The sequence below is a fragment of the Synechococcus sp. MEDNS5 genome, assembly GCF_014279875.1.
Classification (GTDB): domain Bacteria; phylum Cyanobacteriota; class Cyanobacteriia; order PCC-6307; family Cyanobiaceae; genus Synechococcus_C.
The window spans coordinates 1152509-1262116 of record NZ_CP047952.1 but is presented as its reverse complement, the minus strand read 5'-3'; the positions used below and the strand labels follow the sequence as shown (position 1 = coordinate 1262116).

Annotated in this window: 113 protein-coding genes (2 of these 113 only partly in view); 63 read left to right on the top strand and 50 right to left on the bottom strand. The window is 57.4% G+C overall.

Annotated features, from left to right (window positions below; genetic code table 11):
* The 5 genes in view from trmFO to SynMEDNS5_RS06740 are tightly spaced (at most 54 nt apart) and all read left to right on the top strand, a layout consistent with a single transcriptional unit that may run on beyond the window.
* Positions 1–468, top strand: the final stretch of a protein-coding gene (gene trmFO, locus SynMEDNS5_RS06760; RefSeq protein WP_255440041.1) for an FADH(2)-oxidizing methylenetetrahydrofolate--tRNA-(uracil(54)-C(5))-methyltransferase TrmFO. 909 nt of this gene lie to the left of the window's left edge; only the last 468 of its 1377 coding nucleotides appear in the window; the start codon falls outside the window, past its left edge; the stop codon is at positions 466–468.
* Entirely contained in the window at positions 449–1402 is a 954-nt protein-coding gene (locus SynMEDNS5_RS06755; RefSeq protein ID WP_186582690.1) for a cation transporter, read from the top strand. The genes trmFO and SynMEDNS5_RS06755 overlap by 20 nt, the downstream gene beginning before the upstream one ends.
* A 6-nt stretch (positions 1403–1408) precedes the next feature.
* Complete coding sequence (gene crtH / locus SynMEDNS5_RS06750) at positions 1409–2980, top strand: carotenoid isomerase (RefSeq protein WP_186582689.1); 1572 nt, start codon at positions 1409–1411, stop codon at positions 2978–2980.
* 54 nt (positions 2981–3034) lie between these two features.
* Positions 3035–3319 (top strand): hypothetical protein, encoded by a 285-nt coding sequence (locus tag SynMEDNS5_RS06745; protein WP_186582688.1) that lies wholly within the window; start codon positions 3035–3037, stop codon positions 3317–3319.
* A gap of 3 nt (positions 3320–3322) precedes the next feature.
* Entirely contained in the window at positions 3323–3874 is a 552-nt protein-coding gene (locus SynMEDNS5_RS06740) for a hypothetical protein (RefSeq protein WP_186582687.1), read from the top strand.
* Here the strand turns inward: SynMEDNS5_RS06740 and SynMEDNS5_RS06735 are convergent.
* Positions 3822–4568, bottom strand: coding sequence for a response regulator transcription factor (locus SynMEDNS5_RS06735; RefSeq protein WP_186585888.1), 747 nt, complete (start codon positions 4566–4568; stop codon positions 3822–3824). The genes SynMEDNS5_RS06740 and SynMEDNS5_RS06735 overlap by 53 nt on opposite strands.
* A 122-nt stretch (positions 4569–4690) precedes the next feature.
* On the opposite strand from SynMEDNS5_RS06735, the gene SynMEDNS5_RS06730 reads away from it, so the two are divergent.
* Positions 4691–4960, top strand: coding sequence for a DUF6761 family protein (locus SynMEDNS5_RS06730; protein ID WP_186582686.1), 270 nt, complete (start codon positions 4691–4693; stop codon positions 4958–4960).
* A 1-nt stretch (position 4961) separates the two neighbouring features.
* Here SynMEDNS5_RS06730 and grxD read toward each other — a convergent pair whose 3' ends face one another.
* From grxD to SynMEDNS5_RS06710, 4 genes are read right to left on the bottom strand one after another with little or no spacing between them, the layout of a single operon-like run.
* Positions 4962–5285: a Grx4 family monothiol glutaredoxin gene (gene grxD, locus SynMEDNS5_RS06725; RefSeq protein WP_186582685.1), complete on the bottom strand. Its 324-nt coding sequence runs from the start codon at positions 5283–5285 to the stop codon at positions 4962–4964.
* Between the two features lie 27 nt (positions 5286–5312).
* Positions 5313–5546: a BolA family protein gene (locus SynMEDNS5_RS06720; protein WP_186582684.1), complete on the bottom strand. Its 234-nt coding sequence runs from the start codon at positions 5544–5546 to the stop codon at positions 5313–5315.
* A 55-nt stretch (positions 5547–5601) separates the two neighbouring features.
* Positions 5602–6144, bottom strand: coding sequence for a hypothetical protein (locus SynMEDNS5_RS06715; RefSeq protein ID WP_186582683.1), 543 nt, complete (start codon positions 6142–6144; stop codon positions 5602–5604).
* 25 nt (positions 6145–6169) lie between these two features.
* Positions 6170–6868 carry a 1-acyl-sn-glycerol-3-phosphate acyltransferase gene (locus SynMEDNS5_RS06710; RefSeq protein WP_186582682.1) on the bottom strand — a complete coding sequence of 233 codons (699 nt, stop codon included), beginning with the start codon at positions 6866–6868 and terminating at the stop codon, positions 6170–6172.
* Between the two features lie 133 nt (positions 6869–7001).
* Here SynMEDNS5_RS06710 and SynMEDNS5_RS06705 point away from each other — a divergent pair, with 133 nt between their 5' ends.
* The 4 genes from SynMEDNS5_RS06705 (at position 7002) to SynMEDNS5_RS06690 (ending at position 8819) form a co-directional block, all read left to right on the top strand.
* Positions 7002–7745 carry a pyridoxine 5'-phosphate synthase gene (locus tag SynMEDNS5_RS06705; RefSeq protein WP_186585887.1) on the top strand — a complete coding sequence of 248 codons (744 nt, stop codon included), beginning with the start codon at positions 7002–7004 and terminating at the stop codon, positions 7743–7745.
* 2 nt (positions 7746–7747) lie between these two features.
* Complete coding sequence (locus SynMEDNS5_RS06700) at positions 7748–8068, top strand: MgPME-cyclase complex family protein (RefSeq protein WP_186582681.1); 321 nt, start codon at positions 7748–7750, stop codon at positions 8066–8068.
* Positions 8069–8106: 38 nt separating this feature from the next.
* A complete protein-coding gene (locus tag SynMEDNS5_RS06695; RefSeq protein ID WP_186582680.1) occupies positions 8107–8331 on the top strand; it encodes a hypothetical protein in 225 nt (74 codons plus the stop codon).
* A gap of 104 nt (positions 8332–8435) precedes the next feature.
* Positions 8436–8819 carry a YraN family protein gene (locus tag SynMEDNS5_RS06690; protein ID WP_255440040.1) on the top strand — a complete coding sequence of 128 codons (384 nt, stop codon included), beginning with the start codon at positions 8436–8438 and terminating at the stop codon, positions 8817–8819.
* A gap of 14 nt (positions 8820–8833) precedes the next feature.
* On the opposite strand, the gene SynMEDNS5_RS06685 is transcribed toward SynMEDNS5_RS06690, so the two are convergent.
* Both SynMEDNS5_RS06685 and SynMEDNS5_RS06680 read right to left on the bottom strand, forming a co-directional pair.
* Positions 8834–9073, bottom strand: coding sequence for a hypothetical protein (locus SynMEDNS5_RS06685; RefSeq protein WP_186582678.1), 240 nt, complete (start codon positions 9071–9073; stop codon positions 8834–8836).
* 85 nt (positions 9074–9158) lie between these two features.
* On the bottom strand, positions 9159–9758 hold the full coding sequence (locus tag SynMEDNS5_RS06680; RefSeq protein WP_186582677.1) for a nucleoside kinase: 600 nt from the start codon (positions 9756–9758) through the stop codon (positions 9159–9161).
* 120 nt (positions 9759–9878) lie between these two features.
* On the opposite strand from SynMEDNS5_RS06680, the gene rsmA reads away from it, so the two are divergent.
* The 7 genes from rsmA (at position 9879) to SynMEDNS5_RS06645 (ending at position 15873) form a co-directional block, all read left to right on the top strand.
* A complete protein-coding gene (gene rsmA, locus SynMEDNS5_RS06675) occupies positions 9879–10721 on the top strand; it encodes a 16S rRNA (adenine(1518)-N(6)/adenine(1519)-N(6))-dimethyltransferase RsmA (RefSeq protein ID WP_186582676.1) in 843 nt (280 codons plus the stop codon).
* Entirely contained in the window at positions 10718–11647 is a 930-nt protein-coding gene (ispE, locus tag SynMEDNS5_RS06670; protein ID WP_186582675.1) for a 4-(cytidine 5'-diphospho)-2-C-methyl-D-erythritol kinase, read from the top strand. The genes rsmA and ispE overlap by 4 nt, the downstream gene beginning before the upstream one ends.
* Positions 11644–11994: a DUF3082 domain-containing protein gene (locus tag SynMEDNS5_RS06665; protein ID WP_186582674.1), complete on the top strand. Its 351-nt coding sequence runs from the start codon at positions 11644–11646 to the stop codon at positions 11992–11994. The genes ispE and SynMEDNS5_RS06665 overlap by 4 nt, the downstream gene beginning before the upstream one ends.
* A 182-nt stretch (positions 11995–12176) precedes the next feature.
* The gene (locus SynMEDNS5_RS06660) at positions 12177–13160 is read left to right on the top strand and encodes a pyruvate dehydrogenase complex E1 component subunit beta (protein ID WP_186582673.1); all 984 of its coding nucleotides are present in this window, start codon (positions 12177–12179) and stop codon (positions 13158–13160) included.
* 3 nt (positions 13161–13163) lie between these two features.
* On the top strand, positions 13164–14636 hold the full coding sequence (gene secD / locus SynMEDNS5_RS06655; RefSeq protein WP_186582672.1) for a protein translocase subunit SecD: 1473 nt from the start codon (positions 13164–13166) through the stop codon (positions 14634–14636).
* 3 nt (positions 14637–14639) lie between these two features.
* A complete protein-coding gene (secF, locus tag SynMEDNS5_RS06650) occupies positions 14640–15632 on the top strand; it encodes a protein translocase subunit SecF (protein ID WP_186582671.1) in 993 nt (330 codons plus the stop codon).
* A gap of 37 nt (positions 15633–15669) precedes the next feature.
* Positions 15670–15873, top strand: a complete 204-nt coding sequence (locus tag SynMEDNS5_RS06645; RefSeq protein ID WP_370593511.1) for a hypothetical protein — start codon at positions 15670–15672, stop codon at positions 15871–15873.
* Between the two features lie 20 nt (positions 15874–15893).
* Here the strand turns inward: SynMEDNS5_RS06645 and SynMEDNS5_RS06640 are convergent, their stop codons facing one another.
* Positions 15894–16676: a hypothetical protein gene (locus tag SynMEDNS5_RS06640; RefSeq protein WP_255440039.1), complete on the bottom strand. Its 783-nt coding sequence runs from the start codon at positions 16674–16676 to the stop codon at positions 15894–15896.
* Here SynMEDNS5_RS06640 and SynMEDNS5_RS06635 point away from each other — a divergent pair.
* The gene (locus SynMEDNS5_RS06635) at positions 16626–17108 is read left to right on the top strand and encodes a flavin reductase family protein (RefSeq protein WP_186582669.1); all 483 of its coding nucleotides are present in this window, start codon (positions 16626–16628) and stop codon (positions 17106–17108) included. The genes SynMEDNS5_RS06640 and SynMEDNS5_RS06635 overlap by 51 nt on opposite strands.
* 253 nt (positions 17109–17361) lie before the next feature.
* Here the strand turns inward: SynMEDNS5_RS06635 and SynMEDNS5_RS06630 are convergent, their stop codons facing one another.
* From SynMEDNS5_RS06630 to mnmH, 4 genes are read right to left on the bottom strand one after another with little or no spacing between them, the layout of a single operon-like run.
* Complete coding sequence (locus tag SynMEDNS5_RS06630) at positions 17362–18363, bottom strand: AI-2E family transporter (protein WP_186582668.1); 1002 nt, start codon at positions 18361–18363, stop codon at positions 17362–17364.
* Positions 18360–19439, bottom strand: coding sequence for an AI-2E family transporter (locus SynMEDNS5_RS06625; protein WP_186582667.1), 1080 nt, complete (start codon positions 19437–19439; stop codon positions 18360–18362). Before SynMEDNS5_RS06625 ends, SynMEDNS5_RS06630 begins: the two co-directional genes overlap by 4 nt.
* Positions 19436–19825 (bottom strand): photosystem II reaction center protein Psb28, encoded by a 390-nt coding sequence (gene psb28, locus SynMEDNS5_RS06620; protein ID WP_186582666.1) that lies wholly within the window; start codon positions 19823–19825, stop codon positions 19436–19438. The genes SynMEDNS5_RS06625 and psb28 overlap by 4 nt, the downstream gene beginning before the upstream one ends.
* Before the next feature lie 28 nt (positions 19826–19853).
* Positions 19854–20909, bottom strand: coding sequence for a tRNA 2-selenouridine(34) synthase MnmH (mnmH, locus tag SynMEDNS5_RS06615; protein ID WP_186582665.1), 1056 nt, complete (start codon positions 20907–20909; stop codon positions 19854–19856).
* 39 nt (positions 20910–20948) lie between these two features.
* Here mnmH and SynMEDNS5_RS06610 point away from each other — a divergent pair, with 39 nt between their 5' ends.
* Both SynMEDNS5_RS06610 and SynMEDNS5_RS06605 read left to right on the top strand, forming a co-directional pair.
* The gene (locus tag SynMEDNS5_RS06610) at positions 20949–21665 is read left to right on the top strand and encodes a GUN4 domain-containing protein (protein ID WP_186582664.1); all 717 of its coding nucleotides are present in this window, start codon (positions 20949–20951) and stop codon (positions 21663–21665) included.
* Positions 21666–21746: 81 nt separating this feature from the next.
* Positions 21747–22211, top strand: coding sequence for an ATP-binding protein (locus tag SynMEDNS5_RS06605; protein WP_186582663.1), 465 nt, complete (start codon positions 21747–21749; stop codon positions 22209–22211).
* Here SynMEDNS5_RS06605 and SynMEDNS5_RS06600 read toward each other — a convergent pair.
* The 3 genes from SynMEDNS5_RS06600 to SynMEDNS5_RS06590 all read right to left on the bottom strand — a co-directional run bounded on the left by SynMEDNS5_RS06600 (position 22171) and on the right by SynMEDNS5_RS06590 (position 24191).
* Positions 22171–22419 (bottom strand): DUF6439 family protein, encoded by a 249-nt coding sequence (locus SynMEDNS5_RS06600; protein WP_186585885.1) that lies wholly within the window; start codon positions 22417–22419, stop codon positions 22171–22173. The two genes, SynMEDNS5_RS06605 and SynMEDNS5_RS06600, sit on opposite strands and share 41 nt — an antisense overlap.
* A 316-nt stretch (positions 22420–22735) precedes the next feature.
* The gene (locus tag SynMEDNS5_RS06595; RefSeq protein WP_186582662.1) at positions 22736–23053 is read right to left on the bottom strand and encodes a copper-binding protein; all 318 of its coding nucleotides are present in this window, start codon (positions 23051–23053) and stop codon (positions 22736–22738) included.
* Positions 23054–23120: 67 nt separating this feature from the next.
* Entirely contained in the window at positions 23121–24191 is a 1071-nt protein-coding gene (locus SynMEDNS5_RS06590; protein ID WP_186582661.1) for a class I SAM-dependent methyltransferase, read from the bottom strand.
* A 149-nt stretch (positions 24192–24340) separates the two neighbouring features.
* Between SynMEDNS5_RS06590 and SynMEDNS5_RS06585 the strand changes: the two genes are divergently transcribed.
* A complete protein-coding gene (locus SynMEDNS5_RS06585) occupies positions 24341–24610 on the top strand; it encodes a hypothetical protein (protein ID WP_186582660.1) in 270 nt (89 codons plus the stop codon).
* A gap of 9 nt (positions 24611–24619) precedes the next feature.
* Here SynMEDNS5_RS06585 and glnA read toward each other — a convergent pair whose 3' ends face one another.
* Positions 24620–26041 (bottom strand): type I glutamate--ammonia ligase, encoded by a 1422-nt coding sequence (glnA, locus tag SynMEDNS5_RS06580; RefSeq protein ID WP_186582659.1) that lies wholly within the window; start codon positions 26039–26041, stop codon positions 24620–24622.
* A gap of 214 nt (positions 26042–26255) precedes the next feature.
* Between glnA and SynMEDNS5_RS06575 the strand changes: the two genes are divergently transcribed.
* The gene (locus SynMEDNS5_RS06575) at positions 26256–26780 is read left to right on the top strand and encodes an allophycocyanin subunit beta (RefSeq protein WP_186582658.1); all 525 of its coding nucleotides are present in this window, start codon (positions 26256–26258) and stop codon (positions 26778–26780) included.
* A 115-nt stretch (positions 26781–26895) separates the two neighbouring features.
* A complete protein-coding gene (locus SynMEDNS5_RS06570; protein WP_255440038.1) occupies positions 26896–28074 on the top strand; it encodes an alanine--glyoxylate aminotransferase family protein in 1179 nt (392 codons plus the stop codon).
* On the opposite strand, the gene SynMEDNS5_RS06565 is transcribed toward SynMEDNS5_RS06570, so the two are convergent.
* Entirely contained in the window at positions 28016–28459 is a 444-nt protein-coding gene (locus SynMEDNS5_RS06565; protein ID WP_370593589.1) for a nucleoside deaminase, read from the bottom strand. The genes SynMEDNS5_RS06570 and SynMEDNS5_RS06565 overlap by 59 nt on opposite strands.
* Here SynMEDNS5_RS06565 and SynMEDNS5_RS13090 point away from each other — a divergent pair.
* Both SynMEDNS5_RS13090 and SynMEDNS5_RS06560 read left to right on the top strand, forming a co-directional pair.
* Positions 28349–28594 carry a hypothetical protein gene (locus SynMEDNS5_RS13090; RefSeq protein WP_255440399.1) on the top strand — a complete coding sequence of 82 codons (246 nt, stop codon included), beginning with the start codon at positions 28349–28351 and terminating at the stop codon, positions 28592–28594. The genes SynMEDNS5_RS06565 and SynMEDNS5_RS13090 overlap by 111 nt on opposite strands.
* On the top strand, positions 28584–30029 hold the full coding sequence (locus tag SynMEDNS5_RS06560) for an aminotransferase class V-fold PLP-dependent enzyme (protein WP_186582655.1): 1446 nt from the start codon (positions 28584–28586) through the stop codon (positions 30027–30029). The genes SynMEDNS5_RS13090 and SynMEDNS5_RS06560 overlap by 11 nt, the downstream gene beginning before the upstream one ends.
* A 96-nt stretch (positions 30030–30125) precedes the next feature.
* Here the strand turns inward: SynMEDNS5_RS06560 and SynMEDNS5_RS06555 are convergent, their stop codons facing one another.
* The 4 genes from SynMEDNS5_RS06555 to SynMEDNS5_RS06540 all read right to left on the bottom strand — a co-directional run bounded on the left by SynMEDNS5_RS06555 (position 30126) and on the right by SynMEDNS5_RS06540 (position 34944).
* Positions 30126–31721 carry a YcjF family protein gene (locus SynMEDNS5_RS06555; RefSeq protein ID WP_186582654.1) on the bottom strand — a complete coding sequence of 532 codons (1596 nt, stop codon included), beginning with the start codon at positions 31719–31721 and terminating at the stop codon, positions 30126–30128.
* Between the two features lie 7 nt (positions 31722–31728).
* On the bottom strand, positions 31729–33888 hold the full coding sequence (locus SynMEDNS5_RS06550) for a transglycosylase domain-containing protein (RefSeq protein WP_255440037.1): 2160 nt from the start codon (positions 33886–33888) through the stop codon (positions 31729–31731).
* The gene (gene lspA, locus SynMEDNS5_RS06545) at positions 33869–34297 is read right to left on the bottom strand and encodes a signal peptidase II (RefSeq protein WP_255440036.1); all 429 of its coding nucleotides are present in this window, start codon (positions 34295–34297) and stop codon (positions 33869–33871) included. Before lspA ends, SynMEDNS5_RS06550 begins: the two co-directional genes overlap by 20 nt.
* Before the next feature lie 74 nt (positions 34298–34371).
* Entirely contained in the window at positions 34372–34944 is a 573-nt protein-coding gene (locus SynMEDNS5_RS06540; protein ID WP_186582651.1) for a biotin transporter BioY, read from the bottom strand.
* A gap of 56 nt (positions 34945–35000) precedes the next feature.
* Between SynMEDNS5_RS06540 and SynMEDNS5_RS06535 the strand changes: the two genes are divergently transcribed.
* Positions 35001–35228, top strand: coding sequence for a DUF3148 domain-containing protein (locus SynMEDNS5_RS06535; RefSeq protein WP_186582650.1), 228 nt, complete (start codon positions 35001–35003; stop codon positions 35226–35228).
* On the opposite strand, the gene SynMEDNS5_RS06530 is transcribed toward SynMEDNS5_RS06535, so the two are convergent.
* Both SynMEDNS5_RS06530 and SynMEDNS5_RS06525 read right to left on the bottom strand, forming a co-directional pair.
* On the bottom strand, positions 35220–36476 hold the full coding sequence (locus SynMEDNS5_RS06530) for a pitrilysin family protein (protein ID WP_186585884.1): 1257 nt from the start codon (positions 36474–36476) through the stop codon (positions 35220–35222). The two genes, SynMEDNS5_RS06535 and SynMEDNS5_RS06530, sit on opposite strands and share 9 nt — an antisense overlap.
* A complete protein-coding gene (locus SynMEDNS5_RS06525; RefSeq protein WP_186582649.1) occupies positions 36473–37780 on the bottom strand; it encodes a pitrilysin family protein in 1308 nt (435 codons plus the stop codon). Before SynMEDNS5_RS06525 ends, SynMEDNS5_RS06530 begins: the two co-directional genes overlap by 4 nt.
* A gap of 24 nt (positions 37781–37804) precedes the next feature.
* Here SynMEDNS5_RS06525 and SynMEDNS5_RS06520 point away from each other — a divergent pair, with 24 nt between their 5' ends.
* The 11 genes from SynMEDNS5_RS06520 (at position 37805) to SynMEDNS5_RS06470 (ending at position 48546) form a co-directional block, all read left to right on the top strand.
* Positions 37805–38539 carry a phycocyanobilin:ferredoxin oxidoreductase gene (locus tag SynMEDNS5_RS06520; RefSeq protein ID WP_186582648.1) on the top strand — a complete coding sequence of 245 codons (735 nt, stop codon included), beginning with the start codon at positions 37805–37807 and terminating at the stop codon, positions 38537–38539.
* Positions 38539–39444 carry an HlyD family efflux transporter periplasmic adaptor subunit gene (locus SynMEDNS5_RS06515; RefSeq protein ID WP_186582647.1) on the top strand — a complete coding sequence of 302 codons (906 nt, stop codon included), beginning with the start codon at positions 38539–38541 and terminating at the stop codon, positions 39442–39444. The genes SynMEDNS5_RS06520 and SynMEDNS5_RS06515 overlap by 1 nt, the downstream gene beginning before the upstream one ends.
* The gene (devC, locus tag SynMEDNS5_RS06510; protein ID WP_186582646.1) at positions 39441–40613 is read left to right on the top strand and encodes an ABC transporter permease DevC; all 1173 of its coding nucleotides are present in this window, start codon (positions 39441–39443) and stop codon (positions 40611–40613) included. The genes SynMEDNS5_RS06515 and devC overlap by 4 nt, the downstream gene beginning before the upstream one ends.
* Positions 40613–41344: a DevA family ABC transporter ATP-binding protein gene (locus tag SynMEDNS5_RS06505; RefSeq protein ID WP_186582645.1), complete on the top strand. Its 732-nt coding sequence runs from the start codon at positions 40613–40615 to the stop codon at positions 41342–41344. Before devC ends, SynMEDNS5_RS06505 begins: the two co-directional genes overlap by 1 nt.
* Positions 41345–41379: 35 nt before the next feature.
* Positions 41380–41535 carry a hypothetical protein gene (locus SynMEDNS5_RS06500; RefSeq protein ID WP_006850288.1) on the top strand — a complete coding sequence of 52 codons (156 nt, stop codon included), beginning with the start codon at positions 41380–41382 and terminating at the stop codon, positions 41533–41535.
* 85 nt (positions 41536–41620) lie between these two features.
* Positions 41621–42553, top strand: a complete 933-nt coding sequence (locus SynMEDNS5_RS06495) for a glycosyltransferase family 2 protein (RefSeq protein ID WP_186582644.1) — start codon at positions 41621–41623, stop codon at positions 42551–42553.
* Positions 42554–42687: 134 nt separating this feature from the next.
* Positions 42688–43407, top strand: a complete 720-nt coding sequence (gene rpsB / locus SynMEDNS5_RS06490) for a 30S ribosomal protein S2 (RefSeq protein ID WP_186582643.1) — start codon at positions 42688–42690, stop codon at positions 43405–43407.
* An 86-nt stretch (positions 43408–43493) separates the two neighbouring features.
* Positions 43494–44153: a translation elongation factor Ts gene (gene tsf / locus SynMEDNS5_RS06485; RefSeq protein WP_186582642.1), complete on the top strand. Its 660-nt coding sequence runs from the start codon at positions 43494–43496 to the stop codon at positions 44151–44153.
* A 2-nt stretch (positions 44154–44155) separates the two neighbouring features.
* Complete coding sequence (locus tag SynMEDNS5_RS06480) at positions 44156–45286, top strand: hypothetical protein (RefSeq protein WP_255440359.1); 1131 nt, start codon at positions 44156–44158, stop codon at positions 45284–45286.
* Positions 45283–47778: an ATP-dependent DNA helicase RecG gene (gene recG / locus SynMEDNS5_RS06475; protein WP_255440358.1), complete on the top strand. Its 2496-nt coding sequence runs from the start codon at positions 45283–45285 to the stop codon at positions 47776–47778. The genes SynMEDNS5_RS06480 and recG overlap by 4 nt, the downstream gene beginning before the upstream one ends.
* Positions 47779–47820: 42 nt before the next feature.
* Positions 47821–48546, top strand: coding sequence for a M15 family metallopeptidase (locus SynMEDNS5_RS06470; protein WP_186585882.1), 726 nt, complete (start codon positions 47821–47823; stop codon positions 48544–48546).
* On the opposite strand, the gene SynMEDNS5_RS06465 is transcribed toward SynMEDNS5_RS06470, so the two are convergent.
* Positions 48543–50303, bottom strand: a complete 1761-nt coding sequence (locus SynMEDNS5_RS06465; RefSeq protein ID WP_255440357.1) for an NADPH-dependent assimilatory sulfite reductase hemoprotein subunit — start codon at positions 50301–50303, stop codon at positions 48543–48545. The two genes, SynMEDNS5_RS06470 and SynMEDNS5_RS06465, sit on opposite strands and share 4 nt — an antisense overlap.
* 77 nt (positions 50304–50380) lie before the next feature.
* Between SynMEDNS5_RS06465 and glyS the strand changes: the two genes are divergently transcribed.
* Complete coding sequence (gene glyS, locus SynMEDNS5_RS06460; protein ID WP_186585747.1) at positions 50381–52540, top strand: glycine--tRNA ligase subunit beta; 2160 nt, start codon at positions 50381–50383, stop codon at positions 52538–52540.
* Between the two features lie 55 nt (positions 52541–52595).
* Here the strand turns inward: glyS and chlP are convergent, their stop codons facing one another.
* Entirely contained in the window at positions 52596–53969 is a 1374-nt protein-coding gene (chlP, locus tag SynMEDNS5_RS06455; protein WP_186585746.1) for a geranylgeranyl reductase, read from the bottom strand.
* Between the two features lie 109 nt (positions 53970–54078).
* Between chlP and SynMEDNS5_RS06450 the strand changes: the two genes are divergently transcribed.
* The 8 genes from SynMEDNS5_RS06450 (at position 54079) to ccsB (ending at position 63020) form a co-directional block, all read left to right on the top strand.
* Positions 54079–54831 carry a D-alanyl-D-alanine carboxypeptidase family protein gene (locus tag SynMEDNS5_RS06450; RefSeq protein ID WP_186585745.1) on the top strand — a complete coding sequence of 251 codons (753 nt, stop codon included), beginning with the start codon at positions 54079–54081 and terminating at the stop codon, positions 54829–54831.
* 2 nt (positions 54832–54833) lie between these two features.
* Positions 54834–57392, top strand: a complete 2559-nt coding sequence (locus SynMEDNS5_RS06445) for a U32 family peptidase (protein ID WP_186585744.1) — start codon at positions 54834–54836, stop codon at positions 57390–57392.
* A gap of 64 nt (positions 57393–57456) precedes the next feature.
* Positions 57457–59259 carry a translational GTPase TypA gene (gene typA, locus SynMEDNS5_RS06440; protein ID WP_186585743.1) on the top strand — a complete coding sequence of 601 codons (1803 nt, stop codon included), beginning with the start codon at positions 57457–57459 and terminating at the stop codon, positions 59257–59259.
* Entirely contained in the window at positions 59256–59630 is a 375-nt protein-coding gene (locus SynMEDNS5_RS06435; protein ID WP_186585742.1) for a DUF309 domain-containing protein, read from the top strand. Before typA ends, SynMEDNS5_RS06435 begins: the two co-directional genes overlap by 4 nt.
* 94 nt (positions 59631–59724) lie before the next feature.
* A complete protein-coding gene (locus SynMEDNS5_RS06430; protein WP_186585880.1) occupies positions 59725–60123 on the top strand; it encodes an LptA/OstA family protein in 399 nt (132 codons plus the stop codon).
* The gene (gene lptB, locus SynMEDNS5_RS06425) at positions 60120–60848 is read left to right on the top strand and encodes an LPS export ABC transporter ATP-binding protein (protein WP_186585741.1); all 729 of its coding nucleotides are present in this window, start codon (positions 60120–60122) and stop codon (positions 60846–60848) included. Before SynMEDNS5_RS06430 ends, lptB begins: the two co-directional genes overlap by 4 nt.
* Positions 60845–62011 carry an LptF/LptG family permease gene (locus tag SynMEDNS5_RS06420; RefSeq protein WP_186585740.1) on the top strand — a complete coding sequence of 389 codons (1167 nt, stop codon included), beginning with the start codon at positions 60845–60847 and terminating at the stop codon, positions 62009–62011. Before lptB ends, SynMEDNS5_RS06420 begins: the two co-directional genes overlap by 4 nt.
* A gap of 46 nt (positions 62012–62057) precedes the next feature.
* Positions 62058–63020, top strand: coding sequence for a c-type cytochrome biogenesis protein CcsB (ccsB, locus tag SynMEDNS5_RS06415; protein WP_186585879.1), 963 nt, complete (start codon positions 62058–62060; stop codon positions 63018–63020).
* A 607-nt stretch (positions 63021–63627) separates the two neighbouring features.
* Here ccsB and rpe read toward each other — a convergent pair.
* Positions 63628–64311, bottom strand: a complete 684-nt coding sequence (gene rpe / locus SynMEDNS5_RS06410; RefSeq protein ID WP_186585739.1) for a ribulose-phosphate 3-epimerase — start codon at positions 64309–64311, stop codon at positions 63628–63630.
* A gap of 143 nt (positions 64312–64454) precedes the next feature.
* Here rpe and glpX point away from each other — a divergent pair, with 143 nt between their 5' ends.
* From glpX to SynMEDNS5_RS06375, 7 genes are all read left to right on the top strand, one after another.
* Positions 64455–65459 (top strand): class II fructose-bisphosphatase, encoded by a 1005-nt coding sequence (gene glpX / locus SynMEDNS5_RS06405; RefSeq protein WP_186585738.1) that lies wholly within the window; start codon positions 64455–64457, stop codon positions 65457–65459.
* Between the two features lie 30 nt (positions 65460–65489).
* Positions 65490–66806 (top strand): glutamyl-tRNA reductase, encoded by a 1317-nt coding sequence (locus SynMEDNS5_RS06400; protein ID WP_186585737.1) that lies wholly within the window; start codon positions 65490–65492, stop codon positions 66804–66806.
* Between the two features lie 94 nt (positions 66807–66900).
* On the top strand, positions 66901–68196 hold the full coding sequence (locus SynMEDNS5_RS06395; protein ID WP_186585736.1) for a glucose-1-phosphate adenylyltransferase: 1296 nt from the start codon (positions 66901–66903) through the stop codon (positions 68194–68196).
* 87 nt (positions 68197–68283) lie between these two features.
* Positions 68284–69702 carry an NADP-dependent phosphogluconate dehydrogenase gene (gndA, locus tag SynMEDNS5_RS06390; protein WP_186585735.1) on the top strand — a complete coding sequence of 473 codons (1419 nt, stop codon included), beginning with the start codon at positions 68284–68286 and terminating at the stop codon, positions 69700–69702.
* A 10-nt stretch (positions 69703–69712) separates the two neighbouring features.
* Entirely contained in the window at positions 69713–70429 is a 717-nt protein-coding gene (gene pgl, locus SynMEDNS5_RS06385) for a 6-phosphogluconolactonase (RefSeq protein WP_186585734.1), read from the top strand.
* Positions 70426–70998, top strand: a complete 573-nt coding sequence (locus tag SynMEDNS5_RS06380; protein WP_186585733.1) for a CIA30 family protein — start codon at positions 70426–70428, stop codon at positions 70996–70998. Before pgl ends, SynMEDNS5_RS06380 begins: the two co-directional genes overlap by 4 nt.
* 1 nt (position 70999) lies before the next feature.
* Positions 71000–71362 (top strand): hypothetical protein, encoded by a 363-nt coding sequence (locus SynMEDNS5_RS06375; RefSeq protein WP_186585732.1) that lies wholly within the window; start codon positions 71000–71002, stop codon positions 71360–71362.
* Between the two features lie 8 nt (positions 71363–71370).
* Here the strand turns inward: SynMEDNS5_RS06375 and SynMEDNS5_RS06370 are convergent, their stop codons facing one another.
* The 3 genes from SynMEDNS5_RS06370 to rpmG all read right to left on the bottom strand — a co-directional run bounded on the left by SynMEDNS5_RS06370 (position 71371) and on the right by rpmG (position 73898).
* Complete coding sequence (locus tag SynMEDNS5_RS06370) at positions 71371–73326, bottom strand: ribonuclease catalytic domain-containing protein (RefSeq protein WP_186585878.1); 1956 nt, start codon at positions 73324–73326, stop codon at positions 71371–71373.
* 105 nt (positions 73327–73431) lie between these two features.
* Positions 73432–73653, bottom strand: coding sequence for a 30S ribosomal protein S18 (gene rpsR / locus SynMEDNS5_RS06365; RefSeq protein ID WP_006041316.1), 222 nt, complete (start codon positions 73651–73653; stop codon positions 73432–73434).
* A gap of 50 nt (positions 73654–73703) precedes the next feature.
* Complete coding sequence (rpmG, locus tag SynMEDNS5_RS06360) at positions 73704–73898, bottom strand: 50S ribosomal protein L33 (protein ID WP_011933197.1); 195 nt, start codon at positions 73896–73898, stop codon at positions 73704–73706.
* Between the two features lie 127 nt (positions 73899–74025).
* Between rpmG and pheT the strand changes: the two genes are divergently transcribed.
* Entirely contained in the window at positions 74026–76482 is a 2457-nt protein-coding gene (gene pheT / locus SynMEDNS5_RS06355; protein WP_186585731.1) for a phenylalanine--tRNA ligase subunit beta, read from the top strand.
* On the opposite strand, the gene rlmD is transcribed toward pheT, so the two are convergent.
* Positions 76451–77851 (bottom strand): 23S rRNA (uracil(1939)-C(5))-methyltransferase RlmD, encoded by a 1401-nt coding sequence (rlmD, locus tag SynMEDNS5_RS06350; RefSeq protein WP_186585730.1) that lies wholly within the window; start codon positions 77849–77851, stop codon positions 76451–76453. The genes pheT and rlmD overlap by 32 nt on opposite strands.
* Positions 77852–77931: 80 nt before the next feature.
* Here rlmD and SynMEDNS5_RS06345 point away from each other — a divergent pair, with 80 nt between their 5' ends.
* Entirely contained in the window at positions 77932–78426 is a 495-nt protein-coding gene (locus SynMEDNS5_RS06345; protein ID WP_186585729.1) for an allophycocyanin subunit alpha-B, read from the top strand.
* Between the two features lie 548 nt (positions 78427–78974).
* Here the strand turns inward: SynMEDNS5_RS06345 and SynMEDNS5_RS06340 are convergent.
* Both SynMEDNS5_RS06340 and SynMEDNS5_RS06335 read right to left on the bottom strand, forming a co-directional pair.
* Positions 78975–80000: a molecular chaperone DnaJ gene (locus SynMEDNS5_RS06340; RefSeq protein ID WP_186585728.1), complete on the bottom strand. Its 1026-nt coding sequence runs from the start codon at positions 79998–80000 to the stop codon at positions 78975–78977.
* A 34-nt stretch (positions 80001–80034) separates the two neighbouring features.
* Positions 80035–81567, bottom strand: coding sequence for a DUF3370 domain-containing protein (locus SynMEDNS5_RS06335; RefSeq protein ID WP_255440354.1), 1533 nt, complete (start codon positions 81565–81567; stop codon positions 80035–80037).
* 254 nt (positions 81568–81821) lie between these two features.
* On the opposite strand from SynMEDNS5_RS06335, the gene SynMEDNS5_RS06330 reads away from it, so the two are divergent.
* Entirely contained in the window at positions 81822–81983 is a 162-nt protein-coding gene (locus tag SynMEDNS5_RS06330) for a hypothetical protein (RefSeq protein WP_006041324.1), read from the top strand.
* Here the strand turns inward: SynMEDNS5_RS06330 and SynMEDNS5_RS06325 are convergent.
* Genes SynMEDNS5_RS06325 through SynMEDNS5_RS06315 form a run of 3 tightly spaced genes read right to left on the bottom strand, consistent with a single transcriptional unit; the run spans position 81965 to position 84444 of the window.
* A complete protein-coding gene (locus SynMEDNS5_RS06325; RefSeq protein WP_186585726.1) occupies positions 81965–82561 on the bottom strand; it encodes a sigma-70 family RNA polymerase sigma factor in 597 nt (198 codons plus the stop codon). The genes SynMEDNS5_RS06330 and SynMEDNS5_RS06325 overlap by 19 nt on opposite strands.
* Positions 82562–82616: 55 nt before the next feature.
* Positions 82617–83513 carry a DUF4922 domain-containing protein gene (locus SynMEDNS5_RS06320; protein WP_186585725.1) on the bottom strand — a complete coding sequence of 299 codons (897 nt, stop codon included), beginning with the start codon at positions 83511–83513 and terminating at the stop codon, positions 82617–82619.
* Positions 83503–84444, bottom strand: coding sequence for a SpoIID/LytB domain-containing protein (locus SynMEDNS5_RS06315; protein WP_186585724.1), 942 nt, complete (start codon positions 84442–84444; stop codon positions 83503–83505). The genes SynMEDNS5_RS06320 and SynMEDNS5_RS06315 overlap by 11 nt, the downstream gene beginning before the upstream one ends.
* Before the next feature lie 24 nt (positions 84445–84468).
* Here SynMEDNS5_RS06315 and SynMEDNS5_RS06310 point away from each other — a divergent pair, with 24 nt between their 5' ends.
* Positions 84469–85197 carry an SDR family NAD(P)-dependent oxidoreductase gene (locus tag SynMEDNS5_RS06310; RefSeq protein ID WP_186585723.1) on the top strand — a complete coding sequence of 243 codons (729 nt, stop codon included), beginning with the start codon at positions 84469–84471 and terminating at the stop codon, positions 85195–85197.
* Here SynMEDNS5_RS06310 and SynMEDNS5_RS06305 read toward each other — a convergent pair.
* Entirely contained in the window at positions 85179–85586 is a 408-nt protein-coding gene (locus SynMEDNS5_RS06305) for a DUF2237 family protein (protein ID WP_186585722.1), read from the bottom strand. The genes SynMEDNS5_RS06310 and SynMEDNS5_RS06305 overlap by 19 nt on opposite strands.
* A gap of 111 nt (positions 85587–85697) precedes the next feature.
* Here SynMEDNS5_RS06305 and SynMEDNS5_RS06300 point away from each other — a divergent pair, with 111 nt between their 5' ends.
* A complete protein-coding gene (locus SynMEDNS5_RS06300) occupies positions 85698–85928 on the top strand; it encodes a hypothetical protein (protein WP_011933185.1) in 231 nt (76 codons plus the stop codon).
* Between the two features lie 30 nt (positions 85929–85958).
* Here SynMEDNS5_RS06300 and SynMEDNS5_RS06295 read toward each other — a convergent pair whose 3' ends face one another.
* The 3 genes from SynMEDNS5_RS06295 to SynMEDNS5_RS06285 all read right to left on the bottom strand — a co-directional run bounded on the left by SynMEDNS5_RS06295 (position 85959) and on the right by SynMEDNS5_RS06285 (position 90893).
* Entirely contained in the window at positions 85959–86231 is a 273-nt protein-coding gene (locus SynMEDNS5_RS06295) for a DUF4090 family protein (RefSeq protein ID WP_186585877.1), read from the bottom strand.
* A 45-nt stretch (positions 86232–86276) separates the two neighbouring features.
* Positions 86277–89894 (bottom strand): methionine synthase, encoded by a 3618-nt coding sequence (gene metH, locus SynMEDNS5_RS06290; protein WP_186585721.1) that lies wholly within the window; start codon positions 89892–89894, stop codon positions 86277–86279.
* Between the two features lie 81 nt (positions 89895–89975).
* Complete coding sequence (locus tag SynMEDNS5_RS06285; protein ID WP_186585720.1) at positions 89976–90893, bottom strand: branched-chain amino acid transaminase; 918 nt, start codon at positions 90891–90893, stop codon at positions 89976–89978.
* A gap of 72 nt (positions 90894–90965) precedes the next feature.
* Between SynMEDNS5_RS06285 and cobN the strand changes: the two genes are divergently transcribed.
* Positions 90966–94742, top strand: coding sequence for a cobaltochelatase subunit CobN (cobN, locus tag SynMEDNS5_RS06280; RefSeq protein ID WP_186585719.1), 3777 nt, complete (start codon positions 90966–90968; stop codon positions 94740–94742).
* Between the two features lie 8 nt (positions 94743–94750).
* On the opposite strand, the gene SynMEDNS5_RS06275 is transcribed toward cobN, so the two are convergent.
* The 6 genes from SynMEDNS5_RS06275 to uvrC are packed head-to-tail and all read right to left on the bottom strand — an operon-like array spanning position 94751 to position 100371.
* Positions 94751–95326, bottom strand: coding sequence for a hypothetical protein (locus SynMEDNS5_RS06275; RefSeq protein WP_186585718.1), 576 nt, complete (start codon positions 95324–95326; stop codon positions 94751–94753).
* Positions 95327–95353: 27 nt separating this feature from the next.
* The gene (locus SynMEDNS5_RS06270) at positions 95354–96010 is read right to left on the bottom strand and encodes a PHP domain-containing protein (RefSeq protein ID WP_186585717.1); all 657 of its coding nucleotides are present in this window, start codon (positions 96008–96010) and stop codon (positions 95354–95356) included.
* Positions 96000–96587, bottom strand: coding sequence for a protoporphyrinogen oxidase HemJ (gene hemJ / locus SynMEDNS5_RS06265; RefSeq protein ID WP_186585716.1), 588 nt, complete (start codon positions 96585–96587; stop codon positions 96000–96002). The genes SynMEDNS5_RS06270 and hemJ overlap by 11 nt, the downstream gene beginning before the upstream one ends.
* A 36-nt stretch (positions 96588–96623) precedes the next feature.
* Positions 96624–98111: a cryptochrome/photolyase family protein gene (locus SynMEDNS5_RS06260; RefSeq protein WP_186585715.1), complete on the bottom strand. Its 1488-nt coding sequence runs from the start codon at positions 98109–98111 to the stop codon at positions 96624–96626.
* 2 nt (positions 98112–98113) lie between these two features.
* Complete coding sequence (locus SynMEDNS5_RS06255; RefSeq protein WP_186585714.1) at positions 98114–98416, bottom strand: hypothetical protein; 303 nt, start codon at positions 98414–98416, stop codon at positions 98114–98116.
* Entirely contained in the window at positions 98413–100371 is a 1959-nt protein-coding gene (uvrC, locus tag SynMEDNS5_RS06250; RefSeq protein ID WP_186585713.1) for an excinuclease ABC subunit UvrC, read from the bottom strand. The genes SynMEDNS5_RS06255 and uvrC overlap by 4 nt, the downstream gene beginning before the upstream one ends.
* Positions 100372–100430: 59 nt before the next feature.
* Between uvrC and coaD the strand changes: the two genes are divergently transcribed.
* On the top strand, positions 100431–100928 hold the full coding sequence (coaD, locus tag SynMEDNS5_RS06245; protein ID WP_186585712.1) for a pantetheine-phosphate adenylyltransferase: 498 nt from the start codon (positions 100431–100433) through the stop codon (positions 100926–100928).
* The gene (locus tag SynMEDNS5_RS06240; protein WP_186585711.1) at positions 100925–101854 is read left to right on the top strand and encodes a hypothetical protein; all 930 of its coding nucleotides are present in this window, start codon (positions 100925–100927) and stop codon (positions 101852–101854) included. The genes coaD and SynMEDNS5_RS06240 overlap by 4 nt, the downstream gene beginning before the upstream one ends.
* On the opposite strand, the gene dacB is transcribed toward SynMEDNS5_RS06240, so the two are convergent.
* The 5 genes from dacB to dapF are packed head-to-tail and all read right to left on the bottom strand — an operon-like array spanning position 101799 to position 106678.
* Complete coding sequence (gene dacB, locus SynMEDNS5_RS06235) at positions 101799–103106, bottom strand: D-alanyl-D-alanine carboxypeptidase/D-alanyl-D-alanine-endopeptidase (protein WP_186585710.1); 1308 nt, start codon at positions 103104–103106, stop codon at positions 101799–101801. The genes SynMEDNS5_RS06240 and dacB overlap by 56 nt on opposite strands.
* On the bottom strand, positions 103103–103618 hold the full coding sequence (locus tag SynMEDNS5_RS06230; protein WP_186585709.1) for a DUF4330 domain-containing protein: 516 nt from the start codon (positions 103616–103618) through the stop codon (positions 103103–103105). The genes dacB and SynMEDNS5_RS06230 overlap by 4 nt, the downstream gene beginning before the upstream one ends.
* A 45-nt stretch (positions 103619–103663) precedes the next feature.
* Positions 103664–104359, bottom strand: coding sequence for a DUF1995 family protein (locus SynMEDNS5_RS06225; protein ID WP_186585708.1), 696 nt, complete (start codon positions 104357–104359; stop codon positions 103664–103666).
* Between the two features lie 44 nt (positions 104360–104403).
* Positions 104404–105585: a cysteine desulfurase family protein gene (locus SynMEDNS5_RS06220; protein WP_186585707.1), complete on the bottom strand. Its 1182-nt coding sequence runs from the start codon at positions 105583–105585 to the stop codon at positions 104404–104406.
* A complete protein-coding gene (gene dapF, locus SynMEDNS5_RS06215; RefSeq protein ID WP_186585706.1) occupies positions 105572–106678 on the bottom strand; it encodes a diaminopimelate epimerase in 1107 nt (368 codons plus the stop codon). The genes SynMEDNS5_RS06220 and dapF overlap by 14 nt, the downstream gene beginning before the upstream one ends.
* 27 nt (positions 106679–106705) lie before the next feature.
* On the opposite strand from dapF, the gene SynMEDNS5_RS06210 reads away from it, so the two are divergent.
* Together SynMEDNS5_RS06210 and leuS are read left to right on the top strand one after the other, a co-directional pair.
* Positions 106706–106927: a hypothetical protein gene (locus tag SynMEDNS5_RS06210; protein ID WP_186585705.1), complete on the top strand. Its 222-nt coding sequence runs from the start codon at positions 106706–106708 to the stop codon at positions 106925–106927.
* 54 nt (positions 106928–106981) lie between these two features.
* Positions 106982–109608 carry the 5' portion of a leucine--tRNA ligase gene (leuS, locus tag SynMEDNS5_RS06205; RefSeq protein WP_186585704.1) on the top strand. Its footprint extends 10 nt past the window's final position, so 2627 of the gene's 2637 nt are visible here — the first part of the coding sequence; it begins with the start codon at positions 106982–106984; the stop codon falls past the right edge of the window.

Here is a 109608-nt window from a genome sequence, read left to right as displayed (position 1 = left end):
AAGCGCGTTCTGCAGATGATTCCAGGTCTCGAGCAGGCGGAGTTCGTTCGCTTCGGGGTGATGCATCGCAACACATTCCTGGAAGCTCCGGCGTTGCTTGATGCCACCCTGCAGTTCCGCTCACGGCCCAACCTTTTGGCGGCTGGTCAGATCACCGGTACCGAGGGCTATGCCGCTGCAGTGGCCGGAGGTTGGCTGGCGGGCACCAACGCGGCTCGCCTCGTTCGGGGTGAACGCCCCATCGATCTCCCTCGCACCACAATGGTGGGGGCGCTGACGCATTTCATCAGCGAAGCACCCTCCGGCAAGTTTCAGCCGATGCCTCCGAACTTCGGGCTCCTGCCTGAACTGCCTGAGCGCATCCGTGACAAACGGGCTCGCTACGGGGCCTATCGGGACAGGGCATTGGCCGATCTACTGCTAGCAAAAGAGGAACGCGCTATCAGGGATGTCGCCTGTCCGGCCTGAAGACCGACTGATTGAACGTCGCTCCTTGAAAATCGGCGTGATGGCGAGTGCCGTGATGGCCATTGCCGGGATCGGTGTTCACGTGATTTCCGGGTCCTATGCCTTGCTGCTTGATGGTCTGTACTCAGCCGTGATGGTGGGATCAGGACTGGTGGCTGCACGGATCAGTCGCAATGTGGTGCGTCCGCCAGACAGGGCCTATCCCTACGGGTACGACGGTCAGGAAGCGTTGTATGTGCTCTTTCGTTCGTTGGTCCTGATCGGAGTGTTGTCGTTTGCGGCCATTTCGGCACTCAGCACGGTGGTGGAATACGCCAATGGCAGAGCTGTGACGCCGGTCCGTCTCGGTCCTGTGGCGTTTTACTCCTTGGCGATGGTGGTGATCTGTTGGGGCCTGGCCTGGCGTCACCAACACGACTGGGTCATCACCGGCCGCCATTCCCAAATCCTTCTCACTGAGGCCAAAGCCGCACGCGTTGATGGGTTGATCAGTGGCTTAACGGGATTAGCCCTGTTGGGCACACCCCTGCTCAAGGGCACGATGCTGGCCGTGCTTATTCCAATCATGGACTCACTGCTCGTGTTGCTGGTGAGTGTCGTTGTGCTGCGAGAGCCGCTTGAGGGCTTCCTCACCGCACTGGGTCAGGCTGCCGGGGTTTCCGCCCAATCCGATCTGATTCGCAGCACACGATTGGCTTTGGAAGATTTACTCGCGGGACTGTCGTGCTGGTTGCTCGATGTCACGGTGTATGAGGTGGGCCGCACGGCCTTTGTCGTGGTGTACCTGAACCCCAATCAGCCAATGGATGGTGCCGCCATCGATCTGATCCGCGACCGGATTCAGGAACGCTGCAGAGACCTGCTGGCCCGGCCTGTGCGCACCGAGGTGATTCTGACTGCCACATCGCCCTTCACATCGGGCAACGCCTCCTAGGTTTGGATGCTGACGCGAATCGTGCACGTGGCCGTGAGCACCAAGCCGCATTGGGATGTGATCGTGATCGGTTCTGGGATCGGAGGCCTGGTCACAGCGTCACAGCTGGCCGTCAAGGGCGCAAAGACGCTGGTGCTCGAGCGCTATCTGATTCCTGGCGGGTCGGGCGGGAGCTTCCGAAGGGACGGTTACACCTTTGATGTGGGGGCTTCGATGATTTTCGGCTTCGGAGAGCACGGCCATACGAATCTTCTGACCCGGGCCTTGGCTGATGTGGGTCAGAGCTGCGACACAGTGCCAGACCCCGTGCAGCTTGAGTACCACTTGCCGGACGGTCTCTCGATGCAAGTGGATCGGGACTACAGCGGATTCATGGATCGCATGGCTGCACGGTTCCCTCACGAGGCCAAAGGCATTCGCGCGTTTTACGACACTTGTTGGCAGGTGTTTCGTTGCCTTGATGCGATGCCCCTGCTGTCCCTCGAGGATCCGGCTTATCTGGCCAAAGTGTTTTTCCGTGCTCCTCTGGCCTGTCTCGGTCTCGCTCGCTGGCTTCCTTTCAACGTCGGAGACGTGGCACGTGAGCACATCCGGGATGAGGAGCTTCTGCGTTTGATTGACATGGAGTGCTTCTGCTGGTCTGTCATGCCAGCCGATCGCACGCCGATGATCAATGCAGGCATGGTGTTTTCAGACCGTCATGCCGGCGGAATCAACTATCCGAAGGGGGGCGTCGGCACGATCGCTGAGAAGCTTGTTGCTGGACTCAAGAGCCACGGCGGCGAGATTCGCTACCGGTCCCGAGTCACCGAAGTCATCATTGAAGGTGGTCAAGCTGTGGGCGTTCGCCTCGCCGATGGACAGGAGCTTTTTGCCCGTCGCGTGGTTAGCAATGCGACCCGCTGGGACACCTTTGCAGGCGATGGGTCACCTGTTGCAACGCTCGTGGATGCAGGACATACGCCTGCCGCCGAAGCAACCTGGCGCCGTCGTTATCAACCCTCTAGTTCATTTTTGTCGTTACACCTTGGCGTTAGGGCCGATGTCATTCCTGAAGGGTTGCACTGCCATCATCTTCTTCTTGAAAACTGGAATGAGCTCGAGTCTGAACAGGGAGTGATTTTCGTTTCGATTCCAAGTTTGTTGGATCCTTCTCTGGCTCCCGAAGGCCGCCACATCGTGCATACCTTCACCATGAGTGAGATCTCAGCCTGGTCAGGGTTGTCTCCCACGCAGTACAAGGCCAAAAAAGAGGCTGATGCCGCCAGGTTGATTGAGCGACTGGAGGCGCTGTTGCCTGGACTCTCAGCGGCCGTGGAGCTTCGTGAGGTGGGAACGCCACGAACCCATCGACGCTTCCTCGGGCGCATGGGCGGTAGCTACGGCCCGATTCCCTCCGTGCGCTTACCGGGATTGCTGCCGATGCCGTTCAACAGAACCGGATTGAAAGGTCTTTACTGCGTGGGTGACTCCTGTTTCCCCGGCCAGGGTCTCAATGCCGTGGCGTTCAGTGGCTATGCCTGTAGCCATCGAATCGGTGCTGATCTAGGCCTGAACGCCTGGGCACTACCGGCTTAAAAGGCCACGGGCTTTCGCGACTCTGCTTAAGGTTTCAGAACCGCTCGATAGATCATGGCTTCGGCGCCCCAACCAAGTGCATCGGACCTGGCTCGTTACATCGAGCAACGCGGGGAGCTTGGCAAGCCCTGGATGCTGCAGATGTTGCGGTTGGCCAAGCTCAAAGAAGCGAAGGCTTCGATGTCGCCTGAGTCGTACCTGGAAAGCCTGCAGGAAGCTCATGCTGATCTGATGCGCCTTGGCGAGTTCTGGAAAGGCCGTGAAGCCGACGTGTTTAACGGTGGCTACAGCCCGTCCGATGTGATCGAACCACTGCCTGGTTCACCTGAGGATCGTTGAGTCATGCGCGATTGTTTTCGCCTTTCAAGCTTGATCCGTGGAACCCTGATTTGCGTCTATCTGGCGCTCGTGGTGCCTTTGCCCTTGATGGCACCCCCCTCGCTGCAATTGGCGCTTTGGATTGCAGCTCCGCTCGGTCTTTTCATCGTTCTGGCGTTGTTGAGCGAGGAGGTTTGCATTGACGAAGCCGGTCTCGTGGTCGGTCATCCTCAATGGTGCCGCTGGTTGTTGCGTCGGGGTTGGCAGCTGCGTTGGGAGCAGATTCACCGCGTGGTGCCAGTGGGGACCAGCCAGGGAGGTTTTGTTTACTACCTCAAAACTTCAGGGGATGGTCAGCATCGCTTGCTTCCGCAACGTCTCGAGCGATTCGATCAGTTTTTGAACGTTCTGCAGGATCGAACTGGGATCGACACCAGTGGAATTTGCAGGCTGACGCCTCCGTGGACTTACCAGCTGCTTGCATCCATCGCAGCGGTGATGCTCACGACCGAACTGGTGGTCGCTACTGCAGTTCGGATGAACTGGATAACTCTTCCGACAGGTTATCCAGGCTGAATCGATAGCCCTGCTGCCTGACGGTTGTGATACCGCCTCCCTCTCCCAGACCAGCCTGTTCAAGTTTGCGCCTAAGGGTGAGCACTTGAGTGTCCACAGAGCGGGGGCCTCCGCTGAAGGGTGGCCACGCCATCCTCAGCAACTCCTGGCGACTGCGCACCATGCCTGGAGGCATTAGCAGAGCGCAGAGGAGGGCGAACTCCCGGGGGCTGAGTTCAACAGGCTTTTCGCGCAGGGTGACCTGGCGAAGCAGGAGATGCACTTCAAGTGGCCCCACCTTCACGCGTTCTTGAAGACCGCTGCGTTCACGTTTAAGAAGGGTGCGACAACGAGCGGCGAGTTCCTCCAAGCCAAACGGTTTGCGAAGCACGTCATCCGCACCGTCATCGAGCAGGCCGACGACAGGTTCTGCACCGTTTCGTGCTGTGAGAACGATCACAGGACATCGCAGCTGTTGACCGAGGCGTAATGCCGAACTCTTTTCGAGCAGCTCAGCGCTGATTAATAGATCTGGAGTCTGTTCCTGACAGAGCTCAATGGCTTCAGACGAAGAGGCGACAGCCGCGGTGAGATGCCCGTCCTGACGCAGTCTCTGAACAAGAACGGTTCGCAAGGTTGGATGGGGCTCAACAACCAGCACACGCGATGGTTCCCGTGCCGGCGCAGCCGGGGCGGGAACTTGCTGGACCGGCACCAGTCCGGATCCTTTGACGATCAGATCTCGGGAAGGAGGAGTCACGCGAAGTGGCTAGGTGGTTATACGCTAGTCCCAATTCTCTGGCAATCTGGTAACAGGGGCTGCCGACCTCAATAAAGATGACATCCCTTCAGCATCCGGAAGCCATACGCCACTTCCAGTCGTTGTGTGATGCCTGTCAGGAATTGACCAGTCGCTTCCACAGCCCTTCCGAATTGCGTCTCTACGCAGACGGTTACCTGCACGCATTGCGTCGAACTGGTGATTTGGATTCAAGAGAGCTCGCCAAACTGGAAATGCTGGTGGAGCGTTGGATCATGGACCCCTCCAGCTTCATCGGCCCTGATGGGGACCTCCGAACGCTCTACGAGCATCCTCAGCAGTATTAACTCAACTAGCGAGAGCGACTTCGAGCTTTTCTTTCAATTCTCCGTTGTTGTACATCTCGATGAGGATGTCAGAGCCACCCATGAATTCCCCTTTCACATAAACCTGGGGGATCGTCGGCCAGTCAGAGAAGTCTTTGATGCCCTGACGCACTTCCATATCTGAAAGCACGTCAAAGGTTTCAAAGCTGATCCCGAGAGCGTTGAGGATCTGAACAACATTGTTCGAGAAACCGCACTGGGGCATCAACTTGGTGCCCTTCATGAAAACAAAGACAGGGCTGGAGCTGATAAGAGCCTCAATACGGGACTTGGTTTGAGCATCCATGGGTCGACGTCGTAGAACTAGAGGAGATCAGTTTGGAGTGGAGGTGTTGAGAGCCAAGGCGTGGATCGCTTCGCTTTTCAGTTCGTCCTTCAGGGCTTTGTACACCAGCTGGTGCTGACGAATACGGTTAAGACCGTCGAAAGCTGAGGACACCACACTCACCTGCAGGTGATCGCCACCTCCGGTGAGATCTTCCACACTCACCTGGGCATCGGGGAGGGCACGGCGTATGGCAGCGCCAACGGCGTCGGGCTGAACCATGAGGTCCGGAAAGAACAACCATGATGCTGGCAGATCAACGCAGCGGTTGGACTGGTCAGCTGCCCGGCGCGCTCTGGCCACCCCGGAATGGCGTGTCGACAAAACCGAGCTCGACGAGGCTTTGGTAAGCCTTCTGGCCTTCGGGCTTCGCTGGTGTCATCAGCCGTACGACTTCTACGAGAACAGGCACGGCCACCTCAGGTTGATTTTGGCGGCGGAACAGAGCAGCCAGCCTCAGGTTCGCTTGGGCCAGAAGGGAGAGAGCTTCGCGCCCTTTGGTATCCATTTCGCGAGGAATTCTGGCGTCGAGGCCACGAAAGGCCCCACTCAGGTCGCGATAGAAAGCCAGCAGCTGCTTCGCAGCAGTACGAGCGCTGTCGTAGTCCTTTTTGGCTTGATCCAGGTTCCCTGCCGAGACGGCGGAATCACCCCGTTGGATGAGGGATTCAACTGCTGCCACATTGAATCCTGCGCCGCTTGAGGCGAGAACCTTATCGACAGAGGTTGCACTGGAATCCGTCGCGGTCTGACCCAGTGCAGGGCTGACGAACAATCCGGCCGTCAGAGCGAGCGCCGAGCAGATGAGGCGGGAGCGCATGGTCGAACTCTTTAGTTCGCGGACTTTAAAGGCATTCCATGGGACGTCCAATGGCCCTCCTTGCCGCTTGTTCAGCCGCCTGCATCCTCTTCACAAGGAGTTGGTTGAAGTGATCAGTTTGTTCTCTTCCTCTCCCGGCGACAAGCAGTGCCTCGCCAAAACAGATGGCAGCACGACTGCGGGGTCCAGGTCGCAGTGGGTTGTAAGCCAAACCAACCGGTACGACGGGGACCTTTACTCCCTGCCTCAAGGCCATTTGGGCCAGACGAGCCAATCCCGGCTCCAGAACGATTGGTTCGTCGTCGCGATTGATCCGTCCCTCGGGAAAGACAACAAGCTGCTGATCGTTGGCCAGCAGATCAAGCGCGTATCGGAGCGTTGTGAGCGAGGGTTTGTCTTGATCAACAGGAAAACATCCAAGGCGATGAAGAAACCAGCCCTGGAGGCCTGTCATTTCAGTGCGCGTCACCATGAACCGACAGTCGCGTCCGGAGATGCGACGTCCTGCCGCCATCGGCAGCATTAGGGCATCCCATCGGGCTCGGTGGGTGGGCGCCAGAAGGATTGGACCCGTCATTGGGAGATGCTGGCTTCCGAGCACCAAGCGTTCCCGAAAGTATCCAGGTAACGCGAGATCTTGGGTGACCACCATGGCTAAAGAAGCCCAGAGCGGGTCGATGCCCGTTTGAAGGGCTGAAGCTCGTGTTGCCAGGCTGCTGGGCACCGCCTTGAGCCGCTAATCGTCTGGGTGGAAAGCTAGGCCTTGGCCTGCACTTCCTAGCGTCCAGCAGGGCAGTTGATGCTGCGGCCGTTCAATCGGCCCGGCTCCATAGGATTCAGTTTTGGAATCTCCCGCCGTGGCCAGCCTCGGGGTCAACATCGACCACATTGCCAACGTGCGCCAAGCACGGCGAACTGTGGAACCGGATCCAGTGCCGATGGCGCTATTGGCTGAGCTTGGTGGAGCCGATGGGATCACGGTTCACCTTCGTGAAGATCGCCGCCATATTCAGGACCGGGATGTGGAACTGTTGCGTCAGACGGTGCGGACCCGCCTGAATCTGGAAATGGCGGCAACCGATGAAATGATCGCCATTGCCCTGCGGGTGCAGCCCGACATGGTCACCTTGGTGCCGGAACGACGCGTGGAGGTCACGACTGAAGGAGGATTGGATGTGAGCAGCCAACGCGTTGACCTCACGTCCAAGATCAGTCGTTTGCAGGACGCTGGAATTCCAGTCAGCCTGTTTGTGGATCCCGAGGTGGGGCAACTTGAGGCCTGCCGTGACTGCCATGCCCGTTGGATTGAGTTACACACCGGCACCTACGCCGAATCCAAGTGGACTGATCAACCGTCTGAACTGGCACGCCTAACCGAAGCCACCGGCTTGGCGCGTTCCATGGCCCTAAGAGTGAATGCGGGCCATGGCCTTACCTATCAAAACGTTGAACCGATTGCGGCCATCGAAGGCATGGAAGAGCTGAATATCGGCCACACGATCGTGGCTAGGGCCGTTGCTGTGGGTCTTCAGCAAGCCGTTCGGGAGATGAAGGCCTTGGTTCAGAATCCCCGTCGGGACCCTCTTTTCGGAAGCTATTGATCATGACGACGTATCACTTCGTTGCGGCCAGCGAGCGGTTTCTCACCGAAGAGGAGCCGCTCGAAGAGGTCCTGAAAGAGCGCAGACGTCATTACTCCGAGGAAGGAAAGGACATCGATTTCTGGTTGATTCGCAGACCTGCGTTTCTGAATAGCCCCGAGCTATCGGCGATCAAGACTGAACTACCTGCGCCATCTGCGGCTGTGGTTTCGACTGACGCCACCTTCATCACCTTCATGAAGCTGCGTCTTGAGTATGTCCTGGAAGGCCGTTTTGAAGCTCCGAGTCACAGCATTCCCGATCCACTTGCCTCTTTGTTCTGAGGGTCATCCACACTGGGTTTCTCCACGATCGAAACCAGATGCGTTCCCATGCCTGCATCGCACTGATGGTGATGTCGGGATTGCTCTGTTTGCCAGCTCGATCGGATTCAGGTGGTGGCTGGGAGTCTTGGGTCTACAGCCTCACGCCGGAACAGCTGTGCGCTGCGTACCTTGACGACATCGTCACCGATGAGGATCTTCCAGGTGGACGTGGCCAGGATCCCTGTCCTGAAGATGCTCTTTACAAGGACTACCCCTGGTGACTCAATCGAGGGACCTGGTGGTCTTGCTCCTGTTCTCAGAACTCTGATGTTGGAGGGGAATGCTTTGTGGGCAGACACTTTTTAGCTGGGTGAACACAAAGTTGATGTCGGCATCATCCGGACTCTGGGCTGAGGCGAGGGCTCTGCGTCTGTTGCAGCGCCGTGGTTGGACACTGCTGGAGCAGCGCTGGTCTTGCCGCTATGGGGAGATCGACCTGCTGCTGATCAAACCGAATGCCATGGCTCATCGATTGCTGGCCGTTGAAGTGAAAGGGCGCCGGCGCTGCGGACCAGATGGTTGGGGGCTTGCCGCTTTTGATGCCCGCAAGCGCCAGCGGTTGGCCCTGGCCCTGAACAGCTGGATGTCCTTCAACCCTCACCATGCTCTCAGTCAGCTCGAAGTGGTTTTGGCCCTGGTTCCCCTTCCTCCAAGTCGTCGTGCTGTGCGCTGGCTCAAAGTGCCTGATCTCGGATCAACCGATTGGTGAGGCAAGGCTTGGCTTCAGAAGCGCAAGCGACAGGTTGTGGCTTGAAATGTCACCTCCTGACTGCTGTCTGAACTGTCAGGGTTGTACGCGAAGGGTGCCCTGCGACCAGTCCCGAACTCAGCTGCACCGCACTGCACATCGCGACCATCGATCTCCATGGAGAACTCTTCGAGATTGATGCTTTGTTCCTGCACCTTTTCAGGTCTTTCCGGTTCGATTGGTAACGGTGGAGGGGCCACGGGGTGGGACGCCATCAGAAGGTGCAGTCCCGTCATCAAGGTCCAGACCAGCACGCCATCAACCACAGGCACTTCCCCACGCTAACGAGCGGTCAAGGCGTCAATGCGTCCGCTTGGACGAGCAGAGATCGATGATCCTCACAAGTGCTTCAGTCAAGCCTCTATCGGTGCGCGTCACCACGACATCCGCTTCCTCTTTGAGAGGTTTGATGAAGCGCCGTTCGCCAGGAATCATCTGCTTGAGCATTTGTCTCAGCACAGATGCCATCGTTCGCTCTCGCTCTCGCGTGTCCCTGCGCAGTCGGCGCAGCGCTCTCACCGCCAGTGACTCCTCCAGGTAGATCAGCAGATCGGGAGGGACGCGCTTGAGAAGCAGCTGAGGTCCGTAAGCGCCCTCCAGAAGCACAACATCGCCCTCGTTATCGAGAGGGGTCCAGTGAACCGCGCGCGACCCCATGTCGTAACGGCGGCGCTGCTTGAGTAGCCCCGAGCGCAGGGCGCTCAAGTCGTCCATCAGGCTGTCGGCATCGATGGCCTCCACCGTGTCGAAGCCAAACAACGGATCGGGGGTCCAGTGCTCGCGGTAGTAGTCGTCGCAGCCGATCACGATGGCTTGGATCCCTGCGTTCTGAAGTGCTGACGCCAGCAAACCGGTAAACAGCGTTTTTCCTGCTGCAGAGGGCCCGCAGATACAGATCAAAGGCGTCGGCGAGCCCTTCAGATGACAACACTTCAGCTTCCATTCATTCTGAAGCCTCGTTCTTGGTCAGTCAGGAGGAACAGGCCTGCTGATGCACAGTGATGGGATGACATCGATGTGATGAGTTTCGGAGGCCACTCGCCACGCAAGCGTTTCGGGCAGCATTGGTTGCGCGATGAACGGGTGCTGGATCGAATTCTTGAAGCATCCGAACTCGGAAGCGATGACCGCGTCCTGGAGGTCGGTCCTGGGCGTGGAGCTCTCACCGAGAGGCTTCTGGCGTCCTCTGCTGCTGCGGTGCATGCCGTTGAACTGGATCGTGACCTGGTCTCAGGACTGCACGATCGTTTTGGTGGATTCCCGCAGTTTTCTCTTCGCGAAGGAGATGTCCTCGAGGTGCCCCTGACCCTTCCTGATGGTCAGCTGGCCACCAAGGTCGTCGCCAATATTCCTTACAACATCACCGGTCCCCTGCTGGAACGGCTGATCGGCCGGCTGGATCAGCCGATTGATCCTCCCTACCAACGCTTGGTTCTGCTTGTGCAGAAGGAAGTGGCTGAACGCATCCGCGCCAGGCCCGGTGCGAGCAGTTTCAGCGCCCTGAGTGTTCGCATGCAGCTGCTGGCCCATTGCAGCAGCGTTTGTGCAGTCCCTCCCCGTTGTTTTCAACCTCCACCGAAAGTGCATTCGGAGGTGATCCGCCTTGACCCCCTTCCTCAGGAGCAGCGTCCGGACCCTGTCACGTGCCGTCGCGTGGAACGTCTGCTCCGGCAGGCATTTCAGGCGCGCAGGAAAATGCTGCGCAACACCCTTAACGCAACTCAGCCTTTCAGCGAACTGGAGACAATCACACGGCAGGCCGGGATTGATCTAAGTCAGCGTCCGCAAGAGGTGGCCCCCAATGCCTGGGTGGAGCTCGCCAGGGGCTTGAATCAGGCCGACTCCGCTGCGTCCTCTTTATGACGGCCCCGGTCTGCGTCACTGCGCCCGCCAAGATCAATCTGCATCTCGAAGTGCTTGGCCTGCGTGCCGATGGTTTTCACGAGCTGGCCATGGTGATGCAGAGCATCGACCTCAAGGATGAGCTGCGTTGCGAAAACACATCTGATGGCAGCCTTTCTCTGAGTTGTGACGCCGCAGAACTCAGCTGTGGTCAGGACAACCTGATTGTCCGTGCCGCTCAACTGCTCAGGGAACGGTCCGGCTTCAGCGAACTCGGTGCGCGGATGCACCTGAGCAAACGCATTCCGATCGGAGCAGGACTGGCGGGTGGTTCCAGCGATGGAGCGGCTGCTTTGGTGGCACTCAATGAGCTCTGGGGCTTGGGCGTGGGTGTGGACCAACTGGAGCGTCTGGCTGCTGAACTGGGTTCCGATATGCCGTTTTGCGTCGCCGGCGGAACGCAACTGTGTTTTGGACGGGGTGAACGACTGGAGCCTCTGCCGCCTGTGGAGGCCAAGCTTGGACTTCTTCTGGTGAAGGATCCTGGGGTCAGTGTTTCTACCCCCTGGGCTTACAGCGAGTGCCGTCGCCAACGAGGCAATGTGTATCTCCATGACGAAGCAGCGTTTGAAGCCCGTCGTCAGAATCTCAGAGCAGCCCAATGGCTGCACCCCCTTGGTGGGAAGTCGCCGCCATTGCGAAACGATCTCCAAACTGTTGTTGCGCCCCTGACACCGTCTGTAAAGAACGCGCTGAGGTGTCTCGAAACCTTGCCGGGCTGTCTTCAGGCGGCGATGAGCGGTTCGGGCCCGAGCTGTTTCGCGCTGTTTTCCGACCGGGATGGGGCCGATCGTGCCAGGGATGTGGTGCAGGATCAACTGGAAGAATTGGGCTTGCGGAGTTGGAGTTGCTCGTTGATCCCTCACGGGGTCAAGCTGATGGGATGAGCGTGCGCCAGCCGGCCGATCAGGCCAAAACCTCCACGATCAACAGTTCTGACTCGGCTGTTGAATCCAAGCCCCGTAAGGGGCCACTGAGCTTCCTTTCGGGATCGCTCACCAGCTTCCTGCTGGCGTGGCTCAGCTTGGGCCTGAGCAAGGGGATGGTGGCTTATTTCGCTGCCCACCCCCCATCCTTCAGCAATGCCATTGCCCAGAGCATCGCCTCAGCCTTGAAGACCTTGTTCACAGGAATGTGCTTTTTGGCCACATTCAGCTTCGCTTTCATCGGCCTGGGCCTGCTGCTGGTCTTTCTTCGCAGTCTTTTCACAAGACCCGATGGTGACGCTGCCTAGCGTCGAAGAAGAAATGGTCCCTTGATGACCCTTCATGATCTCGGCCAGCTGATTCTGCTGCTGTCCCCTGGGCTGCTTCTCTCTGTGCTTCTGCTGGCTACTTTTGCGGCTGGAGGCTGAAGTTGCCTGGGCTGAGATAGCTTGGCCACTGACGCCGGCATGGCCGGGATTGCAGCAACGCCGTGGCAGGGACGCTTCTCTTCAACGCACTTCGTGAAGCCATCGATGAAGAAATGGCTCGGGACCCCCATGTCTGCGTGATGGGTGAGGACGTTGGCCAGTACGGCGGGTCCTACAAAGTCACCAAGGATCTCTACGAGAAGTACGGCGAACTTCGCGTGTTGGACACACCGATTGCCGAAAACAGTTTCACAGGAATGGCCGTCGGCGCTGCCATGACGGGGCTTCGGCCCATTGTGGAGGGCATGAACATGGGTTTTCTCCTCCTGGCCTTCAACCAGATCTCCAACAACATGGGGATGCTCCGCTACACCAGCGGTGGCAATTTCACGATCCCTACCGTGGTCCGTGGTCCGGGGGGTGTCGGTCGCCAGCTTGGAGCCGAGCACAGTCAACGTCTTGAGGCTTATTTCCACGCCGTGCCAGGCATCAAGATCGTTGCCTGCAGCACCCCCACCAATGCCAAGGGGTTGATGAAGGCTGCCATTCGCGACAACAATCCCGTGTTGTTTTTCGAGCATGTATTGCTCTACAACCTCAGCGAGGAACTGCCGGAAGGAGACTTCACCTGCGCCCTTGATCAGGCCGACCTCGTCAAGGAAGGGGGAGATGTCACCATTCTCACCTACTCACGCATGCGTCACCATTGCCTGAAGGCTGTGGAGCAGCTGGAGGCCGACGGTATCGATGCAGAACTGATTGATCTGATCAGTCTCAAGCCCTTCGATATGGAGACGATCGCCCGGTCGATTCGCAAAACCCATCGCGTGATCGTTGTGGAGGAATGCATGAAGACCGGTGGCATCGGAGCCGAGTTGATCGCGCTGATCACTGAGCACTGTTTCGACGAACTCGACGTCCGACCGATTCGCCTTTCGAGCCAGGACATTCCAACGCCTTACAACGGCAATCTTGAGAACCTCACGATCATTCAGCCTCACCAGATTGTCGAAGCAGCACAGACCATCGTTCGTCAGGGGCTCTGATCGATGGCCCGTCAACAGGGCTGGTTTGCCCTCATCCTCGCGCTGACGATCGCGGCAGCGTCTGTTCTTTCCAGCTTCCCTCTGCAGCTCGGTCTTGATTTGCGCGGGGGCAGTCAACTCACCCTTGAAGTTCAGCCAGCCGGTGCAATCACTGCGATCAAGCCTGAACAGCTTGATGCTGTGAAGCTCGTGCTGGAGCGTCGCGTTAACGGACTGGGTGTGGCTGAATCCACCTTGCAGACCGTCGGGAATGACCAACTGCTTCTGCAGCTCCCCGGTGTGACCGATCCAAGCCGTGCCGCCCGCGTTCTCGGCAGCACAGCTCTGCTCGAATTCAGAGCTCAGAAACCCGGCACTGAAGAGGAGATGCGCAGCCTTCTGCAGCTTCGTGCTCAGTTGGAAAGTGTTTTAGCTGCCAAAGCGGAGACTTTCGAAGACGATGACGCTTCCATCAATCCCGAGGACTTAGCCAAGGTTCAAGAGGCTCTCGGCTTAGACGGTAACGCCAACAGTGAAAAGGAGCAGCTTGAGCAGCTCCTCGAGCGCACCAATTCAGAGATCGTTGATCGTTTTGAACCAGCAGCTCTCACCGGTAAAGATCTGGTGACTGCCGGTCGTCAGCAACGACAGAATTCTTCCGGATGGGAGGTCACCCTCGGTTTCAATGCTGAGGGGGGGGATCGCTTCGCCAAGCTCACCCAATCCATCGCTGGAACCGACCGGCTCCTCGGCATCGTTCTCGATGGCAGACCGATCAGCGAAGCCAGTGTGGGTCCTGAATTTAAAGCTGCTGGTATCGCTGGCGGAGCCGCCACTATCACAGGTGATTTCACAGCTGAAGAAGCCAGGGATCTTGAGGTTCAGCTTCGGGGTGGATCGTTGCCTCTTCCCGTTGAGATCCTCGAGGTGCGCACCATCGGACCCACGCTTGGGGCGGAAAACGTCCGTCGCAGCCTGATTGCTGCTTTGTCTGGCCTGGTTCTGGTCGGCGTCTTCATGGTGGTGACCTACCGCCTTGCCGGAATTGTTGCGGTGATGGCTCTAGGCCTATACGCCCTGTTCAATCTGGCGGTGTACGCCCTCATCCCCGTCACACTAACGCTGCCGGGGATCGCGGGTTTCATCCTCAGCATTGGAATGGCAGTGGACGCCAACGTCTTGATTTTTGAGCGAATCAAGGATGAGTTGCGTCGCGGCAACACCCTGATCCGTTCGATCGAAAACGGTTTCAAAGAAGCCATTTCCTCAATTCTTGATGGACACCTCACCACCCTGATCAGCTGCGGAGCGCTCTTTTTCCTTGGTACAGGTCTGGTCAAAGGCTTTGCGGCCACTCTCGGCATCGGTGTCGTCCTCAGTCTCTTCACTGCCCTCACCTGTACGCGCACTCTGCTGCGTTTCCTGATGAGTTATCAGGGGCTGCGCAGACCCACCAATTTTCTGCCCGCCGGGCAACTCCCCTCGTCTGCCGCCTGAGCCATGGCCATCTCCAGTTCCGATCAAGACCGTTCTCTCCGTTTGCCACTCACGAGCCGCAGGCGTCAGGTTTGGTTGATCTCCGTGTTGGTGCTCCTGTTCAGCCTGAGTGGCATTGTCATGAGCTGGACCAACCCCCAGATCCGCTCTCCTCTCAGGCCTGGGCTTGATTTCACTGGTGGCACCAAGATCCAGTTGGAACGTCGCTGTGCTGAGGCCTGCCGTGATTTGAGCGTCAGCACCATCGAAAAAACCCTGGCTTCGATTCAACTTCCCGTAGAACCCGGCCGAAGGGCTCCAAATCTGGATGCTGCCAGGGTTCAACTTCTTGATCGTGGGCAGTCGGTGGTTCTGCGGATGCCAGCTCTTACGGCATCGCAGGGACAGTCGGTGATTCAGGCCCTAGAACCCGTTGCCGGTCCCCTTGAAGCTGGAGGCCAGTCTGTCGACACGATTGGACCAAGTCTCGGCGGTCAGTTGCTGCGCAGCAGCTTGATCTCCTTACTGGTTGCTTTCTCAGGGATTGCTCTTTACATCACTCTCCGCTACGACCGACGCTTTGCGTTTCTGGCTCTTGTGGCACTCGCTCACGACATCGTGATTGTTTGTGGTGTGTTTGCCTGGCTCGGTTTGCTCACGGGTCTTGAGGTTGACAGCCTGTTTGCCGTTGCTCTCCTCACCATTGCGGGCTACTCGGTCAACGACACGGTGGTGGTGTTCGATCGCATTCGTGAACGTCAACGGGAGGACGGAGATCTTCCGCTCACGGTGCAAGTCGATCGAGCCGTTTCCGCAACGTTGACTCGCACGTTGTACACAAGCGGGACCACCTTGCTACCTCTGATTGCTCTGATTCTCTTTGGCGGATCAACGTTGTACTGGTTTGCTGTCGCTCTGGCTCTTGGTGTTGTGGTGGGGAGCTGGTCCAGCATCGCGTTGGCCCCCTCACTGCTCACCCTCTGGCCGAGTCGTAGCGGTGCCCAGGCCAGTGCCTGAGGTGAAGACAAGCCCAAGGGAGCGCTCTCAACAGTGGGTGCCGCTGTTGCTTTTAATCCTGGCGTTCCTGGATTTACGGACAGAACTTCGTCTGCTGCTGGATCAAATCACGCTGACAGCGCTCCTCTACACCTTTCGTCAGCACACCCTTGCCGTGGTTGTGCTGATGCTCCAACCTTCTCTCTGGTTCCATTATCGTCGCGGTCGAGTCACAGTGATATCAAAAGATCAGAGCACCTGATTTCTCTCTTCCCTAGATGACTAATATCTGAACTGCTTATAAGTTTTGATGTCCAGGGATTCCCTCTTGGAGTTTTTGATCAACTCATCACGACTGATCGCAAGTTCGACACAATTGATTCGACGGTAATCCTCAACCAAGGTGCACGATCTCCGAGGTTCTTTAATTACGATAACATCAATATCATCGATCACCTTGGTTTTGGGGATCTTGGCTTCATCGCTCCGAGATGATTGCCCCTGTGGCAGGTCGCTGGTCTGTTGGAAAGAGCAGAGTTCTTTGGCCAGGTCGTTTTCTGCCAGATCCAAACATTCGGCATAGTCCGCTTCGATCTGAGCGCGACGGCGCTCATCGGCAAGCATTTCCAATTTGAGCAGCTCTTGCTTGCTCAGAGGTACGGACCGCCTGGTGCGTTGCGTCGTACTCACACTGAATTCACCACCCTCCCTGATCCAGCGTTCTGATGCGGCCTGGGCTGCGTCTTTGGAGGGGTAGTCAGGGAGGATCGTTTCAGCTTCCAGCGCAGATGTTGAGCGCCGGGCATTGGCGTAAAAGAGACCTGCGTAGAGAAGAAGCCCAATCACGCTGCTTCCGGCCACTGTCGCGAATACAACCAGGGAGGAAGGCCTCTCCAACACTTGAGCCTGAGCGGAACGGAAAGCTAGCAGTTCAGTGGCGGTTAATAACCCTCGGCTGTCCAGCTGAGAATTTGCTGGATCTAGGGTGGAAAGAGATAAAACGGAGGGGTCGTGATGACTCTTGATCTCGAAGCCAAGAAAACGCTGTTGCGCAAAATTCCCCATGGACTCTTCATCTGCGGGGTGGCCGAGGGTGATGTGGTCAATGGATTCACAGCAAGCTGGGTTACCCAGGGTTCCTTTGAGCCACCCCTTGTGGTGATGGCTGTGAAAGCTGACAGCACCAGCAATGGAATGATCCAGCGCACAGGCCGTTTTTCTCTCAACGTGCTTGCCAGCGATCAGAAGGATCTGGCTGCTGTGTTCTTCAAGCCCCAGGCAGCCGTGGGTGGCCGTTTTGAAGCGGCACCCTATGAACTGGGTCCTCTCGGCTTACCGATTCTCAAGGATGGTCTTGGGGGCGTGGAGTGTGAGCTGGTTGGCCAGCTCGCCCACGGCGATCACACGGTGTTCATCGGGGAAGTTAAATCCTCCAAACTGCATCGCGATGCTCCTGCTCTTGAGCTGGGGACAACGGGTTGGCAGTATGGCGGCTGATCGCGTTGGTCCATCGCCTTGGCGATGGACCACAGTAGGGATGATCTTTGGTCCGAGGACCCAGCGAGAGAACTTAATAACGAAATCTCGGAGCTTCAAGCCCGAGTTGCGTTCCCGCACCACTGGAGCAGCGGGGAGCACGAGCAGCACCTCGAGAGATTGCGCCAGCTCAACGATCAAAAACGGCAGTTGGAGGACTACAGCGAGAAGTAGCAGCGACTGCACCCTTGTGCAGATCCGTTCGGATGGGTTTCTAAGTCCAACGGTCCATGATGCGTTGAACCACGACTTGCTCCATTCCCACTTGAAGCACCACGACAAGAGGCAGCGCTAACAGCACGCCAGGAAGACCCAGCAATGCCCCCAGGCTGAGCTGGGACGTCAGTGCCACCGTTGGCAACAGATTCACTGTCCTACGCAGGAGAAGGGGCGTCAGCAGGAAAGCCTCCAGGTTCTGAATCACTAAGCGCAGCGCCAGCACCTGCACCATCAACGCCGGGGAGATCAGCAGAGCAATCCCAAGGGGGAGCAGCGTGGCAGCAGTCGGGCCGATTGTGGGGACGAACGTGAGCACACCACAGATCAAGGCACTCAGCAAAGCCAAAGGAACTCTCAGTGCCGCCAGACCGGCCCAGGTCAGAAAGAAGACTGCGGTCGCCGAAAGTGTCATTCCAGCCAGCCAGCCTCCGAGAGCCGCCCTGCAGGAGTCGAGCACTTCAGCCATCGCGGCCCTTGCAGGCCTCGGCGTTGCTGCGATCACCATGCGCCGATGGGCTTCGGGATCGAGAGCGAGGAGAATAGCGAGAAGGCTCATCAGCAGAACCTGGATGAAGCCGTTGGCAGCTCCACCGGCGAATCCAAGCAGCTGAGATCCCACAGGTTGAACCTTGTCCCAGCTGAACTGCTCAGGAATGGTTTGATTCAGTTCCGCGAGCTGGGGCTGGCTGGCCAGAATCGTTCGAATTTTGCCGAGAAGGCTTGGCAAAAGCGATGTGAGCTGACCGAACTGCGTGATCAGCTCTGGTAGCAGCAAGCGGAAGACCCCCAGGCCTCCAATGATCAGCAGCACCACCACAACGAGGAGTGCCAGGGACCGCTGGATCCTGAAGCGATCAATCAATCCCTGCACCGGTACGTCTAGGGCGACGGCCAAGACGACAGAACCAAACAGGACCAACAAGACCCAACGCAACTGCCAAACCAGCAGTGTCAACACCACCAGGGTCAGAGCAGCCAGCAAATTGCGTGGATTCATGCGTTAACCCGCCGCTTCTTCCAGGGGTCGAGAAGATCGTGAATCACGATTTCACGGATCAGCACCTGCAGCACAACGGCAAGTGGCAAGGCCATCAACAGACCCAGTGGGCCGAACAACACCGTGAAGATGAATTGAGCCGTGAGCGTGAGACCCGGAAGCAGATTCACCTGGTGCTGCATCACTGAAGGGGTGATCACATAGCTTTCAACGTTCTGAATCACCACATAGAAAACGAGAACGGCAAGGGCTTTCCAAGGGGCATCCACGAGGGCAACCGACATGGGAAACACCGTGCTGAGAGTGGGGCCCACGTTCGGGATCACGTTGAGAAGACCTGCCAGGAGTGCATTGGCGACGACAAGCTTCACGCCCAGCAACGTGAGACCGATACCAGCGAGAACTGCAACACAAAATGAGCTGATCAGCACACCGATCATCCAGCTGCTGAGCGCATCACCACATTGGAGCAGGATGGTTCTCGCTCTGCGTCGATAGAACGAGGGCACCAACTGAATCCCCACTTCTCGGTAGGCCACCGGCTGGATGCTCACCATCAAGGTCACGGCAATCACGAACAACAGCTGAACGAGACCGCTGCCGACGTTTCCTGCCAATCCAAGCAATCCCTTCAGACTCCCGGTAACTCCTGAGGCCAGAGCGGAGCCGCTCGGGAGCCCTGAGAGGCCGTTGGAGAGATCAGAGGGAGTGATCGCCGGTTGAGAGTTCTGGCCGTAGACGAGGGTCGATGCGGAACTCAGCCAAGCGGTGATGATCTGCTGCAGTTCCCTGGCGGCAGCTGGGAGTTGCAGCAGAAGCTGCTGAAACTGGCTGAAAAACGGAGGAAGAATCACTGCTACCGCGATCGCCACCACGGACGCCAACCCGAGCAAACACACCAGCAATGCAAGCGGCCTCGCCAGGGACCAGCGCTCACGTAGGGCTCCCACCAAAGTGCAGAGAGCCATCGCCAACACAACCCCTGCGAAGAGGTGAATCAGAACGTCACGCAGGCTCCAGAGCAGTAGCCCGGAAATCAGCAATGCCGCTAACCCGAGCCAATGCTGAAACTTCACCCTTCAGATGCTTCGTCGGCGCCTTCATTGTCACCTGAGTTATTCGAATAACCCAGCCCTTTGGTTTCGGCGTAGCGTTCAGCAAAACGCATGAAGCGTTCAAAATCCTGCTCTGTTTTCCAGGTGTAAGTGGCCTCCAGGGCCGATGGCTTGCCGTTAACGAACTTGCCATTGACCTCGCGGGTCACCATCTCACCTTCCTCATCCACCATCCACATACCAGCGATATTGCCGAGAGTTTCTGGAGCCAGAGCTTCAGGTTGTTCAAAGATGAATGTGGCCTGCCCCGTACGCCCATCCCGGCTGCGGGTGAGCCTGATATCAGGCACAACGGGTTCATTTGTACCGCGGAAGAACTGAATCGCCGCCTTGTCGCCGTCTGCCATGGATCGATCGTCCGCGCAAGCTGCGATCTTAAGAGCAGACCATTGCAGAGACGACGCTCTGTTCAACCAGAAGTTCGGCTGCTCCTTTGGGATCGACTCCCTCCAGGTCAATCGTTGAAGACGCTGGGTTGCGTTCCAACTCTCGGTCGTAGCAACCGTCGTAGTAGGCAAGCATTGCCATGCATGCATCGGACCAGCGCTGTTGATCGATGGCTTCCAGGGCCTCGCGTGTGCGCTGAGGCCCCAAACGCCGCTTGATTCGTTCGGTTGCTTCCCGCAAGGCGGTTGCGTCGTGAACGGCGTACACGCCCACGAGACGATCGATCCGCTCCTTATCACTGCGGCGGATCTCAAGAACAGGGGCCCTCTGCATTTGCTGAAACAGGGCCCTGGGAATTCTGCAGCGGCCAACCTGAGCACTCTCGGCCTCGAGCCAGATTTCCGAGGCTCTTCGGCGAGCATGTCCTTCAAGCGTCTCGGCCAGTCGATTCTCGTAATGCTCCGTGCTTGGTTGCTCCGGCAATCCGAGATTGCCGAAACTACTTCCGCGGTGATGGGCGAGGCCTTCGAGGTCCACCACTGCCACCTTTTGGCGTTCAAGCTCCAGAAGCAGGTCTGTCTTGCCGGTGCCTGTTCGTCCTCCGAGCACCTTGAGAGGCCAGGGCGCCTCAAAGCTCTGCAGCACCCACTGCCGGTAGCGTTTGTATCCGCCCTCAAGCAGGCACACCGGATGATCACTTAAGCCTGCCAGCCAGGCCATGCTGTTGGAGCGCATCCCGCCTCGCCAGCAGTAGAGGCGTAAGGGTTGCGCTGGTCCCCCGGCACTCCGGGTAAGGGCTTCCGACAGATCCCCTAGGCGAGGGCCGCAAAGGGTTAAACCGAGTTGGATGGCCGCATGGCGACCCTGCTGCTTGTAAGTGAGCCCGACTTCATGACGCTGCTCGTCCGTGAAGAGAGGATTGTTGATGGCTCCGGGCCAGTGTCCCTGATGGAACTCCCTTGGCGTGCGAACGTCGACCAGCGGACCTGCCGCTTCGCGGAATGACTCGACACTGACTGCTGTCGTGATGCCCATGCCTGACATAGTGGGCCAACGTCGAACCTGCCGAGCCGGCAGGACGTCATGCTCTCCGGAAGAACTCCAACCCAAGATCTCAGCATCGACAAGCTCCTCGACCGCTTCGCGAACGGCTCAGCCCGCCAGCGTCGCGCGACAGCTGTTGCTTTGGAAAAGGCTGCTGATGCCTTGGCTGCTGTTGCAGCTGAGGCTCTAAAGCCCTACGAGCCAAGTGGTGACGACTGGGCCGCTGGCTGGATTCTCCAAGTTCTTCGCCGGCATCAACCTGAGGCTCTGGCTCGAATTCCCAGAGTTGAATCCGATGGTTGGTTCGAGACTCCCTCGGCTCGAGGTATCGACTACAGCCCAATGCAGCGAGCGTTGCTTGATGAAGACTTCGAAGAAGCCGATCGTCTGACCAGCTGCGTGTTGCGTGAGCTTGCGGGGGATCAGGCCGAGAAGCGGGGTTACGTGTATTTCAGCGAGGTACCACCCATGGAGGGACTTGACCTGGCCACTCTGGATCGTCTCTGGATCGCCTACTCGCAGGGACGCTTCGGCTTCACGGTTCAGGCACGCTTGCTGAAGGCTTTGGATGGTCGATATGACAGGCTTTGGCCGAGAATCGGCTGGAAGCTTGACGGCACTTGGACCCGGTATCCAGGTGCTTTCCAGTGGTCTATGGAGGCTCCGGAAGGGCACATGCCATTGATCAATCAGCTTCGAGGTGTTCGTCTGATGGATGCGTTGCTGTCCCATCCAGGACTTCAGCCCAGGATCTGAATCCTGGGGAGGCCTTCATCTCCTTGTGTTTGGCATGGCCTTCTCCCCTCGTTATGGTCGAAGAAGGATGGATCAGTCCGAATGTTCAGCCGCTATCTGCCTGTCTTTCGGTGGGCTGATTTCATCCTCCCGTCAACGTTGCAGCTGAGCCCTCTCCTGGAGCTGCTTCTCGAGCCTGTTGATTGCCAGGAAACCTCTTGCAGGTTGCAGCTCGGATTGCAGGAAGCCATCGTCAATGCCGTGCGTCATGGCAATGCCGGTGATCCTGGCAAATGTCTGCGCATTCGTCGGATTCTCACTCCCAACTGGTTGATCTGGCAGATTCAAGATGAGGGCAATGGGCTTCCCGGCCCCGCGCGCATCGCCTGCCTGCCTGAGCAGTTGGATGCGGATCATGGGCGGGGCTTATTTCTCATGCACCAATGTTTTGATGACATCCGCTGGAGCTCACGCGGTAACAGGGTGCAGCTGGCGTGTCGCCGACCTCGGCGATCTCCCAGCATTGTCAACGGTGTGGGCAGCCGGGATCTTTCAGTTCTCGTCTGATCCATCCCAGAGCCTGTTCAGTCAGCGCTTCTACATCTCCTCTTTCTCCATTCTGGAGGAGCTGCGTAATCGCTGCTGCAAGCAGCTCAGCTCCGCGACGATCCGCATTCGATTTCAACCGGTGCCAATCGCGGTCTCCAATGCTGAGTGACTGATGCAAAGCCTTTGCTTGATCCACCGCACCGTCAGGCCAGAGATTCACTGTCAACGCTGATACCTGCGAGAAGCTCTTTCTAGTCTGAATGGGCGACGCGTAGCGGCGGTGACCAAGCCTCACCGATTTCATCAACGACCACTCCACCATTTGAGCCGGCTGGCAGGTCTGCAGCCCAGAAACTGGGAACATTCTGATCTCACATCCCGACGGCGTAAGCAACAACGCCGCTTGCTTCAGCGGTGTGTTGACGCCGACCCAGAGGGATTTCGTTGGCTTTTCAGTCGAGAACGAGGTCAACGCTTCTGGAAGGCCCTGCGATGGGGCGGGCCTGGACTCCTGATCGGATGGTGGTTAGGCCGAAGTTGATTCAGGCCGCCACGACAGGCTGCTGAACGACAACCAGGGAATCGGGAGGTTCGGGAAGGGCTCCATCGAGAGGAGGGAGATCCGATGTGTTGCTGTCGGGAAGCATCTGGCCTTTGATCCAGGCCTGGTGAAGGGCTCTGCGGCGACGATCTTCCGCGAGGACAAGGCGATCTGCTGCGGACTGGGGGCTTTCGCCCGGGTGCACCGCGGTGCGCAAACAAATGCCGAAGCCATGTGCTTCAACCTGAACCTTGCCTTCCATCAACACCAGCTGAAAAGTCCAGCCATGCAACCAGCGGATCCTGAAAGGATTCGTCATCGGCGGACACTCAAGTCTTTGCACCTTATGGGGTTCCACCACCGAAGCAAGGCGGTCTGTCAGGGAATCACTTCGTGGCGGTATCTGGCTTGGTGGCACACCACACGCGTGCCATGAAGTGAGATTCAGCCTGCACATTGCAGAAACCAGCGTCCACCAGCCTCTGATCGATGTCATCACTGATGTAATCGCGGTAGTAAGGCTCGTGAAACACGCGTCGAAAATTGTCCATGGCCACATCGAACTGGGGGGAATCCTTCAACTGAACGGAGTCGGCGAGTACCAGGACCCCACCAGGTTCAAGAAGTCGATAACAGTCCTGAAGGACGGCCTGTCTGGCATCAGCGGGCATTTCGTGCATCAGAAAGACGCAGGTCACAGCCTGAAATCCACCCTGATCAAAAGGCATCCGTTCGGCGTTTCCTTGCACAAGCTGAACAAGGCTGCTGCGGCCCTGGTTCAACCACCGATTGGCTTGACGAAGGTAGGCCTCAGATAGGTCCACCCCGACGAGCGTCGCTTGGGGCAGTGCGGCTCGAATCTGATGGAGGGTTCGTCCAGTACCTGTAGCGACATCGAGCACGCGCAGGTTCGCCTGTGAGCGGTTGGAGAAGTGTTTCAGACCATTCAGCAGGAATGGAAGGATCCTGCGACGCATCGCATCAGCGGCACCATTGAACAGGATGTCGACCTGGAGGTCGTAGAGCTCTGCGGAATGATCTGAGAGATAACCATCGGTTTGATGGTGAAAGTTCTGGAGGTAGTAGTCGGGATACAGGTCCCGATCCGACAGATCCGGAAGATCCTGAACGTCTCTCGCTCTGCGACGTGCCCAGTTGGAAGGAAGATCAAGCCATACCCGTGGGTAGCGTTCTGCCCAGTCCAGCCATGGAATATCAAACAGAAGCGACTGCGGATAGATCCCCTCCTCGGCATCCAGCCAATCGCGGTCGTGAAGGGTGTTCAACGACTGCCTGAGAGCATCCATCATCTCGCCCGGTACGGGCTGCGTCTGCGGTACAACGTCTGGTGCCACCACCTCCATCACCTTGGTGCTCAGTTCCTTATGGACCAACCCCGCGAGGCTCCGTCCCTGCTGAAGGGTCCGATATGCAATCTCGGTGAAGCTGGGCGCCATGGCGGAGAGCCTGAACAAGCTGAATCATTCCAGTTGATCCTGGCGCTCGCCGTGGCTGTGACTGGAGCTTCCAGAGAAAGATCTGTGAAGAAGAAGCGAAATCGGTAGCTATTGCTACAGAATCAAATCATCGAACCAAGGAGGTCGTGATGATGATCCAATCTCAATCCACAGCTCCAAGCATCAAGTACTCCACCAACGTGCTGGAGCGTCGGCAACGAGCTGCTGCAGAGTATTTGGCTTGGGCGGATCACCATGCTCAGGAGGTTGCCCGCGCAGAAGCAGCCCAAGTGCAGCTTGAAAGTCACCAGGAACTGGATCAGCGCAGTGCTTCTGCTCAGCAGACGGTGTGGGCGCGTCGAAGAATGCATGAGAAACATCTCCACGACAGCGCCATGGCTCAGTTGCGGCACCGCTAACGCCTGGATTCAGGCGTCGTAGTACATGGTGAATTCGTGGGGGTGCGGACGCTGGCGTAGCTGCTGCACCTCTTCGTACTTCAAGTCGATCCAATTATCGATGAAGTCCTTGGTGAACACGCCACCTTCCATGAGGTAGTGGTGATCGGCGTTCAGCGCCTCGAGGGCACCATTAAGAGATGCTGGGACCGTGGCGATCTCACTCAAACGCTCAGCAGAAAGCTCGAACAGGTCCACATTGGTGGGAGCACCCGGGTCGATCTGATTCTTGATGCCATCGATGCCCGCCATCATCATGGCGGAGAAAGCCAGGTAGGGATTTGCCAATGCGTCTCCCGAGCGGAACTCAAGGCGCTTGGCCTTGGGGTTTGGACCTGTCAGAGGAATCCGCACTGCCGCTGAGCGATTGCCCTCCGAATAAACGAGATTGACAGGAGCTTCGAAGCCCGGCACCAAGCGCTTGTAGCTGTTGGTCGTGGGGTTGGTGAATGCCAGGAACGAAGGTGCGTGCTTCAGAATTCCGCCGATGTACCAGCGTGCAGTCTGGGACAGGTTGGCATCCGTGCCCTCGCCGAAGAACAGAGGTTGCTCGGCTTTCCAGAGGCTCTGATGCACGTGCATGCCGCTGCCGTTGTCGTTAAACACCGGTTTGGGCATGAACGTGGCGGTTTTGCCGTATCTCTTGGCCACGTTGCGAACAACGTATTTGTAGGTCATGGTGTTGTCCGCAGCTTGAATCAGCTGTGCGTATTTCATGCCCAGTTCGTGCTGTCCAGCACCAGCCACTTCGTGGTGGTGCTTTTCGATGGGGATCCCTAGTTGGGCCATTAACAGAAGCATCTCGGAGCGGATGTCCTGCGCCGTGTCGTTGGGTGAAACGGGGAAATATCCCTCCTTCAACTGAATCTTGTAGCCGAGATTGCCGCCTTCTTCGAGCCGTCCTGTGTTCCAGGCGGCTTCAATGGTGTCAACGCTGTAAAAGCTTCCTCCCTCACTGGAGTTGTAGCGAACGTCATCAAAGAGGAAGAATTCCGGCTCCGGCCCGAAGAAGGCCGTATCAGCAAGGCCACTGCCGGCCAGGTAAGCCAATGCTCTTTGAGCCAGGGCTCGGGGACAGCGGTCGTACGGGTCTCCCGTCCGAGGGTCCTGAATCGAGCAGATCATGCTCAATGTTTTGTGGCTGTAAAACGGATCAATCCAGGCCGTTGATGGATCAGGAACCATTGCCATGTCTGACGCATCAATGCTCTTCCATCCGCGGATGGAGGATCCGTCAAAGGCAAGACCTTCGTTGAAGGACTCCGCATCCAGAAGATCGGAACAAATGGTGAGGTGCTGCCACTTGCCGTGGAGGTCGGTGAACTTGAGATCAATCAGCTCAATGCCTTCATCCTTGATCTGACGGAGCACGTCCTGGGCGGTGGTAGCCATTGGCGTCAGTGATTTATGGGATAGCGAATTGAACGTAGGGATCGCCGTGCACAGGTTTTGTATCAATCAGTACAGTTTTTCTCTCATGGAAATTCATTCGGTCGGATTGCCAGCTTGGTAACCGTTTCTGTCAAGTTCCCGGGATCCCACGCGCTGGAAGCGGTTTCGCACCGAGGCTGGTGTTAGCTTCCGGCCAACGTGGCCAGGGTTCTGCATGCGCGATGCCATCACCGGATTGATCGGTCGGTACGACCAGCTCGGCCGTTACCTGGATCGATCTGCCATTGATCGGATCGAGGACTATCTGGCTGAATCCACCATCAGGCTGAAGGCTGTTGAGTTGATCAACCGTGAAGCGGCTGATCTCGTCCGTGAAGCCAGTCAGCGCCTGTTTCAAGGGGATCCGGAACTGCTCCTTCCCGGTGGCAACGCCTACACAACACGGCGACTTGCGGCCTGTCTTCGCGACATGGATTATTTCTTGCGCTACGCCAGTTACGCCTTGATCGCCGGAGACAGCACGATCCTGAACGAGAGAGTTCTGAACGGGCTGGACGATACATACAAAAGCTTGGGTGTGCCGACTGGTCCGACGGTGAGAAGCATGGTTCTTCTCGCTGATGTTCTCTGCGAACGTCTCGTTTCTGAGGGCGTTCCCCCGAATAGCCTTGGCCTGGCGCGCGCTCCGTTTGAGCACATGGCTGCAGGGCTCGCTGCCAGTGACGTTCGCCAACGCTGATTGCTGCAAGGAATTTCCGTACGTTTCAAGCGGCATCGGAACAGAGCTTTCTGGCTCGAATCGGCCCGATCGATGCGTAGGCTTCGGCCATTGAATGATGGTTCCCGTCCAGCCGATGACGCACTCTCTTCCCCAGGTTGAATCGCGCCATCGCCAATCCGTTGGACCTATCAACACGCCTGACCGCCTTTTATTAGGTCCAGGTCCCTCAAACGCCCATCCGACTGTTCTGTCAGCTCTGGCAAGAACGCCGATCGGTCATCTCGATCCCCTTTACGTTGACCTGATGGGTGAGGTCCAGGAATTGCTCCGTTACGCCTGGCAGACGGACAATCGCCTCACCTTGCCCATGAGCGGCACCGGGAGTGCCGCGATGGAAGCCACGTTGGCGAACACGGTTGAGCCTGGCGATCGTGTCTTGGTTGCGGTTAAAGGGTATTTCGGGAATCGCCTGGCCGACATGGCTGGCCGATACAGGGCTGATGTCCGCGTCATCGAAAAACCCTGGGGCGAGGCGTTCACGCTCGATGAGTTGGCTTCTGCACTGCAGCATCACAAGCCTGCAGTGCTGGCCATGGTGCACGCTGAAACTTCCACAGGGGTGCGCCAACCGATGGAGGGCGTTGGTGATCTCTGCCGTGAGCACGACTGTCTTCTTCTCCTGGACACGGTCACATCACTCGGAGGTGTCCCCCTCTATCTCGATGAATGGAAGGTGGATATGGCCTACAGCTGCAGCCAGAAGGGTCTGAGCTGCCCCCCAGGCTTGGGACCGTTCACCATGGGTCCTCGTGCGGAAGCCAAGCTCGCTGCCAGAAAGGACAAGGTTCCTAATTGGTATCTGGATGTTTCCCTGTTGAACCAGTACTGGGGGAGTGACAGGGTTTATCACCACACGGCGCCGGTGAACATGAACTTCGGCATGCGTGAAGCCCTACGTCTGCTTGCAGAGGAAGGTCTGGACAATGCCTGGTCACGCCATCGCCGCAATGCTGAAGCGCTTTGGCATGGACTGGAATCGCTCGGCCTTTCAATGCACGTTCCCGAGGACCTACGACTGCCCACACTCACGACCGTTCGGATTCCCGACGATGTGGATGGGAAAGCCTTCTCCTCCCATCTTCTTAACTCCCACGGCATTGAAGTTGGCGGTGGTCTTGGCGTTCTGGCAGGGAAAATCTGGAGAATTGGCCTAATGGGCTACAACTCCACTCCTGAGAATGTGAACCGTCTGCTCAATTTGTTTGAGTCGGAGCTTCCTCGCTTTCGCCAGGGCTCCTGCGTCGCTGCCTGAACCAGCTCGCCAGTTGTAACGAGGCCTCCTCTTCCATCACTCCGCCCACCACTCGCATGTGGTGGTGCGCGGAGTGATGATCAGCGAGATTGATCGTGCTGCCTAGCCCACCGCGTTTGCGGTCTCTGGCAGCGAAAATCACCTGTCCCACCCTGGCCTGAACGAGTGCTCCCGCACACATCGGGCATGGCTCCAGGGTCACCAGCAGGGTGCAGTGGTTCATGCGCCAATCGCCAAGGAGCAAGGCGCCCTGACGCAGCGCCATCAACTCCGCATGTCCGAGGGGGTCTCTGTGGGTTTCCCTGCGATTGGATCCGTGGCCAATGCACCGCCCTGCTTGATCGAGAAGTACAGCCGCCACAGGAATCTCTCCAGTGGCACCCACGCGCTCAGCTCGGTTGAGCAGCCGCTGCATCCAAGCGTGCATCCCCTGTTGAGTGAACTGAACCGGATCCGCCCGCACAGCCGTGAATCTCTGATTGCCATCCAATGTGCCACCAAAGGTGACAATGGTTTTTGATCGCGACTCTTTCTTGCACGGCCCCGCTCGGTCATCTTCAGAAGCGTTGGACCCATTGGCCCCCTTCGCTTCGCCCGATGGCCTGGACCCTCAGTTGCAGACATTTCTGCAGGAGGCCTGCGCCCAACTTTGCGGCTGGTTTGGTTCTGCCAATCAGCGGTCTCCCCTGCCTTCGTTGCGGTTGCTCCCTGATGCTTTCCCTGAGACGGAAGGACTTGGAGCGCAAAATCTTCTCGATGATCTTCAGCAGGTCATGGATGGTGCTTACCAGCCATCCCATCCAGGTGCCTTGGCCCATCTGGATCCTCCACCCAATACAGCCTCGGTCGCAGCAGAGCTGATCTGTGCAGGACTGAACAACAACCTTCTGGCTGAGGAACTGTCACCAAGTCTTTCGCAGCTGGAGCGTCAACTCTGTGGATGGTTTGCGTCCTGTCTCGACCTCCCCATGGGATCAGGGGGCGTCGCTGCCAGCGGAGGCACTCTGAGCAACCTCACCGCGCTGGTCACAGCTCGTCATTCCCTGGGGCTGAATGGTGTTTCTGACGCTGTCGTTCTGACAAGCGATGACGCCCATGTCTCCTTGGCCAAGGCCTGCAGGGTGATGGGGCTTCGTGCTGATGCTTTGCGGCGAATCCCCGTGGATGCCAATGGATGTCTGCGGTTGGATGTTCTGCAAGAGGAACTCCACCGTCTCGCGTCTAAGCAGCGTCCGTGTTTGGCCATCGTCGCCACAGCTGGAACGACAGTGCGTGGTGCGATTGACCCCTTGCGGGCCATCGGGACGATTGCCCAAACCCATGGCACCTGGCTGCATGTGGATGGTGCCATCGGCGCTGTTTTTGCTCTCTCCGGGGAAACCCGCGAATTGGTGAACGGATTGTCTGAAGCCGATTCAATCACCGTCAATCCCCAGAAACTGCTCGGGATCGCCAAAACCTCCTCGTTGTTGCTGGTTCGCGATACGTCCACACTGCACGCTGCTTTCGGAACCGGACTGCCTTACATGGAGCCTGCTTCCGTTGGTGCTCACGGTGGTGAGATGGGATTGCAAGGCAGCAGACCGGCGGAAATTCTCAAGCTCTGGCTTGGATTGCGTCAACTTGGGATGGTTGGAATCAACTCGCTTCTGGTGAAGGCTGTGGCACGCAGAGAGCGGTTGCAGCAATGCCTCGACGACCAAGCGCTGGATCTTCTTTCTGGCCCGCTCCATCTCTTGACCTGTGTACCGAAAAACGCAGACTCTGACCGAAGTGAACGTTGGTCAGCTCGTCTCCGTCAGGGACTTCTCGATGAACAAATCATGGTGTCAAGACCCCAATACAGAGGCCTCCACCACATCAAAGTGGTGCTCGGGAATCCCCATACGTCTGACGCGCTGATCGATCATCTGGGGATGCGCATCAACCAATCGATCGGGCGGAGTCTGCACTGATGTCAGGGACAGAATCGCAACAACAACGAGGGAAATGGATTGCGGTTTTCACAGGGGCCGTGTCGATCCTGATCGGTCTGCTTTATCTAGGGCTCATCACGATTCTCGATAGCCGCGGTCCGATGCGTCCGCCTCCGCCCGAAGCCCTGGTCGGGGCGGCAGTCGTTTCTTCGCCTCTTGTTGGAGAGGATCCACCACCCGTCGGAGCGCTGTCTCAAGAAACTCCCGCAGTGAGCGATCACGACGGTTGAGGTCGTAATGCCTCTGAACAACGTCTTGGACGCCACCATCGCCCCAGTCTTGATCCTGTTGAAAGAATGTGATGAAGCTGGCACCGGCAATTCTGGTGAGCCATCCAGCTGCGACCCCTTGCACGGCTCGACCAAGCAGGAGCGTTGGAAGGTTCACACTCAGTGCTGTTCCAATGATGGCCACCCCACCTTTGACGACACCGAGACCTGCCAAAGTTCTGCCCACGGAGAGGGCGAGGTCTTGGGCCCTTGTGCGGGTGAGCTGAATGCCAAAAACACCAGCGACCTCCATCACCATCTGGGCATTGACCGCGGCTGTACCCAGCAGATCCACTCCCGGTAAGGGAGTGGCTGCCACTACACCTGCGCTGATCCACGTGTAGCGATCAACAATGCGTCGGGCTTCCTCTTCTCTCTGTTGATCGAGAAGGTTGCGGCCGGTTTCACCGAGCGATCGGCACTGGAGAAGGATGTTGTCAGCAAGGAGCTCTTCGCCGTCCTCATGCAGGACGACAGCGAGGCGTCTGAGCAGTTGCCCAACCTCTGCGGGGGGCTGCCAGGGTTTCTGTCCTGGTCTTGGTAACGACTGGGGGGCTGCACTGGTCCCGACAACATCGTCGGGTGGAAGCCAACCCAGGCAGCGTTCACGCAGGAGCAGCATCAGCCGTCGCTCCTCTTCCTCCCCGCGGAGGTCGCACTTGTTGAGCACGAGGAGGAGCCTTTTGCCAAGTCCAGAGAGGCTCTGAACGATGGCCAGTTCCTGGCTGCGCAGATCACCATCCACGACGACCAGCATCAGATCAGCGCGCGACGCCCGTTGTCTGGCCTGTTGCTCGCGGGTGCGTCCGTCCTGGCCTCCTTCAAGGATTCCAGGCGTATCCACAAGAAGCACGCCTCGCTCCAATCCCTTCAGCCTCAGGCGATAGGAGCGGCTTTCACTGGTGGAACCCATGGATGCCCCCACGTCGCCAACGATGTCCTTCAACAGGGCACGGATCAGGGATGTTTTTCCACTTGATCCGGTTCCAAACACCACCACTTCCAGATCGCCACGGTCGAGTTGTCGGGCCACGCGCTCCCGCTCCTCCAGCAACGATCGGCGGGCGACATCGTCCTGCAGTCGAGCTAGAAGTCGGTCCACACTGTCGAGGCTTTGACGGGCTGCGTCCCGTCGATTGCTCGGTGGCGCTGGCTTGTGTGACTTCGAGTCCTGGGCATGGCGTCCTTGCTTCCAGCATTTCAGCCACGGAACACCCAATTGGATCAGTGCGGCCACCAGAAGCACGGCACCGATGAGAAGCACGGGCCCAACGAGCCATGGTGGCAACCAATAGCTGAGATCCCAAAGCAGGTTACGGATGGCCTGAAGCACCAGGCCAATCACCATCAGTGCGACCAAAGCCGCAGCTCCTGCCAATAGCCAGCGGGTCTGCTGTTTCATTCGCCTGTTATCGCGTATTCAGCCCGCCGCGTCCTGCAGAACGCATGATTTCCCCCCACAGAGATGCTGCCAGCGCACTCGAGCTGGCCGAGGGACTGTTGTCGTCGTTGCCAAGCCAGATTCCCAGCACCCAGTGACGGCTTGGTTCGTAGCCGATGAACAGAAGATCGCGTCCGTCATTGGTGGTTCCGGTCTTTCCTCCTTCTTCTCCTCCCAGGGACGCTCCGGTGCCTGTTCCATTTCTCACCACCGCTCGCAGCATCGCCTGCATTTGTTTGGCAACGTCCGGGCGGATGGCCTGACGTCCGGCATTCAGGCTGTTGTCTTCCGCCCCAGTGAGACTGCCGCATCCACGCAGATTGTCCTGCCGGCAGGTTTCAGCATCCATCAAGCGGCGGATCGTGGTGGGTGGTTTCCATTCGCCTTTGTTGACCACGGCGGCGTAGGCACTGGTGAGCTCGATCAAGCGCACTTCGCTCTGTCCCAGCGCCAATCCAGGGACGGGATCGAGAGGGGTGGTGATGCCCAAGGCCCGGGCCTGACGAACCACCTGTTCCAGTCCCACACGCTTGGCGAGGCGCAGGGCTGCCGTGTTGCTGCTTGATGCGAAAGCGCTGGTGAGCGTGAGACGACCATTGCAGGGACTTTCAAACCGCTGTCCACCCCATTCCATGGCGCTGCAGTCGATGCTCTCAGTGGGCTTCACTCCCCGGTCCAGCGCTGCCAGGTAAGTCATGAGCTTGAAAGTGCTTCCTGGCTGTCGCATGGCCATGGAGGCACGGTTGAACTGGCTGAAGCGGTAGTCGCGTCCACCGGCAATTGCGAGCACACCACCACTGCGACTGTCGATCACGACGGCAGCGCCCTCACTGACACCCAACCCGCCGGCATTCCTGATCAGGTTGCGCAGGCGTCGTTCAATCACGCTCTGAAGCACCGGATCGAGGTGGGTTTCGATTAGGAAGTTGCCCTCAGCTGCCACCTCGGGGCCCACCAGAGCCGTTAAGTCCCTCCTGACCTGATCGGTGTAAAAGGGAGCGGAGCGACGTGTGGCCTCTTTGCTGCAAGCATTTTTGGCCAGCTGAATGGGCTGGCGACGGGCCGCGCGCGCTGCATCCAGGGAGAGCCGCCCGGCATCCGCCATCTTGTTCAGAACTCTGTTTCGGGCTTCGAGAGCTCTCTGCGGAAACTGGCAAGGGTCGTGGCCATTGGGCGAGGGCAAGAGGCCCACCAACAGCGCTGCTTCCTCCACCGTGAGCGACCCAGCTGATTTATTGAAAAAGGTTCGGGAGGCATCGTCGAAACCCCACCCCACCCCGAGGTACACCCTGTTGAGATAGCTCAAGAGCAGTTCACCCTTGCTGAAGCGACTCTCCAGCTGCAGGGCGACCAGCAGTTCTCTCCATTTCCTGCCCAGGGTGTCCCCCTCGCCAACCAGATCCGGGTACAGGCTTCTGGCCAGTTGCTGGGTGAGGCTGCTGCCCCCTTCCAGAACCCGTCCACCGGTCAGGTTGGTGGCGAACGCACGCACGGTTCCAATGGGATCAACCCCTGGGTGCCACCAGAAACGGTTGTCCTCACTGCTGAGTAGGGCGTTGATCAGCGATGGTGAAAAGTCGGCGAGAGTGGCCAATTCCCGATGACGACTGGAATCAACGGAATCGAGAGGTTTGTTGTTGCCGTCGTAGATGGCCACAGGTCCACGCACAGTGGCCAGTCGGCCACGGACGGGCACATCCAGACCAGCAAGAAGAAGCAGAGCACCCGATCCCCCCAGAGCCAGCAGGAGTCCGATCCCAAGCCAGCGCCGGATGCGTTGTCCACCCCGGTCAGCTGGATTTTCAAACTGCAGGGATGGGGCTCCTGCTTCCGTGGCGGGAGCCAGGCTGATCTGGTCGCCGTCGTTTAATTCGATTTCCTTAACCCTGCGTCCTCGCCACCAGAGGCCGTTGGTGGAACCCTGATCCAGGAGATACCACTGCCGATTGCGCTTCTGAAGTACGGCGTGCTGGCGGCTGACGGCGGGATGCTCAATGCAGATCTCCAGCGCTTGATCGCGACCGATGCGATATCCCTCCCCGTGAAGGTGAAGGGTTTGATCGGGGCGATCATGCTGATGGATCGTCAGCCGCGCTGGAGCCTGTTGCTTAGGAGTCAACTTGGCCATGGCGTTCACGGAAGGCATCGACGGCGAAGCAGACAACTGCGAAATTGATGACGACATCAGCCCAGTTGAAAATCGGAAACTGGATCGGCACCAGTTCAAGAAAATCGGTGACGTGGCCGAGGCGCCAACGATCGATGCCATTGCCGAGGGTTCCTCCAAGCAGAAATGCCAAAGCAAGACCCATCCAGAAACAACGCTTTGGCTGACTCCAGATCCATGCCGTGACTCCAAGCGTCACTAGCAGGCTCAGAACGCCGAGAACCAGAGTGGAGTCTGTGAACAAACTGAAGGCTGCACCTGTGTTGTGCACGAGACGAAGCTGCAGAAAGCCGGGGATGAACGGCACTGGCCTGCCGAGGATCAATGCGGAACGAGCCCAGTGCTTGCTCCACTGATCAAGGATCACCATCCCAACGCTGATCAAGAGCAGTGTTTCTCGCCGTAGCGAACGGCGTTTCCTTCTGACGGCGCTTTCGGTTGCGTTCATTCCACCCACAACAGACCGCGCATGCAACGGGCCAATAAACCTGCTGCGCAGCAAAGGGCCAGCTGCGCAACCAAGGGGCCGAGGCTATAGCTAAACAACAGCTCAGCCAGGGGTTGCTGCCAGCGACCGAGTCCTGCACCCAAAAGGAGATTGAGCAGCCCGCAGAGCTGAATGATGAGCAAACCGGCCATGGCAGCCAGCGTGAGCCGGGGGATGTCATTCATGCCGCTCTGCATGGCTAATCGACCGGTCAACCATGCGGCCGGGATGAATCCCGCCAGGTATCCGAATCCAGGCGTGAGCACGTAAGCAATGCCGCCACCGCCATAAAACACAGGCAGATCCACAAGGCCGATGGTTAAGTAAGCAACAGAGGCGATCACACCGGCGCGAGGTCCTGCAACCAGAGAACACAAAAGCAGCGCCGGCACCTGCCAGGTGCTGGGCAAAGGCAACACAGGTGGAGGCAGCTCAGGCAGGGGAACCACCAGAGCCGCCTGGATCAGGCTGCCCACCAGAATCAGGAACAGACCGGCGACAGCGCCGCTCCATGTGGCCAAAGCCCTCACGGGCAGTCGTCAGCTGGCACCATCCTGCTGTAAGAGGAACACATTGCCCAGCTCCTATGGCCGTTTCCATTGGTGACCAAGTACGACTGCTTCGCGCCCAGCCCTTTCTGAAGTCAGCGGATCCGATGCCGATGCTGCGACCACCCGATCTGGTGGATCTTGATGAAGTGGGAACGGTGACTGCTCTCCATCACGGAGAGACTGTCGCGGTGCGTTTTTCCCGAGGAACGTTTCTCCTGGGGACAGACGTACTGGCTCCCATCGGAGATCAAGCTTCAAGCTGAATGAAACGGTCCGTGCCTCCAAACGGATTCGAGCATGCGCAGGGAGGAAGCGGGTCCACACAGACTGAGGATCGGCTTCTTCAAGTGCTGCAAGGCCACTGCTCTGAGTGCAACACCACTGAGGCTGTTGAGTTGATCGACACAACGACGATCGTGATCGTCCGGAAGCCCAAGCGCTCGGAGCTGGGCGCGACGCTCAGCCCGCTGGCCTGTGGTCTGGGACGCGTGGGCCAGCTGACCCCGGAACTTGGCCATCGCCAAATCGAGATCAGTTTGTGCAATCACGGAGTCCAACAGCTCGTCCCAACTCCGCATCAACAGTTCGAGGCTTAGCCGCGCCCGCTCCACCCCGGTGGATGCGTGCATCACGAAGGGAGCGGAACGCTGCCTTGCTGGATGGTGAAGTCCCACGTCATAAGCGACACCATGGTCTTCGCGTAAACGTCTGAACAGAAGGCTCGACATCCCCGATCCCAAATGGGCCTGGAGCACCCTCAAGGCCAGATCATCCGGATGGCCGTGGGGCAGCGTGGCCTGTCCGAGCATCAGCACAACCTGTTCGGTCTCAACGCGGTTCAGAGTTAACGACTGGCTCGTTAACTCTGAACCGTTGTCCAAGGCTGATTCCCCCTGCGAGCGTCCTTGGAGTGCTCCATCCCCCCAGCCCTGCAGGATGTCCTGGAGTCCTTCAGGAATCGTTCCGGAGAGGGCCAGAACGGATCCGCCATCGTTGATTGCGGCTGCAAGGGCTACCAGGTGGTTTTGATCAAGGGCCTCCAAATCGACAGCGACGCCAAGAGGGTCGTGTCCATAGGGACCTTTGCCGTAGGCGAGCTGTCGCCAGCCATCAAAGGCTCGCTGAAACGGATCCTCCTGCTGTCGTTGGAGGGCCTGCAGGCTGAGCTCCTTTTCCAACGCAATTTGAGCCGGGTTCAGATGGGGACGCTGCAGCATCCACCCAAGGATCGGCAGCAGCCTGTCGGCATCGTTTTGCGTGCATTTGAGGCTGATCAGGATTCCATCTTCGTGGGTATCGCAACGAAGCCCTGCCCCGCAGCCTTCAACTAAATCCGCCAGCTGGACATGGTCCAGCGGTCCACAGCCACGGCTGAGAACGGATCCGAGAAGTTGATGTCCACCGCGCTGGCCAACGGGATCTTCACCGCTGCCGCGACGGATCCAGAGCTTTGCCGAAAGGACTCCGGTGGTTGCGACCGGGTCGATGACCACCCCAGTGGTGCCGTTCATGCTGATTCCGAAGGGCGAGCGATCAAAGTGCATGCCTGGTCTGGCTGGAGCCGCTGCATCACACACTCCTGCAGGGCTGTCGCGCTCCACTGTTCGAGATCCTTGAGAGGTTCGAGCAGCTGACGCTGTCGTCCCCAGACGGCCTGGGAGCCCGCGCAGCCCGCCACCGAGCCCGGGGCTTCAAGGCTGAATCGGTATCCATTGCCCACCATTTGGAAAGCCCGCTTTCGTTCCTCCTCGAGCACGGGTTTCTCGGCGCTGCGCTGAAGTTCCTCTCTGATTTCCTGTTCAACCCGTTGCAGTTGGTCTTCGGGGCAGCAGGCCTCAAGCATCACCAGACTTCCCTGCTCGAGTGTCGTCACGTCCATGTCGATGGACTCGACGATCTGCAGATCTTCGCGGAGACGTTGCACCAGCCGGCTCCGACGCCCTTCGGACAAGATCGTGGTCGCCAGGTCCGCCCCCGCCACCCCAATAGGGTCAGAAGCCGCAGCGGTTGGCCAGACCATCAGGAGGCGTGCTGACTCAAGTCTCGCAAAGCTCTGGCATTCCCTTCCGCTTTGAAAAGGCAGCTGCTCCGCTGAGCGGCTGCCTTGGGCATAAGGGTTCGGAGCTGCGGCATCAGCCTCATTGCTCAATGCCGTGAGCGCACTTCCTCTCACTTGGTTGATGAGGTCATTGGGAATGGCTCCAGCAACGGCAAGGCAGCAGTTCGGCCCCTGGTAACGGCGTTGGTGGTAGCGACGCATTCCCGAGGGGTCCATCGCTTTCAGGCTGGAGTCGAGCCCTAGGACTGGGCGGCCATAGGGGTGTTTGGGCAAGCAGAGTTCCAGCACGCTTTGGAACACAAGATCATCGGGTTGGTCGCGGAATTGGGAGATTTCCTCCAGCACCACCTCACGTTCCATGGTGAAAGAACCCTGATCGAGGGAGGGGTTCAAAACCAGATCAAGCAGCAGGTCCAACGCTGCGGCTGTCTCCTTGGGTGGAACAAGAACATGGAAGTGCACGTCATCGAAACCGGTGGCGGCATTGCTGCTGCCGCCGAGGGCTTCGATTTGGCGATCGAAGTCTCCTGGTTGCAACTGCTCACTCCCCTTGAACACCATGTGTTCGAGAAAATGAGCCATGCCCTCTTCTCCCTTGCGTTCCCAGAAGCTTCCCCCCCGACACCAGAAATCAAGGCAGGTAAGACCCGCACCCGGCAGTTCTGCCGACACCAGGGTGCTTTTGTTCGCAAGAGTGAGGTATTCCAGTGCAGGACCGGATGAGATCGCTGTCAGGGTCGCGTGGCAAAGTCCCATTCTGTGCAATGACGGATCGGATTGATGCCTGAGTCCTCGAGCGGCCCGGAGCTTCATCCGTTGGTGATGTCCCTAGCCGCTCGCATCCGTCAGTGTCGCGAGGGGCTTCCCGATCTGCAGGATCTTGCAGTTCCTGCGGATCTAGAGGAGATCATCGGCAGTCTTGATGGGGAGGCGTTGTTCATACGCAACGAGGTGCACCGCTGTCGCGGTCTTCGCAAGCTGCATCTTGAAACGGCCCGACTGGGGGTGGGCCTGCAAATCCTCCACTGCGTGTTCTTTCCCGACCCACGCTTCGATCTCCCCGTGTTCGGAGCCGACATCGTTGCCAGTCCAGCTGGGATTTCCGCGGCGATCGTTGATCTTTCGCCAGTGGGTGAACATTTGCCCGCTGCCATCAACGAAGCTCTCAGCAACATCAATAGTCCCGCCTTCGAACAGGTGCGTGACCTCCCAGCCTGGGCCACGATTTTTTCGCCCTTCGTGCGCTTTATCCGTCCTGCCAATCGCGAGGAGGAGGATTGGTTTGTGGGGCTTGTTGAAACCTATCTGGGCATCTTGAGTCGTGCCGTGGAGCGTGCACAACCAACGGCTTCCAGCGATCCGTTTACGATCGCCAGATACCACGGGCAGGTGTCGTATTGCCAGCAACAGAAACGCAACGACAAAACCCGTCGGGTTCTGGAGAAAGCCTTCGGGACGGACTGGGCCGACCGCTACATCGAAAAGCTGCTTTTCGACGAACCAGATTGCCCGTAATGTCGAAGCGCTCTCTATGGATCGGGGTCGGGACGCTCTCGATCCTTGTGATTGCTGGCAGTGTCGCGTTTCTCCAAAGGCCTGGCACTGTTGTAAAGGAGGCTCCTCAGACCGAATCACCGCGTGCACCGGAGGCTGTGGCTGCCTTGGGGCGGCTTCGTCCTCTTGGAGAGATTCGCCGTCTCGCGGCACCGATCAGCGGGTTCGGTGGCACCCCCCGAGTGTCCAAGCTTCTTGTGAATGAAGGAGATACGGTCACTCGTGGCCAGGTGCTGGCTGTTTTCGATAGCCGTCCACAGATCGAAGCTGATCTGGAGGCTCTTGATGCTCAGATTCGCACGATCGATACAGAAATCCCCTTGCGACGCCGAGAGGTTGCTCGCTACGCAGAAGCAGCCAAAGTCGGTGCCGCTTCGATGGTGATTCTCGAAGAGAAGCAGAACGAATTGACTTTGGCGGAGCGCAAGCGCATTGAACTAATCGCTGAACGCCGATCCCTTGAGGCTGATCTGGTCGACAGTGAGCTTCGATCACCGATTGACGGAACAGTTCTCAGGCTGCACACCCGGGTGGGCGAGCGCCCCGATGGAGATGGCGTGCTTGAGGTTGGCGCCAGCCAATCGATGGAAGCATTAATTGAAGTGTATGAATCCGACATCAACCGAATTGCCGTTGGTGATCCCGTGACGCTTGTCAGTGAGAACGGTGGTTTCGAAGGACGTCTCACAGGGCGCGTCGAGCGCATCAGCCCTCAGGTGAGGCAGCGGGAGGTGTTGTCCACGAACCCCACCGGTGATGCTGACGCCAGGGTGGTGGAGGTTCAGGTCAGTCTTGATCGCGACTCAGCACTCCGGGTTGCATCGTTAGCCGGCTTGAAAGTGATCGCGCGCTTCAAAACCTCATGAGCGGTGGGTTCTGGAGCCGCCGAGGCATTCCCCTGGCCTCGCTGATGTTGATCCGACAGCCTGTGCGCTTGGCTGTCGCTCTGGCTGGCATCAGTTTCGCTGGAATCCTGATGTTCATGCAGCTCGGATTCCGAGACGGATTGTTTGATGCCAGTGTCACTGTGCATCGATTATTCGATGCCGACATCGTTTTAATCAGCCCGAGATCAACCAGTTCCGTGAGTATGGCTGGCTTTCCTAAAAGGCGGCTGGTTCAGGCCATGGCGCTTCCGGAAGTGGAAGGCATTACTCCCGTGAATTGGAACTTGCTCCTCTGGAGAAATCCAGAAACCCGTGGAACACGATCCATTCTTGCTCTTGGCTTTGAACCCGGTGATCCTTTGTTTACCGATCCGACGCTGGCGCCCAAAGCTGGGAAGCTCACCCAAAAAGGCCGAGTTCTCTTTGATGAACGATCGCGACCGGAGTTCGGACCAGTTGCTGAGTGGTTCCGCGAAGGCCGTGTTGTGGACAGCGAAATTGCTGGCAAACGTGTTCGTGTTGCAGGCTTGATCGAGCTCGGTACGTCCTTCGGAGCCGATGGAAATCTTCTCACCAGCAGCGAAACGTTCCGTGAATTGCTCCCGAATACTCCCCCTGGAAGCATCGAGGTTGGATTGATTCGTCTCAACGCTGATGTAGACCCTGAACTTGTTATGGAGCGTCTAAAGATCTTGCTTCCTGACGATGTCACCGTGTTGACAAAACAAGGTTTCATTGATTTTGAGCAGAATTATTGGAAAACCGGCACCTCCATTGGCTTCATCTTCACTCTCGGAGCTGCGATGGGTTTCGTGGTGGGGTGCGTAATCGTTTACCAGGTGCTTTATTCCGATGTGAGTGATCACCTGCCTGAATACGCCACGTTGATGGCGATGGGGTACCGGCTTTTCACTCTTCTCGGTGTTGTGGTGCGTGAAGGATTGCTGCTTGCCCTATTCGGATACCTTCCGGCCTATGCCGCCGGCCAAGGTTTGTATCTGCTCGTGAGAAATGCAACCCAGCTTCCCGTTGCCATGGATTTCAACAGAGCGTTCACAGTGTTCACAATGATTCTGATCATGTGTATGGCCTCAGCAGGATTGGCGATGCGGCGCCTCGTGGATGCCGACCCGGCGGAGATCTTTTGATGTCGAGCACCACGCTTTCAGAGTCAACTCAGAGGCAAGGTTCCCGCCAGGAGCTCAGTGTGAGCATCAATGGCTTGAGCCACTGGTATGGCAAGGGATCAACCCGACGGCAGGTGTTGCAGGGAGTGGATCTGGAGATCGCTGCTGGTGAAGTAGTGCTTCTGACAGGACCCTCCGGATGTGGAAAGACCACGCTGCTTACTTTGATCGGGGCTTTGCGTCAGGTGCAGCAAGGCGACGTTCGCGTGTTCGCTCAGCAGTTACAGGGCGCTGGACGGGGCCAGCGGCAGAAGCTTCGTCGCCGAATCGGAATGATTTTTCAGGGCCACAATCTTCTCCGTTGCCTCACTGCGGAACAGAACGTTCAGATGGGATCCGATCTCCTCCCCGGATTCAGCTATCGGGCCAGACGGGATCAAGCCAGGGAGTGGTTGCGTGCCGTTGGTCTGGACGACGAGCTCAGCAAACTTCCTCACGATCTCTCGGGAGGACAAAAACAGCGCGTGGCCATCGCCCGAGCGCTTGCCGCCAGGCCCAAACTCCTCCTGGCTGATGAACCCACGGCCGCCCTCGACAGCGCAACGGGGCGAGAAGTGGTGGAACTGTTGAAGCGTCTGGCGCGTGAACAGTCCTGCTCCGTGCTCATGGTCACCCACGACCCCAGGATTCTCGATGTGGCTGATCGGCTGGTGCGGATGGAAGACGGTCGCCTCTTCCAGGCCATTGAGTAGATTGATCGGATAACCGCCAAAGGTTCAACCAACGCATGGCCAAGCGCAGAAATCTCAAGAAAGAAAAGCAGGAGCGCAACCGCGCCTACGCGCGCAAGTTCAAGAAGCGCAAGATGCGCAATGACGGTCGGGGCGAAGGTGCCGGCAACGGTGTTACGGGCACAGCCAACAATGGTGGCGCCGCCGATTGAGTTCGGGCTTTTCTGTAAGAGGGGGGTTACCCCCTCTTTTTTTGTGCCCTTAGGCTGACTTCAATCGGATCACCGTGAAGCGCGGATGTTCATCAGCGTCGTCATTCCCACCTACAACCGACGCCCGATCCTGGAGAAGTGCTTGCTTGCACTGGAAGGGCAGAGTCCCTGTGGGGAGATCGAAAATTATGAGGTGGTCGTTGTCGATGACGGCTCCACCGATGGAACGCCCGACTGGTTGAGAGCCTCAAGCAGTCGCTTCCCCAGCGTGCGTCTGATCGAACAGAGCCACGGTGGACCCGCTGAAGGTCGGAACCGTGGCGTCAGCCACGCTCGCGGTGACGTCATTGTCTTCATTGACAGTGATCTCGTCGTCACACCAGCATTTCTCGCCAGTCATGCCAAGGCGCTCACAGCAGCATGGCGTCGTAGCGGAAATCGTTTGTGCTTCACCTACGGCGCTGTGATCAATACTGCGAATTTTGAGCATCCAACGCATGAGCGACACAAGCTCAGGGATCTCTCCTGGGCTTATTTCGCAACCGGTAATGTCGCCATCGACCGCTCCGTTCTCGAGCAGTCAGGCCTTTTTGATACGGGATTCCGGCTCTATGGCTGGGAGGACCTCGAACTGGGTGAACGTCTGAGACAGATGGGTGTTGCACTGGTTCGCTGCCCTGATGCTGTCGGCTATCACTGGCATCCCGCTTTCCGGCTTGAACAAATCCCCGATCTCATTCGTGTGGAGAGAGAGCGGGCACGGATGGGACTTGTCTTCTACAGAAAGCACCCCAGCCGCAGAGTGCGCATAATCATCCAGTTCACATGGATGCACAGGGTTCTGTGGTCGGTTTTAACCCTCGGCGGGCTGGTCAATGAGCGATCACTCAAACCGCTTCTTTCCTGGCTCATTCATCGCGGACAGCCCTCTCTGGCCCTGGAGCTGTTGCGCCTTCCCTTGAATCGTCTTGGTGTTGAGGCGTTGTACAGCGAAGCCAAGGCCATCGGTCTGCGTTGAGCAGTCCGTTTGATAAATTCAAGGTGTTCTCTCAAACCACACACCTGTCTGTTTCGGGTGCTGACCGTGGTGTGGCTTCAAGCCATCCATGTGATCCCTGACAGGTGGAGGCCAACCCGAAACCTCAATCAATCATGGCTGTTGTCACTCTCGCTGAGATGATGGAAGCTGGTGCCCACTTTGGACACCAGACCCGTCGTTGGAATCCCAAAATGTCGCGCTACATCTATTGCGCGCGCAACGGAGTTCACATCATTGACCTTGTGCAGACTGCTGTCTGCATGAACAACGCTTACAAATGGGTTCGTTCCGCTGCAAGAAGCGGCAAACGTTTCCTGTTCGTAGGAACCAAGAAACAAGCCTCTGAAGTGGTGGCTCAGGAAGCCCTGCGCTGCGGTGGGTCCTACGTCAACCAACGCTGGTTGGGCGGCATGCTGACCAACTGGACCACGATGAAAGCCCGAATCGACCGCCTCAAGGATCTGGAGCGGATGGAGGCCAGCGGAGCGATCGCCATGCGTCCCAAGAAGGAGGGCGCCGTTCTTCGTCGTGAACTTGACCGTCTCCAGAAGTATCTGGGTGGCCTCAAGAACATGCGTCGTCTCCCCGATGTGGTGGTGCTGGTCGATCAGCGGCGTGAAACAAACGCAGTGCTCGAGGCCCGCAAATTGGATATCCCCCTGGTGTCGATGCTGGACACCAACTGCGATCCGGATCTCTGCGAGGTTCCCATTCCTTGCAACGACGACGCTGTGCGTTCCGTCCAGCTGGTGCTGAGCCGTTTGGCCGATGCCATCAATGAAGGCCGTCACGGCTCCAATGAGCAGCGTGGTGGTGACGACAGCGAAGGCTGAGTCCCGCGAGCCGCTATGTTCACGCCGCCCTTCCGAATGTTTGGAAAGGCGGCTTTTTGCCCAAATCCTCCCCTCCTTCTCTTCTGATGGCCGCTGCCGTATCCGCCAAGCTCGTTAAGGACCTGCGCGACAAGACCGGCGCTGGAATGATGGATTGCAAGAAAGCACTTGCAGCCACTGACGGCGATGCTGACAAAGCCATCGAATGGCTTCGCCAGAAAGGCATCGCTAGCGCAGAGAAAAAGTCTGGTCGCACTGCTGCTGAAGGCGCTATCGGTAGCTACATCCACACCGGAGCACGGGTCGGTGTGCTTGTTGAAGTCAACTGCGAAACCGACTTCGTCGCCCGAGGTGACATGTTCCAGGAGCTCCTCAGAGACGTGGCCATGCAGGTGGCTGCCTGCCCAGGAGTGGAATACGTCAACACCGATGAAATCCCTGCTGAGATCCGCGAACGCGAGAAGACCATCGAAATGGGTCGTGACGACCTCGATGGCAAGCCCGAGCAGATGAAGGAGAAGATTGTCGAAGGTCGGATCAACAAGCGCCTCAAGGAACTTGCTCTGATGGAGCAACCTTTCATCAAAGACAGCTCCCTCACTGTTGCTGAACTGGTGAAGCAGACAGCCGGAAAGATCGGAGAAAACGTGAAGGTACGCCGCTTCACGCGCTACACCCTTGGTGAGGGCATCGAAGTCGAGGAGAATGACTTTGCCGCTGAAGTGGCTTCGATGACCAAGGGCTGATCTTGAAGGCTGATTCGGAGAGTCGCCATTGCCACGACCCAGACCTCCAGTTGGAGCGTCTGGGTTGCCGATGCCGGTCCCTGGCACCAGCTCTTTACCGGGAACAGGCTCTCTATCTTCAGATCGTCCGAGACCAGCTGTCCGGAGCTGCTCGTACAGCCATCAAGCATCTGCTTTGCGCTCGCAGTGTCGACGCAAGCATCCGCAGAGCTGAAGGAGTCGAAGAACTGCATCGTCGTGTGGATGCGCTTGTTCAGAGAACGTCTTCTCTCCTCACTGTTGAGCAGCTAATCATTACGGCGGATCGTCTGCGCCACGAAGCACAACGCAACCAACTCCTCCAGGTCCAGGCACTGAGCAGTTCATCTGAGTCACCGGCTCCGACTGTTGCCTGTGAGGAAGTTCATCTCGGCCTGTCTCTTCCCCTGGAACGCTCAGATCTGATTGATGGTCTGTTCCCAGGGAGGGTGACCACTGACGAGAGGACTGACATTGAGATGGAGCAGCCCGCGAACGATGAGCAACCTCCTTCACAGGAGACGACGGAGCTTGACCTGCTCCGGTCTCTGTTCGTGCTCGCTGGTGAGGCCATGGACCCCAGGGATGCCCAAGAGTCTTCGAGTGATGCGATGGGATCTGAAGCCCCCCCTTTGATGGCGGATGTCACTGGGTCGGATCAGTTGATGCCAACGTCACCGAGCGCTCTTCTGGTCTGGATGGAGGGGATTGATGCTGGCCTCAGTCGACGTCTGCGCAACCTGTCCCATGCCCTCAACGTGGAGCTGATGCGTGCGGGAATCATCAGAAGTCTGCTGCCTATCCAACTGCTGGATGCGGCCATGACCGGTCAGCTTCCATCGGAAGCCACCCATTCCAATCTTTTGAAACTCCAGCTGCCGCTGCCCACCACTGGTGATCAGCACGCCTACGAAACGCTTTGCCTACTTCTGCGCAGCTCCGAACTGGAATTCGATGATCGATCCTTGCGCCGTTGCCGCGGACGCATCCAGAATCAACGGCGTGCTCTCTCCACTTTTGTGGTTAAGGAGCGACACTGGCAACGTCGCAGCAGCGCCAGGGAGGTTCAAACCCATTGGTGGCCCAACCGAACGGAGACCCCTCCGCGCCATTGAGTTCTGGCCTGGATCATCAGGCCCTGGAGCGTTTTCAGATTTGGATTCGTCCGCTTCAGCAGGCGCTGTCGCTTGAGGCGGAGCGTGGATTCGTCAATGTTCAGGGCCGGCAGGAGACATTTCACAGTTTCCTGAGTCGTGAATTGGGGGGACCACCAGGAATTCCTTTCCCGCCAGATTGCAAGGATCGCCTTCAGGCATTCTCCAACGATTTTCAGTCCTATTCCTCCCTCAGTGATGCAGCGCGCCGGCGCCTTGTCACCACGGTGAGGCAGTGGCTCCATGCCCTGCGTCAGCGTCTGGAACCCACGCGAGCGATGGCACCTCCCAAATTGAAGGTTGCCACCAGCAGCACAGCAGCTCGAGGGAACCACCAGGGAGTCATGCCCCTTGACGCACCGCTGTCACGGGTCCGTGGCATCGGCCCCAAGCAGGCGGAACGCCTGGCCAGCCTCGGGCTTCTGGTGGTCAGAGATTTGTTGCTGCACTACCCAAGGGACTATGTGGACTACTCCGCCTTGCGCCGGATCGAAGCCTTGGTTCCAGGTGAAACAGCCACCATCGTTGCCACCGTCCGTCGCTGCCACGGCTTCACAAGTCCGAGAAACCCCAATCTCTCCATAATCGAACTGCAGCTTCAGGACCCCACTGGACGGATCAAGGTCAGTCGTTTCTTGGCAGGTCGCCGCTTCAGCAATCCCTCCTATCTCCATGGTCAGACGAGGCTTTATCCCAATGGAGCCACCGTCGCTGTGAGTGGTCTGGTCAAGGAAGGTGCGTACGGCCTGAGCTTTCAAGATCCGCTGATTGAAGTGATGGAGAATGCTCAAGCTCCACTGCAATCAAAACGAATCGGCAGGCTGTTGCCGGTGTACTCCCTGACGGAAGGACTGACAGCCGATCGTTTCAGAACCCTGGTGGAGGCGGCCCTGCCATCGGTACGCCTCTGGCCTGAGCCACTGCCACCTCAGAGACGCCAGGCCCGGCATCTGCTGCATCGTCACCAGGCGCTGACGGCGATTCATCGACCGGAGACATCCGAGCAGCTTCAGCAGGCCCGTCACCGTCTTGTCTTCGATGAGTTTCTGCTGCTTCAGCTCGGATTGATGCAGCGCAGGGCGGCACTGTGTCAGCGAACAGCACCATCACTGAGGATCGCCTCAGATCGCGACGGTCTCCTGGGTCGGTTCCTGGATAATCTCCCGTTCCAATTCACAAATGCACAGAACAGAGTGCTGGCGGAGATCGATGAAGATCTCGAACGTTCGGAGCCGATGGCCAGGCTGGTGCAGGGTGATGTTGGCAGTGGGAAAACCGTTGTTGCTGTTGCTGCCTTGCTCAAGGCCATTCAGGCCGGTTGGCAAGGAGCCATGATGGCTCCCACTGAGGTGCTTGCGGAACAGCATTACCGCAGTCTCTGCCAGTGGCTCCCTCCGTTGCATGTCACGGTGGAGTTGCTCACCGGTTCGACGCCTCTCAAGAAACGGAGGCAGATGCTCGCTGATGTGGCTTCAGGGGCCTGCAAGGTTCTCGTGGGTACCCATGCCCTACTGGAAGATCCAGTTGCATTCGACCGACTGGGACTGGTGGTCGTGGATGAGCAACACCGCTTCGGAGTTCGTCAACGCAATCGACTTCTCGGCAAAGGTCTCCAGCCCCACCTGCTCACGATGACGGCGACACCGATTCCGCGAACGCTGGCTTTGTCACTTCATGGAGATCTGGATGTCAGTCAGATCGATGAACTCCCGCCGGGACGCACGCCGATCAAGACCACGATGTTGGCAGGCTCAGAGCGTGATCAGGCCTACAGCATGATCCGTGAGGAGGTTGAGAGAGGCCAGAGGGCCTACGTGGTGCTTCCGCTTGTGGAGGAGTCTGAAAAAATGGACTTGAGGTCTGCTGTTGATGTGCATCATCAGCTTGAAGACGAGGTGTTTCCGGATCTCAAGGTCGGGCTGTTGCATGGACGCCTGCCGAGTGCGGAGAAGCAGTCGGTGATCCAAGCTTTCGCGCGCGGGGAAACGCAGATTCTGGTGTCCACCACTGTTGTTGAGGTTGGTGTGGATGTTCCTGAGGCCAGCGTGATGATGATTGACCATGCCGATCGTTTCGGACTGGCACAGCTTCATCAGCTGCGAGGGCGGGTCGGTCGCGGTGCTGCAGCATCCCGATGCCTGTTGATCAACGACAGTCGCAATCCCTTGGCCAGGCAGAGACTTGAGGTGTTGGTCCGCTCGACGGATGGTTTCGAGATCGCCGAGATGGACCTGAGGCTTCGTGGCCCCGGGCAAGTGTTGGGGACTCGCCAATCCGGTTTGCCAGACCTGGCCTTGGCGAGCCTGGCCGATGATGGGTCAGTCCTTGAGGAGGCCCGGGACGAGGCCGCGGATATCCTCCGCGACGATCCTGATCTGAGCGATCACCCAGTGCTTCGCTCTCTGCTCGATGATCAACGCAATCGAGTCACCGCAGCTGCTCAGTTGAACTGAACGACTCAACAAAATACAGTTCTTTTGGTTTGAATGCCTCCGATGCGCCGGCCCTGGAGTGACGTGGCCATCAAGGATTGCGGCGAACCGCTGGAGTCCCTCAGAGGTTCGTTTCTCTGTCTTGATCCCCATCCCTACGCAGAACTTGGTGCCCCTTACGGACATCTGTGTGATCCCTTCAGGGTGCGCTCGAGCGTGTTGACCCGTCTCGTCCAAGCGCAGAACCATCTCACCCAGCATCAGGATCCCGAGATCGGTCCGATCCAGTTGCTTGTGTTTGATGCCTGGCGACCCGTCAGTGTTCAAGCCTTCATGGTCGAGCACGCAGTCAAGGAGGAATGTGTGCGTCGAGGCCTTCAACCGACCATGCCGCACTGGGCATTGGAGCTGGAGGACGTGCAGCGCGATGTTGGTCGTTTCTGGGCACCGCCCAGTGATGACCTTTCGATGCCACCCCCTCACAGCACGGGGGGAGCGATCGATCTAACGCTGGCCGATGCCTATGGATCGTCCCTGTTGATGGGGGGAGAGATTGATGCCATTGGCCCTCAGTCCCTGCCAGATCACTATGAATCTGCTGCAAGTGCCAATCCCAAGAGTTCTGAATTCCTCTGGCATCGGCGTCGGTCAACGCTGCATGGAGCCATGGCCCATGCCGGATTTGTCCGACACCCCAATGAATGGTGGCATTTCAGCTATGGCGATCAGCTGTGGGCTTGGACCGTAAAGACTTCAATGGCCATCTATGGCCGAGTGGATGGCCACTAATGCGCAGAAGCGAGCAGTTCGGCAACCCGTTCGTCACCGAGCCGGCTCACGTGATCACCAAAGCCTCTTCGTCCACCAGCGTCCTTCCAGCTCACAAATAGCGGTTCCAGAGTGTTTTCGAGCTCATCCAGCGGCATGCGTTGCAGGAAAGGCTTCGCCAGGCGTTGCAGATTGGCACTTCCACCGAGCCACAACTGGTACTGGTTGACACCGCTGCCAACAAGAGCGAGTTCTGCCATGTAAGGACGAGCACAACCATTGGGGCATCCCGTCATGCGAAACAGCAATGACTTCTCGATTTCGAGCTTGCTGAGTTGTGCATCCAGACGCTCAAGAACCTGAGGGAGGATGCGCTCCGACTCTGTGATGGCAAGTCCGCAGGTTGGCAAGGCAGGGCAGGCAATGGCATGACGTGCCAGCGGTGGCGGTGCCTCCGGCGTTTGAACCCCAAGGTCCGACAGCGCGTCGCGCACGGAATTGCGCTGAGAGCTGCCGATGTTGCAAAGAAGCACGTCCTGGTTGGGCGTTAAACGCAGTTCAAGCTGGTAGCGATCAACGATCTCGCGAAGACCAGCTTTGAATGCACCCTCAAGGCGTCCGCAGAGCAGAGGGATACCAACAAACCAAACACCAGGTTGCTGTCGGTGCCAGCCGAGGTAATCACTGAGTTTCGCTTTCGGCTCGTTGCGGAGACCCTTCAGATCACCACGGAAGTAGTTCTGCGTTAGCTCGGTCCTAAACCAGGACACGCCTTTGTCATGAAGCAGGTATTTCATCCTGGCGTGCCGGCGGATCTGCCGATCACCGTGATCTCGCTGCAGGGCCAGGATCGCCTGCACCAGATCAAGGACATCGCTTGCTGCGACATAACCAAGGGGGTCGGCGACTCTCGCAAAAGTCTCTTCCTTGTTGTGGGTGCGGCCCATACCGCCTCCCACATAAACATTGCAACCGATTAGGGCACCTGAGGTATCGGTGAAGGCCACAAGGCCGATGTCCTGGGTAAGAAGGTCAACGGAATTGTCTCCAGGGACCGTCACGGCCACCTTGAACTTTCTTGGGAGATAGGTGTCCCCATAGAGAGGCTCGTCGTTGCTACCCGAAAAAATGCCGGAATCGCGCTGACGTGACCGGGCTGCCTTCACCGTTCGCGAAGGGCGGATGCGATAACTGAGGTCACCATCGATCCATAAGTCGAGATAAGAGGCCTCACCAGCCTCGGGACTGAGAACATCCGCAATTTCATCAGCCAATTGACGTGCCGCGGGGTAAGCGCCTCTGGCGTAAGGCGCAGCCGGCGCCATGACGTTCCGGTTGATATCTCCACAGGCCGCCAGCGTGGAGCCCATGTTTTCGACGATGGTTCCAATCACTTCTTTCAAATCTCCTTTCGGGATGCCATGCATCTGAAAGGCTTGACGTGTCGTGGCACGCAGTGTTCCATCGCCCAGGCGATTGGAAAGGTCATCCATGGCCAGGAACAACTGCGCAGGGATCCGACCAGCAGGGCTACGTAGCCGCAGCATCATCTGCCAGGTCTTGTCTTTTCCTTTCTCTCGCTTATCCCGGTCATCTTGTTGGTAGCTCCCGTGGAATTTCAGCAACTGAAGGGCGTCTTCACTGAAGTAGGGGAGTTCGTTCGCGAGTTCATCGAGCAGGGGATCCCGCAGATGACGACTGTCAAGCTTGCGTTGCTCAGCCTTCGGCAGCCTGGCAGTGATTGATTCCGTGGCGGATTCCACACTGGACTGACTCACCGGCAAAGAGCTGCATCGACCAACTGAAGCTAGCGAAGCGGCTTCCAATACAGTCGACTCTTGGTTATCCGCGTGCTGTGGCGAACACGTTTCTGCTTGAGATCGGCACTGAAGAACTGCCCGCCGATTTTGTTCCCTCGGCCCTTCGGCAATTGGAGCAGAGGATTCACAGTGATCTCAACGATTTGCGGCTCGCGCACGGTGAGCTGTCGGTGACGGGAACGCCGCGTCGGCTGCTTGTGGTTGTGAAGGACCTGATCGATTCGCAGCCTGATCTGGAGGAAGACCGTAAAGGACCACCTGTCTCCCAGGCTTTGGTCGATGGCCGGCCTGGACCTGCTGCCATCGGTTTTGCCAAACGCTGCGGTGTCGATCCAGAGGATCTCCAGCCCAAGGACACGCCGAAAGGCCCTTGTTTATTCGCACGGGTCAAGACCCCAGGCCAGCCCAGTTCCGCTCTGCTCGGCGAGTGTGTTCCCCGTTGGATCGATGTTCTTCAGGGCCGTCGATTCATGCGCTGGGGGCGTGGTGAGCAGCGCTTCAGTCGACCGGTTCGCTGGCTTGTCGTTCTGCTTGGTGACTCAGTGATCCCTGTAACTCTGGATGCCGCTGATCCTGTGGTGACCAGTGGTCGTAGGAGCCGTGGTCATCGTCTGCATCAACCGTTGAAGGAGGTGAAGTCCGCCGAGGAACTTCTGGAACAACTGGATGGAGCTGGGGTGATGGTGAACCGGGATCAACGGGCTGAAACCATCCGCGCTGCGATTGCGCTTGAGTCCGAGCGCTGTGGTGGACAAGCGGATTGCCCGGACTCTCTGTTTCAGGAGCTTGTTGATCTTGTTGAATCACCTTCAGTACTAAAAGGCAAGATTGAGGATCGCTTCCTTGAGCTGCCACCGGAAGTGATTGTCACGGTGATGAAGGCCCATCAGCGTTACGTCCCGCTGCGGCATCGACAGGCAGTCGATGACCCCCTGCAGCTTCAGGCCCGCAATGTTCTCAAGCCGGAATTCCTTCTCGTGGGCAATGGGTTGGATTCCGCTTCAGTCACCATTGTCAGCGGTAACCAACGCGTTCTTGGAGCCCGACTGGCTGATGCCGAATTCTTCCTCACCGTGGATCGGCGTCAGTCCAGTGAGCAACGGCGACTCAGCTTGGCAAGGGTCACGTTTGCGGAGGGATTGGGAACGCTTCTCGACCGAAGCGAGCGGATCAGCTGGGTCATGGATCAATTGCTTCTCTCGCTTCAACTCGAGGGGACCATCGCCAGCCATGCCAGACGCGCTGCCCATCTATGCAAACACGATCTCGTCTGCCAGATGGTGGGTGAATTCCCTGAGCTGCAGGGTTTGATGGGCGGCAAATACCTTCTTGAGGAAGGAGAAGCCCGTGAAGTGGCACTGGCGGTAGCAGAGCACTACCAGCCTGCTGGTGCTGGTGATGCTCCTCCAACCAGTGATGCAGGAGCCCTGTTGGCTCTAGCGGAACGGATCGAGTTGCTGTTGAGCATCTTTGCCAAGGGGCAGCGCCCGACGGGATCCTCTGACCCCTATGCCCTACGGCGAGCAGGCAATGGAATTGTTCAGATCCTCTGGAATCGAGGCTGGAGACTTCCACTCCAGTCACTCTTTGGAATCGCGGCAACGCACTGGGTTGAGCGTTTCCCAGATTTCAAGGTTGAAGCCTCAGTCCTGGCCGAGGATCTTGGACAGCTCCTCTGTCAGCGGATGGTGTCCCAGTTCGAAGAGGATGGATTTCCGATCGATCTGGTGCAGGCAGTCAGCGGGGATGGGGTCAGTACTGACCGCTTGCTGGAGGATCCAGTGGATGCGAGAGATCGCTTGCTGCTGTTGAAAAATCTGCGCAATTCTGGACGTTTGCAAGATCTTCAGGCCGTTGTCCAGCGTGCAACCCGATTAGCCGACAAAGGTGATCTGCCTCACTCGAGTCTCTCTGTTGAAGGCGTCGTGGATGCTGCACTCTTCGATTCAGCAAGCGAAGCTGCGCTGCTGGTGGAACTCGAAGCTCTGAGTCCACTCGCTCTAGCAAGAGATTACGAAGGCTTGGCTCAGAAACTCCAGGGTGCTGCCCGCACCCTGGAAGCCTTCTTTGATGGGGCCGAGAGTGTGATGGTGATGGCCGACGATCCTTCAGTAAGGCGCAATCGACTCAACCTGTTGGGCGTGCTGCGCAATCAAGCATCCGTACTGGCCCGTTTCGACAACATTCAGACTTGAAATTGCGTGACCCCCCTAGCTGAATCCGCTGATCGCAGATCAAGCTGGGGGCCATTCAGCCTGTGGTAACGGTGGGTCGCTCGTTCGGCTCTGTTGTTGCCCCACTGTGAACCTGAGCCTTGATGGCCTGTGCTGCTTCATCGGCAAGAAAATCCCCCTCTGAACGCCCCACAGCGGAAGGTACGGCGTCATAGCCCGCTGGGGCAAGAGCTTCGCCTCGGAGCAAACTTCCGAACGTGCGCAGGGTGAGTTTGATCTGTTGCCAGGGATTCATCATCACCACCCTCTTGTACAGATAACTGTCGAAAGTGAGTTTCTGCACATCGCGGTCATCACACATTTCCACGAATGCTTCGCGGGCCGCATCGTTGCGATAAAAAATCCGCTGGAGAATGTCGAGAACGGCGTAGGTAGCTCCGTACTTTCGATCCCAGCGTTTGAGATAAGTGGATTTGATCTCTTTTTCCGTGGGTATGCGGGTGCCGTTCGCTGAAATCTCAACGATGGCTTCCGCACACATCCGGCCACTTTTCGCTGCAAAGTAGATCCCCTCACCAGAACTCTTGGTCACGTAACCGGCGGCGTCACCAACCAGGGCCATCCGGCCAACGACGCGACGTGGTCTTGGATGTTCTGGAATCGGATGGGCTTCCACCTTGATCACCTCGCCCTTGAAGAGACGCTTACGGGCTCGCTCACGAATTCCCTTCTGCAGCCCCTTGATTAGGGACTGATTTTGTTGCATGGTCCCAGTTCCAACGGCCACATGGTCGTATTTGGGGAATACCCACGCATAAAAATCTGGAGACACATCGGTTCCGACGTACATCTCGGCCAGATCCTCGTAGTACGTCATCTCCTCGGGAGGCAGTTTGATGCGTTCCTGGAAGGCGATCGCCACGTTGTAGTCGCCGGCATCCATGGCTTTGGCGACACGGGAATTGGCTCCATCAGCACCGATGATCAAATCCACCTCAAGGGTCTTGAGTTCACCGGTAGGACCACCGGAGCTGTAGTCGGCGTAATGAAGTGTGTAAGGACCCTGACGTGCGCTGCCGGTATCAATTTTCTGAACAAGGCCGTTGATCAGAGTTGTACCGAGCTCAGCAGCGCGATTGCGCATGTAGGCATCGAAGACCTCCCGGCGGCACATCCCGATGTAGGCATTGTCGTCGTACCCGAGGGGATCAAGTTTGATATCAACCTCCTTGTTGGAGGGGGAAATCATCTTCATATTCCGCACTTTGCGGTCGATGATCGATTCCGGCAGGTCGAATTCTTCAACCATGCACAAGGGAATCGCGCCTCCACAGGGCTTGGCGTTGTCGAGTTTTCGCTCAAACAACCAGGTGCTGATGCCAGCCTTGGCAAGAATCTCGGCTGCGCAAGATCCGCTCGGACCACCTCCGACGACGGCAACTCTCAGCATCTCAGCTCACTCCGCTGGATTGTTATTGAAAAGCTATCACCGCTGAGGCCTAAGCGAGGGTTGCACTGGCGCCCCCCCTTACGATCGAAACAACACTGCAATAAACGTCGTGTCACGGGCTGTCGCCAGCCGCAGCAGATCCCGCGATGTCAACCGCGACGATATCCCGGTGGCGCGTCGTAGCCGATCGGCTTCACCGAAACGTCGTGGTGGTTTAGGTCTGCTGTTTGCATGCGGACTGGTGTTCTCCGCATCCCTTGCCACGGTGCTGTTTGTACCTGAGTGGCTGAATGGGACTCGCCCCCCTGCATCAGTTGAGGGGATTGATGCCCGTCCCTCGGGCGACGGGCGTTTGCTTGGGCACTTTCCCTACCCCGAGGCCGGCGTTGATGTCCTTGTGCCGGTGGAGGCAGGAATTGAACTGCACCGTGATGCGGCTCTGGCGCTCGATGCCATGCGTCGATCAGCGGCTTCGGATGGTGTGGATCTGCGTCTTCTCAGCGGCTACCGGTCCCACGACCTCCAAAAAAGTATCTTTTTTGATGTGAAGTCGGAACGCAATCAATCTGCGGCCGAACGGGCCAAGGTCTCTGCACCACCGGGCTATTCCGAACACAGCACTGGATTTGCCGTTGATCTCGGGGACGGTGAAGATCCCGCCACAAACCTCGCGCAATCCTTTGAAAACACGCGCGCCTTCCGTTGGTTGCAGGATCACGCAGCCAGTTACCACTTCACGCTTTCATTTCCGGTCGTCAATCCCCAGGGGGTGAGCTATGAGCCCTGGCATTGGCGTTTTGAAGGATCGTCAGAGGCCTTGCGCGCGTTCGAACCGGCACGAAGGTTGGCTGACGGTCGGTGACGATGCCCTGCCTACCGGAACTGCTGGCACCTGCTGGAGATTGGGATGCCCTCAAGGCTGCCGTTGCTGGAGGGGCCGACGCGGTGTATTTCGGGGTTGAGATTTTCAATGCCCGGCTGCGAGCTGAAAATTTCAACATTCGTGACCTCCCCGAGATCATGGGCTGGTTGCATGCGCGAGGAGTCAAGGGGTTTCTCACCCTCAACGTTTTGGTGTTCACCGAGGAGCTCGAGCAGGTCTCCGAGCTTCTGGTGGAGTGCTGGATGGCCGAGGTTGATGCCTTGATCGTGCAGGACCTTGGTCTCTGTCTTCTCGCCAGAGAGCTCGTGCCCGGCCTGGCATTGCATGCTTCAACCCAGATGTCGGTCACCAGTGCCGCAGGTGTGGCTCAAGCCGCCGCTGCTGGTTGCGAGCGGGTTGTGATGGCACGGGAACTCACCCTGAAAGACCTGGAACGAGTCCAGCAACAGCTCAAGAAACGTCAGCTAGATGTGCCGCTCGAAGTTTTTGTTCACGGCGCGCTGTGTGTGGCCTACTCAGGCCAGTGCCTGACCAGCGAATCTCTTGGTCAACGCAGTGCCAACCGGGGGGAATGCGCCCAGGCTTGTCGACTCCCTTACCAGTTCATCGTGGATGGTGAGGAGCGTGACCTCGGCGACCAACGCTATTTGCTCTCACCCCAGGATCTTGCTGCATGGTCTCTGATCCCCGAACTCGCGAGGATCGGCATCAGCAGCCTCAAGATTGAGGGAAGGCTCAAAAGTGCGACCTACGTAGCTGCGGTTACCGATGTGTATCGCCGCTCCATTGACGGTGTCCTTGACGACCCAGATACCACTCGACTTCAGCTGGAACTCGGTTTTTCACGGGGCCTGAGCACTGGATGGCTTGAAGGCATTGACCACGCAGCTCTGGTGCATGGTCGTTGGAGCAAGAAGCGCGGTCCGTCCTTCGGTCATCTGGTCAAGGTGCATCCCCGCGGCTGGATCGAGGTTCAGGCTGAGAACGAGCCCCTCCGCGGTCAGGGCGTCGTGCTGGAAGTGGCTGCATCAGAGGGCGGGGCCTTTCAGGTTCCCCGAGAGGTGGGCGGCAGAATCATGGAATCTGTGTCTTCCGGAGAAGGCAGCTGGCGCCTGAAGCTGGGGCCAGGCCGTGTTGATCCAAGGGGGCTCCGTCCGGGAGCCCCTGTTTGGCTTACCAGTGATCCCCAGTGGCAATCCACCTGGAGCCGCCGAGCCGGTCGAGAAACCCCTCCTCAGGATGTTCCGCTTTCTCTGTTCGTGCGCGGGCGAATCGGTGAGCCGCTGGTGCTCGAACTGGAGTTACCGCAGTGGTCAAAGGGCCAGCCACTGGCGGTATTCAGTGATCGCTTGCTCGAGCCAGCCAAGGATCACGGTCTCAATCGTGAGCGTCTGATCGCTCAGCTCGGACGTCTTGGAGGAACAGGCTGGCGACTTGAGCATCTGCGGCTTGATCTCTCTGAGTCGCTTTTTCAGCCAATCGGCGAACTCAACCGTCTCCGTCGAGCCCTGCTTCAAGCGATGGCTGAGGCGGGAGTTGTCCCGGGGAACGCCGGGACAACACAACGACAAGGCATTGCAGCTTCCAATCGAGATGAACGACGTCAGCTGATCCGGAGCTGCATCAACCGTCTGCCGGCCGATACAGGGGATCAGCCTCCTCGGCTCACTGTGCTGGTGAGAAGTCTCGACCAGCTCAAGAGCTTGATGGAACTTGGCGACGCAACGCCGATTCAAGGGGTCGTCGCCGACCTGGAGCTGCCCCGTGAGCTCAAAGAGGCCGTTGCCATAGCCCGGGGTTGCTGGAGTGATGGCATCTGGTTGACCGGCCCCAAGGTGATCCGTCCCGATGAGGGGTGGACATTGGATCCACTTGTGCGCGCCAACCCCGATGGCTTTCTTGTGCGCAATGCCGATCAGCTCGAGCGTCTCTGCGATGCAGCGCCTTGCCGAGGCGATTTCAGCCTGAATGTGGCCAATCCCCTCAGCCTTCTCTGGTTTCTTGAGCACTGGGGACTGCAAAGGGTCACAGCGAGTTGCGACTTAAACCTCCAGCAATTGCTTGAGCTCTCCGAGAACGCCCCTGTTGATCGTCTGGAGGTTGTGCTGCACCAGCACATGCCTCTCTTCCATATGGAGCATTGCCTGTTCTGCGCATTGCTCTCTGATGGGCACGATCACACGGATTGCGGCAGACCCTGTGAGACCCATACCGTTCTGCTGAAAGACCGCAGCGGTATTGAGCATCCTCTTCGAGCAGACCTCGGATGTCGCAACACCTTGTTCAACGGAACCGCACAGACAGGCATTGAGGCATTTCCAGCCATGTGCGCGCGCGGTCTGCGGCATTTCCGCCTTGACCTGCTCGATGAAGATGCTGAAGCCACCAAGCGGCGAGTGCTGTTGTACGGCGATGCACTGCAAGGCCGTATGCCCTCCGCTGAGGTGTGGCGCCGCGAACAGATTGAGCATCGTCTCGGTGTCACCCGGGGCAGTCTTCGCGCGAATCGTGCACAGGGGACTCCATCGATCTCACGTTGAGATAGTCTTCACCGGCTGCGCCTACGGGCGTCCCAGCGACCCTTCGCCCCCAACACGGACCCCCATGAGCGCCCAGCAAAAGGCGATTCGCAACATCGCGATCATCGCCCACGTTGACCATGGCAAGACGACCTTGGTCGACTCTCTGCTGGCCCAGTCGGGCATCTTCCGGGACAACGAGGCCGTGCCCACCTGCGTGATGGACTCCAATGATCTGGAGCGTGAGCGCGGCATCACCATTCTTTCCAAGAACACAGCGGTCACCTACAACGACACGCGCATCAACATCGTGGATACCCCTGGCCACGCCGACTTCGGCGGCGAGGTTGAGCGGGTGCTCGGCATGGTCGACGGTTGTCTGCTGATCGTTGATGCCAACGAGGGCCCCATGCCCCAGACCCGCTTTGTGCTGAAAAAGGCTCTCGAGCAGGGACTGCGCCCGATCGTGTTCGTCAACAAGATCGATCGAGCCCGCGTCGACCCCGAAACAGCGGTCGACAAGGTGTTGGATCTGTTCATCGAGTTGGGTGCTGACGACGATCAGTGCGACTTTCCCTACTTGTTCGGGAGTGGCTTAGGAGGCTTCGCCAAGCCAGACATGAAGACAGACAGCGAAAACATGCGTCCGCTGTTTGATGCCATCCTGCGCCATGTTCCGCCCCCGGTTGGTGACCCCGAGAAGCCTCTTCAGCTTCAGATCACAACCCTTGATTATTCCGATTTTCTTGGTCGAATCATCATTGGTCGTGTTCACAACGGCATGATCAAGCAGGGGCAAAATGCTGCGCTGATCAAAGATGACGGAATCGTCAAGAAGGGACGCATCAGCAAGCTTCTCGGTTTCGAAGGCTTGCAACGGGTTGAAATCGAGACTGCTTCAGCAGGAGATCTCGTCGCCGTTGCAGGTTTTGATGACGTGAACATTGGGGAGACCATCGCCTGCCCTGATGAGCCAACGGCACTTCCCTTGATCAAAGTGGATGAGCCCACTCTCCAGATGACCTTCGTGGTCAACGACTCACCCTTCGCTGGCAAAGAGGGCAAGTTCGTCACGAGTCGTCAGGTCCGAGACCGTCTGCAACGAGAACTCCTCACAAACGTGGCACTGCGGGTGGAGGACACCGATTCTCCAGATCGCTTTGCCGTCAGTGGCCGCGGTGAACTTCACCTTGGAATCCTGATCGAAACCATGCGTCGCGAGGGCTACGAATTCCAGGTGTCCCAGCCTCAGGTGATCTACCGCACGATCGATGGCACTCCCTGTGAACCTGTGGAGACACTGGTCATGGATGTGCCGGAAGAGGCTGTTGGCTCCTGCATCGAGAAACTTGGAACTCGAAAGGGCGAAATGCAAAACATGGAGACTGGCCAGGATGGGCGCACCCAACTGGAATTTGTTGTTCCATCCCGTGGTCTGATTGGTTTCAGGGGAGAGTTCATCCGTGCCACCAGGGGAGAGGGAATCATGAGCCACTCCTTCTTCGAGTACAGACCGATGATGGGTGAATTTGATACCCGTAGAAATGGTGTGCTGATTGCATTCGAGGAAGGAACGGCAACCTTCTACGCTCTCAAAAATGCTGAAGATCGTGGGCAGTTCTTTATCTCACCGGGAACGAAGGTTTACAAAGGAATGATCATCGGCGAGAACAATCGTCCCCAGGACCTAGAGATCAATGTCTGCAAAGCCAAGCAGCTCACTAACATGCGTTCAGCAGGCGCTGAAGAGCTCGACACGCTCCAGTCTCCTGTACAGATGACGCTGGAACGAGCCCTGGAGTACATCGGCCCCGACGAGATGCTTGAGGTCACGCCGGAGTCCATCCGTCTTCGCAAACTCCCTGCCAAGAAGATGGCCAAGCGTTGAATCTTGTCGACGATCCTCGTTTCACCATCGCTCTTGAGTTGTTCAACTCAGGAGCCTGGTACGAAGCCCATGATGCCTTTGAGGAGCTCTGGCATGAACAGGTCAACCCAGACCGGCGACTGCTTCAGGGCATCCTTCAAATTGCAGTAGCCCATGTGCACCTCGAAAGAGGTAATATCCGCGGTGCAACCATCCTTCTCGGTGAGGGCATCGGTCGCCTCAAAGCATCTCTGCCGACGGCTTTGGGCCTTGATCTCATGGCGCTTCACAGTGTGGCCAGTGCTCGCCTGCAAGCACTGCAAAATAAAGGTAACCCGGACGACTTTCCGCCCCCAACCCTCTCTCGCTCGAATGATCCCGTGAGATCATGAATGTTCCATGGTCATTCGTCAGGCACAGTTGTTCAAGCCGCGTTCGATCACTGCCATCCAAGCCCTGACACGTCTGCTCGTGTATGCGCTGGCAATGGCGTCCGTTGGGCTGGTGCGTTCTCAGCCCCTGCCGGCGCCAGCCGATGATGCCAAGCCGGTTGATGATGGCCTGATCACCATCGAGTCGGACAGCCAGAGTGCCGACAATGTCACAGGTGTGGTCACCGCTTCCGGCAATGTTCGGATCGTGTACCCCGCCAGGGGCATGGTTGCCACATCACGGCAAGCCCAATACTTCAGTCGGGAAGGGCGACTGGTTCTCAGTGGTGATGTGGATGTGATCCAGGACGATGGCAGCACTCTGCAAGCAGAGAGAGTCACCTACAACCTTGATGATGAACGGGCTTTGGCTGTTCCTAACCAGGGCGGGCAAGTGAGATCCACCATGATTCTGCGCCCAGACCAGCCTGCACAGACACCCCTAACGCCATGAGTTTGAGCCTCAATGGCGTGTCTCTCACGCTGGGAGGGAGACCCTTAGTCAGAAATCTCACCCTCAGTTTGGATCCTGGAGAAGTGATCGGGCTGTTGGGTCCGAATGGTGCTGGCAAAACAACCAGCTTCAACCTGGTGATCGGTTTGCTGCGGCCGGACTGCGGAGAGGTTCTGCTGGATGGCCATCCCGTCGCCAACTTGTCCATGCCTCAGCGTGCCCGTCTCGGGATCGGCTATCTACCTCAGGAGCCCAGTGTCTTTCGTCAGCTCACGGTGCGGGAGAACCTGCAGTTGGTGCTCGATCAAAGTGGGCTGACCGGTGTTCAGTCCCGGGAACGTCTTCAACAGTTGATCCGGGATTTTCATCTCGAAGCGTTCCTCAACCGTCGCGGTTATCAGTTATCTGGTGGTGAACGGCGACGTTGTGAGGTAGCCCGTGCCCTTGCCGTGGGCTTGGAAGGCCCCCGCTACCTGCTTTTAGACGAGCCCTTTGCCGGCGTGGATCCGCTTGCCGTTGCCGATCTTCAACAACTCATCCACTCCCTGCGGCAGCGGGGCATGGGAATTTTGATTACCGACCACAACGTGCGTGAAACCCTGGCGATCACTGATCGTGCCTACATCCTCACCGACGGAAGCATCTTGGCCTCCGGCTTGTCTGAGCAGGTCGCTCACGACCCGCTCGTCCGTCGTCACTATCTCGGTGAGGGATTCCAACTGTGATCGAATCCGTCAAGGCCTCCATCCGACGTCTCGTCCAGCGGATTCCCTTATTGGATCGTTGGTTGATCGGCGAGCTACTGGGTCCACTGCTGTTTGCGATTGCAGCATTCACCGTGGTTTCCCTTTCCGTGGGGGTGATGTTCGAACTGGTGCGACAGATCGTTGAGTCGGGTCTCCCCGTGGCGATTGCGGTTCAAGTGCTTTTGCAACGGCTGCCCAGTTTTTTGGTGATCTCATTCCCGATGGCCACGCTCATGGCGTCGCTTCTGGCCTATAGCCGTTTGTCAGCCAACAGTGAGCTCACCGCCCTGCGCAGCGTGGGTGTAACAGCTACACGCATGATTGTGCCTGCTTTGATTCTGGCACTGGTGATGTCAGGCCTCACCTTCGTCTTCAACGATGTACTGGTGCCGAGAGCAAACCGTTCCGCTGAAATAACTCTGCGTCGTGCCCTTGGGAAGGCCATTGCCACAGAAAAGGGAAGCAACATCGTGTATTCCCGTTTCGGACGAATTGAAGACCCCGATGGCAGCAGTAGCAAAGGATTGGCTCAACTGTTTTATGCCCGTCAGTTTCTCGATGGTGTGATGAGTGGAGTCACCGTCCTTGATTTCACCCGTGCTGGCTTTACCCAAATGCTTGTGGCCGATCGTGCTGTCTGGAACGAACGCCAAGCTAAATGGCAGTTCTTCGATGGTCAGATTCTCACACTCACTCCATCTGGAAGTACGACATCTGCTGATTTTGATCAGTATCTTTATCCGCTCAGCGCAGCACCAATCCGCATCGCCCAGTTGCCGAAGGATGCTAACAACATGACGGTTGCTGAAGCGCTTCGTGCAAAGGAGCTGCTTGAACAGGCTGGTGATATCAAGGAAGCACGGCGGCTTCAAGTGAGAATTCAGGAGAAATTCACTTTGCCAATGGCCTGCCTGGTTTTCGGCCTGATTGGCTCCAGCTTGGGAGCGAAGCCCAACAGCCGTACAAGCCGCAGTCAGGGCTTCGGGATCAGCGTGGTGTTGATTCTTGTGTACTACGTGCTGAGTTTCAGCTTCAGTTCCCTTGGAGTGAAAGGCACCCTTCCGCCACTGCTGGCTGCATGGTCTCCTGTTTTGATTTCTCTGGCTGGAGGTGGTTTTCTGCTGCGGCAAGCCAGCCGCTGATCCTTCCCGGCAGAATCAAGTCACTCTTGATCGTCTGTTGGCTGCTTTGGGGAGTTTCGATCTGCAATCCATTGCTTCAGAACCGGTGCTGTTATTGGGGTTGGCAGCGTTTGCTTTGCTGCTCACGGCCCTTCCGTGGTGCTTCTGGGCCCTGTCCAACGGTCGCAGCTCCAGTGGCGTGCGCTCTCTCTTGGGCTTGGCCAATCTGCTCTTGACTGCGCAGCTTGTGTTGCGTTGGTGGCAATCCGGCCATTTCCCGATCAGCAATCTTTACGAATCGCTGTGCTTCCTTGCCTGGGCTTGCACACTCACCCAGTTGTTGGTGGAACGTCAGTGGGCTTCACCGCTTGTGGCTGCATCCGCAACACCCATGGGTCTGGGGTGTATCGCCTTCGCCAGCTTCGCCCTGCCTGATCAGTTGCAACAAGCCTCCCCTTTGGTTCCTGCTCTTCGCAGCAGCTGGTTGGTGATGCATGTGAGCGTGATCATGGTGAGTTATGCCGCCCTTCTGGTGGGATCACTGCTGTCTGTTGCTGTGCTTGTTACGGATCGCGGTCAACAATTGGAGCTGCGCAGCAGCTCGATCGGTACTGGTGCCTATCGAAGAGCCGTTGCAATCTCTGGGAATGACGCTTCCGTTGCATTGCGCACGTCGCCGGAACTGCAGCTGTCATCGCTTGATTTCACTCGAAGTGAACAGCTCGACAGCCTGAGTTATCGAACCATCACCGTGGGCTTTCTGCTTTTGACAGTGGGAATCATCAGTGGTGCTGTCTGGGCCAATGAGGCCTGGGGCAGCTGGTGGAGCTGGGATCCCAAAGAAACCTGGGCTTTGATCTGTTGGCTGGTTTATGCCGCTTATCTGCACACTCGTCTAAGCCGCGGCTGGCAGGGACGGCGGCCAGCTTTGGTTGCATCGTTGGGTTTGGTTGTGATTGTTGTCTGTTACATCGGAGTCAACCTGCTTGGTATCGGATTGCACAGCTATGGCTGGTTCTTTGATGCCTAATCCGGTCAACCTCGTGATTCAGCAAGTGGATGATCGATCAATTGATTCAAAAATTCTGGGAAACGAATCTCGATAACCTTGTTCTTGCAACCTGAACGCCTTATCAGCTACTGAAAGCTCGGAAACGATCCTGCAGTGATGATCGCTGTCACAAATCCTGTAATCGCCTTCATTCATCCGTACGGTTGAAGAGCCCAGACGAGTCCTGGCCATCATCAAATTTCGTTCCCAAGACATTGAGCTAAATCGTGAAATTCAAAACTAATTAGCCGATCTACCGACATGATGTAACACCCGCAACCGAATGGAGAATGTCAACAAATAAAAAGCTGTAGGAAAAATGATCGTTTGAATACAATTCGAAAAAGGTATTAATTGGTGCAGAACACTTCAGCATGGTTAATCATCATTGGATTTGATGCATCCATTTCATGGAATTATTTGTCGGACTCGCCATCCTTTTGCCCCTTTCGGCATTAGCGATCCAGGCAAGGGAGGCAGAGAGTGATGATGATTACTGTGATTTTCTTTGAAATTTGAAGGCGGTGGTTTGCTGGATGCGCCAACTTTGGAAGTTGACGATCCAGCAAAATCAGAGCCCCGGAGTTCAAACCAACACAGCTTCTTGGCGCTTGCTGTCACGGATGCCTTGGATGGCGGTCGCGTAATCGGCCTGATTGAACACTCCGGAGCCGCTCACAATGGCATTCGCACCAGCTTCAATCACTTTCCAGGCATTTCCACCTTTCACGCCACCATCCACTTCAATCCAGGGATCCAGACCTTTCTCATCACACATGCGACGGAGATCACGAATCTTCTGAACCTGATTTTCGATAAAGCTCTGTCCACCAAAACCTGGGTTCACGCTCATGATCAGCACCAGATCACAAAGTTCGAGGCAATACTCCAGGGTGCTCAGTGGGGTGCTGGGGTTCAGAACGGCACCCGCCATCTTGCCAAGATCCTTGATCTGAGCCAGGTTGCGATGCAGGTGTGGGCATGCCTCAACCTGAACCGAAATGATGTCCGCGCCGGCCTTGGCGAAATCAGGAACGTACTTTTCCGGTTCAACGATCATCAGATGCACGTCCAAGGGCTTGGTCGTGACCGGTCGCAAAGCTTCAACGATCAGGGGACCGATGGTGATGTTGGGAACGAAGCGTCCGTCCATCACATCGACGTGGATCCAATCAGCGCCGGCTTGGTCAACAGCTTTGACCTCCTCGCCGAGTCGTGAGAAATCCGCTGAAAGGATGGATGGGGAGACCACCAGGGACTTGGTGCTCATGACGGGAAGACTGCTGAGACCAGTCGATTGTAAAGAGTGCGGAAGTCGCTGATACAGTGAGCCGCGCTTTTGAGTGAAAAGCCCAGTGGCACCAAGCCCAGTGAGCTGACACTCTCCGCGTTCGTCCCCCCCGCCGCACTCCCGTGGATCGCACTCTCATCCAGGAAATTCTCGAGGTCGTTGAGCAGGCGGCTATCGCCTCCGCCCGCCTCACTGGTCTCGGCAAAAAGGATGAAGCCGATGCCGCAGCTGTCGAAGCCATGCGTCAGCGCATGGGTCAGATCCAAATGCAAGGCCGCATCGTCATCGGTGAAGGGGAGCGTGATGAAGCTCCCATGCTCTACATCGGTGAAGAAGTCGGCAGTGGGTCCGGCCCGGGAGTCGACTTCGCCGTCGACCCCTGCGAAGGAACAAATCTGTGTGCCAACAACCAGAGGGGCTCCATGGCCGTTCTGGCTGCCTCAGATCGCGGTGGTCTTTTCAATGCTCCGGACTTCTACATGAAGAAGCTGGCGGCTCCTCCGGCAGCCAAAGGCAAGGTGGATATCCGCAAGTCAGCCACTGAAAACATCAAAATTCTCAGCGAATGTCTGGGGATGGCGGCAAGTGAACTCACCATCGTGGTGATGGATCGTGCACGTCACAAGGATCTGATCGCTGAAATCCGCGCCACCGGCGCTCGGGTTCAGCCGATTTCTGATGGTGATGTGCAGGCTGCGATCGCCTGTGGATTCGCTGGTACGGGAACCCACTGCTTGATGGGCATCGGTGCTGCCCCCGAGGGCGTGATCTCCGCTGCGGCTATGCGCGCTCTTGGCGGTCACTTCCAGGGTCAGCTCGTGTACGACCCCGCAGTAGCGCAGACCAAGGAGTGGGCAGATCTCACCAAAGAGGGCAATCTCGCCCGTTTGGCTGAAATGGGTATTGCAGATCCCGACAAGATTTATGAAGCTGAAGAGCTGGCCTCTGGAGAGCACGTGGTGTTTGCCGGTAGTGGTATCACTGATGGCCTCCTGTTCCACGGCGTTAAATTCGAGTCGGACTGCACACGTACAAGCAGCCTGGTGATCAGCAACCTCGACAACACCTGCCGCTTCACCAACACGGTGCACATCAAAGATGGGGCTCAGAGCATCGCGCTGAGCTGACCTCTTTTTCACGCAACAAGGGATTTCTCCATGCACATAGCCGTTGTCGGCCTCAGTCATCGAACGGCACCGGTTGAAGTGCGCGAAAAGCTCAGCATCCCTGAGCAAACCATGGAGGAATCCCTTCAGAACTTGCGCGGTCATGACCAGGTGCTGGAGGCTTCGATTCTCAGCACCTGCAACCGTCTTGAGATTTACACGCTTGTCCGCAATCCTGAGTTGGGGATTAGTGCCGTAAGGGAGTTTCTCAGTGGTCACTCCGGTCTGCAGACAGGGGATCTGAAGCCCCACCTCTTTGCGTACCACCACGAAGATGCGGTCGCGCATCTGCTGCGTGTAGCTGCAGGGCTCGACAGTCTGGTTCTTGGCGAGGGGCAGATTCTCTCCCAGGTCAAGAAAATGATGCGTCTCGGCCAGGAGCACAAGTCCCTTGGCCCAATTTTGAACCGGCTTCTGACCCAGGCCGTCAGTACCGGTAAACGCGTCCGCTCGGAAACGAATCTCGGCACAGGAGCCGTGTCAATCAGTTCCGCTGCTGTTGAATTGGCCCAGCTCAAGCTTGGTCAGACCCGCGGTCTCGACGAACTTGTCACGCTTGAAGATGAGCAGGTCGCCGTGGTCGGGGCAGGCAGGATGAGCCGTCTGCTGCTGCAACATCTCCAGGCGAAAGGTGCTTCCGGTGTTGTCCTGCTGAATCGAACGGTCGCGAGAGCCGAAGCTCTCGCTGCAGATTTCCCGACCCTTCCTGTCCAGTGCAGACCGCTGAAGGATCTCGATCATTGCTTGAGCACTTGTTCTCTGGTCTTCACCAGTACAGCTGCTGACGATCCGATTATTGATGCCCAGCGTCTAGCGACCCTGAACAGACGGAGCTCACTTCGATTAATCGACATCGGTGTTCCACGCAATATCGCAGCGGATGTGGTGGGTCTTGGGGGCGTTGAAGCTCATGACGTCGACGACCTCAAAGAGGTGGTGGAACGCAACCAAGAGGCCCGTCAGCAGGTTGCTAGAGAAGCCCAAGGGCTTCTGGATGAGGAAGGACGGCAGTTCCTTGAATGGTGGGACTCCCTGGAAGCGGTTCCCACAATCAATCGCCTGCGTTCCTCTATGGAATCCATCCGGTCTGAGGAGCTGATGAAAGCACTCAGTCGCATGGGCCCGGATTTTTCAGCACGGGAACGCAAGGTTGTGGAAGCCCTCAGCAAGGGCATCATCAATAAAATTCTGCATACACCTGTCACCGCGCTCAGAAGCCCTCAGCCGCGTTCTGATCGTCAAAACGCTCTCTCAGTCGTGGAGCGCCTGTTTGATCTGCAAGCCGACGAAGACTCAGTCCAGAACTGATTCGCACCATTCTTGGCGGATCTTGCCCATCACCCGGTTGAGAATGGGAAAAGTCCGGTAAGTTTGCTCCGCAACGCCGATCTGCGGGGGCGGCATGAAGCGCGTTCTGGCCATCATTCTCGGGGGGGGCGCAGGAACGCGTCTCTACCCCCTCACCAAAATGCGGGCGAAGCCCGCAGTTCCACTCGCTGGTAAGTACCGACTGATTGATATTCCGATCAGCAACTGCATCAACTCCAACATCAACAAGATGTATGTGTTGACGCAGTTCAATAGTGCCTCTCTCAACAGACACCTCAGCCAGACCTACAACTTGTCGGCTGGCTTCGGTCAAGGGTTCGTCGAGGTTCTGGCTGCTCAACAGACTCCTGAAAGTCCTTCATGGTTTGAAGGAACGGCTGATGCTGTTCGCAAGTACCAGTGGTTGTTTCAGGAGTGGGACGTTGACGAATATCTGATCCTCTCGGGTGATCAGCTGTACCGCATGGACTACAGCTTGTTCATCAATCACCACCGCAGCACCGGCGCTGACTTGACCGTCGCGGCCCTCCCCGTTGACGCCAAACAGGCAGAAGCTTTTGGTCTGATGCGCACCGACCAAGAGGGTCAGATCCTGGAGTTCAGGGAAAAGCCCAAGGGTGACTCTCTTTTAGAGATGGCTGTTGATACCTCCAGATTTGGACTGAGTGCTGAGTCGGCGAAGGAGCGCCCTTACCTCGCCTCCATGGGCATTTATGTTTTTAGTCGTGACACCCTGTTCGATCTTCTTCACCAAAATCCAACCCATAAAGATTTCGGCAAGGAAGTCATCCCCGAAGCACTCGAGCGTGGAGATCGTCTGAAGAGTTACGTCTTCGATGATTATTGGGAAGATATCGGCACCATAGGTGCGTTCTATGAGGCCAATTTGGCCTTAACGCAGCAGCCTTCACCGCCGTTCAGTTTTTACGACGCAGAGTTTCCGATCTACACCAGGCCTCGGTATTTGCCTCCCAGCAAGCTGGTGGACTCTCAAATCACCGATTCAATCATCGGTGAAGGTTCCATTCTCAAGTCCTGCAGCATCCACCACTCGGTGCTTGGGGTGAGAAGCCGCGTTGAGGACGAAGTGGTTCTTCAGGACTCTCTGTTGATGGGTTCGGATTTCTTCGAATCATCCAATGAAAGGGCTGTTTTGAAGGAACGGGGGGGCATCCCTCTGGGTGTCGGCAAGGGAACGACTGTGAAGCGAGCGATTCTCGATAAGAACGCCCGCATCGGCAGCAACGTCACCATCGTCAACAAGGATCACGTCGAAGAAGCTGATCGCCCTGAGCATGGCTTCTACATTCGTAACGGCATCGTCGTTGTCGTAAAGAACGCCTCGATTCCCGATGGAACGGTGATCTGATCACTCATTCCTGACAGAGGTTATCCAGGTTGCAGCCGAACCTCGGTGACGTGGTCACACTAACGCCAGTGAATGGTTGAAGTGACCATGTCCAAGGCCCACTTTGGTCTGATCGGTCTCGGAGTGATGGGGGAGAACCTCGTCCTCAATGCCGAGAACAACGGTTTTTCAAGCGTTGTTTACAACCGCACCTACTCCAAAACGGAGGAGTTCCTGTCTGGGCGCGGTGCCGGCAAGAACATTCAAGGCGCCACAGACCTCCAAGACTTCGTCAACAAGCTGGAGCGCCCCCGTCGAATCCTGATGATGGTGAAGGCCGGAGGCCCTGTTGATGCCGTGATTCAGCAGATTTCCCCTTTCCTCGAAGAGGGTGACTTGTTGATCGATGGTGGAAATTCCGAATATCACGACACAGAACGTCGCGTCGCTGAGCTGGAGAGCAAAAGCTTCGGTTTCATCGGCATGGGCGTTTCAGGTGGCGCCAAAGGTGCTCTTGAAGGGCCGAGCATGATGCCTGGAGGCACCAAAGCGTCTTACGACGCTATTGAGAGCCTTGTTCGAAAAATGGCTGCCCAGGTGGAGGACGGCCCTTGTGTGACCTACATCGGTCCGGGTGGTTCAGGTCACTTCGTGAAAACCGTTCACAACGGCATCGAATACGGAATTGAGCAGATCCTCGCTGAGGGCTACGACCTGATGAAGCGGGTGGGTGGCATGAACGGCACCCAGATGGCCGACGTTTTCGCCCACTGGAACAGCACTGAAGAGCTTTCCTCCTACCTCGTTGAGATCACGGAAGTGTGCCTGCGCACCAAAGATCCCGATGACGGAGCCGATCTGGTGGAGAAAATCCAGGACAAGGCCGGCCAGAAGGGAACGGGCCTCTGGACTGTGGTAAGTGCTCTGCAGATGGGGGCATCCGTGCCCACGATCTACGCCTCCTTGAACGGGAGGGTGATGAGTTCCATGAAGGAACAGCGGATCAAGGCAGAGCCGATTCTCAAGGGCCCAGCAATCAAGTCCTTCGACATGGGAACCCCCGCCGATGGCATGGCACCACTGATGGATGCCATGGTTCTGGCTTGCATGGCCAGCTACGCCCAGGGGATGGAGCTGTTGCGCATCGCATCTGCCGAGCACAATTACAACCTCCACATGCCTTCGATTGCTCAGATCTGGAAGGGTGGCTGCATCATCCGTGCCCGGCTGCTGAAACGCATTCAGGATGCGTTCAACGTTGATCCTCAGTTGGCCAACCTGCTGATCGATCCCTGGTTTGCAGAGCAGGTCAACCGCCGACTGCCAGGGTTGGCCAAGGTGGTGGCTGGTGCTGCCGAAGCTGGAATCCCCGTTCCCTGCCTGAGCAGCACTCTCGATTACATCAACAGCTATCGCACCTCGCGTTTGCCTCAGAACCTGGTTCAAGCCATGCGCGATTGCTTTGGCTCGCACACCTATGAGCGTGTCGATAAAGACGGGATCTTCCACACTGAGTGGTTGAACTGAGCTCAGACCGATGACCTCTTATCGCATCGAGCGGGCCTCAGATCCACAGGATCTGGCCCGCCGCGCCGCTGATCACATTGGTGCTGCCATTGATTTGGCTCTCGATCAGCGTGATCGCGCTCAGATTGCCCTCTCGGGCGGCAGCACTCCCGCCCGTGCCTACGACCTTCTCGGTGAAGCACACCTGCCCTGGGACCGTGTGGATGTCTTTCTGGGAGATGAACGTTGGGTCGCCGCTGATGATGAATCCAGCAATGCTCGGATGCTGCGCAACACACTTCTGAAGGCGGGTCACCCAGGCTCACGTGCCTGCTTTCATCCTGTTCCCACCGTGGAACTACCCACAGCAGAAGCCAGTGCGGAGGCTTTTGCTTCATTGGTAAACAAGGTCTGTGAAGGAAATCCGCCGGTGTTTGATCTCATGCTTCTCGGACTTGGTGATGACGGTCACACCGCTTCGCTGTTTCCGGGAACGGATGCTCCGACGGTGCGTGATCAATGGACAACGATTGGCCGTGGCAAGGGACTTGATCGGATCACACTCACAGCGCCTGTGTTGAGTGCAGCGAGGAAAGTGCTGTTCCTTGTCAGTGGAGAAGGCAAGCATCAGGCACTGTCTCGCCTGATTGACCCTTCGGAATCGTCCGAACGGACCCCTGCGAAACTTGTATCACCGAGCATGGAGATTCTTGTGCTCGCTGATCAGGCTGCATCCCGAGGTCTTTGACGACGCCACCACCCCAACCCGCACCCCAGATCCGTGTGATTGCATCTGGGGAGACCTTCCATGCCTGGTCCAATTTGAATGACACGATCATGGGTGGGTCAAGTCAAGCCAGCTGTCGTGTCACCGATGACGGACTCCTACTCGAAGGTGAAGTGGTGAGTGAAGGCGGTGGCTTCGTCAGTTGCCGCTCTCCGGTCTACAAGCCGCCTTTGGATCTGACTGCTTTCAGTGGTCTTCGACTATCCCTGGATGGTCAGGGGCGGAGCTTCAAGTTTGCGGTGGCCTGCCGCGACGGCGTTCTCGGCCTGACGGAGCTCATTCCTGGCGGGTTGCGATGGGTGTCGACCGTGCCGACCCAGTCGAATGGCACAACGGTGGTTGAGATTCCCTTTGACCAGCTCAAGCCCGTAGTGAGGGCGAGTCCAATCAAGCTGCCACTCCGATTTGATTCCTCTTGCATTACGCGGCTTCAGCTGCTTCATTCGCGATTCGGTGACGACGGCGAGGCCAACCCCGGCTATCGATCTGGATCCATCCAGCTGTTGATCCGTTCGATTGAAGCCTTCTGAGATGGCGTCCTGTGCGCCGCTTGAAACCCTGATCGCAGCAGCGGCTGATCTGTGTCGCAAGCCGTTGCTCCATGCAGTTGTTTCAGAGGAAAGTGCAACCATTGAGGACTACTGCGGCAGGATCGAATGCCGCGATACCCATGGGATTCGTCTCGAGGACAATGATCTCGAGTTGGAGCTCTATCGCAGCGGAGCCGATCTCAATCTCACCCTTTCTTGGGCTGATCAGCCCGCACGACCGATCCTTTGGCACGGACAGCACCCGGTCTGGATGAACGGGGAGACCGGTGAACGGTGCTCAGCCCCTACTGATGGCGCTCCCCTTGAAGCACTCGCACGACGTCTCCGGGCACTACTGGCATGATTCCGTGTTCAACCAGTCCCACGGACGTCCGCGACCAGATGGAGCTGATCGCGAACGGAATCAACTCCTGCCACGCTCAGCACCAGCCCATCACCGGGTTCACTGTCTGGTGGACAGGTAGCAGCAAGATCAAGGGCAAGCTCTTCGATACGCACCAGTCCCAACCGATCCTGTGGACGCAACCAACGCAGAAAATCAACCGGCCAACGTTCACTGGAATGATGCTCGAACCAAACCTGCTGCCAGTGCCGCTGATCTTCCCGGGTCACGGCAAGTCCTTCGCGAACAGCCGTTTCAAGCTGTTGAAGAAGAGTCTGCAATGACTCCTTATCCAGAGGGTCATCATGTCCATCCAGGGAAAGCATGGCGGCAATCTGCCGCTGCACCAACAGATCGCCATAGCGTCTGATCGGTGATGTGGCCTGGGTATAAGCAGGAACACCAAGGCTGAAATGGGCTGCCGGTGTGGTTCCCATCAACCCGCGACTGAGACAGCGCTTGATGGCGGCAAACCGCACCGCACCGTCGCCCAGACTTTCAAGTTGAGCCGGCGTTGGCAGCTCTGCAGGTAGCTGGCTTCGGAACGGAAGCGCCAGGGCATTGTCGATGCCCTTGGTGGCAGCAACGGTGCCGCAGAGGATCATCGCTTCGGCAACCATTTCGCGTGACGGACTGGGCTCGGTGATCTCAACAGTTGGCTGACCATCACGACAACGGATGCGGCCTTCCGGTAAATCCATCAACAACGCTCCCCGTTCCATACGCCAGTGACGCCTGGTGGCAAGAAGTGCGTGAAGATCAGAGAGATCGGCTTCTTCCGGTGGCGCGAAATCAATCAGTTCGTCGGCGTCGTCGTAGGTGAGCCGATAGCGAGGATTCACCCAGCTTCGACAGATCCCGCTGGCGTTGACGTCCCCCGTGGAATCAAGATCAACCCATGTGCTCCAGGCAGCGTTTCGCCGGCTTGCTTTAAGGCTGAACACCTCGGTTGAGAGGTTCGATGGGAACATCGGCAGAATTCCCCTGGACAGATACAAACTGCTGCCCCTGCGGCGTGCTTCCAGATCAAGGGGCGAGCCGGCTGTGATCAAACGACCTGGATCTGCGATGTGTATCCAGATCCGCAGTTGGTCATCAGCCAGTCGCTCGAGCCCTAGGGCATCGTCGATATCCCTTGTCTCGGCATCGTCGATGGTGACGCAAGGCTGATGGGTGAGATCAATACGCTCTGAATCACCGGGTTGATCCTCAAGGCTGAGCAGAATCAGGCGCTCGGCTTCAGCAGTGAGCTCAGCATTGAAGCCGTCAGTCCAAGGCGTGCCGGCCATGGATGTGAGCTGGTGAGGATCCAGCTGACCAAGGCTTACGAGTCGCTCACGGACATCTCCGCGGCTTTGATCCAAACGCAACATCACCAAGGACTGACGAAGCTCAGTTGAGAGGTCGTCGAGGCTGATGGTGCCGGCGCAAAAACGAATGAGCTGTTCAATCCATTCGTGATGGAGCTGATCGAGCTCTTGGTGGTCAGTGCCCTGCTTGGCGCCGAAATAGTCCATCCAGCACTGAAACCGGGTTTGCTCAAGTTGCTGCCGTCGCCTCTCGAGTCGCCTGGAGCGAACCTCAGGAAGCAATCTCGGATTCACCCTGCCTTGCTTGAAACGGAACAGATCATCGCCATTTTCAAGGCACAGCCAGGTGGATGCGCAATGCAGAGCATCCCGGGACCCATGAACGAGATCAGCAAATTCCGACAGTTCGACAGTCTCACTTGATTCGCTCAACAAGACCCATGCCTGGCCCCATTCACGACGCGTGAGACAGGCTTTGGACAGGTCTTGCTCGTCGAATTCCCATGGAAAAACCCCCAGCTTGACTGCCACATCGGTGGAAGGCGGGCTGGGGGCAATCAGGGTGATTCGGCGGGCCGGTAGGACTTGCTCTTTAGCCCTAAAACCAACGCTCAGACGACGCTTGCTGCCTTGAACAGAGAGAACAACAGCGAGTTGAGGAGATTTCAGGTCGCTGATCCCGACGAGGTCACCGGGTTTGAAGTCAGCGGTCGCCAGAAATCAGCCCTCTGGATTCACAAATGGCAGGAGCGCCACGATTCGAGCACGCTTTACAGCGTTCGTCAGGTCACGCTGCTGTTTTGCCGTCAGGCCAGTGAGGCGACGAGGAAGAATTTTGCCGCGCTCAGTGATGAATTTCTTGAGCAGATCCACATCTTTGTAGTCAATGGGATCGCCGGGCTTAATCGGTGAAAGACGCTTCTTGAAGAAGGAGCTGGACATTGCGATGCTGTTGGAGAAGAAGTTTGGACAGAAATTTCAAATTCGAGAGATCACTTGATCTCTTTGTGAATCGTCATTTTGTTGTCGTGTGGACAGAACTTCTTGAGCTCCAATCGCTCGGTGGTGTTCCGACGGTTTTTTTCAGTGGTGTATCGAGACACACCCTGGGAACGTTTTTCGGTGCTGGACCGGCATTCGGTGCACTCAAGAGTGACAACGATCCGGACGCCCTTGTTCTTGGCCATAAGGACGTTACGCCGCGCTTGCGAAGCGAGTGACAAACAACAACTCTACAGTGCAGCCCCCCACTCTTTGATCACCCTCCCAGCACGAAAGAGTCCGTAGGATCCACCACCGACGTCACGTTTCCCCATGCGGGTTTCCCTCTCCTGGCTGAAGGATCTGGTTCAGGTGAATGAGCCTGCCGTTCAGCTGGGGGATCGGCTGTCCATGGCTGGATTTGAGGTAGAGGAGCTCGAGGATCTCAGCCTTCTGGCCCAGGGCGTTGTGGTGGGTCATGTGCTTGAGAAAAACAAGCATCCAAATGCCGATAAGTTGAGTGTGTGCTCGGTGGATGTGGGGGCTGATGCTCCGCTTCAGATCGTTTGCGGTGCAGCCAATGTGCGCGCAGGGATCCATGTGCCGGTGGCCATCGTTGGAGCTGTGCTTCCTGCGGTGAATCTCACAATCAAGTCCGGTGAGCTGAGAGGGGTAAGCAGTCAGGGCATGATTTGCTCCCTCGCAGAGCTTGGGCAATCCATTGATGTCGACGGAATTGCCATCCTCGAGGACCTGGTTTCTGAGGTTCCAGCGCCCGGCGCATCGATCGCCCCAGTGCTTGGGCTCGACGACACCGTTCTTGAACTGGCAATTACAGCCAATCGCCCTGACGGCCTTTCAATGACAGGCATCGCCCGTGAAGTGGCGGCCCTGACCGACGCTGAACTGTCTCTTCCTGAGACAGCAGCACCTCCCGCAATTCATTCACTGAATCCCAGCACTGCATCGGCCGTGGCCATGCAGAAAGGCGGGATTTACGCCGTGACCGAAATCAAGAAACTCGATGGCTCATGCTGCTCTCCTCAATGGATTCAACAGCGCCTCCAACGCGCCGGGGTCAAGCCGGTCAATGCCGTAGTGGATATCGGAAATCTGGTGATGCTGGAACAGGGCCAGCCTCTGCATGCATTTGACGCCGATGCCCTCGAGTCCCTTTGCGGTCAACCCATCACTGCATCCGACTTCGGCCTCCGTCAGGCCCGCGAGCAAGAACCCTTTCGCGGTTTGGATGGCCGTGACCTGACGCTCGACTCCAGGGTTCAGGTGGTGACGTGCTGCGATCGGGCCGTCGCCATTGCTGGCGTGATGGGAAGCGCGGACAGCGGTGTGAGCCAGCAAACAAAGCGCATCTGGTTAGAATCAGCGCTCTTCACGCCAGCCTCTGTGCGCAGCAGTAGCCGCGCCACTGGTCAACGCACGGATGCCAGCAGTCGTTACGAGAAAGGGTTGCCGCGGGAAATCACTCTGTTGGCTGCAGGTCGCGCTCTATCCCTTCTCGAATCGATGTTGGGAGCCGAAATCGGACAAACCTGGCAGTGTGCTTCAGATCCAGGCCCTGCTCCCGTGGTGGAGCTTCGCCGCAGCGCCCTGCATCAATTGCTGGGACCACTGGCACCTACAGCCGCTGATTCAAAAGCTCAGGACCTCGATGATGCTCGTGTTGAAGCTTGCCTGAAGTCCCTTGGGTGCTCACTCACGTCAACCGAGGACGGCTGGGATGTGGTCGTTCCTCCGTCCCGACGCCTCGACCTCCTGCGTGAAGTGGACCTCATTGAAGAGGTGGCTCGTCTGGTGGGGTTCGATCACTTTGAATCTCACTTGCCCGATCCGTTACGACCTGGACAGCTCTCCCTTGGGCAGCAGGCTGAACGTCGCATGCGTCAGCGCCTGTGTGCGCTCGGGCTCCAGGAGGTCACAACACTCTCTCTCACCGGTGCGGACGCCACCGATAAGGCCAGAATTGCTATTAGCAATCCTCTGCTAGCCGAAACCAGCCATCTGCGTACGGCGCTTTGGCAGGAGCATCTCGAAATCTGCCAGCGCAATCTGCAGGCATCTCAACCCGGTTGTTGGTTGTTTGAAATCGGCAATGTCTTCTCTCCCGATTTCAGTGGCGTTCTCCAACAATCCCGCCTCGGTGGAGTGATCTGTGGTGAGCGACGCTCTTCCCGCTGGTGCACCAGCGGAAAATCGTCGCCTCTGAGTTACTACGAGGCACGAGGCATCCTTGGCTCTCTCTTCTCGTCCCTGGGAATTGAGAGCCTGGACCGTTGCCTCACAGACGATGATCGTCTGCATCCAGGCCGTGCCGCCACGGTCGTTGTGGAAGGCAAACCCCTGGGATGCTTCGGACAGCTGCATCCGTCGCTTTGCGAAACGTTTGAGTTGCCATCACAGACGTACCTCTTTGATTTCGACACGGCACTGCTTCTCAATGCCGCTTCGCGTAGTAACCGCTGGGTCCCGCAGTTCAAGCCTTATTCCAACCTGCCAGCGTCCGAGCGAGATCTGGCGATGGTGGTTTCAAAATCCCTCCAGTCCGGTGAGTTGCTCCAAGCCATTCGCAAGGCAGGCAAGCCCTTGCTGGAATCGGTCGAACTGATCGATCGCTTCGAAGCCAAGCAGTTGGGTGAAGACCGCTGCAGTCAGGCGTTCCGTCTGCGCTACCGCGGCAAGGACAGCACCCTCACCGATGACCAGATCCAGCCAGTGCATGAAAGGGTGCGTCAAGCTCTGATCAAGCAGTTTGAGGTGGAGCTTCGGAGCTGACGCGAACCAGCATGACCAGGCATTCCAGATGGGAGGTTTGGGGGAAGAAATCCACAGGCTTGATCTGTTCAATCCGATAAGGCCCATCAGGGCCCGTCAGTTGTTGCAGATCCCTGGCCAGGGTCGCGGGATCGCAGCTCAGATAAATCAAGAAGGAAGGCGGGATCGCCAGAATCATCTGCAAGACCTCCGGGGTCAGCCCCTTTCGGGGAGGGTCGACAACAAGCACCTGGTGGATGGGCAGGAGTTTCTGAAGATGTTCCGCGACGTCGCCATCAAGAAAGCAAGCGTTCTTAAGCCCATTGCGGCGCGCATTCTCTTGAGCTTGGATCACTGAGGCTCGATTGATTTCCAATCCGAGCACGTTCAATCCTGCGGCCGCCAACGGCAGGGCAATGGTTCCGATGCCGCAATATGCATCGATCACACTGGCTGACGGAGCTGAAGCCTTGATCCAGTCGCGGATCATCGTGACAACCTGTTCCGCCCGTGCGGTGTTCACCTGAAAGAACGTGGTGGTTTTGAGCTCCAGCGACAGTCCGCAGAAGTGCTCTTCAATCACGTCATGCCCCTGAATGCAGAGGGTCAAGTCGCCGAGCACAGTGTTACTGCGCTTGGGTTGCACATTCAGAGTGACCCCATTCAGCTGTGGCCAACGCTGCATCCACCGCGCAGCGAGTTGGTCCAGTCCTGGAAGATGCTCTGTTGCTGCAACAAGCGAGATCAGAACCTGACCAGTTCGCACGCCGATGCGCAGTCCGAGATGCCGGAGACCCGGCTTACCCCTCAAATCAGAATCGATTGGCCAGTTGGTCTTGGCCAGATCGGTTTTGATGGGCTCAATCAAGGCATCCAGCCGCGGGTCGAGAACCGGACAGTGATTCAGGTTGACAATGCGATGACTCCCTCGGCGGTAGTAGCCGAGCCGGAGTCCTCCTTCGCCGCGTTGAATCGGAATCAGCGCTCGATTGCGATATCCGAGGGATTCAGCCTCGGGACTGATCAAGGGCCCAACCAAGGCCGTGACTCCTCCGATTCGTTGGAGGGTGGCGATGAGGTGGTCCTGTTTCCAATGGTTCTGCGCATCAACGCTGATGTGCTGGAGAGTGCATCCGCCACAAGCATGGGCAAGGATGCACGGCGGTCGCCGGGCATCGGGTGAGGGTTGAATGCTCTGGATCTTTTTGCCATGCCACAGCCGTCGCTGCCGTTGCAACAGCTGAACGCTGGCATCCTCCCCAGGAATCAGTTCCGGCACCGTGACCACCCAGCCATTCCAGCGTGCGATTCCCCGTCCCTGCTGATCGAGATCCTCTCCCTGAACCGTGATGGTCAGGCCTGGCGTTGGTGAATCAGGGCGTGATGTCATTGCAAAGGCGTAACACCCCCGACCTCACATCCATGGCCGGGGTTCAGGAGCTTTAAACTTTGTCCAGCATGCCAGCCGTCATGAGCGTTGTAAGGGATCTGATCCTCAAAGCCGATGACGATCTGCGCTACCCCAGCAGCGGTGAGCTGAACTCGATTGTGGAGTTTCTCAGCCAGGGGTCCGTCCGTCTTTCTGTGGTTCGGATTCTGTCTGACAACGAGAAGAAGATTGTTGATGAATCGGCACGGCAGTTATTCAGTCTCCGCCCTGAGTATGTCGCTCCCGGTGGTAACGCCTATGGACAGAAACAGCGTGCCCAATGCCTGAGGGATTACAGCTGGTATCTGCGCCTTGTGACCTACGGCGTTCTTGCCGGCAGCACCGAGATGATTGAACAGATCGGTCTGGTCGGGGCGCGTGAGATGTACAACAGCCTTGGCGTTCCCATGCCTGGAATGGTGGATGCCATGCGAGCAATGCGCGAGGCTTCTTTGGTTCTTCTCTCCGATGATCAACAGAGACTTGCCGGACCCTATTTTGATTTTCTGATTCAGGGAATGCAGACCAGCACCTGATTGCGGTTGTCCATTCATTGGCTCAAGGCCCTCAGACGAGGGCCTTTTTTAATGCACCACAGCCAGCCAAATGCCAGAGCACTGATTCTGTCCATGCGTCTCGGGTCAGACGCTAAACGGGACTCAGTTAATTTCTTATGCGAGACTCTCGAGAATACTTGCTTCGGCCGACTGTCCGGCCAGAGCTAACTTCAATCGAAGCTGCGTCACTGTGTCTACAGCAGGTACGCCAGCTAATTAGCCCTTTGCGCTAAAGCCATTTGAGCGGTTCAAAACCCCTTGGACGCATGATCGCCAAAAATGGACCTGTGATACGCCTGCGATCTGCGATCGTGCGAGAAAAAACTAATTTGTCACCCCAAAACAGTGAGATCTCCACCTCCAACACAACACCTTGTCGAAACACCTTGTCGATTCAATTAAAACTGCAAGAAAAACGATTGATCACAGAAATACCTCGTGCGACCCATATAAGACAAAAGCTGGGACTCAATAAGCGTCGCAAAAGAGACTATTGAGATCCAGGGTTGGGTGTTGCTTGCGCGTTTCTATCCCTCAGCCTGATCTTTCTGGCGATACAACTCCTTGAGCATCTGATAGGCCTCATTCAAGCGGCGCATTGCTTCAGTCGATCCGCCTGAATCGGGATGGACCTCAACAGCCTTTCGTTTATAAGCATCGCGAATCGTGCGCAAGGTCAACGATTGCCCTGCTTGGGTTGGCAGTTCAAGTTGTCGTAAGGCTCCATGCAGCGTCATGGTTGATTCAAGGGTTTCGAAGGACGTGACCTTTCGGCTGCGTTTGAACCGGTTCACAAATCGACGAATCAACGTTGGAATCCGATCAGTGACCGTTGCTGTGGCAAATGGGTCTTCCAGCACCGCTGCTGCGACGATCACCTGTTCAAATCGTGGTGTCTGCACAGGCCAGTTGCCACAGATTTGATCCATCGCATTCTTCACCTGAGACCAGGTGAACGTTCGCCCCTCGCTGCCATCAATCTGCGGCCAGATATCCCTGGCCATCCAGAGCATGACCGCTTCCATCACTGTTTCGCCTGGGGATGAACCGTAAAGATTCATCCAGTGCTGCAGTGCACTGTCAGACCATGCCTGGAGTTGGCTTTCGCTGATCGTTGGCACCACTGGTGCATCGACGGACGTTTGCGTGACTTCCAAGCTGGATCGAATCGCAGCTGTCCGATTTCTGACAAACCCTGGAAGATCGATTCCACCCCCGTTGGTTCCCGCGGTTCGTTGGGGCGTGGGTGGAGCCGAGTTGATGGGATCATCACTCTCCACTGTGGAACTGTTGTGCCGGGACCCAACCAGCACAATGGCCCTGTCCTCGTCGTAGACAGGATCACTACCATCCAGGCTGGTGGCATTGCTTGAGGTGATGACGCCATCGTCCTGAGACTCAGAGGGTGAAACCTCAGCTTCGGCTTCGAAGATTTCTTCAAGCAGTCGTTCCAGGCAGGCACCCCTTGAACGGGCATGCCATTCCCTGCGCAGCTGATCAAGCCGATCAACGAGATGTTCAGGGAGTTCGAGGCTGATCCGTTTGCCTGGCATATCTACGAAACGTTTGGCCCTTAGGGCTGGAAGGCTATCGACCTTGGAGACGTCGTAGCCATTCTTGCTGGGCTTTGATCGCCTCGCGATAACGCTGTTCCAGTGAGCTGTTCACCCGTTGGGGCATGATCATCGCCGGAGACATCGGATTGAGTCCACCACGTGGTGCCACGATGACCGGCGGTGGCGGCGGCGGCGTAAACGTGTTGGGCTTCGGAGTGTTTTGCTTTGTGGCGGGTTTTGGTGCTGGATTTGTGGTTGTTGGTTTCGGTTTGGCAGTGACTGCCGGAGGGGGAGTGGCAGGACGAACTTTGCGTGCTTTGGCAGCGGCTTGAGCCTTGCGTGCTGCCTCCAGCATTTCTTCCCGTTGCCTGAGCATGGCGAGCTGGGTGTCAGGAACCACGCTCAGCAGGTGACCTGGGGTGGCATCCGCTGGATACACAACACTCACCGTGACCTTGTTGGGAGAGCTTCCTTTGAGATTGAGTTTGGCAATGGAAAGACTCTGCCCAGAGCGCATACCAACATGAACCTCCTGATATCCCTCGTCTGTCTTGATACCAATCGAACCTCGAAAGGCAGTGAATGCTGGACGACCAGAAGCGACTGGATGACTCAGGACAAGGTCATGCGGACCCTCTCCGGAAAGATTCATTTCTACATCAAAACGAACGCCGTAGGTGCCAACGTTATTGACAGCTGAATCGACCATCTTGGTCGTTAATTGGTTGACTTGAATTTCACGAGTTCCAAAATGATGCTTTCGCGTACTTGTGAACGGCACGTGCAAAGGACCCTGATCAAGATCGTGCCTTATTGAAGCCTTGTATTCATCACCTAAAGCGACGCCAGCAACACGAGAAAAGATTGTTCCCGCTTGAATCTCTCTCACTCGATTGAGATAGATTCGGCCAGGAGCGAGGCGACCTTTGTTGAGTACAGCAATCAATTCATTGTCGTCTTTTGTTTCTTCGGCAGCGATCACTGCCATCTGAAATGGTCCATCGCTATTTCCACGGAGCAGCCCATTCATGATTCCGCGTGCAGGAAGAACGCTGCTCACGATCACTTTTTTACTATTTGGTGGAATGACCACTGTCTCGGGAAGACGGCGATCGAGCTCTCTTCGAAGAATTTGTACGGCAGTCGCATCGCCTGGTCCTGTGTTCCAGGGCCTTCGACCGAGGGGCTTCACACCCATCAGGCGATTGGCTTGATAGGGCGCTTCAAAGCTATTTTTCACTGAACCCTGCTCAAATCGCAGTGTGACCGGTGTTGATCCTGGGTTAATAGCGATCGCAGCCACAGTCAAAAGGCCTCTGGCCCTCCGTCCTCCCAATTTGCTGGAATCTTGCGGGTAATACTTATGGTGCATGTGTACACCGAACTCACCATTGAAGGTATAAGTAGCGTTCTTTAAAGGTTGGTTTGTTTCTGCTGCAATGGCTTGTCCAGGTGCTGTGTTGACTAGAATTCCTGGGCCCTTAACAATCTCCGGCTGATTGGAATGCAGGACCGGCACATTATTAAATGTGCCATTCAAAGGCCTGGCTCGTTGACCCGCCATCAGAGGCACATACGCATGGGCCGGGCGAATCTCCACAGCCGTGCAAATCCCAACTGAGACGCCGATTAGGACCAGTTGTGAGATTCGGCGAGACACGCGAGACTGGATCCTCGGAGGGCGCATGCGATAGCGCAAGTTCCAAACTTAATCGTCAGATCTAAAACCGCCAAGTCGCCTACGACCCCGCGCCTTGGATTTTCTCTCGGCAGGATGGTGTCAACAGCGCTCATCCCATGTTCCCTCCTTTCGATTGCATGCCCTGTGCCGATGCTGAGTGGCAGCACAAGCAGAAATCACGGAAGTTGCGCATGCTTCGCTTCTGGCGCGATGGACTTGAGCGTCAGCTGGCGGCCGTTTCTGCCGCCATCTCCACCCTTGAACAGCAAATCGAACGTGATCAGTCTGCCCAGAGCTGAGGTTCGAGCTTCAAACGGAGCTGCTCTAAGCCTCGCTTCACGCGTCGTTGCATGGTCATGGCACTGACCCCGGCCATTCTCCCTGCGGCTCTGAGGCTGCGGCCGTCGAGGACAACGTCCTGGATGGCTGATCGTTCAGGGCCACCCAACGCATTCAGGGTGTCTTGAATCAGTCTTGAGCGCTCCAGCTGCTCGATTTCTTGGGTGGTCTCGTGCCGAGAGTCCGCAAGGGTCTCATCGCAGCAGTACACCCTTCGAAGCACGGCTCCAGACCGATGCTTTCCTGGATCTGTGTTGCCTGTGCTTTCCTGCAACCGTCTTGGACAGCGCACGACCGATGCGTCGTCTCTCAGATAATGGAGGATGGCGCCGCGGATATGCGGTTTGGCGAATGCCTTGAATGGTGTGCAGCGTTCTGCGTTGAAGTTCTCCGCCGCTCGAAGCAGGCCCATGAGACCCACCTGTTTCAAGTCATCGGCGTCGATTCCGCAACGTCTGGCGTAGTGCCTTGCAATTGGAATAACGAGCTGCAAATGCTCTTTCACCCTCTGGTTGCGTTGGATTGTTTGCTTCTTCATGGATTGGTTTCGTGATCCCCTGTCTCGGCAGGGCCTCATCCCATCCAGTCGTCATTCAGGACTCACTGTCATCCGTGGCATCACTGATTCGGCTTACAACCTCCTGGAGTAGCCGTTCACCTCCGTTGTGCTCCAACCAGCCAAGATCTGAGTTCTGAGTGGCGAGAAGATACCCGGCGAAACCAAGGGCGTTGAGGCTGAATCCTGAAGCTCGCTCCTTTTTGCGCCGGATCAAGGCCATCCACTTTGGAGTGAGCAGAAGGTTGTAAGGAGCCCGAGGAGGTTGCTCCGCATCAGCATCGCCAAGGGCCAGCGTCATCGCGAGGGAGCGATACAGATCGTGCAAAGCGCGGGACTCCTGCTCTGGGTCGGAGAGGTTGGGACGCTGCACTACGGCGCAACTGCCGATCAGTGGATCGCGACTCACGGCCGTCTCGACTGTGTTGCCTCCTTCGAGGATGTGGAGAAACCAGCTTTCGCGAGGGCACGTCTTTTCACCGCTCTGGCGTCGCAGCAACTGCAGATGTCGGTGCGGTTGGCTCGCTCCAGCCTTAGGCCCACTGTTGAAGAACCACAATCCACTGGTGTCGCGGTCAACCCGCACCAGTGCGTTCCAGTCTGTGTGGGTAAGCCAGTGAACCTGCGACGCCCATTGCCTGGTGATCAGGAGCAAGTGGCCTGTCTGAACGGGGTATTTGTTGAGAATCAGCACATGGTCGCCCCCGATCGAATCGATTTCGAGTTCTGGATCCCAGGGACTGAAGGGATTCGGCTTAGGTCCCTCCGGCCGATGGTGTCTGGGTAGCCGGGCATTGAGTTGACGCAGTTCGAATTGTTCGCCGCCCGGCCCTGGACACGGCAACCGGGAGGTCGTCAGAGGGATCAGCGCTCCATGCTCAAGCGCCTGGCTGGATTGGTTTAGCGCTGCTGTCCAGAAATGTTCATTCCCCATCGGTTCTGATCCTCGCCAGAGATGCTCCGACGTAGTACCTGCCGAGGATTTCGTTGAAGCGCAAACCCTCCTCGGCCAGTTTCTGAGCTCCATGCTGGCTCATGCTGGCACCTAGATGACCGTGGGCTTCCGTCGAGATTTCCCGGGTTGCTGCATACAGTGATTCCACCAGCCCTCCCTGAAAACTGAGGACGATGCCACTGGTGGCGGAGGCAGCTTCACGGGTCGACGCGGTGTTGCTCATCAGGCCGGCGTAAGCCTGCCATCGCGTTGTGTCGCCAAGATTCCAGTCATCCGTCGCTGGACGAATCACATGCACGAGGGCATAAGAACGTGCAGCCACAGCTTGCGCTTTCAGTGCTTCCCCGTTCCAGTGCGAAGGCATTTCAGCTCCGACAACGGAGGCCACGTAGCGCTCGAGGTTGATCTGATTAATAGCGGTCCAGCCCTTGCCTCTGTTTAAAAGATGGATGGTTCCTTCGTAAGCCCTGTCATTCACCACCACACGTCCACGTTCGCTGCCACAACTGATCAGTCCCTTCCCCTGAACGGCCAAAAGATCCATCAGCGTCCCTTTTGAGATCACCTCTCCAGAAGAACGACGGCAACGGGCACCGTTTAGAAGCGAGATGCTGCGGGGCGGCGACTGACTCAGGAGTGCAACCTTCAGCTGAGGATCAGCTGATCGACCAGCTTCAGGAATTGCCGGAACAGTGACAGCGCTGGGTGTTGGAGGCTCATCAGCTCTCCCCTGAGCGGTGACGGGTGAGGATCCTTTCTCATCCGAACCATCAAGCAATGTTTGCAAGAGGATTTCGGAGGCTGTTGGGTCTGGTTGTGAAGAGCGGCCTCCGTATCCCCACCAAAGACCTAGTGCAACAACACTGGTGAAGGTGGTCAACAGCAGTGACAGTGAGGGAGTGAATTTCATATCCGCGACAGCGGCGGCTGAATCATGCCTGAATCAAGCCAGGAACGGTGGTTGGGCCGTGCTCTGATTGTGGGTGGCGGTGGCATCGGTGAAGTGCTGGCGTCCCAGCTGGCCGATCGCTGCCCCCAGCTCACGGTCACGCTCTGTCGCCGGAACCCGAAAGAAGCATCCGACTGGCCTCTTGATCTGGAGAATTTCGAGAGCCTCTCCAGGCTCACTCAAACGCTCTCCAATGACCACTACCCCCTGCGACTGGTTTTCAACGCCACTGGTCGCCTGCACGGTCCCTCTCTGCAGCCCGAGAAACGACTTCAGCATGTCCAGTCAGACCAACTGGTCGAATCCTTCAAAATCAACGCGGCCGGACCCCTGCTGCTGGCTAGAGCCGTAGAGCCGGCGCTACGTCGCGATGAACCCTTTCATTTCGCAAGTCTCAGTGCCAGGGTCGGAAGCATTGGCGACAACCGCAGTGGCGGCTGGTACGCGTATCGCGCCGCCAAGGCTGCCCAAAACATGATGCTGCGCACGCTCAGCGTGGAGTGGGCTCGTCGCTTTCCCGCAGCCACAGTGACAATGCTTCATCCGGGTACGACCGATACTCCTTTGTCGCAACCCTTTCAGAGCTTCGTGCCACCAGAGAAGCTGTTCAGCCCAGGTCGAGCAGCTGGTCACCTGCTCGATGTCCTGCTTCAGCAGACGCCCGAGCAAACAGGTGCGTTTCTGGCCTGGGATGGTCAGCGGATCCCCTGGTGAGCGTGTTCACGCAGTATCTCAAGAGGGATCACTGCCAGAGAGGCCTGTTCGGTCGCTTCCAGGCGAACGGGGGGTGCCATCCCGTCCTCCATGGCCTGTTTCCAGCGTGGTGCGCAAACGCACCAGTGATCACCAGGTTGAAGCCCGGGAAACCCATACGCGGGCATCGGAGTGCTCAGATCATTGCCCTGCGCTTTGCTGTAACTGAGAAAGCTTTCGGTCATCACACAACACACGGTGTGCTGTCCGTGATCTGAAGGATCGCTCTTGCAATGACCATCGCGGAACCATCCCGTTAAAGGTTCACAGCTGCAGAGCTCAAGCGCAGAGCCCAGAACGTTGAGATCCGTTCTCGGATCTATGATTTGAGCATTGCTCAAGCTGGTCATTCGCTCCCCTAAAGCCCTCCAATTCTGACGAAGGAGTGCCACATTGCGCGACCAAGAGGTTGACGGATCCCGGGGGCGAGGCGTTAAAGGTCATTCAGTTATGCCTCCTCGATGGATTGGGAGTTCACTGAAGACGCGGCGTTCCTCGCCCTCTGCGATGCCTTCCGCGAAAGCGGCGAGTCCTCTGCAATCGAGTTTTTGGCCAATGGTGAGGGTGCCTTTCACTTTCAGGACCTTGCCCAGAACGCGGCTGGTGAAGGGATTGATCTGAGTGAGTCGAGTGCGCTCGATGAGTTTCAACAGGAAGTGATCGACACCATGGAGAAGCTCTGCCAAGACTGAGTGGCAGAGCCTCGATGTCGGTTCTTCGGGTCAGCCGAAGAAGAAGGCAATCTCCTTGGCCTTCAGACCCTCCCAGCCCGCTTGGAGCAAGCGCTCGTTGAGCGTGTCCTGGTCGAAGTGCTTGGCACCTGTCCGAACAACGCGATTGCGCATCGACTTCCGAACACCGCTGCGCTTGCGCTGGCCTTCGAGATTCATTACTTCTCGATAAAGGGCAAGCATTGCATCAGGCAGGGGTGATCCATCGAGATCAACCCCTGCATCAATGGCTTTGTCGATGGCGTCAGGCCCGCTGAGATCCATGAACGGAAGTGAAAAGGCCGCTGCAGTCTGTAGCAAGCCACAGCTTCAGGCGCTGAAATACCTGGCGGTGCTATGGAGAGCAACAAGAGCCGTTGTGCTCTGTTCGGGATGGAGTTGATCGCTCTCGTCCATGCTCAGTCCAATTCGTTCAGCACCGAGCCAGAGCAGTTGCTGGCGAGAATCAGCCACATTGGGGCAGGCGGGATAACCGAAGGAATAGCGGCTGCCGCGGTAGCGCTGCGCCAACACATCCCTGAGAGGCATGACGTCGGGATCCGCGAACCCACATTCCCGACGGATCCGTGCGTGCGTCCACTCAGCCAGTGCCTCAGCCATCTGAACCGCCAGTCCGTGGAAGAACAGATAATCGCTGTAGGAATCTGCTTCAAAGAGCTTCTGAGCGAAGACAGAGGCTTTCTCGCCCATGGTGACCGCCTGCATGGGCAACACATCAGTGGGGTGCCCGCTGGAGAGATCGCGATAGAAATCAGCAATGCAATAGCGATTGCCACTGCGCTGACGAGGAAGCGTAAAGCGCCCAAGCTCACGGTTTGAATCGGGATCAAACACAGCAACGGCATTGCCGTCACGTCCGCACGGGAAGTAGCCGTAGGCAACAGCTGGTTGCAACAGATCCTCGTTCAGGGATCGCTCCAGCCAGGTCTGAAGGATTGGCTCGGCTTTTGCTTTCAGATCTGCTTCGTAGTTTTCCCTCGACTGATCCTTTCCTTTACGCATTTGCCATTGGCCGGCAAACAGCGCTTGACGATCGAGATAAGCAATGACTTCCTTCAGAGGGATCTGTTCAGCACCCTGCAGCACCTTTGAGCCAAGAAATTCCGGACGCAGAGGGGGTTCTTCAGGAACGACATCTGAACGTTCATCTGTAACAACAACGGCGGCGGCTGCTTCGCTGGCTGGTGCAGGGGTCCCATCGTTTGGCCTCTCCTCGGATGATGAGTCGAAGTCCCCGCCGAGGCTGATCCCCTCGGGTATGCCGTTGAGGAATCCCTTGATGTTGTCCCAATGCCCCTGCTTACGAGCGTCCACAAAAGCATCCATGAAACGCAGATCGGTGAACGCATCACGCCCGTAGATCACTTTTCCGTTATAAACATCGCTGCAATCTTTATTCACAAAACGGGGCGTCAGAGCGGCGCCCCCTAAAACCACAGGAACGTCAATCCCAGCATCATTGAAGGCCTGCAAATTATCTTTCATGAAAGCAGTGGATTTCACGAGGAGACCGCTCATTGCGATGCAGTCAGCGTCATGTTTTTGTTGGGCTGAAATGATCGCGTTTATGTCTTGCTTGATCCCTAAATTGATGACTTCATAGCCATTATTAGTAAGAATAATGTCAACAAGATTTTTGCCGATGTCATGAACATCTCCTTTGACTGTGGCGATAAGGAATTTCGCCTTGGCGCTGCGCTTGCCTTCGCTTTTCTCCATATGAGGCTCGAGGAAAGCAACAGCCGCTTTCATCGTCTCTGCAGACTGCAGCACAAATGGAAGCTGCATCTGGCCTGAGCCAAATAGCTCTCCCACCACCTTCATGCCATCAAGCAAGAAGGTATTCACAATGTCGAGTGGTGGGTAGGTTTGGAGCCCTTCGTTGAGAGCGCCCTCGAGGCCAATCCGCTCTCCGTCGATGATGTGTTGCTTGAGCCTTTCTTCAACGGGGAGATCAGCAAGTGAAGGGCCTGAAGCTCTTGCATCCTTTGCGCTGACGCCTTCGAACAACGTCGTGAGCTTGGTGAGCGGGTCATAAATGCACGCATCGCCATCAAAGCGACGCGCATCATTGATCAAATCACGGCAAACCTGCTGGTGATCAGCATCAATTTTGACCAAGGGAAGAATCTTCGCCGGTGAAACGATGGCGGCGTCCATTCCTGCCTCACAGCAGTCATGAAGAAACACTGAGTTCAGCGTGATCCGCGCTGCTGGCGACAGTCCGAAACTCACATTGGAAACACCGAGAACAACATGAACACCAGGGAGTTCATCACGAATCCGTCGAATGGCAGCAATGGTCTCCGCACCGTTGCGACGATCCTCTTCGATTCCGGTTGAAATAGGTAGCGCAAGCGGGTCGTAGAAAATCTCTCTTGCGGGGATTCCAAACTCAACGGCATCGCGATAAGCACGCTTGGCAATTGCAAGCTTCTTTTCAGCAGTTCGAGCCATTCCGTCTTCATCGATCGTGCCGATCACCACACCGGCTCCATACCGTCTAGCCAGCTCGAGAACCTTAAAGAAGCGTTCATCGCCATCTTCGTAGTTTGTTGAGTTGAGAATGCATTTTCCACCGGCCACCTTCAGGCCAGCTTCCATCTTCTGCCACTCGGTTGAATCGAGCATGAGCGGGAGATTCACATTGGTGACGACTCGCGTCACCAACTCATGCATGTCTTTCTCTCCGTCCCGTCCCACGTAGTCCACATTCACATCAAGAACGTGAGCGTTCTCTTTCACCTGACCACGCGCCACGGCTACGAGGCCATCCCAGTCTTCTCCGTTGAGGAGTTCACGAACCTTCTTTGAACCACTTGCATTCAAGCGCTCACCGATGATCAGAAAGGAGTTGTCCTGGAAATAGGGAGTTGCGCCATAGATCGATGACGCCGCAGGTTCATAACTCAGTTGCTGACGTTCAAGATGACGGGTGCGCACATCTCGCACAGCGGGTTTGAGCTCTTCAGAAATTTCAGACAGTGCCTTGATATGAGCCGGTGTTGTGCCGCAGCAACCACCAATCACCTGAACGCCAAGGTCTTCCACGAAATGCATTAATTGCATCTTCAGTTCCAGGGGTGTGAGCCGGTAATGGGCTACACCGCCGATGTTTTCGGGCAGTCCTGCATTAGGGATGCAACTGACCACGAAGGGTGAGAACTCGGAGAGGTATTTGATGTGTTCTTTCATTTGCTCCGGGCCCGTGGCGCAGTTCAGACCCAGAACATCGATGGGAAAGGGCTCGAGAATCGACACCACAGCTGCGATATCGGAACCAACCAGCATGGTTCCGGTGGTTTCCATGGTCACCGACACCATCAAGGGGCGTCGTTGACCGCTGGCCTGGAAGGCCGCTTCGACCCCCTGCAGGGCCGCTTTGATCTGCAAAACGTCCTGACAGGTCTCAATGATGAACAGATCCACATCGCCGGCGAGCAGACCTGCGGCTTGCTCCTTGAAGGAGTCACGCAGTGTGTCGAAGTCGATATGGCCCAATGTCGGCAGTTTTGTAGTCGGTCCCATCGAACCAGCCACGAACCTGGGCTTGGTTGTGCTGCTGTATTGATCGGCCATCTCACGCGCCAGCACGGCTGCACGTCGATTCAGCTCAAAGGCTTGATCCTCTAGTCCGTATTCGGCGAGGACCACCGAGGCGGCTCCGAAAGTATCTGTCTCGATCACGTCGCATCCCGCGTCCAGGAACAGACGGTGAACGGCCTGAACCGCATCTGGTCGTGTGACGACGAGGTTCTCATTGCACCCTTCAAGAGCTTCTCCGCCGAAGTCGTCGGCCGTCAGGTCCATCTGCTGCAGTGATGTCCCAGTCGCGCCGTCAAACACCAGAACAGGCTTGGAATGATCGTGAAGACGCTCAAGAAAACGGGAGGTTGCAGTACTGGGTTTGCTCTGAACTGCCTGCATCTCACCAAAACCGTTCACACCATCCTAAGAAAAGCTCCGTGCTTCCTTGGTCAGCGGGTCTACATCACCCCACGCAAACCATCAGCGATCGAGCTCGATGCGTGTCACCCAGTGACGGAACTCCTCGTCCCGACCCTCGGTGATCGCGATCAGGCGTTGACGCAAGGCATCCATCACAGGACGTTGATGGGAGAGGACCGTTGATTCCAGCTGACGGATCGGCGTGATCTTGGCAGCCGTTCCCGTCAGGAACACTTCATCAGCAATGAAAAGTTCTGTCTTGTCGACCGGGCGCTCGATCACGTTCAGTCCCATCGACTTCGCCAGTTCGATCACGCTGGCACGGGTGATCCCCTCAAGGATGTCCTGATCCACTCCAGGCGTGATCAGATCGCCGTCCCTGACGATGAACAGATTCATGCCGCTGGCTTCACTCACCTTGCCACGGGTGTTCATCAGCAGTGCTTCGTCGAAGCCGCTGCTCACGGCCTCCGTCTTCGCGAGTGAGCTGGTGATGTAAGCCCCGCTGATCTTCCCTCGCAGCGGCAGGGACCGGTCTTCCTGCCGTGTCCAGCTGCTGATCCTGCAGCTCACCCCCTCCGGTGACAGATAGTCGCCGAGTTCCAGCCCATAAATCAGGAAATCGGTCTCGATGTTGTGAAGCCTGGGTGCGATCCCGAGATCGCTGGTATACACGAATGGTCTGAGATAGATCGGTATTGCTGGGCGATTGGCTCTCAACATCGTCACCAGTGCATCCATCACTGTGGCCTCACTGAGTTCCGAAAGCAGGAGTCGGGCGCTTTGAGAGAGACGTCGTGCATGACGTTCTGCTCGAAACAACAGCATGCCTCCGGGCTTTGAAGGATCTGGGATCGCGCGCATCCCGCCGAAGGCTCCCGTCCCGTAATGCAGAGCATGGGTCGCTACTGAAACCTTGGCTTCCTCGAACGGAACGCAGCGTCCCTGGAACCAGGCGTAGGGAAGGAACTGATGCATCGATGACGGTCCGATGATCAGATCTTCTCACTTGCACGCTCCGCTGCGCCCATCACTGGAGACAATGGGCTTATGCATCGTTTAACCAGTCTCCCCGGCGGCGATACCGACGATCCGGTTTCTTTTGTGGAGCAACCGAGCGCTGAGGTGCTCTTTCTCAGCAGCGCCAGTACGGATTTGTCGGCTCTGGCAAGAATTTTGGACGATTGTCCCTCGCAGGACTGGGATGGCCGAATCCGCGCACTTCCCCTCGATGCCCTGAATCATCCTGCACAGATCGACCACTATCTTTCCAATTGCACATCGCTCACACGACTGATCGTTGTGCGTCTCCTCGGGGGACGGGGGCATTGGTCTTACGGCTTGGAACAGTGCGCTCTCTGGGAATCCGCCAGAACTGAGCGAACTCTTCTCATCCTTGCCGGAACCGCTGATCAGGATCGCGAGCTTCACAGCCTCGGATCACTGCCTGAAGGCATCAGCGACGCCATGGCGCTCCTGCTGCGTGAAGGGGGTGAAGACAATCTTCAAACCTGGTTGTCGGGACTCCGCTGGATTCTCGAGAGCGGTCATGACCGATCGGGATCTCAGGAACCGCCATTGCTCACGGCTGTTCCCTCTCCGGATCCTGACCCTTACGACTGGCTGCAGGAGTCGGGACCACGGATCGGCGTTCTCCTCTACAGAGCGCATCGCCAGTCGGGTGATCTGCTCTGGTGCGATGCACTGCTGAGCGCCCTTCGCCAGCGCGGTCTCTCTCCCCGTGCTCTCTGGGTCAGCAGCCTCCGCGACGCGGCTGTGCAGGAGGCCGTTCAACGGATGTTCAGCCAACAGCAGGTTGCGCTGGTGATCACCACGACATCCTTCGCATCGGTTCAGTTCTCGGAAGCTGGTCTGGGAGCTCCGCTTTGGGACAGTCTCGATTGTCCAGTTCTCCAGCTCCTGAGTTCATCGCGTCCACGCAGCTTCTGGACGTCGTCGTTCCAGGGTCTTGATCCCATCGACCTCTCGCTGCAGGTTGTTCTTCCTGAGCTGGATGGGCGGATCACCACAAGAATCGGCGCTTTCCGTGAAGTGCTCAAAGCGGACGATCGGTTGTGCACGGCCGTGAAGCGTCTCGAACCCGACAACGCAGGGATCCATTGGATCGCTGACCATGCCCTCGCCTGGATCGATCTTCAGACGACCTCTGCAAAGGAGCGGCGACTGACGCTCCTTCTGGCCAACTATCCAGTCCGCAATGGACGCCTCGCGAACGGTGTCGGACTCGATACCCCAGCGAGTTGCTTGAACATCCTTCGTTGGCTGCAGGCAGAAGGTTTTGATCTTGGACCTCAGCCCTTGCCTCAGGATTCCGATGCCCTGATGGCGATGATTCTTGCCGGGCGGACCAACGATCCGGAGAGTCATCTCAGATCTCCCCTGACCCATCTCCCGCTCGAGACCTATGTGAGCTGGTGGTCAACGCTTCTGCAATCAGCCCGGGACGTCATTGAAAGCCGCTGGGGTCAGCCCCACGGTGCCGAAGACCTCGATGCCGAAGGATTCGCCATCCACGGAATCCGATTCGGAAAGATCACCGTACTGGTGCAACCGAGTCGTGGATACGACCCCGAGCAGCTCAGCGATCTCCATTCACCAGATCTTCCTCCCCCTCATCGTTATCTGGCCCAGTACCTCTGGTTGCGCCGTGAAGAGCGCTGTCAACTGATGATCCATGTGGGCAAGCATGGGAGTGCCGAGTGGTTGCCAGGTAAGTCCGTCGGACTCAGCGCGTCCTGTGGCCCTTCCCTGGCTCTCGGTGCCATCCCCCATCTCTATCCCTTCATCGTCAATGATCCGGGGGAAGGATCCCAGGCCAAACGTCGCGGACATGCCGTGATCCTTGATCATCTAACCCCGCCGCTTGGCAGGGCTGGGTTGCACGGCTCCCTGCTGTCTCTTGAAGCGCTGCTCGATGAGTACATCGAAGCGCGTCAGCTCGGCGCGTCACGCTGCCGTGCTCTGGAACAACAACTCAGTGCACTACTCGTTGAATTGGACTGGCCAGGTCGACCTGACACCCTCAATTCGGCCACAGAGTCCTCGCACTGGAGCGCCACACTGGAGCAGGTCGAAACCTACCTCTGCGAACTGAAGGAAGCCCAGATCCGCACCGGATTGCATCAACTGGGGCAATTGCCTTCATCAGCATCGCTTCTCGAACTGTTGATCGCCATTGCCAGAGCTCCTGTGGCGGGCCGCCCGGGTCTTACCCAATGGATCGCTCGTGAGTGCAATCTCAGCGTTGACCCCTGGTGTGATGAGGACGGAATGCTCCTGGTCGCCAACGACAGAGACATCCTGCATTCCTTGGGTGCGCCCGGCTGCCGTCGGGTCAGTGATGCTGTGGAGTGGCTTGAGGGTCAGGCACAACGGCTGTTGCAACGGCTGCTTGGCCTTGAAGAAGAAGATTTAGACAATGCTTTCATCGCGCTGGCCGATCCACTGAATCGCATTCTTGGGGAGCCGTCGCTTCCTGCATCGCTTGAGTGCATCAGGACGGATCTCTGGCCTCGACTGCAGCACTGTGGTGTGCGGGAGCGAGATGCCTTGCTGGCGGCGGTCTGCGGGCGTCGCGTCTCAAGCGGTCCCTCGGGTGCACCCACGCGGGGACGGGATGACGTGCTGCCTACAGGACGAAATTTCTACTCCGTGGATTTGCGCGGACTTCCCACGGAGGCAGCATGGGATCTTGGGCGGCGAAGTGCTGAACAGCTCGTTGAGCTCTACGAACTTGAGCACGGTGAGCCTTTACGCCATCTGGCGTTGTCGGTGTGGGGGACAGCGACCATGCGCAATGGCGGAGAAGACATTGCCCAGATGTTCGCCTTGCTCGGCGTCCGCCCTGTCTGGGACGGGCCGACTCGTCGCATGGTGGATCTCGAGCTGATACCCCTCACATTGCTTGGACGGCCGCGAGTGGATGTGACCCTGCGCATGTCGGGTTTGTTTCGGGATGCCTTTCCCCAGCTACTGGGCTGGGTCAATCGTGCCCTCACCATGGTGGCTGGACTGGTCGAGCCGGAGGCAGAGAATCCGCTGGCCCATCTCACCCGGTTGGAGGGACCACAGTCCAGGCTGTTTGGTTCAGCACCAGGAGCCTATGGAGCTGGTCTACAGGCTCTGATCGATTCAGGTCAGTGGGAGCGTCGTTCTGACCTTGGCGAGGCTTATCTGGCCTGGAGCTCCTGGCGTTACGACGGCGATGCCGTGGCCCATGCGGACCGACAGGGTTTGGAACAGGCGCTTCGCTCAGTGCAAGTGGTGCTTCACAACCAGGACAACCGTGAACACGACCTCCTGGATTCCGATGATTACTACCAGTTTCAGGGTGGCTTGGCCGCTGCCATCCAACAGGTCGGTGGTCACTCGCCCAGGCTTCTGTTTGCAGATCACTCACGCCGCGAACGTCTGCGGATTCATGGCCTCGAACGGGAGATCGACAAGGTTGTCCGCAGTCGTCTGCTCAACCCCCGCTGGATTGAGGGGATGCAACGGCATGGGTACAAAGGGGCCTTCGAAATGGGTGCCAGCCTCGACTATCTCTTTGCCTATGACGCCACCACGGGGGCCGTTCCCGACTGGTGCTATGCCCGAGTTGCGGAACGCTGGCTACTTGATGACGAGGTTCAGACGTTTTTGCAGCGGATGAATCCCTGGGCTCTGCGGGACATGGCAGAACGGTTGTTGGAAGCATCTCATCGCAAGCTGTGGAGCAACGCTGATGCCTCCCTTCTCAAGGGAATTAGGGCGTTACTACTGGAGGCTGAACGAGCGGTCGAATGCGGTGCTGACCCAAACAGCTGAAGTGCTGATCACTTGTTGAGATCACGCACCATCGCACGGAAAGGATCGATTGAGCCAGGTTTGTCGCTGGGGGCAGCACCACCACGCGCCGGGGCTGCTGCAGGGGCTTCCTGAGGCTTGAGCTCTTCCTTGCGTGCCACAGGTGCAGAATCAGGGGCACTGGGAGTGTTGACACCAGAAGCCTTCAGAGCACTGCCTTTGAGTTTTTGGTTCAGCTCCGACTGGGTCATGGTCTCGGCGAACGTCTTTTTCACCGGCTTGGGAATCCCGTCCTTGATCAGGCTTTCCATGGGTTTTTCGGCTTTCGGATCCCCGAGACCATCACTGCGCTTGTCCACCTTGAGGTCGAGCGCATCAACTTCCGTGATGAGTTCTTTGCCGCCAGGGTTATCAAGTGTGCCAGGGAAGGTACGACGGATGGTCTTGGCTTCCCGCATGTAATCCCTGTTCCCGAGGGTCGAGGAACTGTCACTGTCGAGGTAGTAGGCCTCGGGCTTGGGTTTTGCCTGCTTGGGCCCGGTGGCCTCACGGGTCCGATCGGAATCGGAGGAACCGGAATTGAGCAGACGGTCGAAGAAACCCATACCCGAAATCAGGAACGTCAGTTGAACTTAGCGACCTCTCAGGTCAACTCCGTGGCTGTCGGTTCCACACGTACGCAAAAGGCCAAGGTTCTTCAACTGAGCATCGATCTGTTCACAGACCATGGGAGTCCACTGCCACTGCGGTTGCATGTCGTAGTCGTACCAGGCTTCGCCACCGTCGATACCCAGATCGGCAGCGGCATCGATCAATTCACGGAATCCCAACCTGTAACGAGCAGGGTGAGCGAGAACGGCCAAACCTCCAGCGTCGTGAATGGCCTTGACCACGCTGTCAGCACGCAGTGCTTCTCCGACAACGGCATCTCCACGGTTGTAGACCGCCAACGTCGGATGTCCCGGTTCGAAACCGAGGGCCAACATATGAACCAGACAGCCACGAAGAATGCAGCTGATTTCCATCCCAGACCAGAGTGTTGGCACTGATTGGCCATCGGTCTGCTGCGCCCGCAGCCATGTCTGCATGGGCAGGTAGGCAGCAGTCGAATGGTGATCTGTGACCGCGAGGTGACGCAGGCCATTGCTGCTGGCCTGTTGGATCAGATCCTCCGGTTGAAGGCTGCCATCACTGCAGATGGTGTGGCAGTGAAAATTGAGCTCACTGGGGCAGCTCTCAGGACCGACTGTCTCAAGAATCGCTCGAAGGGGGTGCAGATCAGCTGGCATGACCGGACTCCGCAGCGATGGATTCAGCTTTTAACCGGCGCCACCGGGCATAGAACTGGATGGAAGCAGCCATGAAGACCACGAGCCCCACGATGAACCAGGTGGCTGCACTAGTCGGGAACTGAGATTTGAAGACCACCAGCATCACCACGATCACCAGGAGCAGCGTTGGCAGTTCATTCAAAGCACGCAACTGCTTTCCACTCCACTGACAGTGACCTGCCTGTAGTTGACCCATCAGCCTGTAGCAGAACCAGTGATAAACAAGCAGAGCTGCTACAAAAGCAAGCTTGGTGTGCATCCATCCCTGTTGCAGCCATGTCGGTTGCGCGACCAGCAATCCGACGGCCATCGACACGGCCACGATCATCCCGGGGGTCGTAATGATGTTCGCCAGTCGCTTTTCCATCAGCCCGTACTGGTTTTTGAAGGCCAGACTCAGGTCAGGGGCCAGCTCCTCGGCCTCCACGTGATAGATGAAAAGACGGACAAGATAGAAGAGGCCTGCAAACCAGACCACTACACCCACGATGTGGAGGGTCTTGAACCAGAGATAGGCCTCGGCAGGAAGCGTCATCGCCAGGGAAGGACTTGAGGGGACCATAAGCAGGGTTCAGACCAGCCCGTCAAGAAACCCAGACGCACAACGCTGGTGATTCAGGAGCGTGCCTGGATCCATGCGATCAAGATTCCTCGCCATCATCGCCAGTCGGTACTGCTTTCGGAAGAAGTCTTCGTGCCGTTTGATGAAACTCCAGAACAAACCGTCCCAGACATCACACCAGCCACCCTTTTTGTAGTCGGACATCTTGCGGACATAGTTCGAGCCTGAGAGGTAGGGCTTGGTGGTGAAGAGCCCTCCGTCAGCGAACTGGCTCATGCCAAAGACGTTCGGAACCATCACCCAGTCGTAGGCGTCGACAAACAGCTCCATGAACCACTGGTACACCCTTTGGGGATGAAAGCCGCAGAGAAGCATGATGTTGCCGAGCAGCATCAGCCGTTCGATGTGATGGCAGTAGCCACTGCTCAGGGCATGGCTGATGGCGTCATCAACCGGAGGAAGTCCCGTTGTCCCGGTGTAGAAGGCGTCAGGGATTGGTCTGTCCTCAAACTCCCAGAAATTGCTGTTGCGCATGACCACACCATGCCGGCGATACATCACGGCCATGAATTCCCGCCATCCGACGATCTGACGAATGAATCCCTCCAGAGAATTGAGAGGAATGTCACCGTCCGCAGCACGCTCGAGGGTGCGGTCAAGAACCTGTTGTGGCGTTAGCAGACCCACGTTGAGCATCGGCGTGAGAACGCTGTGCCACATCACCCGGTACTGGGTGCTGATCGCATCCTCATAAGCACCAAAGTCACGGAAGCGATGGTCAAGGAACGTCTGCAACCATCGTTCCGCATCCTCATGCCGAATCGGGTAACCGAAGGGCTCCCAGCTGCCGATGCCAGGACAGTGCTCAGCCTCGAGTTCTCGACGAGCTTGTTCGACTTCGGCACCACTGTCATGAAAGGGCTCGGCTGGAACGCTGATCCCTTTTGGGAGCTTCTTGCGATTGTCGGCATCGAAACTCCATTGGCCCCCAAGCGGTCCTCCGTCGCCGTCGAGAAGCAACCCCATCCGCCGGCGCTGATGCTCATAGAACTTGGCCATAAAGGGTTTGCGGCCGGTGGCGAAGTGCTCCTCAACCATCGAAGCCGGAGTGAGAAGCATCGGCGAGTCCAGGATCTGCAGTACTCCCCCCGTGCGGTCCACGAACCGCCGCAAGCGTTTCTCGAGCAGGTGGTCGAGCGGATCAGCCAGGTGGTAGCTGACGAACCCAGATTCCAGCAGGGCTTGAAGGTGATCTTCGGTGGTGCTCGCTTGGTGATGGCGGCGATGGAAAACGGTGTAACCCTTACCCCGCAACGTCTCCGCATACACCGTCATTGAGGCCCTGTGCAGCAGAAGGCGCTGCCTGTGCACTCGGATCGGCCATTGCGGATCCGTGCCGAAGAGGAGTGGGTCCTCGATCAGGGCCACGGGACGCCCCTTGCTGATGGCCGGATGGTCCGCAAACAGCTGATGGGGGAATACCAGGGTGATCTCCATTGTCAGCGGCCCTCACCGGCCAACCGACAGGCCCTGCGGCCAAGGGCGGTGGCATAGGCCCGATCCACGGGGCCGGAGCTCGGGCTCAGCTGCCCTGCGAGGCAGTTCATCACCACCTTTTCACGATGTCCCTGTTGATCATTCAATTTGAGCACCAGTTGCCAGTGGTTTTTTGCACTTCTGGTGATGTCATCAGCGCAAACAGGACCCGTACAGAGTCCTGGTGAGGCGTAAGCAGGATTGGGAAACCAGGCGCCTGAAACCATGCCGATCAGACAGAGGATCAACGGCAGAACGCGGATCATCGGCTGATCGGCTCCGAGACTTGAACCGCTCCATCCTGCTCTGTGTCCTCTTCGGGGTGGAAGAACCGGCGGATATCGCGCGCTAAAGCGATCCCCACGCCGGGGGCCTTGGCAAGGGTCTCGACCGAAGCCAATTGAATGGCATCAATCGAATGGAAATGGGCGAGCAGGTCTTTCACCCGCTTCGGTCCTACCCCGGGGATATCCGAGAGGCGCGACCGTTTCATGCGTTCCCCACGCTTCTGACGATGAAAGCTGACGGCAAAACGGTGGGCTTCATCGCGGAGCCTGCGCAGCAGGGCGACTCCCAATTGGTCCCTATCAGTCTCGAGCGGCTGGCTTTCCCCAGGCAGAAAAATCTCCTCCCGTTGTTTGGCCAGAGAGCAGATGGTGAGGTCCTCGTGCAGATCCAGTTCCCTTAACGCCTCCATCACCGCCGATAACTGACCTTTCCCTCCATCAATCATCACCACATCAGGCCAGTCGTTGAGTCCATCGGTCTGCAAAGCGCTGCCGCCTTTCTGACGCAGTGCTCCCACATCCACACCCTCTCTCTTGGCCCGAGCCCATCGCCGGAAACGCCTGCGCATGATCTCCGCCATGGCCATGAAGTCATCGCTGTGACCAGCGCGGATGCTGCTGCTGCGAATCTTGTATTTGCGGTAATGCTGCTTAGCAGGAAGACCATCAATGAAGACAACCTGGGATGCAACGGCATCACTCCCCTGAATGTGACTGATGTCGTAGCCCTCGATTCGTCTCGGTGGCACTGGAAGCTCAAGGAGCTGGGCCAGATCCTCCGTTGCCAGAGCCTGCTGTTCCTGACCTTGTTTGGCGCGCTGCAACTCATAGTCGGCGTTGCGCTGAACCAGCTCGATCAGATCCGCTTTCTGACGTTGCTTTGGGCAGTGAATTTGAACCCTGCGTTCCCGTTGTTCTGAGAGCCATTCCTCAATCAGTGTCTGCTGAGGGAGGAAATGCTGCACTAGAAGTTCCGGAGGGATTTCAACGGAATCCACCTGGCTGTAGTGCTCTTCGATCACCTTTTGAAGCGTTAGTCCGGGCGGTTGGTTGGATGCGTCCGCCAGATAGCCCAAACGACCCACGAGCTTTCCAGCCCGCATCTGAAACAGTTGCACTGCTGCCAAACGTTCATCCCCGGCCATGGCGATCACATCACGACTCACCGAGGAGTCAGGCAGGCTCATCTTCTGGTCAGCAGTCAGTTGGTCCAGCCCCTGCAGTTGATCTCTGATCTTTGCGGCAGCCTCAAAATCCAGCCGTTCCGCGTAACGATCCATCTGCTGGTGCAGCAACGTCTGCAGCTCATCACTACGCCCCTGAAACACCATTGCGACCTTGCGCAACGTTCGGTGGTAGTCCTCAGAGCTGATCTTTTCCTGGCAGACACCTGGACAACGACCGATGCTGAAGTTGAGACAGGTTCTGTCGGGATGCAATGGACGGGGTCGCTGCCGCAACGGGAAGACCCTCTTCACGAGAAAGAGCGTTCTCCTGAGCAGACCCACATCCACGTAAGGGCCATAGAAGCGATCGAGTGGGCTACGGAAGCGGCGACGACGGGTGATGAAGATGCGCGGATATGTTTCGCTCCAGGTGATGCAGAGATAGGGATATTTCTTGTCGTCTTTGAGCAACACATTGAAGTGAGGCTGCTGGTTCTTGATCAGATTCGACTCGAGAGCGAGAGCTTCGGCCTCACTGTCGGTCACGATGAATTCGATGTCACAGATCTGGCGCACCATCAAGCGGATGCGCGGGCTCAGGTCGTGTCTGCTGCGGAAATAGCTGCGCACGCGACTGCGCAGGCTCTTTGATTTACCGACGTAGAGAAGGCGGTCGTCCCCGTCCCGCATCAGATAACAGCCGGGTTCGGTGGGAATCTCCTTGAGGCGCTGTTCGAGCCGTTCCGGTTGCTCAATCAGGGTGGGCATGCGGCCAATCTAAAGAGACCGATGTGCATAGGATCCGCCCGGACCGCGACATCAATCGGATGAAAGCGCTGTATCCAGGCAGCTTCGACCCTCTCACCCTTGGGCATCTTGACCTCATTGAGCGAGGGGCATCCCTTGTGGATGAACTGGTGGTTGCTGTTCTGCAGAATCCTGGGAAGTCCCCAGCGTTTCCCCTCGAACAGCGTCTGCACCAGATCACCGCTTCCACCCAGCACCTCGGCAATGTGTCCGTGATTAGTTTCGATGGGCTGACGGTGGCCTGTGCCAAAGAACAAGGCACACGCCTCATCTTGCGTGGACTCCGGGCCATGAGCGATTTCGAATATGAACTTCAGATTGCTCACACCAATCGCTCGCTCGATCCGGATTTCGAAACCATTTTTCTCACCACGTCAGCCCACTACAGCTTTCTCAGCAGCTCGGTCGTGAAAGAAGTGGCTCGTTTCGGTGGTGCAGTCGACCACATGGTGCCGCGGGTGGTGGCGGAAGACCTTGCGAGGTTCTTTAATTCGGCTTTCGCCCCCCCGTCGCGATGAGCGAGATCCGGTTCTCCGTACTCGACCAGCTCGATCAGCTCGAGGAGATCATGCTCGAGGGAAGCCGTATTCCCTTCAGCGGTGGGAGGCTCGTGAACGAGCAGGATGCCGTCGAACTGTTAGACGCGGTTCGCGAAGCGATGCCCTCCCAAGTTGCTCAAGCCGATCAGCTGCTGGAGAAGCGCGATGAGTTCATCGCCACGGCTCGCTCCCAAGCTGACGAGATCGTCGCGAATGCTCAACAGCAACGCGAACAGCTCGTGTCTCAAGCCTCCATCCGTCAGGAAGCTGAGCGACAGGTGAATGAGATGCGTGAACAGGTTCGCCAGCAATGCGAGCAGCTTCTGCAGACCGCGCGTCACCAGTCCGCCCAGATGGAACAGGAGATGCAAACCAAGCAGGCCCAACTGGAGCAGCAGTACGCCACTCGCAGACAGCAGCTGGAACAAGAGGCATTGCAGCGCCGTCAGCAGCTCGATCAGGAAGCGATTGAACTGAAACGTCAGCTCAGCGAACAACATGAGCGGAACCGGCTTCAGTCCTTGCAGGAGCTCGATCAAATCCGTCATGAAGGCTTGAGGCTTCAGAAGGAAGCTCAGGGCGAAGCCGAACGCTTGCATCAGGATGCATTGCAATTCCGTCAACAGACCCAACAGCAGTGCGAGTCCTTAATTCAGCGGAGTCGCCAGGAAGCTTCCACCGTTCAGGACGGTGCCAACCGATATGCGGAACAAACCCTCGGTGAGCTCGAACAGCGCTTAAAAGAGATGGCTCAGGTGGTGTTGGCTGGCCGTCAGGAATTGGTGAAGATTCAGACAGGACGCACTGAAGCTCCGATCAATGAAACAAGCGACTCGAAGGCTGTTCCGATCAGCCGCGCCCGCCGTGCAGCATCGCGGGTGCGACAGATGAAGGGCACGGGCTGAATTTGAGCACGGATCGCAGAATCTGACCGATCACCGTGTTCGGCCGGGTCGAGCCGTTGGAGATCATGCTCACATAACGGGGCCCATCAGCGGTTTGCAGGATTCCGGAGATGCTGCGCACGCCGCTGATGGTTCCCGTCTTCCCTCGGAAGCGTCCATCGATGGGAGTGCCTCTGTAGAGATTTCTGAGTGTGCCCCGTTGTCCGGCAATGGCCATGGAGGCCTGGTAGTAGGGAGCGTAAGGATGCTGATCCATACGCATCAGCAAAGCGGCAATGGTTTGGCTGGTGACCCTGTTGTTCCTGGACAGCCCACTTCCGTCAGCAACCCGCAGCCCTTGAACGGGGAGACCCTGTTCCCACATCCAGCGTTCCGTCGCTCTGGATGCAGCCTTCACGTCCCAGAGGTCGGCCGCCTGACGCATCAACACCTCAGCTGTGAAATTGTGGCTCTCCGTGTTGGCGAGACTGAGCAAAGCATGCATGGGCGCTGAAGTCTCCTCATGCAGAACCACCATCTCCTCCCGATCGCCTCGATTGGAGATCTCAGCCATGCTCAGAGGCTGGGCCTGCTGGATGCGCACGGCACCACCCCTCCGTTGCACCTCTTTCTGAAACAACCGCTGCAGTCGGTTGTAGGGATCGCTGACGGCACCACCAACGGCGTTGCTGGTCAGGGCCAGCCGCGTGATGGGTGCCCCGTAGGCATAACCACGGTCAGCAGGATGCCAGTCACTCGGCCACCAATTCCGCCTTGGCTCCTCGCGCACCATCAAGTTGACCGGGCCCGATGTCACCCCTCGGGATCCACCCTGACGAAGAGCTGCGAGCGCAAAGCGCTGCAGACCGGCAATCCCAAGGTCGGGATCCCCCTCTCCATTCAGCTCCATGGAGCCATCAGGTCGCTGGATCAGGCGAGTCTTCAGCCGGAAATCGGGTCCAAGACGATCCAGGGCGTAAGCCGTGCTGATCAGTTTCTGATTGGAGGCGGGGATACGAGCGATGGAGCCATTGATATCCCCAAGTAAATCCCCATCACTGTTCAGCACCGTGACAGACCACACCCTGGGCTCAGAACCGAGATTGGCCTGGATCGCCGATTGCAGGGGCTGACAGGAACGCGCTTTTTGCAGCTCAGGGAGCGGTTGCTGGGTCTCAGGAGCCGGAGGGGAGATCAAGGGAATGACCTCGGCTTGGACGCCAGCTGGCAGCGTTGCTGCCAAAAGCACGAAAGGGCAGATGCGTGTGTTCATTGCAGGTCGATCCCGCTGACGATTCCATTCAGCCGATAAAGGCGGCCGTCGAGTTCGACGGGCGTTCCCACCTTGAGCTTTGTGCCTGCTATCACCACACCTGAGGGGGTGACGGTGGCTTCGCTTCGAAGAACAAATCGAGCGTCGAGGATTCCTTGGTTCTGACGATTCGGATCAACAGCAGAGACGACCCGTCCATCAGGTTGCACAGCAACGAGCTTCCTGCTGATGTCATCCACACGAATGAGTTCCGCACTGCCGGCAGGCTGATTGCGAATCACAAGGTTGGTTCGACCGCGATCGATGGCCTGCTTGATCAGGCCATCAGGGTCTGCAGAACTCGAATTGCGGACATCCACACTCACCAGAACCGGCTTCACGGAGCCTGTTGCTCTGGCAATCGTGTTGCTGAGTTTCGGGCTCCAGAGCACACCAGCGACGGCTGCCACTGCCACAAGAGCGGCAGCGGCATCAATCACTGACAGGGAGCGAAAACGATCCTTGATGCCCATGAAGTTCCGAGGGAGCTTGCACCCTAAAAGTGTTACGGCCTGTGATCAACCTCTGAGATCGTCAATCAGCCGATCCACAGCACCCAATGTCTGGCGCAATCCATCCACTGATGGACTGACGGCTGCATCGATCTGCTCAGGGTCAGGACGTTGTTCGAACCGATGAATCCAACGGTATCCATCGGGATCACAGCGGAACAGTTCCCATTCCTTCTGACGTTCCAGTAGCAGTGCCCCTTGCGCGAGGGGCTCTAGATGGAATGCGCTTGACCAGGTGGCCAAAAAACCGCGGCGTCTGGAACGGGCCACACTGCCGATGCCGACCCCGGCATCTTCGAGCCGTCCATTCACAAGCACAACAGGCTCTTTCCACAGGTTGCAGATCGCTTCAACAGTTTCGTAGTCGCTTGGCTGGGCACCAATCAGCAGCAACAGTTCGCCTCGGTTAGCCCAGGCCGGATCCCTCTGCAGCTGCATGAAATCAACGCAACAACCGGCGAGATCAGGCGCATCGCGTTTAGCGAGAGCCGCCGCGCCAGCATCGGGAAAAGCCACCAGCAGCGGCCAGCTGCGTTCCTTAAGCGTTCTTGCCAGACGCAGTGCCGGACCCATGACCCGCAGGCCTTCGAACCGCCAGGTCACCATCCAGCGTCCGCGCCGAACCCCACCCAGCACAGACTCCAACGCTGCAATCGTGCGCTGCTCAGCCTCGAGAAGATCAGCGGGAAGAACAGCGCTCACGAGCCATCAATGCAACTTTGGCGGAGCGTACTGCGATCGCTCGATCAGCTTTCAGCACAAGCCAGCAACGCACGTTCAAATCGCTCAATGATGCTCTCGATCTGGTTGGACGTGTTCCAGAACCCGAGGCTGAGCCTCAGGCCCGAACGTCTCATTTCCCGGGGAATATTCATCGCTGTGAGCACCCTGCTATCCGTGTCACGCCCTGATGAGCAGGCACTTCCACTGCTCACGGCCAGCCCCTCTTGATCGAGAACGCGCACCATTCGCCGACCAGACAACGGCTGGCCTGAATGGTCGCGAAGCACCAGAGCCAAATGATGAGGGAGGCGTTGATGAGGTTGACCAATCGTTGCGACACCAGCTGTTCGACAGAGCTGCAGCTCCAATTCATCCCTAATTCGTCGGATGCCATCGCCGCTGTCAGGCAGCCCATCCAGGTCACATCGTTGAATCTGCGACAGGGCCTCAGCCATTCCAGCCACCAACACAGCGGATTCAGTTCCACTGCGCAAATTGTTCTCCTGACCGCCCCCTGTCAACAGCGCGTTGAGTTGCTGTTTCCAGGCTCGACGAATCAGAAGCAGGCCCACACCTCTGGGCCCCCCACATTTGTGGGCTGACGCGGTGAGTAAATCCACAGGCAGGGAGTTCCAGTCGGGAAGGGCCTGGCTGATCACCTGGGTGGCATCCGTGTGGAAGGGAATTCCGTACCGACGGCAAAGAGTGCCGATCGTCTGAAGAGGTTGAAGCGTGCCCACCTCACTCTGTCCCCAGATCACAGACACCAGGCGCGTGGGTGGGCGGAGAAGCTCTTCGAATCGATCCAGTTGGATGAGTCCTTGCGAATCGACAGGGGCCACTGACACATGCCATCCCAAGGGGGTCAGCGCCTGCGCCGCCGCCGTCACGGCTGGATGCTCGACAGCGGAGATCACGATCCGTCCTGGCGGGAAGGACGACGCCAAGCCCCGGATCCCAAGATGAATGGATTCAGTGGCTCCTGAGGTGATCAGCACTTCATCGGGGTCTGCGCCGAGCAGTGCACCGATTTCAACCCTTGTGCGTTCCAGGGCTTCCGATGCTGCAATCCCAAAGGAGTGCAGGCTGGAGGGATTGCCCCAGGCCTGAGTTTGAACATCCAACATCCTCTGCTGCACACCCGGTCGCAGAGGTGTCGTGGCACAGGCATCGAGGTAGATGGGCGTCGCGTCAGCTCTGACCATCACGTTGAGTGCGTGACAGGGTGCGCTGCTCGAGGGAATCTCCGGCGAGATTGATCATCGAATCCAGCGAAGTGGATTCCAGGAACGCCTGGACCCTTGCCTGTGCCTCCTCACGCAAACAACGATCAGGTTGCCGGCAGCCCTCCTTGCAGTCGTTGGCACAGTCAAGGCCTGGAGGATTTGAAGAAACCGAGGGCTTGGGTTCCGCAGCCATCTCTGGGGGACGCCCCTCAGGCATCAGCTCTGGATTCATCACGCCGTCGAAGACAGCTACAGCGGGTCCGGTCATGAAGACCGACCCCTGTTGATCAGGCCAGTTGATGCCCAGCGGACCGCCTGGAAGGACCACGGTTGCCTCGTTGTCGCTGAATCCAAGCAGGACAGCAGCCACCAAAGTGGCGCAGGCACCGGTCCCGCAGGCCAGGGTTGGACCAGCACCCCTTTCCCAGACGCGAATCTCAAGATGCTGACGGCTGTGCACTTTGAGAAAGTGAACGTTGGTTTTCGCCGGGAAGAGCGGGTCGCACTCCAGCTGTGCGCCAAGTGCTTCAAATGGAATCGCCTCCAGATCGTTCACGGGAACCACTACATGTGGATTCCCCATCCCCACGGCTGCGAGGGACAGGGTGAGTCCTTCACGGGTGACTTCACCACGAGGAAGGCCGTTTTCATCTGGGCTCAGGTGCGTCGGAACCATCTCGGGCTTCAAGAAGGGGGCACCCATATCGACGCGGATCTGGCCGTCTTGTTGAAGCTCGGGAATGATGAGACCAGCTGGAGTTTCGATCTTCCAGCTCCGTCCAGGCAAATCGCCATCACTATCGGCAAGGAAGCGGGCGAGGCAGCGAATTCCATTGCCGCACATTTCAGCCTCTGAACCATCGGCGTTGAAAATGCGCATGCGCAGTTCTCCCTGGCCCTGCGGAGGCAGCGCAAGGATCAAGCCATCGCCTCCGAGGCCGAAGCGACGGTCGCAAACACTACGGACCCAGTCAGAATCGGGAGCGGAGATGCCCTCAGGAAGCCGGCCATCGCGACCTTCCACCAGGATGAAGTCGTTGCCGAGACCTTGGTACTTACTGAACTGCAGCATGGCGCTTCGTTACCCCTGAGTGATCCTATGGAGCCGACAAGCTTTGATCCGAGTCTTCCCGGAATCCGTCTTCTTCAATCCTGGATCCGCGACCAGCGAACTCTCAGTATTGAACTGAGCGACGGAAAACGCGTCGACGGCCGTCTCTCATGGCAGGACCCCCTCTACCTGGCCATGCAACGCGATGACGCATCCGATCCAATCCTGATCAATCGTCAGTCAGTGCTCACCATCCGCACCTTGATCTGACCCGCCGAATCCGATCCCTGGTTGTGTCACGATCGCCCCAGGTGTTTTCGTGCCGTGACGGCCTCCAAGTCCTCCTCCGCCACCGCAACGGCTTCTGAACGTCCGGATCGGTACGACCCCATTGCGCTCGAGCAGCGCTGGCAGAGCCAGTGGCAGCACAGCGACCTGTATGCAACGCGTCCACCGGAGCCCGGTCAGAACGCGTTCTATGCCCTCTCGATGTTTCCCTATCCATCAGGAAGCCTGCACATGGGACATGTGCGCAACTACGTGATCACCGATGTGATTGCCCGGGCTCAGCGCATGCGTGGTGATGCCGTGCTTCATCCCATGGGTTGGGATGCATTCGGACTTCCTGCTGAGAATGCAGCGATTGAGCGTCAGGTCGATCCAGGGATTTGGACTGACCGCAACATCGAGCAGATGAAAGCCCAGCTTGCCCGTCTGGGACTGTCGATCGATTGGTCCAGGGAGCAAGCCACCTGCCATGCCGATTACTACCGATGGACCCAGTGGTTATTTCTGGAACTCCTGGACCAGGGGCTGGCTTACCAGAAAGATGCAACCGTTAACTGGGATCCTGTCGACCAAACCGTGCTGGCCAACGAGCAGGTTGACAGCGAGGGACGCTCCTGGCGTTCCGGCGCTCTTGTCGAGCAGAAAAATCTCAGGCAGTGGTTCCTGCGGATCACCCATTACGCCGACGCACTGCTTGACGATCTTGATCTGCTGAACGGATGGCCCGAACGGGTATGCACGATGCAGGCGAACTGGATCGGTCGTTCGATCGGAGCGGAGATTGATTTCCGCGTCAGCGATCACGACGATGCAGTGATCACAGTCTTCACCACAAGGGCCGACACGCTGCATGGAGTCAGCTATGTGGTGCTGGCTCCTGAGCATCCATTGGTCGAAGCTCTCACCTCGGAAGAACAACGAGAGGCCGTCACTGCTTTTAGAGATCTGGTGGGAGAGCTGAGTGCTGATGAACGCACTGCGGATGATCGTCCCAAGCGCGGAGTACCCATTGGGGCCACAGCAGTGAACCCGGCCAACGGCGAATCAATTCCGATTTGGATCGCCGATTACGTCCTGGCCGGTTACGGAACCGGAGCCGTGATGGGTGTCCCAGCTCACGACGAACGCGATTTCCTGTTTGCACGCACCTATGAACTGCCGCTGAAACGGGTGATCCAGGCTGCTGGTGCCAACGAACATCTCAGCGATGGCGAGGCATGGACAGGCCCTGGGATTCTTGTGAACAGCGGTCGTTTCGATGGCCAGTCCAGCGACGATGGCAGGCAGGCGATCACTGCTCACGGTCAGGAACTGGGTTGGGCTCGGCCCAAACGCCAGTACAGGCTGAGGGACTGGCTGATTTCGCGTCAGCGCTACTGGGGGTGTCCGATTCCAGTCATTCACTGTGATCACTGCGGCGCTGTGCCCGTGCCGGCGGATCAGCTTCCGGTGACCTTGCCCAAGGATGTGGATCTTCAAGGCAGAGGAGGTTCACCCTTGGCCTCCCTGGAGTCCTGGGTGAGTGTGGATTGCCCAAGCTGCGGACGACCCGCCCGACGGGAGTCAGACACCATGGACACCTTCATGTGCTCATCGTGGTATTTCCTTCGTTTTGCCGATCCGCACAACACGGAGCGTCCGTTTGATCTTGATGCTGTGGAGCGCTGGCTGCCCGTGCAGCAATACGTCGGTGGTATTGAACACGCCATCCTCCATCTGCTGTATTCCCGTTTCTTCACCAAAGCACTGCGTGATCGTGGATTACTGAACATCCGAGAACCATTCGAGCGTCTGCTTACTCAAGGAATGGTCCAGGGTGTGACGTACCGCAATCCCCGCACGGGTCGGTATGTGGCGCCCTCGGAAGTCAGAGACGAGAGCGAACCCAAAGACCCAGTGGATGGCGGCGATCTTGAGGTGCTGTTCGAGAAGATGTCGAAATCGAAATACAACGGTGTTGATCCCGCTGCCGTGATCGACCGCTACGGCGCTGACACGGCTCGGATGTTCATTCTGTTCAAGGCACCCCCTGAAAAAGATCTGGAATGGGACGATGCAGACGTTGAAGGTCAGTTCCGATTTCTGCAACGGCTCTGGCGGCTGATCGAGAACGTGCGATCAGATCACCAGGATCAGCTTCTGGGAGCACCAGAAGTTGTTACAGAAGCTTCAGGCCTGTCTGAAAAAGAGTCTGAGATTCGTCGCGCAGTGCACACCGCCATCGAAGCCGTCAGTGACGACCTGACGGGTGAGTACCAATTCAATACGGCGATTTCGGAGTTGATGAAACTATCCAATGCCCTCTCAGGACCGCTCGCTGAAGCATCAAGGGGTGTTCAGGCTGAAGCAATCTCAGCGCTGATCCGCCTTCTTGCTCCTTTTGCCCCCCATCTGGCAGAGGAATTCTGGTTCAGCCTCGGCGGCCAAGACAGCGTTCACAACCAGCCATGGCCGAACCATGACCCCTCTGCATTAGTGCGAGACACCGTGGACCTTGTGATCCAGGTGAAAGGCAAGGTGCGTGGTTCGATCAGCGTTCCGGCTGACTGCAGCAAAGAAAAATTGGAGGAATTGGCTTTGGCGAGTGAAGTGGCGGAGCGCTGGCTGGAAGGAAAGCCTCCCAGGCGCGTGATCGTGGTTCCGGGGAAGCTTGTCAATCTGGT

Bases quoted from the DNA above. Each gene is read 5' to 3' on its own strand.
- SynMEDNS5_RS06345 (WP_186585729.1), top strand. From the start codon at position 77,932: ATGAGCGTTGTAAGGGATCTGATCCTCAAAGCCGATGACGATCTGCGC.
- SynMEDNS5_RS06720 (WP_186582684.1), bottom strand. From the start codon at position 5,546: ATGGTTCAGCCCGACGCCGTTGGCGCTGCCATACGCCGTGCCCTCCCC.
- rpe (WP_186585739.1), bottom strand. From the start codon at position 64,311: ATGAGCACCAAGTCCCTGGTGGTCTCCCCATCCATCCTTTCAGCGGAT.
- SynMEDNS5_RS06255 (WP_186585714.1), bottom strand. From the start codon at position 98,416: ATGATCCGCGTTCTGCCGTTGATCCTCTGTCTGATCGGCATGGTTTCA.
- crtH (WP_186582689.1), top strand. From the start codon at position 1,409: ATGCTGACGCGAATCGTGCACGTGGCCGTGAGCACCAAGCCGCATTGG.
- SynMEDNS5_RS06530 (WP_186585884.1), bottom strand. From the start codon at position 36,476: ATGAACGGCACCACTGGGGTGGTCATCGACCCGGTCGCAACCACCGGA.
- SynMEDNS5_RS06685 (WP_186582678.1), bottom strand. From the start codon at position 9,073: ATGGCGTCCCACCCCGTGGCCCCTCCACCGTTACCAATCGAACCGGAA.
- rpsB (WP_186582643.1), top strand. From the start codon at position 42,688: ATGGCTGTTGTCACTCTCGCTGAGATGATGGAAGCTGGTGCCCACTTT.
- SynMEDNS5_RS06395 (WP_186585736.1), top strand. From the start codon at position 66,901: ATGAAGCGCGTTCTGGCCATCATTCTCGGGGGGGGCGCAGGAACGCGT.
- SynMEDNS5_RS06275 (WP_186585718.1), bottom strand. From the start codon at position 95,326: ATGGGTTTCTTCGACCGTCTGCTCAATTCCGGTTCCTCCGATTCCGAT.
- mnmH (WP_186582665.1), bottom strand. From the start codon at position 20,909: ATGTCAGGCATGGGCATCACGACAGCAGTCAGTGTCGAGTCATTCCGC.
- SynMEDNS5_RS06695 (WP_186582680.1), top strand. From the start codon at position 8,107: ATGCGTTCCCATGCCTGCATCGCACTGATGGTGATGTCGGGATTGCTC.
- dacB (WP_186585710.1), bottom strand. From the start codon at position 103,106: ATGAACACACGCATCTGCCCTTTCGTGCTTTTGGCAGCAACGCTGCCA.
- SynMEDNS5_RS06305 (WP_186585722.1), bottom strand. From the start codon at position 85,586: ATGACCAGCTTGAGCAATGCTCAAATCATAGATCCGAGAACGGATCTC.
- SynMEDNS5_RS06505 (WP_186582645.1), top strand. From the start codon at position 40,613: ATGTCGAGCACCACGCTTTCAGAGTCAACTCAGAGGCAAGGTTCCCGC.
- pheT (WP_186585731.1), top strand. From the start codon at position 74,026: ATGCGGGTTTCCCTCTCCTGGCTGAAGGATCTGGTTCAGGTGAATGAG.
- uvrC (WP_186585713.1), bottom strand. From the start codon at position 100,371: ATGCCCACCCTGATTGAGCAACCGGAACGGCTCGAACAGCGCCTCAAG.
- SynMEDNS5_RS06605 (WP_186582663.1), top strand. From the start codon at position 21,747: ATGTTCAGCCGCTATCTGCCTGTCTTTCGGTGGGCTGATTTCATCCTC.
- SynMEDNS5_RS06335 (WP_255440354.1), bottom strand. From the start codon at position 81,567: ATGGCGGGTCAACGAGCCAGGCCTTTGAATGGCACATTTAATAATGTG.
- SynMEDNS5_RS06535 (WP_186582650.1), top strand. From the start codon at position 35,001: ATGGCCGTTTCCATTGGTGACCAAGTACGACTGCTTCGCGCCCAGCCC.
- gndA (WP_186585735.1), top strand. From the start codon at position 68,284: ATGTCCAAGGCCCACTTTGGTCTGATCGGTCTCGGAGTGATGGGGGAG.
- tsf (WP_186582642.1), top strand. From the start codon at position 43,494: ATGGCCGCTGCCGTATCCGCCAAGCTCGTTAAGGACCTGCGCGACAAG.
- hemJ (WP_186585716.1), bottom strand. From the start codon at position 96,587: ATGACGCTTCCTGCCGAGGCCTATCTCTGGTTCAAGACCCTCCACATC.
- SynMEDNS5_RS06445 (WP_186585744.1), top strand. From the start codon at position 54,834: ATGCCCTGCCTACCGGAACTGCTGGCACCTGCTGGAGATTGGGATGCC.
- SynMEDNS5_RS06240 (WP_186585711.1), top strand. From the start codon at position 100,925: ATGAGCGAGATCCGGTTCTCCGTACTCGACCAGCTCGATCAGCTCGAG.
- SynMEDNS5_RS06630 (WP_186582668.1), bottom strand. From the start codon at position 18,363: ATGAATCCACGCAATTTGCTGGCTGCTCTGACCCTGGTGGTGTTGACA.
- typA (WP_186585743.1), top strand. From the start codon at position 57,457: ATGAGCGCCCAGCAAAAGGCGATTCGCAACATCGCGATCATCGCCCAC.
- SynMEDNS5_RS06325 (WP_186585726.1), bottom strand. From the start codon at position 82,561: ATGAAGAAGCAAACAATCCAACGCAACCAGAGGGTGAAAGAGCATTTG.
- SynMEDNS5_RS06640 (WP_255440039.1), bottom strand. From the start codon at position 16,676: ATGGGGAATTTTGCGCAACAGCGTTTTCTTGGCTTCGAGATCAAGAGT.
- SynMEDNS5_RS06550 (WP_255440037.1), bottom strand. From the start codon at position 33,888: ATGGCCAAGTTGACTCCTAAGCAACAGGCTCCAGCGCGGCTGACGATC.
- SynMEDNS5_RS06495 (WP_186582644.1), top strand. From the start codon at position 41,621: ATGTTCATCAGCGTCGTCATTCCCACCTACAACCGACGCCCGATCCTG.
- SynMEDNS5_RS06570 (WP_255440038.1), top strand. From the start codon at position 26,896: ATGACGCACTCTCTTCCCCAGGTTGAATCGCGCCATCGCCAATCCGTT.
- SynMEDNS5_RS06270 (WP_186585717.1), bottom strand. From the start codon at position 96,010: ATGCCAGCTGATCTGCACCCCCTTCGAGCGATTCTTGAGACAGTCGGT.
- secD (WP_186582672.1), top strand. From the start codon at position 13,164: ATGGCCCGTCAACAGGGCTGGTTTGCCCTCATCCTCGCGCTGACGATC.
- dapF (WP_186585706.1), bottom strand. From the start codon at position 106,678: ATGCTGCAGTTCAGTAAGTACCAAGGTCTCGGCAACGACTTCATCCTG.
- secF (WP_186582671.1), top strand. From the start codon at position 14,640: ATGGCCATCTCCAGTTCCGATCAAGACCGTTCTCTCCGTTTGCCACTC.
- SynMEDNS5_RS06745 (WP_186582688.1), top strand. From the start codon at position 3,035: ATGGCTTCGGCGCCCCAACCAAGTGCATCGGACCTGGCTCGTTACATC.
- SynMEDNS5_RS06430 (WP_186585880.1), top strand. From the start codon at position 59,725: ATGGCGTCCGTTGGGCTGGTGCGTTCTCAGCCCCTGCCGGCGCCAGCC.
- SynMEDNS5_RS06755 (WP_186582690.1), top strand. From the start codon at position 449: ATGTCGCCTGTCCGGCCTGAAGACCGACTGATTGAACGTCGCTCCTTG.
- SynMEDNS5_RS06230 (WP_186585709.1), bottom strand. From the start codon at position 103,618: ATGGGCATCAAGGATCGTTTTCGCTCCCTGTCAGTGATTGATGCCGCT.
- SynMEDNS5_RS06315 (WP_186585724.1), bottom strand. From the start codon at position 84,444: ATGAAATTCACTCCCTCACTGTCACTGCTGTTGACCACCTTCACCAGT.
- pgl (WP_186585734.1), top strand. From the start codon at position 69,713: ATGACCTCTTATCGCATCGAGCGGGCCTCAGATCCACAGGATCTGGCC.
- SynMEDNS5_RS06330 (WP_006041324.1), top strand. From the start codon at position 81,822: ATGCCCTGTGCCGATGCTGAGTGGCAGCACAAGCAGAAATCACGGAAG.
- SynMEDNS5_RS06525 (WP_186582649.1), bottom strand. From the start codon at position 37,780: ATGGGACTTTGCCACGCGACCCTGACAGCGATCTCATCCGGTCCTGCA.
- SynMEDNS5_RS06220 (WP_186585707.1), bottom strand. From the start codon at position 105,585: ATGGTCAGAGCTGACGCGACGCCCATCTACCTCGATGCCTGTGCCACG.
- cobN (WP_186585719.1), top strand. From the start codon at position 90,966: ATGCATCGTTTAACCAGTCTCCCCGGCGGCGATACCGACGATCCGGTT.
- SynMEDNS5_RS06610 (WP_186582664.1), top strand. From the start codon at position 20,949: ATGCTCTCCGGAAGAACTCCAACCCAAGATCTCAGCATCGACAAGCTC.
- SynMEDNS5_RS06520 (WP_186582648.1), top strand. From the start codon at position 37,805: ATGCCTGAGTCCTCGAGCGGCCCGGAGCTTCATCCGTTGGTGATGTCC.
- ispE (WP_186582675.1), top strand. From the start codon at position 10,718: ATGACGGCCCCGGTCTGCGTCACTGCGCCCGCCAAGATCAATCTGCAT.
- SynMEDNS5_RS06575 (WP_186582658.1), top strand. From the start codon at position 26,256: ATGCGCGATGCCATCACCGGATTGATCGGTCGGTACGACCAGCTCGGC.
- SynMEDNS5_RS06635 (WP_186582669.1), top strand. From the start codon at position 16,626: ATGACTCTTGATCTCGAAGCCAAGAAAACGCTGTTGCGCAAAATTCCC.
- SynMEDNS5_RS06320 (WP_186585725.1), bottom strand. From the start codon at position 83,513: ATGGGGAATGAACATTTCTGGACAGCAGCGCTAAACCAATCCAGCCAG.
- SynMEDNS5_RS06595 (WP_186582662.1), bottom strand. From the start codon at position 23,053: ATGACGAATCCTTTCAGGATCCGCTGGTTGCATGGCTGGACTTTTCAG.
- SynMEDNS5_RS06690 (WP_255440040.1), top strand. From the start codon at position 8,436: ATGTCGGCATCATCCGGACTCTGGGCTGAGGCGAGGGCTCTGCGTCTG.
- grxD (WP_186582685.1), bottom strand. From the start codon at position 5,285: ATGGATGCTCAAACCAAGTCCCGTATTGAGGCTCTTATCAGCTCCAGC.
- SynMEDNS5_RS06555 (WP_186582654.1), bottom strand. From the start codon at position 31,721: ATGAAACAGCAGACCCGCTGGCTATTGGCAGGAGCTGCGGCTTTGGTC.
- SynMEDNS5_RS06310 (WP_186585723.1), top strand. From the start codon at position 84,469: ATGCCTGAATCAAGCCAGGAACGGTGGTTGGGCCGTGCTCTGATTGTG.
- SynMEDNS5_RS06700 (WP_186582681.1), top strand. From the start codon at position 7,748: ATGACGACGTATCACTTCGTTGCGGCCAGCGAGCGGTTTCTCACCGAA.
- glnA (WP_186582659.1), bottom strand. From the start codon at position 26,041: ATGGCTACCACCGCCCAGGACGTGCTCCGTCAGATCAAGGATGAAGGC.
- SynMEDNS5_RS06375 (WP_186585732.1), top strand. From the start codon at position 71,000: ATGGCGTCCTGTGCGCCGCTTGAAACCCTGATCGCAGCAGCGGCTGAT.
- chlP (WP_186585746.1), bottom strand. From the start codon at position 53,969: ATGCTGAGAGTTGCCGTCGTCGGAGGTGGTCCGAGCGGATCTTGCGCA.
- rpsR (WP_006041316.1), bottom strand. From the start codon at position 73,653: ATGTCCAGCTCCTTCTTCAAGAAGCGTCTTTCACCGATTAAGCCCGGC.
- SynMEDNS5_RS06665 (WP_186582674.1), top strand. From the start codon at position 11,644: ATGAGCGTGCGCCAGCCGGCCGATCAGGCCAAAACCTCCACGATCAAC.
- SynMEDNS5_RS06300 (WP_011933185.1), top strand. From the start codon at position 85,698: ATGGATTGGGAGTTCACTGAAGACGCGGCGTTCCTCGCCCTCTGCGAT.
- SynMEDNS5_RS06210 (WP_186585705.1), top strand. From the start codon at position 106,706: ATGGAGCCGACAAGCTTTGATCCGAGTCTTCCCGGAATCCGTCTTCTT.
- SynMEDNS5_RS06260 (WP_186585715.1), bottom strand. From the start codon at position 98,111: ATGGAGATCACCCTGGTATTCCCCCATCAGCTGTTTGCGGACCATCCG.
- SynMEDNS5_RS06470 (WP_186585882.1), top strand. From the start codon at position 47,821: ATGCGCCGGCCCTGGAGTGACGTGGCCATCAAGGATTGCGGCGAACCG.
- devC (WP_186582646.1), top strand. From the start codon at position 39,441: ATGAGCGGTGGGTTCTGGAGCCGCCGAGGCATTCCCCTGGCCTCGCTG.
- SynMEDNS5_RS06590 (WP_186582661.1), bottom strand. From the start codon at position 24,191: ATGGCGCCCAGCTTCACCGAGATTGCATATCGGACCCTTCAGCAGGGA.
- SynMEDNS5_RS06585 (WP_186582660.1), top strand. From the start codon at position 24,341: ATGATGATCCAATCTCAATCCACAGCTCCAAGCATCAAGTACTCCACC.
- psb28 (WP_186582666.1), bottom strand. From the start codon at position 19,825: ATGGCAGACGGCGACAAGGCGGCGATTCAGTTCTTCCGCGGTACAAAT.
- rsmA (WP_186582676.1), top strand. From the start codon at position 9,879: ATGAGTTTCGGAGGCCACTCGCCACGCAAGCGTTTCGGGCAGCATTGG.
- lptB (WP_186585741.1), top strand. From the start codon at position 60,120: ATGAGTTTGAGCCTCAATGGCGTGTCTCTCACGCTGGGAGGGAGACCC.
- SynMEDNS5_RS06295 (WP_186585877.1), bottom strand. From the start codon at position 86,231: ATGGATCTCAGCGGGCCTGACGCCATCGACAAAGCCATTGATGCAGGG.
- rpmG (WP_011933197.1), bottom strand. From the start codon at position 73,898: ATGGCCAAGAACAAGGGCGTCCGGATCGTTGTCACTCTTGAGTGCACC.
- SynMEDNS5_RS06515 (WP_186582647.1), top strand. From the start codon at position 38,539: ATGTCGAAGCGCTCTCTATGGATCGGGGTCGGGACGCTCTCGATCCTT.
- SynMEDNS5_RS06285 (WP_186585720.1), bottom strand. From the start codon at position 90,893: ATGCATCAGTTCCTTCCCTACGCCTGGTTCCAGGGACGCTGCGTTCCG.
- metH (WP_186585721.1), bottom strand. From the start codon at position 89,894: ATGCAGGCAGTTCAGAGCAAACCCAGTACTGCAACCTCCCGTTTTCTT.
- SynMEDNS5_RS13090 (WP_255440399.1), top strand. From the start codon at position 28,349: ATGTCCGAGGGGGTCTCTGTGGGTTTCCCTGCGATTGGATCCGTGGCC.
- lspA (WP_255440036.1), bottom strand. From the start codon at position 34,297: ATGGTGATCCTTGATCAGTGGAGCAAGCACTGGGCTCGTTCCGCATTG.
- rlmD (WP_186585730.1), bottom strand. From the start codon at position 77,851: ATGACATCACGCCCTGATTCACCAACGCCAGGCCTGACCATCACGGTT.
- SynMEDNS5_RS06500 (WP_006850288.1), top strand. From the start codon at position 41,380: ATGGCCAAGCGCAGAAATCTCAAGAAAGAAAAGCAGGAGCGCAACCGC.
- SynMEDNS5_RS06730 (WP_186582686.1), top strand. From the start codon at position 4,691: ATGACATCCCTTCAGCATCCGGAAGCCATACGCCACTTCCAGTCGTTG.
- SynMEDNS5_RS06340 (WP_186585728.1), bottom strand. From the start codon at position 80,000: ATGCCAGGCAAACGGATCAGCCTCGAACTCCCTGAACATCTCGTTGAT.
- coaD (WP_186585712.1), top strand. From the start codon at position 100,431: ATGAAAGCGCTGTATCCAGGCAGCTTCGACCCTCTCACCCTTGGGCAT.
- SynMEDNS5_RS06560 (WP_186582655.1), top strand. From the start codon at position 28,584: ATGGTTTTTGATCGCGACTCTTTCTTGCACGGCCCCGCTCGGTCATCT.
- SynMEDNS5_RS06740 (WP_186582687.1), top strand. From the start codon at position 3,323: ATGCGCGATTGTTTTCGCCTTTCAAGCTTGATCCGTGGAACCCTGATT.
- SynMEDNS5_RS06715 (WP_186582683.1), bottom strand. From the start codon at position 6,144: ATGCGCTCCCGCCTCATCTGCTCGGCGCTCGCTCTGACGGCCGGATTG.
- SynMEDNS5_RS06400 (WP_186585737.1), top strand. From the start codon at position 65,490: ATGCACATAGCCGTTGTCGGCCTCAGTCATCGAACGGCACCGGTTGAA.